Genomic DNA, 115,343 nt, shown 5'->3' with positions numbered 1-115,343 from the left:
TCGCTGTTTCCATATTCTAGGCTTGCTAGTTCACCATTGTGGATAGCATAGCGCTGGCTTCGAGCCGTCATTTCACTTCCTGAATTACTTTACCTTTCCGAGTGCCATGGCGAATATCACGGCAATAGAGGCTGCGACACGGGTAGAGGTAACTATCAACATCTTGGACGATCACTTTTTCTTCAATGCGCCATAGATGAAAGCCCTCTACTTGCATGACTGGAAATAGATATTCGTATTCACCAACCTTGCCTTGTTCGTTGCTGCTCGTCTGGCCTAATAGCGTAATTAGGCGACCTTCAGATAAAGTTACCGGGTCAGCAAAACCTTCAACGTAGCCAACGAATCGTCCTTGAGGCTCTTGATTGATGTCTGGCTTACCACTTGAGCTGATGGGTAAGTTCACCACTTCAACTCGTGTGGTTTGCTCTAGGTTGGTGACTTTAGCAATTACCCCACCTAAACGAACCTGAGGCTGGCTTTCTTGCTCTGCTTGCCACAGCGTATAGTCAGTAACAAGTTGAGGATTTTCTGATTTCAAATTCTCAGGCAAGGTACTGCAAGCACTCAACAGTAAAGCAGAGGCAAAAATTACAAGCTTTGTTAGGCGGGCTGAGTTCATGGTTGTCACCATCTTCTAGCGATAGATTTAGATATAAATATCGACACCAAGCATCTGTGATAGTTCATCACGCTTCGCTTGGTGCATGACATTCATGTACTCTTCCATCGCTTTACGGCTGCGACCTTCAGGAAGATCGTACTGAATTTGAGCCTTATGAACTTCAGACTCACTGACATGGCGGATAGTATGAGCCACAGCATTCGCCACCTTAGTTGGTTGACCAACTGGGTTCTGTTGCTGTGATTTTTTAACCTCATTCTTCTTATTGGTCTTGTTGGCTCTATTTGGGCCGGGGACCGAAGGAGGTAATCCGTTAATCGATACCATACTATCCGTTTAACTGTTGTTCGAGTTACTCACGACCTGGCAGCTTTTTCCACGCCACCGTATCACGTAGATACGTTGGGCTGGCCTCTTCTGCATCAACGGTATGACCTTTCGCCAACTCAAATTGAGCTAGGTAAACAATGTCTTCCGCGTCAGGGAATAAAACCTCCCCTGCGCTGCGCTGAAGTTTCAGATCAGCCAGCTCTTGTTGGTAAGCATCCCAGCCCGTACCTGCGGTATGCCAAACATGCTCATCCGCCTGACATTCCTCAGCAAGTTTTGCTGGTGGAATAACGCATTCCGCATCAAACTGAGCCCATGTGCCATCTTCTTGACGAGCATAACGACCCCAATAAACTTCGCTCATTCGAGCGTCAATCGCACTGGCGACGTGGGTTGCACCGTGTTTACGGTAACTACCTTGCGCCATTGCTTCGAGTGTTGATACGCCAACCATAGGCAAATCAGCACCGAAAGCTAAACCTTGTGCAATACCAATGCCAATTCGCACACCAGTAAAACTGCCCGGACCACGGCCAAACGCAAGCGCATCAAGGTCAGCTAGTGTTAATCCTGCTTCTTTTAAGACTTCATCCACCATTGGGAGGATTTTTTTTGTATGATCGCGAGGCGCGACCTCGCTGCGGACATACACTTTGTCATCAACCAAAAGCGCGACAGAGCAATTTTCTGTCGCTGTATCTAGGGCAAGAATTTTTGCGCTCATTGAAATCTCTAATTGTTCGTTGTTATTTCTAAAATCTATTCAAGAAAGTCCTGAATCACCTTCAAATCCCGTGTGCGCGGAATCGGTGGTAAACTGGCTAAAAACACACCGCCATATTCACGAGTCACCAAGCGGTTATCACAAATAATCAGCGCGCCTTTATCTTTCTTATCTCGAATCAATCGCCCGACACCTTGTTTCAAGGTAATCACTGCCTCAGGAATTTGCACCTGTGCAAAAGGGTCGCCACCTTTCAGTTGACAATCCTCGATGCGCGCTTTGATTAGCGGGTCATCAGGGGCGGTAAACGGTAATTTATCAATGATAACACAGCTCAGTGCATCACCTCTAACATCTATCCCTTCCCAGAATGCGCCCGTCGCAACGAGTAGAGCATTGCCGAGTTCCATAAACTCTGCCAACGTTTTTTGTTTACTGGTCTCACCTTGCATTAATACCGGCACTGTGAGCGTCTCTCTAAAGCGCTCTGCGAGTGTTTTCATCATGCTGTGGGAAGTACAAAGGAAGAAGCATCGCCCTTGGTTTTGCTCAATTATTGGCCCGAGCATACGCACCAGTTTTTCTGCCAAACCTGGGCTATTGGGCTCCGGCAAGTATCGAGGCACACAGAGCCTAGCTTGGTTTTGATAGTCAAATGGGCTAGGCAACGAAAACTGTTTATTCGGTTTTAACCCTAGTCGAGAGGTAAAGTGACCAAAATCATCATTCACCGCCAAAGTTGCTGAGGTAAATACCCAAGTACCTTGCTTTAACTCAATCTGTTCGTGGAATTTATCAGCAACCGAAAGAGGTGTAATGTGCAAACTAAAGTGACGTGGTGTGGTGTCATACCAATACGAATATCCAGTTATCGACACTTCACATACACGAGCCAACCGAGCTTGTATGGTATTGGCACGCTCAAATGCAGCATCAAGCAACTGGCTTCGGCCTAATGCAAGCTTCAGCACCTCCAGCACAAAACTCAACGCCTCATTCAAGCGCTCCATTTCACGTGCGATAGACGGCGATTTGATGGCTTCTCGCCAATTACCGCGAAACCCAGGTTCACCGAGCACGATACGTAAATCCATCGCAGTTTGGAGCAGTTTTTCTCCCGCTTTCTGCAACTGGCGCATGTCTTTTGCTTCCGTTCGATAACCGATTTCGATGTCTTTACACAACTCCTGTATCTGACGGCTAGAGAGAGATTGGCCAAAGTATTGACTTGCGATATCGGGTAGCTGGTGCGCTTCATCAAAAATAAAAACATCAGCTTCAGGGATCAATTCACCAAAACCAGTTTCTTTAATGGCGAGATCCGCTAAAAACAGGTGGTGGTTAACCACAACCACATCTGCATCCATCGCTTTTTTACGCGCCTTCAACACGAAGCAATCTTGATAACTTGGGCATTCTTTCCCTAAGCAGTTGTCATTAGTTGAAGTGATATTAGGGATGACAGGGCTATCTTCAGCAATGGCATCGCAATCGCCTAAATCACCGGTTTTGGTCTCACTCACCCACGAACGCACTTTTACCAGTTGACTCAATAATGTTGGATCGGCGGTATTAGTATGGCTTTCGACCATTTGGCGGCTTAAGCGATCTAAACATAAATAGTTAGCTCGGCCTTTCAGCAATGCGACTTGACCAAAGAAGCCAAGTGCATCAACCATCAGTGGTAAATCTCGATGGAAAAGCTGTTCTTGTAGATTTTTTGACCCAGTACTAATGATCACTTTCTTACCGCTCATCAGTGCGGGTACAAGATAAGCAAAAGTTTTACCCGTTCCGGTTCCCGCTTCGACCACCAATTGTCCTTCAGACTTTATGGTGTCTAATACAGCTTCCGCCATATCAAGTTGAGCTTGGCGAGGTTGAAAGCCGGGAATAGCTTTGCCTAAAGCACCATCAGAGGAAAAGGTTTTTGCGATCATTAGTCGGTCTACAAGAAATCAAAAATTCGGCAAGGATTATGGCAGTTTTCAAAGCAAGGCGCGAATCTGATTAGATTCGCGCAGGTAGATGATAAGTGGTCAGTTTTATTGCTAACGACGGTTTAAGTAACGAGATAACCAAGCCGGGCCAGAAAATTCGTTCTGAGCATCAGCCATCGCTTTCGCCGCTTCACTAGGCGACGCTTTGTTCTCCCACATCTGCTCTAACATTTCTTCATCAATATCTTGATCACCCATTAGGGCGCTCACTCTTTCGGAATACAACTTACGGGCGAGAAGCTCTTTATCCATAAATACCACCTTAAGACACTCATAACGAGGAAGAGAATATCCAACTAATACTTAAATAGTCTGGCGACCTGATTAGGCCCAATTGTCTAACAAAGCATAAGCCAAACGATTTACTCAGATTATTAGTTGAAACCAACTTGATATTAGTTTAATTGTAGCTTTTATATTGCGGGTTACTTCACCGTTCGAAGCCCTGTATAAATTTCAGAATACAAAAAAAATAATTCACGGAAGTACCAACCAAATGGAAAAGAAAACACTGCTAACGCACTGCACTGACGCCCCAGGCCTGATTTCTAAAATCACCAACATCTGTTACAAGCACCAATTAAACATCGTGCACAATAATGAGTTTGTTGATAACACTAGCGGCCATTTCTTCATGCGTACTGAGCTTGAAGGCTACTTCAACGATGAAACTTTTTTAGCTGACCTTGATCAAGCACTGCCTGAAGGAACCAAGCGCAAGCTGATTGGCTCAGACCGAAAACGTGTCGTCATTCTTGTGACTAAAGAAGCGCACTGTATCGGTGATATTCTGATGAAAAACTACGATGGTAGCTTGGATGTCGATATTGCCGCCGTTGTCGGTAACTACGATACACTGCAAAGCCTGACAGAGAAGTTTGACATCCCTTATCATCACGTTTCTCATGAAGGTCTTAATCGCGAAGAACATGAGCAAAAGATGCTCGAAGTGATTGAACCATATCAAGCAGATTACTTAGTGCTCGCTAAATATATGCGCGTACTTACGCCATCTTTTGTTGAGAAATTCAACCATAAAATCATCAATATTCACCACAGCTTCCTACCCGCTTTCATTGGTGCGAAGCCATACCAGCAAGCTTATGAGCGTGGTGTGAAGATCATTGGTGCTACGGCCCACTTTGTGACTAACGATCTTGATGAAGGCCCAATCATTAAGCAAGACGTCATCCCTGTTGATCACAATTTCAGCGCTCAAGATATGGCTCAAGCTGGTCGCGATGTTGAAAAGAACGTATTGAGCAAAGCATTAAACAAAGTGCTCAATGACCACGTATTTGTTTACGGTAACAAGACGGTCATTCTTTAATTTGGAATCAAATAAAAAAGCCTCTCACACGAGAGGCTTTGTTCATTTTAGATAGTATAAAAGTAGCGATTACAATTTCACTGCGAGCTCAACACCTTGGCGAATAGCACGCACGGCATCCAGTTCACCTGCATAATCAGCGCCACCAATAATGTGCAGTTTATCGCCAAATAAATGCCATTTATCTTCAAATGGTCGTACTGACTCTTGGCCAGCACATATCACCACTTTATCTGCTTCAAGCAACTTAGATTCACCATCAGCGCTAATATGTAAGCCTTTATCATCGATCTTTTCATAGCTAACGCCGCCTAGTAGATTCACACCGCGTTTTTCTAAGGTGCGCTTGTGTATCCAACCTGTTGTTTTACCGGGACCTTTACCGACGCGACCTTTACGACGTTGAAGCACCCAAACCTCTTTTTCACTCAATGAATCTGGATATGGATATAAACCACCAGGATGCGCAATCTCTTTGTCAATGCCCCATTCGTGTAGCCAATCATCCAAGTTATGACCATTTGGCTCAGTCAACATGGTTGCGACATCAACGCCGATACCACCCGCGCCCACAATGGCAATCTTGTTGCCGACATAGGTTTTCTCTTTGATGAGCGTTTGGTAATCGATCACTTTTTCTGGGTTATCAATACCTTCAATTTTAACCTTACGAGGCTCTACGCCAGATGCCATGACCACTTCATCATATTCGCTGAGCAAGTCATAGTTTGCATCGGTTTCCAGATGTAGCTTCACGCCCGTTTCATCAATCTGGTTCGCAAAGTAGCGAATCGTCTCGCGGAACTCCTCTTTACCCGGGATCTGCATCGCTAAGCGGAACTGACCACCAATACGATCGTTGCGTTCAAACAAATCAACATTGTGACCGCGCTGAGCCAGAGTTGTCGCGCAAGATAAACCCGCAGGCCCTGCCCCAACAACCGCTATGTTCTTTGGCTTGTCCGTTGGGGTCACGACCAATTCATCTTCACGACAAGCTAGTGGGTTTACCAAACAACTCGCGCGCTTACCTTTGAATACATTATCTAAACACGCTTGGTTACAACCGATACAAGTATTGATTAATTGCGCTTGGCTCTTCTCAGCTTTAATAACAAAATGTGGGTCGGCTAAGAAAGGCCTTGCCATCGACACCATATCGGCGTGACCGCTAGAGAGAATGATTTCCGCCTCATCTGGGGTATTGATGCGGTTACAAGTCACAATCGGTACATTGACATGCGGACGAACCTTTTCAGTAACCCAAGTAAATGCACCACGTGGAACCTGAGTCGCTATAGTTGGAATTCTCGCTTCATGCCAACCAATCCCCGTGTTAATGATTGTCACCCCCGCTTTTTCGAGCTCTTTCGCTAACTCAATCACTTCATCAAAGGTACTGCCTTCTTCAACAAGATCCAGCATCGACAAACGGAAAATAATAATGAAATCATCACCCACCGCCTTGCGGATAGATTTCACAATTTCTAGCGGGAAGCGCATACGATTTTCATAGCTACCGCCCCAGTCGTCATAACGCATGTTGGTGCGCTTACAAATAAACTGGTTAATCAGATACCCTTCAGATCCCATCACTTCAACGCCATCGTAGCCAGCCAGTTGAGCCAAAGAGGCACTATTAGCAAAGGCATCTATGGTCTTTTTAATCTGACGGGCACTCATTTCACTTGGAGCAAAACGGGCGATTGGCGCTTTAATTGCGGATGCACTTTGAGCAAATGGATGCATCGCATAACGACCTGCATGCAATAATTGCAATGCGATCTTACCGCCATGTTCGTGTACAGCCTCTGTCACTACTTTGTGGGCGTTCGCGTGTTTAGGTTTACTGAACTCTGCACTAAAAGGATGTAGTCGACCACGCAAGTTAGGTGAAAAACCACCTGTTACTATCAAACCCACACCGCCTTTGGCACGTTCAGCATAGAAAGCAGCGAGCTTCCCTAATCCTTCTTTATGCTCTTCAAGACCTGTGTGCATTGAGCCCATTAAGACTCGGTTTCTTATCTGGGTGAATCCTAGATCTAAAGGTTGGAGTAGGTTTGGATACATAGCAGACATCACTTTAGTTAATTATTCTGGTCTGACCACAATAATCTTAGTTGTAATATAAATCAAACAAGTGTTTACATTTTTGTAACACCGATCAATCTTACGGTTGTTTGCGTATACTAGTTTCAGTAGGATGTAACTTTTCTGGATTTATAAGGTCTTACAGCGGATAAGCCTTAACCTGCGGTCACGCAGCGGAGTTTAAATGAAAAAACTATTTAAGTTCATCGGCCTGTTCTTCAAAGGGATTTGGAAACTCATCACCTTTGCTCGACTGGCTCTGACTAATTTATTTTTTATAGCGACCGTAGCCATCATCTACTTCGTTTACTTTCATGCGGAAAGTGAAGCGCCAACGGTACCCACTGAATCAGCTTTGATTCTCAACTTGTCAGGCCCAATAGTTGAGCAGCCAAATTACGTCAACCCAATGGATTCGGTTACCGGCTCTCTGATCGGTAAAGATCTACCGAAAGAAAATGTGCTGTTTGATATTGTTGATACCCTGCGATACGCGAAAGATGATGAAAAGGTCAGCGGACTAGTGCTGGCGTTAGGCGACCTACCGGAAACCAATCTGACTAAATTGCGCTACATTGCCAAAGCACTGAACGAGTTTAAAGCATCAGGCAAACCCATTTACGCTGTAGGTGACTTCTACAACCAAAGCCAGTACTACTTAGCGAGTTACGCAGACAAAATCTATCTAGCGCCAGACGGTGCCGTGATGCTGAAGGGTTATAGCTCTTACTCACTCTACTACAAAACCTTGCTAGAAAAACTCAACGTGAATACGCACGTATTTAGAGTTGGCACCTATAAATCAGCGATTGAGCCTTTTGTTCGCAATGATATGTCGGATGAAGCGAAAGAGTCCGCATCGCGCTGGTTAGGGCAGCTTTGGGGCGCTTTCGTCGATGATATTGCTACTAATCGTGAAATCACGCCAGAGTCACTGAACCTCAACATGGATCAATTCTTGGCTCTATTGAAGCAAAATGATGGCGATTTAGCCGCACTATCGAAAAACGTTGGTTTAGTCGATGAACTGGCGACTCGTCAGCAAGTGCGTAGAGAAATGATTGAAGTCTTTGGTAGCAATGGCGAAGACAGCTACAACCACATCAGCTACTACGATTACCTACCAACCATGACACCTAGCTTCGATATCGCTTCAGATGATATCGCTGTAGTGGTGGCGAGTGGCGCAATTATGGACGGTTCACAACCTCGTGGCACTGTCGGTGGCGATACGGTTGCCTCGCTGCTGCGTCAAGCTCGTAACGACGACAAAGTGAAAGCCGTTGTACTTCGTGTTGACAGCCCGGGAGGCAGTGCTTTTGCTTCAGAAGTGATTCGAAATGAGATCGAAGCGCTAAAAGAAGCGGGCAAACCTGTTGTTGCCTCAATGTCGAGCTTAGCTGCCTCTGGCGGTTACTGGATTTCAATGAGCGCAGATCGCATTGTTGCTCAGCCAACAACTCTGACAGGCTCTATTGGTATCTTTAGTGTAATCACCACCTTTGAGAAAGGATTAAACGAACTAGGCGTCTACACCGACGGTGTTGGTACTTCACCTTTCTCTGATGTAGGTATCACAACTGGGCTATCAGAAGGTGCGGCGCAAGCTTTCCAACTTGGTATTGAGCATGGCTACAAGCGATTTACCAACCTGGTGAGCAGTAACCGTGATATCCCTCAACCGGAGCTAGATAAAATTGCTCAAGGTCGCGTCTGGACAGGACAAGATGCACTGAACTTTGGCTTGGTAGATAACATCGGTGACTTCGATGATGCGGTTAAGCTCGCAGCTGAGCTTGCTAAAGTCGAGTCATACAACATCTACTGGATCGAAGAGCCGTTAAGCCCTGCTCAGCAGTTTATTCAAGATATCATGAATCAAGTGAAAGTATCGGTAGGCATCGATGTCTCTACCTACATTCCACCAGCACTGCAACCTGTGGTTAGCCAAGTAGCAGCAGATGCGGATATGCTACAGAGCTTTAATGACCCCAAAGGTCAATATGCATTCTGTTTAAACTGCTTGGTGCAATAAATAATCAGAAATTGACTGCAAAGTAGATACTTAACAGTACATTATCTTACCAGGCTATAATTAAGGGGTGTTCCTGTGCGGGATGCCCCTTTTTATTAGGCGCGATTAAGCTATAATCCCCCGCTCTGTTCCCCCTACAATCACTGGTTTCTAAACAATGGCAAGAAAACATATCTATATCGCTTATACAGGCGGCACCATTGGTATGCAGAAGTCGCATGATCATGGCTATGTTCCTGTAGCTGGCTTCATGGAAAAACAACTGGCAAGCATGCCTGAGTTTCACCGCCCTGAGATGCCTGAATTCACCATCCATGAATACGAGCCACTCATCGACTCTTCAGACATGACGCCGAAAGACTGGCAGCAAATTGCGGATGATATTCGTGCAAACTATGACAAATATGATGGTTTCGTCATTCTGCACGGTACAGATACGATGGCTTACACCGCCTCTGCTCTGTCCTTTATGCTTGAAAACCTAGGCAAACCAGTCATTGTTACTGGCTCGCAAATCCCACTAGCAGAGCTGCGTTCTGATGGTCAAGCGAACCTACTTAACGCTCTACATATTGCGGCCAACTACCCAATAAATGAAGTAACCTTATTCTTCAATAACAAGTTGATGCGTGGTAATCGCAGTACTAAGTCGCACGCTGATGGTTTTAATGCCTTTACCTCACCTAACCTTCCACCACTTTTGGAAGCGGGTATCAATATTCAAATCAGCAATGACATCAAAGTAGGTGAAACACCAGCCGGTGAATTTAAAGTCCATGATATTACGCCACAACCGATCGGCGTCATCACCATGTATCCTGGTATTTCCCACGAAGTGATTCGCAATACTTTGCTACAACCTGTGAATGCAATGATCCTGCTGACTTTTGGTGTGGGTAACGCTCCGCAGAACCCAGAGCTACTTAGCCATTTAAAAGATGCATCAGAGCGTGGTGTCATTGTGGTAAACTTGACTCAGTGTCTAGCAGGTAAAGTGAATATGGGTGGTTACGCGACAGGCTGTGCACTAGCAGAAGCTGGCGTCATCAGTGGTTACGATATGACACCAGAAGCTGCGTTAGCGAAACTTCATTACCTACTAAGCCAAGATCTTTCTTACGAACAAGTGAAGGTCAAAATGCAGCAAGTTCTGCGTGGTGAGATGAGTATTTAACTCGGATTGAATAATGGAAAAGCCAGCATTCATTGCTGGCTTTTTTATTACTAATTACTGAGCTGACAAACAAAAAAAGGCGACTCAATGAGTCGCCTTTCATCTATTAATGTTCTAACGAACTGTTCTTTCGATTAGCCGATGTGCGTTGCGCCAGCCATGTACTTCTGAAGTACAGTCGGGATAGCGATGCGACCGTCTGCTTCTTGATTGTTTTCAAGAATCGCAACCATAGTACGACCTACAGCTAGACCAGAACCGTTTAGTGTGTGTACTAGCTCAGGTTTCTTCTCACCTTTACGGCGGAAACGTGCTTGCATGCGACGTGCTTGGAAATCCCACATGTTTGAACAAGAAGAGATTTCACGGTAAGTCTCTTGAGCAGGAACCCAAACTTCTAGATCGTAAGTTTTACGAGCGCCGAAGCCCATGTCACCAGTACATAGAACCACTTTACGGTAAGGAAGCTCTAGAAGCTGAAGAACCTTCTCAGCGTGGCCTGTTAGCTCTTCAAGTGCTGCCATTGAATCTTCTGGCTTCGTGATTTGAACTAGTTCAACTTTATCGAACTGGTGCATACGGATAAGACCACGAGTATCACGACCGTAAGAACCCGCTTCAGAACGGAAACATGGTGTGTGCGCTGTCATCTTAAGTGGTAGATCCGCTTCGTCAGAAATCGTGTCACGAACCATGTTCGTTACTGGTACTTCTGCTGTTGGGATCAGAGACAGTTTACGTGGCTCTTCATCGTTTACTTTTTCTTCTAGCGGCTCTGTGTGGAATAGGTCTTTACCAAATTTAGGTAGCTGACCTGTACCAAATAGGCTGTCAGAATTCACTAGGTACGGTACGTACATCTCAGAGTAGCCGTGCTCTTCAGTGTGAAGGTCTAGCATGAACTGAGCAATTGCACGGTGTAAACGAGCAAATTGGCCTTTCATTACGATGAAGCGCGCGCCTGTAATTTTTGTTGCGCTAGCAAAATCAAGACCGCCGCCCATCTCACCAAGATCAACGTGATCTTTTAGTTCGAAGTCGTAAGTTTTTGGTTCACCCCAACGAGAGATCTCAACGTTATCTTCTTCGTCTTTACCGTCTGGCACATCGTCAGCTGGTAAGTTAGGAACAGAAAGAGTGATCTCTTCAAGTTGTGCTATAACCGCGTCAAGTTCAACTTTTTTCGCATCTAGATCGCTACCAAGTGTACCGATTTGCTTTTTGATCTCTTCTGCGCCTTCTTTATCGCCAGCCGCCATTTTTTGGCCAATCTGCTTGGAGATGGAGTTACGCGTGGATTGTAAATTTTCAACTTCTACTTGAATCGACTTACGTTGTTCTTCAAGTGTACGGATTGTCTCTACGTCTAGCTTAAAGCCACGACGTGCTAGTTTTGCAGCTGTTTCATCCAGCTCTGTACGAAGTAATTTAGAATCCAGCATTGTTAATCCTATGCTTTTTTAGTTGTGAAATCGCGCTCGAACATCTTGCTCAAACGCTAATAAATAGTTCCCAAAATAATTGGAGTTGCAGCGCGGCAACAAATCAATTCAGCCCAATGAGCATAGGAGCTCTATGTGATTAGGGCGGCCGGCTTCCGGTGAATTGGTGCAGTTAACAAAGCTGCGGCTTCAAGTATGAAGGGATAATTGGATAAATGTATCTAAAATGCTCGCTTATTCATAGCGCTTTTGTGGGCTTTTTGCGTCTAAACTAGCCAAGTAATCTAACTTTTCGCCAATTTTGGTTTCTAAGCCGCGATTTGTCGGTTGATAGTAGCGAGTCTCACCCATTTCTGGCGGTAAGTACTTCTCACCAGCTGCATACGCTCCTGGTTCATCATGGGCGTAACGATATTCTGCGCCATAGCCGAGATCTTTCATCAAATTGGTTGGTGCATTACGAAGGTGAGGAGGTACTTCATATTCCGGTAAATTATGCGCATCGGTTAAGGCTTGTTTCCACGCTGTGTAAACCGCGTTACTTTTTGGCGCGCAAGCCAAATAGACAATCGCTTGAGCAATCGCTCGCTCACCTTCCGCAGGCCCAACACGAGTAAAGCAATCCCACGCAGAAAGCGCAATCTGCATAGCTCTTGGATCCGCATTACCTATATCTTCCGAGGCTATCGCCAGTAAGCGTCTTGCGATATATAAAGGGTCGCATCCTGCAGCAATCATTCTTGCTGACCAATAGAGTGCCGCATCAGGGTTTGAACCGCGAATCGACTTATGTACCGCCGAAATCAAGTCGTACCAAATGTCGCCTTTATTATCAAAGCGCGATACTTTTTCACCCGCCACTTCGGCAAGCAGTTGCAATGTAATTTGCTTAACGCCTTGTTCGTCTTCTTGAGCCATGTCGTAGAGCAATTCAAGATAGTTAAGCGACATTCTTGCGTCACCATTAACCAGCTCTGACAAACGGTCTAAAACGTTGTCAACAAATTCAGCACTGACATCACCGAGCCCACGCTCTTCATCATTCACTGCCTGTTCAAGTGCCTGACGAATATCTTCTTTCGCCAATGAGGTTAGTTTGTACACTCGCGCGCGTGACAGCAAAGCGTTATTGAGTTCAAAGGAAGGATTTTCCGTCGTCGCACCAATAAAAGTAACGGTTCCATCTTCAATATGAGGTAGAAAAGCGTCTTGCTGAGATTTGTTAAAGCGATGCACCTCGTCTACGAATAAAATAGTACGACGACCAGCGAGTTTGTTTTCTCGCGCTTTCTCAATGGCCGCTCGTATCTCTTTTACGCCAGATGTTACCGCTGATACTCGTTCAACTTCCGCATTGGCATAATTTGCAGCCACTTCTGCTAGCGTCGTTTTACCGGTGCCTGGTGGCCCCCACAAGATCATTGAGTGGATGTGACCCGCCTCTAACGCACGTCTTAGCGGCTTACCGACACCAAGAATGTGCTGCTGGCCAATATATTGATCCAACGTTTGCGGGCGCATTCTAGCAGCAAGGGGACGAAAATCTTCGTCCCCTGTAAAATCAAACGAGTAGTTACTCACTATTGTTAGTTCCTTTGATCGTCAACCTCTACCCCTTCTGGGATAGTAAAGGTGAAGCGATCTGCTTTAGGTTTGTTCAAGTTAATACTATTGAATTTGAAAGCACTTTGTTGACCATCTTGTTCAATAACACTAAAGCCTTTCACTGCGCCTTTTTCATCAATTTCTAACTTAAAGTTACCTTGATTGGTATCCGCAGCGGTTGGGACAAGAGTAAAGATGTCACCTTGTTGAGTAACCTTATAGTTATCCCAGTCACTCGCTCGGTTTCGAGTTAGAAGAACAAATGGCGTTTGCTCTGTTGCTTGTTCTTGCCAGTAGATGCTCACTTGCTCAATGAACGGACTGTAATACCAAAGGCTTTTACCATCAGAGACCAGGACATTTTCATCAGGCAGTGTCGTTGTCCAACGGAATAAGCTTGGGCGAGAAATCTCCACCGTGCCTTCTCCTTCCATCACGACATCGCCATCTGGACTTGTCACTTGCTGGCTGAAGTCAGCACTAAAACCATCTGTTTGTTGTAAACGCTGGTTTAATTCGTCTTTTGGTGCTGCAAACACTGAAAAGCTCATAAATAGCAGTGCGGCCAGTTTTTTCATTCTTTCGTTATCCTGTAATTTAGCGCAATAACCAAGGTTATAACTTTGTTCGAACCATGGTTTGACCGAATAAAGTTAACTTTGTTCTATTTTCCACAGCACTGTTTGAACTTTCGACCGCTGCCACAAAGGCATTCATCGTTACGTCCAATCGCTTTGTATGGGTTCACGCTCTGTGACTTAGCCCCTACCATCGCTTCATCCGCCGCCTGTGCGACTTCAACAATCATTAAGTCAAGCTGTTCAATAAAATCGCTAAGAGCTGGTGGTGTTTCAATACCGGCTTCGCGCATTTGCTGCTGAGTTTGCTGCTCGTCAATCGCTAGCATAAATGATGTCAGTAGCGCTTGAAGCATACGAATCGTACCGTCACCTATTTGCACATCTTGCCACAGCTCTTCCACTGTTGGCCATAATGTCATAAACCCTTCAGCCACATCCGCTAACTGCTCTGCTTTATCTTGTTCGTTAAGCAAGGACAAAAGTGAGTACTCATTGCTTTTAAGATAGCTATACTGCTGGGTAATATGTTCTTCAACAGGTTTTCTTGCTGCTTGCGCCTGCTCAGTGAATACGTTGCCTAACCATGTTTCTGGGCCGAGTGGCTTAGTGGCCATATTGGCAGCAAGACATAAACCTTCCAAGAAAAACGGAGATTCGATACTTATTGAGTCTGACAGTGTCAGTAATTGATACTTCATCATTCACTTCTAGTGTTTAACTGATAACGCACGCATTATAACCCTATGCAAGGCAATAGGTCACTTCGAGACTTTCCTCCCTGACTCGATCTCCTTCTCCTTGTGGTGTTTAGACAAATTTGTAGTCTCGGCTAGTTATACGGAGTTAGTAACTAGCCTTCTCTTTTTCCAGTGCCTTTCTATTCTTACCGTAATCTGACTTTACTCTCTTGGAAAAAAGATATTTAAGGCGCAAACTTATAGATGTGTTAATCAATTTTCTCCCTGTTTATAAGTGGTCTGGGGTCTTTATGAATAATTATCGTGCCAAAGGTTTTACTCTCATTGAACTGGTTGTTGTGATTGTTATTCTGGGTGTCCTATCCGTTACTGCGCTACCTCGCTTTCTTAATTTTCAGCAAGACGCACACGACAACCGGGCAAGAACCGCATTTTCTGCCTTCATTAATGCAACCGAAATGTATCACTCAATGTGGCTAGTCGAAGGAGAGCCTAGTGGAGCCGTTGAAGGTTATGCTGGTGGAAATGTCTTTCCATCAGACACAGGCTATCCAAGAAATGTTGATGCTCTTGACCCAACTAAACCTGACTGCCCTGAGCTATGGGAAAGCTTGTTGCAAACAGACTTAACCGTCGAAGTACATAGTGACCCGATTTTAGAAAACAATGCCAATGCGGATGTCGTGAGTTGGTATCGAGGTTCCGGCGCCTGCTATTACTATTACAAGTCAAATATCAATGACTACACGACCAATGTTTGGCAACTCGAGTATCAACCACTCGATGGCAGTTTCGAAATCCGTAACGATCGTCCATTACCTAAATAGATAAGTCGCCAATTTGAGCTATTCAGTGACTTTTTCATCACTTACTACTAAAATCACGCCTCCTTAAATAGAGGCGTTTTTTATGCGATTAGTTCTAGGCCCAATGGAGGGCGTGTTAGATCATTTGATGCGAGAGATTTTAACTGACATCAATGATTATGATTTGTGTGTTACGGAGTTTGTTCGTGTGGTCGATCAGCTTCTGCCTGATCACGTCTTCCATCGCCTGTGTCCAGAACTTCTACAAGGTTCGCAAACCAAATCTGGCGTGCCTGTTCATATCCAACTGCTCGGCCAAGATCCTCATTGGATGGCTAAAAACGCTATTAAAGCAGCAGACTTGGGGGCTAAAGGCATTGACCTCAACTTTGGTTGCCCTGCAAAACTGGTCAATAAGAGCAAAGGTGGTGCGGCGCTATTACAGCACCCAGAGCTGATTCACAACATCGTAAAATCATGCCGTGAAGCTGTGCCTAGCCATATTCCTGTTACGGCTAAGATTCGCCTTGGTTGGGAAAACCCAGATGACTGCTTTGAGATTGTCGATGCAATTGAGCAAGCGGGCGCAAATGAACTAACAGTTCACGCACGCACAAAATCAGGTGGCTACAAAGCAAGTGAAATCAAATGGGATTACATCGGCCAAATCCGTCAGCGCTCTTCCATTCCATTGATCGCTAATGGCGAGATCTGGAACTATGCTGATGGCCAAGCGTGTATAGAAACCACTGGTGTTGATTCGTTAATGGTGTGCCGCGGCGCATTCAACGTACCAAACTTAGGTAATGTAGTTAAACATAACCATGCAGCTATGCCTTGGGCCGAAGTGGTTGAGCTACTTTTGGTTTACTCTCAATATGAGATGAAAGGCGACAAAGGGTTGTATTACCCAAATCGAGTTAAACAGTGGTTTGCCTATCTTCGTCAACACTACCCAGAGGCTGCGGAATTGTTCCGAAAAATTCGCACTTTCAACAAAGCTCAGCCCATTGTTGAGTACATTACTCAATATCAGCAGCAGCTATTAACCACGGCAAGCTAAAAAACCAGTCTGTCTTTACCTGTTGTTTTTGCTTGATAGAGTTTTTCGTCAGCGGCTTTGAACAGTAACTCAAAGTCGTTGGCATGACGACCATCTACGATCTCAACGCCACCAGACACAGTAAAGCCGTTTTCGATGACTTCTGAAGATCGCTCCCCTATGGCATGCTGAACACGCAACATACTTTTCTGTAACGCTTCATTGTCTGACCCGCTCATATAAATAACGAACTCTTCACCACCAATACGTGCAGCCGCATCACTACTACGAATGCTATACGAGATCTGGTCGGCCATATACGAAATCACTCGATCCCCGACATCATGGCCAAACGTATCGTTAATCGCTTTAAAGTCATCGATATCTAACACAGCAATCGCCACATACCTATGATGATGAGTATTCTCAAGAAAAGCTTGTAATCCTCGTCGATTTAGAAGGCCCGTCATGGAGTCTTTTGCTGCTAGCTCTTTGAAGTAACTGTGTTCAACTCGAGTATTAATAAAGAAAAGTACAATAACTGAGAAGATGTAGACAATCGCAACCACCAGCAAACTATATCGTTCAAAATAAAAGAAATTACCGATTTCACCGGGTAAGTCGAACATGTAGTAAAGAACATGAGTTCCAGCAACACTTTCTATACTCAATGGTAATACGCGCATCGCAGATTCGGGCAAGGAAAGCATTGATGTATTCAGAATCCCTAACGTGCCCGCCAATTTCCCATGCGTATTGAGCAGGTTTTCATAGCTAACATCGAGTGACAACATACCTTCATGATCACCCAATGAATAGACCGGCATAGTCATACTCATCACCAGTTCACTTGATGCTGGTATAGGTGCAGGACCTGTAATGGTAATTAACTCTGGGTTTTGTGCGGTTTGCTGCCAAAATGGGCGGGCTTTTACTGTATCAAGAAGTTCAGTGGTAATGGTTTTCGCATAGGTATCAGGGGAAGACATAATATAGCCTTCCTTGTCTATGTAGTGGATACCGAGCAAAGAAGGGTCAATGTCGTGCATAAACGACAGGACTGGTGCTAAAGAAACTTGGCCTGAGACTCGTTTATAAGCAGTACTCTCCGGGTTACAAAGCTCCGCATCCCCAACAAGCATATAATTGATATCAACGGCAGGCATTTTTAGATTGCGGCCATCCGCGAGCAACAACGCATCAATCGGCCACATCTGACACACACCATTGATGATTTGATGATTGTGCTCAAGCAAGAAAATGTATTTCGTTTTCGAGTAGTTGGTAAAACTGTAATCAATCGCAGTAATGACTTTGGCTGCACGCGTTAACGTACTTTGAATGCGATTGTACTCATCATCAATATCTCGATTTACTGAGTCGTAGTAGTTTTTCACCGTTAACGCAAAAACGACCGCGGATAAAACCAAGGGCACTAAAAATACAAATCTTAAGCTAAAGTGCCTTTTTACGTGCATCAAACGCCTCAAATCAATTTGAATGAAAAAGCCTATCTATAATGTAATGCAGTAGATAGGCTCATTGGATATATTAATTGAGATTGTGTCACAGATTTTTATCAAGTTCAGCCATCAAAATGTCAATAAAGTTTAATTTAGCAACAAACTATCATCCGCCAACTCTTCTCCTCTGACTTTAGTGAACATCTCAAGCAAATCAGGCACCTGCATATTTGCGCGCTGTTCGCCAGCGACATCTAGAACTATCTCTCCTTGGTGCAACATAACCGTTCTATCACCACACGCAAGGGCATCTTTCATTGAGTGAGTCACCATCATGACAGTCAAATTAAACTCTTTAACAATTTTCTTAGTTAAATTGATGATAAATGCTGCCATTCGAGGATCGAGTGCAGCCGTATGCTCATCGAGCAGCAGTAATTTACTATCTGATAATGTGGCCATCACTAAGCTCACCGCCTGACGTTGACCTCCGGAGAGTAAACCAATGCTGTCCCCCAACCTATCTTCAAGCCCTAAACCAAGAATACTGATTCGCTCTTGAAACAGTTTTCTACGCTGACTCGATAGAGACAAACTCCAGCCTCGCTGCTTACCGCGCATATAGGCTAGTGCCATATTCTCCTCGATAGTCAAATCACCACACGTCCCTGCTAATGGATCTTGAAAAACACGCGCACACTGCTTAGCTCGCTGATCCACGCTTTGTTTCGTCACATCTAACTCATCAATGATCACTTTGCCGCCAATCATAGGTGTCTCACCTGTGACTGCGCCTAACAATGTCGATTTACCCGCACCATTTGAGCCAATCACCGTCAGAAATTGATGCTCAGGCACTTCAAGAGAAACCCCTCTTAACGCTTGGTTTTCTAAAATTGTTCCTGGATTAAACGTGACCTGAATATTTTCAAGACGAATCATACTGCATCTCCTGACTTGCTTCGCTCTGTCGCCTGCCCTACTGCTGCAGACGTGTTAGCCTTTTTTGCTTTGAGGTTTCCTTTTAACTTTGGCGCAATCAACGCAATAGCCACCAACACAGCCGTCACCAAGTTTAGATCTGATGCTTGTAAGCCAAACATGCCGGAACTAAGTGCAAAGGCAACCGCTAATCGATACAGAACTGATCCTAAAATCACTGCGACGACAGCTACCCATATTTTCTTGCCTGGGATCAGTGTTTGACCAAGAATCACCGCCGCCAAGCCAACAACAATTGTACCGACGCCAGAAGTTACATCAGCAAAGCTATTCGTTTGTGCAAATAAAGCTCCTGAAAAACCAACGAACCCGTTGGACAACGCCAAACAGAAATAGGTATAAAATGCAGTGCTTGCGCCTTGTGCCGAGACCATACGAGCATTCACGCCAGTCGCTCTCAAGCCTAATCCGAAATCGCTATTTAGTAACCGCACGACGAACAAAGCGGAGATCAGAACCAACACACCTACAATCAAAGGGCGGATCAGCATTGAATCGCCCAGAGCTTCAAATGGTGTCAGGATGGTTTCTTCACCTAGCAACGCAATGTTCGGGCGTCCCATAATGCGGATATTGATAGAAAAAGCCGCAATCATAGTGAGAATGGAAGCGAGAAGGTGAAGTATCCCGCATCGCACCGCTAGAAATGCCGTCACCCATCCAGTAGCAGCCCCCGCCAAGATCGCCATTCCTGTTGCGACCCAAGGATTGATTCCCGAGACAATCGCAGTCGCTGCCACTGCGGCCCCCATAGGAAAGCTGCCATCAACACTGAGATCAGGAAAATCGAGTACACGAAACGTCAGGTACACTCCAAGAGCAACGAGCCCGTACAGTAACCCTATCTCTAGTGCACCAAAAAATGCAAAAGCAGACATACAAACTCCCTTTTCTGCTTAAAAAAATGGAGAGCACGATTGGCTCTCCGAGATATTTAGGGTTATTTAACGCTGGTTGCGCGGTCTAATACAGAAGCAGGAACCGTCACACCAAGCTGCTTCGCTGCATTTGAGTTCACAACGAGATCGGAACCTTTTGCTACTTTCACATCTAATTTACCAGGTTCATTACCTTCTAAAATAGCGGCAACGTAATCCGCTGTTTGCACTCCTACCTGATAGTAATCAAAGCCAAGACTCGCGATTGCACCTTTCTCAACATAAGACGTAGCGCCACCAAACACTGGAGTCTTCGCTTGATTTGCCGCCACAATCATACCTTCAATAGCACTTGCTACCGTGTTGTCTGTTGGCGCATAAATAACATCTGATTTTTCAGCAATGGCTTGAGTTGCTGACATCACATCAGCACTTTTTAATGCGGTAGCTTCAATGACTTCGATCCCTTGCGCTTGAGCACTCTCTTTTAGAAGCTTCACTAAGGTGACGGCGTTGGCTTCTCCGGGGTTAAAAACGACACCGATAGATTTCACATTGGGTAAGATTTCTTTAATGAGCTCAACGTGTTGAGATACTGGAGAGAGATCCGAAAGACCTGTGACATTTTTACCAGGTTGTGCCATTTTCGACACTAACTTCGCCCCAACAGGATCTGTAACGGCAGTAAAAACGACAGGAATCGAACGAGTCGCGGAGACAAGAGCTTGCGCTGTCGGCGTCGCTATACCTACCAAGACATCTGGCTGCTCACCGACATATTGACGAGCGATTTGAACCGCTATCGCTGGGTTACCTTGCGCGGTTTTATAATCGAACTCTAAGTTTTTACCTTGCTCGTAGCCTTTTTCTTTTAGACCATCGATCAGTCCTTGGCGAGTTGCATCCAACGCTGGATGTTCAACAATTTGTGAAACCGCCACTCTTGCGGTTTTCGCCATAATACTGGTTGAAGAGAGTAATGCTGCTCCTGCTAACATGGCCACTGCCATAACTTTTCCTGCTTTCATCTCAGCTCCTTGATTTCAGCAATAATGAGGTGATGTTGTGTGCGATATTATTTATCTATTGTTATTTAAATTGCACAAAATGTGTGCACATCAATCATTATTACCAATAAGCTGTATAAAATGGAAGCAAGGTTTAACAAAAATTCAACAAAACAAGAGCTGTGCACATTTACGTTTTCGTTGCGCAAATCAAGATGTTACGTGGCGTAACCTCTTTGGCACAAAACTCCACAATATCAACCTGATACCCTTGCTCTTCGATATAGAGTGACTTATCAAGTACTAACCACAACTCAAGGCTACGACGGAAGACTTGCTGAACCAGGCTAAGCCTCTCCATATGCCAATAGCGTTGTTCTCCAAGCTGTTGGAAATGTAAAAAGTCGACTTCAGGTAACTCTATCTGCTTCTTCTTCGTCGCCCACAAACAAAAAGATTGGAAGCCATCCGCCAATGATGATTTCTTAATGCTCGGAATCGGTACGTAATGCTCAAAACCGCAGACTTGACGCAACAATAGATCAAGACCAAGCCGAAAGCTCATTTCTTCAAAGCGATGGCGCTTTACTCGCTCACCACCTGTAACCGTTTCTTGCAGCGGAATACGAAGCTCAGCTTTCGATAACGTCAGTTCCGATGACTGGCCGAAGCTTGATAGTGGTTGATAGTTTTCCCCCTCAATAAGATGATAACAACAAGGCGAAATCGTCATTGCGGGCAATTGAGCATTACTCGCTTTTTTTATTAAAGAAACATGTAAATCACCACAAGCATGTAGAGCAACGGCATGCTGACGCGAATTCATTGCTCGTTTTGCACTTTCTGCCAGCGCATCACCTTGAATAAACGTCATTGGTAGTTTTTGCTTATTTGCTTCACTCTGCCCTGCATCACATAGTGCCTGCTGAAACTCGAAGCTGGTAACCTTTTGCTGGCTCTGGCTCGCTAATATTCGGCCTAAAAAGCCTTTTCCTGAGCACCACTCTAGCCACTCCTGTCCTTCGTGCTGCTGTAAAGCTGCCTCGCCCATTGAAACAACTTGCGCGAGCTTTCTGCCAGGTACTCCACTTTCTACGCCACGTTCCAGATGTAACCCAGAAAGTGTAAGCTTTTTTAGTTGCGAGTTCTTTTTAATAGCAGCAAGTTCAGGGAGAACACGAGTGATGGCAGTAAGTAATGACTCACTATCTGCTTTATAGGCATCTATCTGCTCATAAGTTAGTGAATAAAGCCATTGGCAAAGTTGAGGGTATTGCGAAATCCATGGCAGTTGCTCATCAACACTTTGTAAAAAAGGTTCGAAGCGCCATAAGTCTTGATAAGTTAAAAGTAAAGAATTGAGTGATGTAAAGTGGTGTTTCATGCTTCCCCCTAGGCTAACTCTATTTTAGAGGGAAGCGATTCGATTTAATAGCGCTTAGCGAACTGGGAGTTCGATATCTCTGAACATCTCTTCGATTTCAGCATTCGACTTCAGCGATAACGCTTGCTCGACCACTGGACGCGTCAGATGCGGTGCAAAACGCTCCATAAAGTCAAACATGTAAGAACGCAAGAACGTACCTCTGCGGAAACCAATGCTAGTCGTGCTCGCGCCAAAGATATGGCTCGCATCAATGGCCACTAAATCGGTATCTTGCTCTTTATCAATTGCCATACTTGCAATCACTCCAACCCCAATTCCCATTCGGACATAAGTTTTAATCACATCAGCATCGGTCGCAGTGAAAACAACTCTAGGCGTCAAGCCATGTTGATTAAACGCGGCGTCCAACTCAGAACGGCCTGTAAAACCAAACACATAAGTCACTAGCGAATAAGAGGCAAGATCTTGTATTGTTACCTGCTCTTTTTGCGCAAGTGGGTGGTTTTTAGGTACCACAATCGAACGATTCCAGTGGTAACAAGGTAGCATGATTGCATCTTGATAAAGGTGCAGTGCTTCGGTAGCAATCGCAAAATTAGCCGTACCCTTAGCAATCGCTTCAGACATTTGGCTTGGCGTACCTTGATGCATGTGCAAAGAGACTTTTGGATAACGATTAGTGAACCCTTTGATGACATCAGGCAATGCATACCTTGCCTGAGTGTGGGTCGTCGAGATATTTAACGTTCCCATCTCTGGATGAGTATGTTCACCGGCTACCGCTTTAATACTCTCAACGCGAGCTAAGATTTCTTGAGAAATGCGAATAATGTCTTCACCAGCACCTGTCACTTGTGTCAAATGCTTACCGCTACGCTCAAAAATTTGGATACCTAACTCATCTTCAAGTAATCGTACTTGTTTACTAATACCTGGTTGAGAGGTGTATAGGCTTTCAGCGGTTGCTGACACGTTTAAGTTGTGGTTAACGACCTCAACAATGTACTTCAATTGCTGTAATTTCATTCCTGACCCGAACTCCCTTATCGACGCACTATGAGCATGTCATCATAGTTTATAATATTTAGTTATAACGCCTCTCAAGATAAATTGATACCCCTGCCATCAATTCCGACGCATAAACTTAGCCGAGAGTGAATTCAGCTGTTCGTTTTGCAACCAAATACTCATTATCAGTGGTTAATTTTGTTTTTTAATTACTAAATGCAAACTACTGGGCAATAATAGAAAATAGAAAATAAGTGCAGAGGGTGAGTAGAATCGTGTATCCTTATCTGCTAGCCATCGGAAAACATAAGATACGGAATTTATGAATATTGGTTTAATCATAGCTTTAATTGCCATCTTACTGGTCTTGGTTCTTGGCTATAACATTATGTTGCAATACAAAGTCAAAGCCGAGACAGCCAAAAAGCAAGAAAGCTCTCGCTACTTGCAGATCATTGATGCGACTGAAGAGCTTATCGGCCACGCTCACCATCTTCCATACAGCAAAGAATTGTTGGTATGTCTGAATGTCCGAATTCTAGATGCACTACAAAATATGGCGGAGCTTGATCCTAGAAATAAGCAGTTGGAGCAACGTGTAGAAAACGTAAAAGCTCAGATAAAACAGCTTGAAGAGAACCATAAAGGTGGTGAGAGCACTGCATTTAAAATTCCTAGCAGTGATAAGCAAGCCATCATGATGCTAAAACTCGTGAAACGCCTTCGTGATACTGTTCGCAATGAGCACAACAAAGGCCGATTCGAAACTCAGCAGTATGTCGCTGAAAACGCGCGTCTTGAAACGATTCAAATACGAATCAACATTGAAAATGTAATTAAGCGTGCCAACGACTCTATCACTCGTGGTCAACCAGGTACTGCCGTTCAGCTTTTGCGTAAAGGGATTGATGCACTTAGTACTAAGAACGACAGCTACTCTAATCAAGCTCGTGAAAAGCTCCAAGCTATGTACGACGACCTAGAACAAAGCCGCGTGTCTCGCAATGCTGAAGAGCTTCATCAAATGGAAGAGAAAGAGCGTCAAGATGATATGGACGTTCTCTTTGGTGAAAAGAAAAAATGGTAATATAATCCCTAATATTCCGTTTCTAAAGGTCGCTGATGCGGCCTTTTCTATTTATAAAGTGTGTAATGATTGACCTGAAAAATTACGATTCATTGCTTGAACCCATTAATGCGTTTCTGCAGTGCCCTACTCCTGATGAATGGGTAGAAGAAGCAAAAAGACCAGAAAATTTAAATGTCGTTCTCATCGATCATTTAATGTGTGAGCTAAAAGCAGGCCAATCTGCCATGTATTTGATTCGTAAATACGCAGTTGATAAAGAAAGCGCACATAACCTTTTAGATTGGTTTAAGCCTTATGAAGATTTTGCTTATCGTAAAACGGGTAGCCTTGAGACGTTAAAAGGTAAAAGCAACATTTCTAAAGCCATTATGGCAAAGTCGGATTCACCATATAGCCAAGACTTAATTGATAAAATGGTGCTCCTAATTAAAGAAGAGCTTCATCACTTCTATCAAGTACTCGAAATAATGGAAAGCCGCAATATCCCCTTTGAGCCCATTCTTGCAGGTCGCTACGCAAAGGGATTATTAGCAGAAATGGCAACCTACGAGCCACAAACATTGATCGATAAGCTGATCATTGGTGCGTATATTGAAGCTCGTTCATGCGAGCGTTTCGCTAAGTTAGCTCCGCACATGGACGAAGATATCGCAAAGTTTTACGTATCTTTGCTGCGCTCTGAAGCACGTCACTATCAAGATTACCTAACACTAGCTGAAGAAATTGCAGGTAAAGATATCTCTGAGCGAGTGGCGTTTTTTGGCCGTGTAGAAGCAGAACTTATCTCCACCCCTGATGGTGACTTTAAGTTTCATAGTGGTGTGCCGAGTTATTCAGAAAAAGTGACTGTTTAAATCGATTCGATGAATAATTAAAAAGCCCTTAGTCAATGACTAAGGGCTTTGTTTATTAATAGTACTTACCTTTCAATTAGTTCACATAATGTACTGGTAGTTTGCGAAGAATCTGATATTCCTCACCAATCATGTTCGCATAATCGCCCGTTAAGTAAGCGTTAATAGTTGCTAATGGTAACGTCCAAGCAAACTTATCTGTGTCAGATGCATTCGTGTAACCTTCGTATAGAGGGTACGCCGCCGCCAGAAGAGTATTTTCAAGGTTTGAGTTCACATAAGCCATTGTAAAGTCGATAATTGACACAACGTCATTAATATTATGAACTTTACCCGCATTATGCGTCACTGTTCCTGCTGCTGAATCAAAGACTGTTTCAGGTTGAGCTAGTACAGCGCCAATCACACCATTGAACTCTGCGTTCGACAGCCCATCTGATAGATCAACACGGCCTGCTTCGATTTCTGCTTTGTACACATTTATAATAGCTTCAACAAATGGTGCATCAAGAGCGGCTGCTGGTGTATGGAAACGTTCAGAAAAACCCGCTATTGGTGCCCATGCAGCAACGACTGCATCCAAAGAATCTGCTGATGTACCATCAAGAGCTACCTTAGAAGAGTACCCCTCTGAGGTGACCATACGAGAAGCAAATTTGTTTGCTAGTGCATTGTCTTTAGTGATCTTATAGGTACGACCTTCAATCACAACCTCAATCGCATCACCTTGAATCATATCGTAACGGTCTAGCTGCTTACTTAGACTATTGCGTTGAGCCAACGCGGTTTCAGCAAAAGTCACGTCATCAGTTCGCATACGACGAGTACCCATTTCAAGGATCATAGTCGATGCATCTTTACGTGCGGTCGATGATAGGTCGAAGAACGAACCTATTCCACTTGGCATAGGAGGCAGAGATTCAATAAGCTGCGTTACATGTAAGTTTGTATCTAATGACGCAGGAATCGTGTAGTCGACACCGTCAGAATCAACAAATTTAACGCCATTGCTCAACGGCTCACCTGCAATTAAGTGTGCCATGATTGCATCATATTCCGCTTTTACCCCTGGAAGATCTAATAGAGATGCAAATTGCTCTTCATCGGTGTAACGGAATGAGTAACGACGCGCAAGCATATAACTTGCTAAACCTTTATCTGGCCACATACCCAAAATAGAAACGGCATTTGAGTATGGATTTGCTGGATCATTAGATGCAACAGAGTTTAGGTATTTAGAGTTTAGTGCTTCAGCATGAATTTCTTTAGCACCGTGTAGGCTTTGCAGAACACCTGTTGCTGTGTCATCAAAACAGCTAGCTTCAGCCAAGTTGTAGGATGCAGGAATCATGTAAGACAACGCATTCAACGACTCACCAAGTGATACTGAAACCAACTCATCATTTCTATTTGTAATGATACATTGAGATTCCGGTGTACGAAGAACATCAAGGAAAAACTCTGCAGCTTTCTTTGAACCATACGCGTAATCACATAGCCAACTATTGTTTGCCATCACAGCTGGATCTTCAGAATAAGTACAATATGACGGATTATTTGCCAACAAGTTCAAGAACTCTGTCGGTTTTTGCGATGGCGATGCATCACCATAGTCATGGAAAATACTATCGATACGCTCTGAATCTTCGATCATATCACGCATGTCGTTCATTTCACGGAAACGACGCACAATGTACGACGGATAATCCGAGTTATAAAGGCCATCGCTATATAGACCAACGTTACGTCTATCGTAGCTATCTAAGTAATTCTGCCATTGATAACGAACAATTTCTTCACGCGTTGTACCTTCATCAAAACGGTTACAATCACTGTTAAGTGACACATTACCATCAGTACAAAATGCGTAGCTCTTACGAGAATCGATATTCAATACGTCTTCAAGATAATAAAGTGCGCCATGCTCAGCTCGAGCATCACCTGCCAGTGCAGCTTGATCGAGTTTGCTAAAGTCACAGGTATAAACAGAATCACCTGTAGGCTGACCTGAACCATCGGTTACAATTTGTGTTTCCGTACACTCTATAAGAGGTGCGGAGTTACCATTAGCCACAATTGGAGAAGGACCATATTGGCCGTAGAATGAATCAGCATGAGCTTGTTGGCCTGCTGGTGTAGACAAATCAGCAGCAGACACTGGGGAAGGCTTAATCAAATCGACTTTACGACCATAGCCAAACTTGAATGCTGCAACATCATACAAGCCCCAAGTTGGGATTTCATCCAGCATGCTCGGAGCGTAATCCATTGTTGAACTATACGCTGGTATATTTGCAATACCTAAACGATCAGCTTGTTCACGAGTAAGGAAGTTGTCGCTATCAAGGGAACCTTTGAAGTTGTGGCGTAAGCCAACATTGTGGCCAATTTCATGTACTAACGTATTGCGATAAGTTGTTTCTGTGATCGCATCTGCAGCTACAGATTTCAGATTATCAGGGAGTTCATTCCAAGACTTCAACGTACGAGTAACTTCATTGCCGCCTTCGTCTTTGACAATTTCAAAATAACCTTCATCGGTTAGTGGAAGGTTATCGATGACCGCCTTGGTACTCGCAGACACCCAACTTGCCTCTATTGGATAAACGTTATTTTCACTCCAAAGCTGTAAACGTTGCTCTTCAGCAACAATAACGTCTTCAAGTGGTGTTTCATCTGTAACTTCGACTAGATCTGATGGACGCAAGCGGGATTGGACTTTCGTTTGCAGTTCAACAAGATGTTCTGCTTCTTGCTCAGTTACTGAAGTATGAACGTGACTATGATCTAAGTTGTACATTGCTGCCGTTTCAGCAAGTTTTCTGAAAGATTGAACTTCTGAGCGGTCACTAACGTCAGGTGAATCTGCGCGAGAGCTCAACCCACTGTCAGCTAACTGCGAACGGTTGTAAAAACGAGCCATGTTATCCCAATAGAAGGGGACACCTGTTCGTGCAACACCAGAATATTGGTTGACATGCGCCTTGATGATTTCACCAGTTTGCGGATGAGCAATAGATGGTCCGTAACCAAGTAGACCATTTTTTAGAGGTTCGTCAACTAATTGGATAACATTGTAGCGTAAGTCACCAGCGTGAATACCTGCAGCTTCAGTTTTGTTTACGATCTTCAATAAAGGCTTGCCGTTATTTGGATCAATAACATTTAGCGTTTGGTTCATCATATCAATTGTTTCAAGAGTAACATTCAATAATGACGCATTTTTCTCTTCGAAAAAGTTATCCGATAAGTAGTACTCGATCGACTCAAGCTCTGGGTTAAAACGATTTAAATAAGTAACATCATTGTACTTATTGGTAATTGGATCTAGCTTCTTAGTCGTTGTAGCAAAGAAACCGATTTCATTTTCATCCCCTACTGGGTACAAAATAGGTTTATAGTCTGCACTCGCGACTTGGTCTTCATGCACAAGAGAGTAGAAGAATCGAGACTTAAACGAGCCTTTCGCCAACTCTTCTTCTAATGCTCCCCAATCCATATAACGAGATATCTTGTCCCAATCAACAGAAAACGTCTGTTCCAGTTCAAAGTTCAACACACCTGTTTTAGGGTCAAACTCCCAAGATAGAACATCTGGGGTCCCTACTGGAGAAATGCCGTCTTTTAAACCGTAAAGCTCATCCCAGTTAATATCAAGGGCTTTCGCTTCTGAAGGCTTAGGCGTGTAGTGCGTGTTGGTTCTGTAACCCTCTAGCGTTAAGCCTGTATCTGGATCGACTTCTTCTACGTTAGTACAGTCACCGTATGAATCTTCCTTACATTGATAACGCGCAAAATCACCAGGGATCGTCATAATATGAGGAAATTCTACCTGATCATCAGTGCCTGTTAGATTGCCATTAGCATCGTTTAGAGGAAGACAGTAGCCATTTGAATCTTTTGGATAAATATTTTCAGGATGGTTTGAATCATAGCCAAACACTTCTAGACCATTCTGAGAAAAACAAACTTCTACGTAACGCCCCATACCTTGAAGGAATGGAAATTGTGTAACCGCAAAGCGTGGTGCGGCACCCGTTGTAGGTGCATAAATCCAGCGACCATCCGTTTTCAGATCTTTAACCTGAATCTCATGTTCATTACGCTCTACGTAGTCATAATCTTGGTCGTCAGCTCCACAACCCGCTAGTACCGCGGTAATTGCTGACGTCAGTGCCAATCTCTTAAATATCATAATATGTCCTTATTATTTATTTCTAGAAGGAGAAAGTAACGGTTGCTCTGTAAGAAGCATTGTCTTGGTCGAATAGGTCAATATTTCCCAATGTGCCTCGCTCAGCATCTTGATAAACACCAGATGTTGATGCTGATAAAGAGGCGGTCCAGTTTTTGGAAATACTGTAAGAGCCAAATAATGAGCCCCCGTATGTCCAACTACTTCTCCTCGTTCCCTGATAGCTAATTGTATTTCCACCGAGAGCTGAAATACCGAGTGTTAATGATTCCCAAGATTTACTTGCACTCGATGAAACAGAAAATGTCCACTCTGTTAATGAGCGGCCACCTATTGTTTCGTAATGGTGGAAATTTTTTCGTAGTCTTGGAGTAATTGAGAAATTAACTCCCCAAGATTTCAATGAGACAGGTATTGCGATACGAAAAGCTGTTTGCAATTCGTCTTTACGCGAAGCTTCTGAGGTGGGAATAGTAAATTGCCCACTCGCTCCTATTTTTCCAGTTTCTCCAAACTCATATAAACCCGAATAACTTGCACCAATAACAGAATCAGTTGCAAAATCTCCAGTTTGATTTTCGTAGGCGCGATAACCACCAGTCGATAAATAACCAGTAATATTATCCGTGAACCTATAATTTAAACTGCCACTCCAAGATAGACTTCTCTCAGAGCGATAATCGTCAGGATTGTAGATGTTTGTGTCGTAAGAAAGCGATAAACTGCCACCCAAATTTGACCAGGCAGATTCAGGTGGTTGCTCATCATTATTATTTCTCTCAGCCCAACTGGGTGAAGAGAATAATGCAGTTAGAGCAAGTGCAACCGTTCCTTGCTTACACTTTTTTGTGTATTGCATAGATTAACTTCCATGAATTATTTAACTCAATTAAGAGCTGTCCATGTCCATTCACCTTTATATTTATTTTAAAAAGGGCGAATGAAATCCATCAAAATATAATTTTTGATTTAAAGTTAACAAGCGAAAAATGATAGGTTTAGTTTATTATTATTTTCTAGCTACGTTTTCGTTGGCTAGGATGCGTTATTGGGATTGCTGATAGTAATTTCTTGGTATAATCATTTTGTGGCGCATCATAAATAATTTGCGCATTTCCATATTCTACGACTTTACCAAAATACATAACTGCCACTTCATCTGAAACTTGTCTAACAACTGAAAGATCATGTGAAATAAAAATCATTGCTAGGTTCATTTCTTTCTGCAGTGATAACAGCAAATTGATAATTTGCGCTTGCACTGATACATCAAGTGCCGATACAGATTCATCACAGATCAATAGCTTTGGCTTTAACGCAATAGCTCTTGCGATACCAATACGCTGCCTTTGACCACCAGAAAACTCATGAGGATAACGATTTACGGCTTCTTTCGGTAACCCTACTTTATCTAACAGCTCCAATACCCACTGCTTTCTCTCAACCGCTGTACCCATATTATGAATAACAAACGGTTCTTCCAAAATCATGCCAATAGTATGTCGCTGGTTGAGCGACTCCATAGGATCTTGAAATACGATCTGCATTTCTTTGCGTAATGGACGCATCTCTTTTGCAGACAATCGCGTAATGTCCCTCCCTTCAAAATAAATTCTCCCCTCTGTTGGTTCAAAGAGTTTTAAGATTGTGCGGCCTAAAGTGCTTTTGCCACAACCTGACTCTCCAACCAACCCTAACGTCTTACCTCTTTCTAAAGAAAAAGAGACACCATCGACGGCCTTTATCGTATAACCCTGTGAAAAAAGTCTTTTGCCAGAGATAAAGTGCTGCTTTAAGTTTTCTATTCTTAATACTTCCTGCATCACTCCCCCTATTAACTCTGGAAAATACTTGGATCAATAGGCTTGATATCGATCATTTGTTTTGGTTTATGCTCTAAGCTTGGCATCAAGCCTAGTAACCTTTTGGTATATGGGTGCTGTGGCTGATCAAACAGATCAAAGACATCTGCTTTTTCAACAATTCGACCACCATACATAACGGCTACATCGTCACAGATCTCTGCCACAACACCAAGATCATGTGTAATGAAGACCATTGCCATTCCTGTTTCTTGCTGTAACTCACGCATCAATTCAAGGATTGAAGCCTGCACCGTCACATCCAATGCAGTGGTCGGCTCATCACAAATCAAAACATCTGGCTTACAAGCCAACGCCATGGCAATCATCACTCTCTGGCGCATACCGCCAGAAAGGTTATGTGGATACTCGTCAACGCGCTTTTCAGGCAGTGGTATTTTGACTTTCTCCAACATTTTTATTGCGTAGGCATAACGCTCAGCCTTTGCAAGTTCGGGCCTATGCAATTCAAGCACTTCCATGATCTGTTTCCCAATGGTGTGAACTGGGTTCAGTGCTGTCATTGGGTCTTGGAAGATAATTGAAATGGCGTCTCCACGCATTTCATACATTCGTTTGGTTGATAGCTGCAAAAGGTCAATATCTTTATAAAGTATTCGCCCCTTTACGACTTGCCCATAAGGCTTAGGCAATAAACCCATGATCGACATTGAAGTAACGCTTTTTCCACACCCCGATTCACCGACTAAACCAAGCGTGCGCCCTTTTTGAACATCGAAACTAACACCATGAAGGACTTTTACCTTCCCATCATCGGTTTGAAACTCTACTTCTAAGTCTTCAACTGTTAACACCGTTTCGCGATTCATAACTACCTCGGCTTACAGCTTATACTTATCATCAACGATGCTGACAACGGGGAAAGTTTTACCTTTCTTCATCGCTTCTTGAGTTTCTTTCTTAACATCACTGTTTAACCAAAAGTTTGCGATGTCCATCGGATGGAAAATGCTTTCCGTTTTCTTTGTCATCGGGCTGTTCGGATACTGGATCCAACGCCAATGTACGGCACGTGAATATGGCACCATATAGCCAGGGACAATGATATTTGCGTCCGTTACATAGTCTTGAATTTGGTGCGACAGGACATAACGTTTTTCTTGGTCAAATTCTGCATCATATTGTTCAATCAATTTGTCTAATGCAGGGCTGCTAAAGTTTGTGTGCGCATTAGTCTGAGGTTTGTTGGCATTATCTGAGTGCAAATATTCCCAATAGGCCGGTATTTCTCCTGATCCCATATTGAGGAAAGCTAGCTCATGTTTCTTCTCAAGAATAAATTTAAAGGCTGAAGAACCGTCAACTAAGTTCAAGGTAAATTCCAACCCAGCTAACTTAGCCTGCTCTTTCAAGTAAGCAATTCGAGGCGTCCAAGTGTTATAACCATAGGTAATGGCGAAAGAAAGGCGCTCTCCGCTTGCATTAACACGAATACCATCTGGTCCTACTTTATTAAATCCAGCTTGAGTAAAATGCTCAGCTGCTTTTGCAGGGTCAAACTCTGGCGCTTTATTGTCGGCTTTATCATATTGACCATGACCAAAGCCCAATCCATGCGGCTTACGAGAGTAGTCGCCACGCATTATATTCGCGATCATGCCATCATAATCTGTCGCAAGCATAATTCCTTTACGCAAATTGATGTCATCTAACAATGGTTGTACGGTATTCATCCATAAGCCACCCGCACCTTGCGGTACTTGGTTAAAACCCCAAAACTTTTGTATGTAACCATCTTTAGAGGCTTGTGAATCAGACTTGCCATGCCAGTATTCAGGTAAAACCATATCGAAATAATCAAGCTTACCTTTTTCAAAATGCTTTAACGCAATATCAAAGTCGCGAATCACAGTAATGCGGATTTTTTCTACATTGTATCGATTTTGATAGTAGCGGTTAGAATAACCCCACCAATCTTCTCCAACGTGTTTGAACGTGACGCTTTTGCCCTTCTTAACTTTGTCTAAATAATAAGGCCCTGCTGTGGGTTCACTCTTAAAGTTAAACTTGCGGACAAAGTTGTCGACCATTCCGTCGCCATTCTCATCTTTACCGCCTTTGAAAAAATGCTCAGGACGAGGCTGGAAACCATTACTTGGCATGTTGATAAGAACCATCAATGCATCTTGGCTTTGCTCGACTTGAGTTTCTACTGCAATAGTAAAATCATCAACTTTTTTAACATCAACAATTGAAGTACTAAAAAAATCGTTGTACCAAGGGTCAACAATATCCTTTGAACGGTAATACTTGAGCATGAATAGGTAGTCATCTGCTGTGATCTTCTCACCGTCTGACCACTTTGCTTTCTCATTCAGCTTAAAATAAACGGTTTTATTATCGTCCGAAAAAGCCCAAGATTCTGCTAATTGAGGGATCCACTTTCCAGTATTCGGATGTCGCTGTGCTAGCTTAGGAGAACCATCCATAAAGTAATGACGAAGCCCTGAATTGGCATCTGGACCAACACTGCGAAGCGTTTGAGGAAAACTCATCATGAATGTTCGAAGAGTTCCACCACGCACGGCCTCAGAGGAAGCGAATAGCGGCTCATCATTGTTAGATACCCAGTTAATATCTGCAGGTAAAGATTGAGCGTATGAAGCAAAAGTCATCCCTGATAAGGCAGCGATTGCTGATAATGTCATTATTTTTTTCATTATTATTACTTCCTGTAATACTGTGACTATTCGTAGCGCGTAAATTTTTTCGGATCAAATGCGCTTCTAATCGCTTCACCGATAAAGGTCACCATAACAAGAACGGCAACTATCGACGTCACAACCGATACCACAATCCAAGGGGCATCTAGATTAGATTTTCCTTGTTGTAGTAACTCCCCCCAGCTTGGGGTTGGTGGCATTAGGCCTAAACCTAAGTAATCTAACGCTGTCAGCGCAGTGATATTCGCGGCAATAGTAAACGGTGCTAAAGTAACAATCATAACCATAGTGTTGGGTAAGATATGGTGAAGCAAGATTCTCGATGTCGAAGCACCTAACGCTCTTGCAGCCATCACATATTCACGAGCTGACTCTTTGTAGGTCATGGTTCTCATATACCAAGTGATACCCATCCAGCCAAACAACACGTTAATAGCGACAAACAACGTAAATGTTGGTTGAGTGATCGAGACCAGAATCATAATGACGTATAGGAAAGGCACCATAGACCAGACTTCAATTAATCGCTGAACAAACAGATCAAACTTGCCTCCAAAAAAGCCCATGGAACAGCCAATAACGGTACCAATGACATAAGAGATCACCATTGTCATTAAAGCGAAACCCATCGCGATTCTAAATCCATAAACTAATCTCGCTAGAACATCTCGCCCAATCACGTCTGTACCCAAGTAATGTTGAGTTTCTGCGCTAGGAGCTAAAGGAGGGAAATCCCCACTAAAGTCTTGTTCATATGGATTCCAAGGAACTAAAGGCATTAGAACAAAATTATCACCGCCTCGCTGTTCAAACTGTTTTTGTAATTGGCGGTAATCTGCTTCACTCGCGTAATCTAGACCAAACTCAGTTCCGACGCGTACATCACTAAATACTGGAAAAGACCACTCTCCCTCATATTTAACAACTAGAGCCTTATTGTTTACTAACAGCTCAGCAAAGAGTGATAACAATAGCAGTGCTGACAAGATAATTAACGACCAATAGCCACGCTTGATCTCTTTGAAGTGATTAACTTTCTTTCTTGTTAATGGCGTTAATTGAATCATGAGTCAAACCTCACTCGTGGGTCAGCTGCTGCGACACATAAATCAGACAAAATGTTGCCGATCATTAACATAACTGCATTGATAGCTACGATCCCCATTACGACTGGATAATCACGTTCGACAATGGACTCATAACCAAGTAATCCAATACCATCAATATTAAAAATAACTTCAATCAAGAAAGAACCTGTCATAAAGAACAACAGAGAATTACCAAAATGGCTCGCTATAGGAATTAAGCTATTTTGCAATGCATGTTTACGGACAGCAACTTTAAACGGCAGACCCTTAGCAATCGCAGTTCGAATATAGTCAGATGATATATTTTCCATCAAGTTATTTTTCATCGTCATGGTCAACGTTGCAAAATCGCCAATCAGATAACAAATAAGTGGTAAAACTGCATGCCACATAATGTCTTTAAACTGTTCGAAAATAGTTTCATAATCTTCGAAGTCGTCGCTGACAAAGCCCCCCATAGGGAACCAATCCAAGTTATATGCGAATACGGTAATTAAAAAGACTCCAACAACATATCCAGGTAACGCATAGCCAACAAAGATTAATATTGAAGAAGTAGAATCAAACACAGAGCCATGTTTGATCGCTTTATAATAACCGAGGGGAATAGAGATAAAATAACTAATAAAGAACGTCATTCCACCGTAAAAAAGGGAGACAGGTAAACGTTCAGCGATCATGTCACTGACCGGTTCGTAATATCTTGTAGATTCACCAAAATCAAGCACAACAATTTTAGACAACCACTCAATATACGCTTCCATCACTGGTTTATCTAAACCGTAGAAAGCATTTAGATCGGCTATCTGATCTTCAGACAACGCCGAGCTATTTCCAGCAACGCTAACGGAAGCGCTGTCAGACCCAGAATGCATACTCGCAAGCATTCTTTCAACAGGACCACCAGGGACAAATCGTGTAATGGCAAAAATTAAAATTGTTATACCTATAAAAGTAGGTACGACCAATAATAGGCGTCTTAAAATATATGCTAACAATTGGAAATACTCCGTACCAATTACTATGTAAAGTAACGCCACGTCCTGTGGCTTATTAGAATATGAAACTGCTTCAATGAGCGATTTTCAGAATTATTATTTGAAGAACCTTAATTGATAAGAATCCGTTATAAAAACCAATTTAACATTTAAGTCGATTTTTATCGACGCGAGTCATATTTTTGACAATAAAGAACATGTTGTTTTCATAACCTTAACGGCAGCAGTGTCACAAAATAACTCATAACTAGAGATTAACGGATTCTTAGGTGAAAATGTTTGAGAATAAATCCCATAACATAGTTATAGAAGTTATATAGGTGGGTTATTTAGTAGATTATTCTGTACAAATAACGCCTAAACGTTTGCGCCATTTGTCTGACACGTTTAGGCGTTTACATTTAGCAGATTTATTTGTTAGAGAAATGTAACAAATCTTGATTGATCGCTGTCAATACTTGCGCAGGATTTTCTGCTTGTGTGATAGGTCGACCAATAACTAAATAGTCTGAGCCAGCATAAATAGCATCTGAAGGTGTCATGATTCGCTTTTGGTCGCCCACTGCTGAACCTGCTGGACGAATCCCAGGAGTCACCAACTTAAACTCTTTGCCTAATACTTTTTTCAACATGGTGGCTTCTTGCGCAGAACAAACGACACCATCCAAGCCAGAATCTTTTGTTAGGGCTGCTAAACGAATAACTTGCTCTTGAGGTGCCACATCAAGCCCGATACCTGCAAGGTCGCTTTGTTCCATGCTAGTAAGCACTGTTACACCAATCAGTAATGGACGATCTTTACCATAGGGTTCTAGAATCTCGCGAGATGCTGCCATCATACGTTCACCACCACTCGCGTGGACATTAACCATCCAAACACCTAATTCAGCGGCCGCTCTCACAGCTTTAGAGCAAGTGTTGGGGATATCATGAAACTTTAAATCTAGAAAAACAGAAAAGCCGCGTTTATGTAGCTCTTTAACAAAATCAGGGCCGAAAAGTGTAAACATTTCTTTGCCCACTTTTAAGCGACAAGAACTTGGGTCGATTCGATCGACAAAGGCAAGAGCATCAGCTTGGTTATCATAATCCAGTGCAACAATAACTTTTTGATCTAACATTTCATCTCCTAACTAACAAATACATGCCGAAAAAAAGCAGCGGGATCACCGCTGCTATTTCCAATTGAAATTCCAATTTCTAATTTATTCACCATCAAGACCACGAATAGGTTTGATGGTCCCCCAACCTTTACACGAAGGGCAATGCCAATACATTGAATGAGTCGAAAACCCACACTTACGACATCGATAATGTGGCTTCACCTTAAGCTGCTCACCAACCAACTTTTGCAAAGTAGCCAAACTCGCCTTTGCGCGGCCCTCTTCAGCTTCTATAAGGTGATAATCAATAAGTCGGTAAAAGCCTTTCATTGTGGGGTTTTTTACCAGTTGGCGAGTTAATAATTCTTGCGCGGAGCCTGCCCCTTCATGCTGCGCGACTAATTGGGCCAACATCAGTTCTGCAGAGGCTCCCGCCTTTCCCACGATACATTCACGTAGAAACTCTAAAAGCTCGTCTTCTTGGCCTAAATGATAATAACAATCTGCTAATGTAGGTAGCACTTCACTTACGAAGTCACTATCTTGCTCAAGAACCATTTTCATGTACTTGATGGCATGAGCGTAATCTTCATCTTCTAGGTAAATTTTGCCAAGGGCGATGCTAGCACGAACACATTTAGGATCTTCAGTGAGCGCTTTTTTAAAATTTTGCAGCGCTTTAGTACTATTTCCTTCAGTCTTTTCCTGCATCGCGAGCTCGCACCAAAAATGAGCAATGCTGGTACGCATACGTTTTCTGCCTAGCTTTACTAGCAAAACAGCATAGTGAATTGCTTTAGGCCATTCTCTGGTCTGTTGGTAAATAGCGACGAGTTGCTGTAGCGCAGCTTCACGGTGATCTGGCTCTTCCACTAACTGCTCAAAAATCTTTTCAGCACGGTCTAAGAAGCCAGAGGCCATGTAATCTTTAGCAAGCTGCTGCAAGGCAATATTTTTTTGATCTATGGTTAAACCCGAACGGGAAATAAGATTCTGGTGAATTCGAATGGCGCGATCCACTTCACCACGGGAACGAAACAAGTTACCCAACGCTAAATGAGTATCAATGGTTTCGTCATCTACCTGGAGAAGTTCGATAAAATGATCAACTGCCTTATCAGACTGATCTGATAACAGCAAGTTCAAACCCGTAACGTATTGACGGGAGATTTGATTAGAGTGTTTCTGCTTGTCTTGTTGGGCGCTTCGGTTACCCATGTACCAACCATATGCGGCAGCGATTGGTAGTAACAAGAAGAGTATTTCTAACATTGAGTGGAAAGCCTACCTTTACTTCTTAAGACGCTTTTGTCTGTGCTGGCTCACTCGTTGTTGGTGATAGCTTCTTAAGCTGTCTCTTTAGCTTGCGAACTTGCAGCTGAGACTTGAGGTGCAAACTACCAAATACCAACCAAGCAATCACAAACCCGGTGACGAAAACAACACCTAGTAGTGTAGAAAGGTGGAACTCACCTTGAGCAAGGAGGTAATTAAAGCCGACTACTGCCTGATTTTGAGAACCAAGCGCTAACGCGACTAAAAATAGAGCCAATACGATAACGATTTTTATAATTTTCATAATCCATCACCTAAGCAAATTTCTGCCGTTACGATTATGCAGTAAAATCAAGGAACAAACCATGCTTATATCGGCTTATCAAACAATAAAAAAGCGGCTCCACTGACGTGTGCCGCTTTTTCTCACCAATTTTATGATATCTAACCGATATTCACGCGTTCGCGAAGTTCTTTACCTGGCTTAAAGTGAGGAACATACTTACCTTCCAACTCCACTTTATCACCTGTCTTAGGATTGCGACCAACACGTGGCTCACGGAAATGTAGAGAGAAACTACCGAAGCCGCGAATCTCGATTCGGTCTCCACTTTCCAATGTTGAAGCCATATGCTCTAAAATATCTTTTACAGCGTCTTCAATCTCTTTAGCTGAAAGGTGAGTTTGCTCAGCACAGAGTCTCTCGATTAACTCAGACTTAGTCATAGTTTCCCTCATAGAGTAATTTATCACTTATTATAGTAAGTAATACCAATTCCAACAAACACTTGCTTCCTATTTTAGTCAAACTTTGAGCTGTTTGCATAAACAGAAACACAACTTATTTGAATAGCTTGCACGGATTGGTATTACCACTGAGAGTGCATCAAACATAAAAAAGGAGCCTTACGGCTCCTTTTTCTTAAAAGCGATTAAATTATTCGCCTTTAGCTGCTTTGAAAGCGTCAGCCATAGCGTTACCAAACGAAGCATCATCTGCTTTGTTTAGAGAAGCCATTGCTTCTTGCTCTTCAGCTTCATCTTTAGCTTTGATAGATAGGTTGATTACGCGGTTCTTACGGTCAACACCTGTGAACTTCGCTTCAACGCTGTCGCCAACGCTTAGGATTAGTGACGCATCTTCGATACGGTCACGTGAAACTTCAGAAGCACGTAGGTAACCTTCTACACCTTCTTCAAGCTCGATAGTTGCACCTTTAGCGTCTACTGCAGTAACAGTACCGTTAACTAGTGCACCTTTCTTGTTATCTGCAACGTAAGCGTTGAATGGGTCATTTTCCATTTGCTTAACGCCTAGAGAGATACGCTCGCGCTCTGCATCTACAGCTAGAACTACAGCAGAGATTTCGTCGCCTTTCTTGTACTCACGTACAGCTTCTTCGCCAGCAACATTCCAAGAAATGTCAGATAGGTGAACTAGACCGTCGATGCCGCCTTCTAGACCGATGAAGATACCGAAGTCAGTGATAGACTTGATCTTACCAGTAACTTTGTCGCCTTTAGCTTGCGCTTCAGCGAAAGATTGCCATGGGTTAGCTTTACACTGTTTCAGACCTAGAGAGATACGACGACGTTCTTCGTCGATTTCAAGAACCATAACCTCAACTTCGTCGCCAACATTAACAACTTTAGAAGGGTGGATGTTCTTGTTAGTCCAATCCATTTCAGAAACGTGTACTAGACCTTCAACGCCTTCTTCGATTTCAACGAAGCAGCCGTAGTCAGTTAGGTTAGTAACGCGACCAGTTAGTTTGTGACCTTCTGGGTAACGCTTAGCGATTGCTACCCATGGATCTTCGCCTAGCTGCTTAAGACCTAGTGAAACGCGAGTACGCTCACGGTCGAACTTAAGAACTTTAACTTGGATCTCGTCACCAACGTTAACGATCTCAGAAGGGTGCTTAACGCGCTTCCAAGCCATGTCAGTGATGTGTAGTAGGCCGTCAACGCCACCTAGATCTACGAATGCACCGTAGTCAGTAAGGTTCTTAACGATACCTTTAACTTCTGCGCCTTCTTGTAGAGTTTCTAGAAGCTCATCACGCTCAACGCTGTTTTCAGACTCGATAACTGCACGGCGAGAAACAACTACGTTGTTACGCTTCTGGTCAAGTTTGATAACTTTGAACTCTAGCTCTTTGTTTTCTAGGTGAGCAGTGTCGCGGATTGGGCGAACGTCTACTAGAGAACCAGGAAGGAAAGCACGGATACCGTTTAGTTCAACAGTGAAACCGCCTTTAACTTTACCGTTGATGATACCAACAACAGTTTCAGCTTCTTCGCAAGCTTTCTCAAGAACGATCCAAGCTTCGTGACGCTTCGCTTTCTCACGAGAAAGTTGAGTCTCACCGAAACCATCTTCAACAGCGTCTAGAGCTACATCTACTTCAGCGCCAACTTCAACTTCAAGTTCGCCAGCAGCGTTCTTGAACTGTTCAGCAGGGATAGCAGATTCAGACTTAAGACCAGCGTCAACAAGAACGAAACCGTTCTCGATAGCTACTACAGTACCTTTAACGATGCTGCCTTGTTGGAATTCTGTTTCGTTTAGAAACTCTTCAAAGAGTTGAGCAAAAGATTCAGTCATTATTTAATCTTCAATAAATTAAACGTCCACGGGTATCCTACCGCATGGGGTTATTAAATTCGCCAGTCATCATCCTTGCGACCAACGCTCTGACCTAGCAGCCTAGGCTACTAGCTTAGATTCAATATATTGTAGTGCTTTTTCTACCACTTCGTCGATACTCATCGTAGTAGAATCAAGCAATAGCGCGTCCTCAGCAGGGCGTAATGGAGCCACTGGGCGGTTACGATCTCTATCGTCACGCTCTTGGATCTCGCGCAAAAGGTCGTCAAATTTAACATCTAAACCCTTGCCTTGCAACTGTTTAAGTCTGCGTGTTGCACGCTCCTCTGCACTGGCGTCTAGGAAAATTTTGACTTCTGCTTGAGGGAAAACAACGGTTCCCATATCGCGGCCATCGGCGACTAAACCAACGCCTTCAGCAAACGCACGCTGGCGTCGCAGCAAAGCTTCACGAACTCGAGGTAGTGCAGCGACTTTTGATGCAGCCATACCCGTCTCTTCTTTGCGAAGTTCACCTGAAACATCTTCGCCTTCTAAGATCACTTTAACCAGCTCACCTTCAGCAACAAACTGAACGTCTAAATGTGTCGCAAGTGGAACAAGTGCGTCTTCAGACTCTAAATCCACACCGTGATGAATCGCTGCCAGGGCAAGCACTCGATAAATCGCACCTGAATCTAACAAGTGAAAACCTAACTGCTTAGAAATAAGCATACAAAGCGTGCCTTTACCTGCTCCGCTTGGTCCATCAACGGTCACTACCGGTGTATGAGACGACATCTTTAACTCCACGTTAGTTGCTGAACAGCGATAGAAATGCTGCTTCTGTTTCGGCGAGGAATTATAGAGGTTATCGACTCATCACGCTAGGCAGGATTATGCTTAAATAACAAAAGAGCGCTATCAAGCGCTCGTTCAGACTTAAAGCTCTATTCTTGGGCGGTTTTTCTCCACCGTTGATTCACCGATGCCCTTAACGTTGACCAAACTATCAGCGTCTTGGAATGGGCCATGTTCTTCTCGATAATCAACAATTGCTTGTGCTTTTTTCAGGCCGATACCTTTAAGCAAGTCAGCCAACTCTGCGGCCGTCGCTTGATTGATGTTGACGGTTATCTCGATACCTTCATATTTAGCATCGACGCTATTAGCGCTGATAGCAATTGGGGTAACTAAAACAAGTGTGATGGCTAGAAGTAATCGACGAAGCATATCGTCTCCTTTTTCATGATTATTGACACCTCACTAGACTAGTCCGCCACTCAATGATTAAAACGACTACAACACAAAAACAAAACGGGCTGCAAAAGCAGCCCGTTATAATCGATATATCAATTACACTGAAGTTTATTGGGTAACGACAAAGTACTCGATATCGGTTGTTTTGCGCAGAATGCTGATCAGACCAGACAGGTCTTGCTGAGCATTCATCTGTGTCAACTGAGTTCCAATCTGTGTATTGAACTGAGAGTCAAACTCTTCACTAACCTTAGCTAAACGAACTACAGCAATATCACCATTCATCTGCTTCGCTTGTGCGTATTCGACTTCACCTTGCTTTGGTTTTGGCATCGCAAAGATAACGTCAGCCATTGGTGAACTGCGATCTAAACTTTCACTCTCACCAAACGCAAGACCATTTTCAGTCAACAGTTCACTACTTCCGTCTTTCAGGCTTGCCACTAATTTATCAGCAAGTTCGATTGCGTTTTGCTCACCCTTCACTTTTGCAAGTGTTGTGGTTACTTGATCTCGAACTTCTTCTAAAGGCAAAACTGTTTCATCACGAAGATCTTCAACACGTACAACAATTACGTGCTCAGGTGCAACTTCGATAACTTCAGAGTTCAAACCATCTTCTTTCACTTCAGGGCTCAGAATAGCTTGCATCACTGCAGGTGTTTTAAGTAATTCTGGCGCGTCTAGTTGTGAAATAAAGTCAGTTGTTACGATCTTCGCACCAATAGCCTCAGCAGCGTCGTCAAGAGAGTCTGGGTACTCAAATGCGATCTTTTCTAGTTCACTTTGCAGTTCATAGTATTGATCGATAGCTTGCTGATCTTTTAACTCTTGCTTAATTTCTGCAGCAACTTCTGTGTACGGTTTAGCAACGGATGACTTCAGTTCATCAAGCTTGATAATGTGGTAGCCAAAATCAGATTTAACTAGCCCCGTTACATCACCAACATTTTTAAGCGCAAATGCCGCTTCTTCAAACGTTGGATCCATGACTTCACGCTCAATCCAACCTAGTGAACCACCTTCAGAGGCACTACCGAAGTCATCAGATTTTTCTTCAGCAAGTGTCGCAAAGTCTGCACCACCATTAAGTTCATCAAGAATCGATTGTGCTTTCGCCTGGTCATCACCTTCAACAAGAATATGACTTACTCGGCGCTGCTCTTCAGAAGAATACTTGTCCATATGCTCTTGGTAGTATTGCTTCGCTTGTTCATCAGACACCGTGATGCTGTCTTTAAGCTGCTGTGCAGAAAGCTCGATATACGCTACTTTCGCTTGCTCTGGGCGAGTATAACGCTCAGCGTTTTGCTTGTAGTAATCGTTAATATCTTCTTCAGTCAACTCCACCTTTGCAGCAAAGTCCGCAAGAGGAAGCGTTAACGTTTCTACTTCACGAGTTTGAGTCAGTAGCTTCGCTTGTGCTTCAACTTCTGTTGGAAGAGAGAAATCACTTGCTTGAATAGCCGTTAGAAGTTGATTACGAACCAAATCACGGCGAAGGTATTCTGCAAAGCTCTCTGGAGAGAAACCTGCACGGCGCAAAGATGCTTGGTAGATATCTTGGTCAAACTTGCCATCAGCTAAGAATTGAGGCATTTCAACAATCATAGTTCGAACCTGCGCGTCACTAACGCGTAGACCAAGGGATTCAGCATGTTGCTCTAGTAGTAGATCATTGATCATACGATCTAGAACTGACTTACGGAAAGATTCTACGTAAGCAGGATCCGCCAGTAGATTTGAGAAATAGTCACCCAGCTGTGATTGCATGCGGTTGCGTTCATTTTGATACGCTTGTTCAAACTCACCACGACCAATTTCGACATTGCCAACTTTTGCAGCCGTATTGCCAGCGCCACCTACGATGTAGCTACCAACACCCGCAAAAACGAAAGATAGGATGATAAGTCCCAGGATAATTTTAACCGCGATACTATTAACGCCTTCGCGTAATCGATCCATCATACTTAAACTACTCTCCGCTCACATAACCAATCAGCCCAAAGGCTGACTCGAAAATGTTAAATACTAAAACTAAAATTGAATAGCGCGATAATACCAGAAAAAGAAATGCGCATCAGTATGATGCGCATAATTTAAAAAGGTTCTAAAAAAATGAGGCCGATAGCCAATTTTTATTAGTTACAAGCGTCTTTCAGTGCTTTACCTGCTTTGAATGAAGGAACCTTCGCTTCAGCGATTTGGATTTCTTCACCAGTCTTAGGGTTACGACCTGTGCGTGCAGCACGAGTACGAACACTGAAAGTACCGAAGCCAACAAGTGCAACTTGGTCACCAGACTGTAGTGTGTCACCAACAGCTTCGATTAGAGCGTCAAGTGCACGACCAGCTGATGCTTTAGATAGGTCTGCGTTTTCTGCGATTTTTTCTACTAATTGTGTTTTATTCACTGTGATTCCCCTTTGCGCTACCTATTGTAATTGTTAAAGGTAGCTTTCGTTCCATTTGTTTCAGTTTAGCGACAATCCCTTACACAGCAAGGGCTGAAGCTATAGTCGCTAACGTTAGCGCCCAAAAAAAACGCTGACAAGCCTTTTTCGACCTATCAGCGTAATCTTTTACTTATTTTTGCTACACATCACTATTTTGTTGCTGAAAATTCGACACCTGACGGGTCATTTTCTAGTGCAACTTTAAGAACTTCGTCGATCCACTGTACTGGAATAACCTGAAGATCAGCGATAACATTTTCTGGAATCTCTTCCAAATCACGCTCATTATCTTTCGGGATCAGTACTGTTTTGATACCACCACGGTGTGCCGCAAGTAACTTCTCTTTAAGTCCGCCAATAGGTAGAACTTCACCACGAAGAGTAATTTCACCCGTCATACCCACTTCTGCTTTTACAGGGTTACCCGTTAAGCTAGAAACCAGTGCAGTACACATAGCGATACCCGCACTTGGGCCATCTTTTGGTGTCGCACCTTCCGGTACGTGAACGTGAATATCACGTTTCTCGTAAAAGTCAGAGTTAATACCCAGTTTTTCAGCACGTGAGCGAACCACTGTCATCGCAGCTTGGATAGACTCTTTCATGACATCGCCAAGGGAGCCTGTTTGGGTTAGTTTCCCTTTACCAGGCATCGCTTCTGTTTCGATAGTCAGTAAGTCACCGCCGACTTGTGTCCAAGCAAGACCTGTCACTTGCCCGATACGGTTACTATCATCCGCTTTACCGAAGTCGTGACGTTGAACACCCAAGTATTCTTTCAGGTTATCCATGGTAACGGTTACGCTCTTCAGGTCTTTATCCAGAAGAATGTTCTTCACCGCTTTACGACAGATCTTAGAAATCTCACGCTCTAGACTACGTACACCCGCTTCACGCGTATAGTAACGAATGATGCCGATGATCGCTGAGTCTTCAATCTCAATCTCACCCACTTTCAGGCCGTTACGCTTCACTTGCTTATCGACAAGGTGGCGCTTTGCAATATTAAGCTTTTCGTCTTCTGTGTAACCAGATAAACGAATCACTTCCATACGGTCTAGTAGCGGCCCTGGAATGTCCATTGAGTTTGATGTCGCAACGAACATAACATCAGACAGGTCGTAATCAACTTCAAGGTAATGGTCGTTAAACGCATTGTTTTGTTCTGGATCTAAAACCTCAAGCAGTGCTGATGATGGATCACCACGCATATCTGAAGACATCTTGTCGATTTCGTCCAATAAGAACAGCGGGTTTTTCACGCCAACTTTCGACATCTTCTGTATAAGCTTACCTGGCATAGAACCAATATAAGTACGACGGTGGCCTCGGATTTCCGCTTCATCACGTACGCCACCAAGTGCCATACGCGTGTATTGACGGCCAGTCGCGGCTGCAATAGAGCGACCCAGTGACGTTTTACCTACACCAGGAGGACCAACAAGACATAAGATTGGACCTTTTAGCTTATTGATACGATTTTGAACCGCCAAGTACTCTAAGATACGCTCTTTGACGCGTTCTAAACCGTAATGGTCTTCATTAAGAATTTCTTCTGCTTTCGCTAGGTTCTTCTTAACTTTTGAACGCTTACTCCAAGGCACGCCAAGCATCCAATCGATGTAACCACGAACAACCGTCGCTTCCGCTGACATCGGTGACATCATTTTTAACTTTTGAAGCTCTTGCTCTGTCTTATCGCGCGCTTCTTGAGGCATTTTTGAATCTGCAATTTTTTGCTTCAGCGCTTCAAATTCATCAACACCATCTTCGCCTTCACCAAGCTCTTTCTGAATCGCTTTCATTTGCTCATTCAGATAATATTCGCGCTGAGATTTTTCCATCTGCTTTTTCACGCGAGTACGAATACGCTTCTCGACTTGTAGCAAATCAATTTCTGATTCCATTTGCCCCATCAAGAACTCTAGACGTTCTGTAACGTCTAATAGCTCAAGTACCGCTTGTTTGTCAGCAAGCTTCAATGGCATATGTGCAGCAATGGTGTCTGCAAGGCGCGCGGCTTCGTCGATACCACTTAAAGAAGTTAACACTTCTGGTGGAATCTTTTTATTAAGCTTAATAAAGCCTTCAAATTGGTTAATCGCGCTACGAACAATCACTTCGTGTTCACGTTCATCCAATTCTGCAGTAATTAGGTATTCAGCATCCGCAACGAAAAATTCTTCATCCGTTAACAGATTGATCTTGGCACGCTGCTGACCTTCAACCAGCACTTTAACCGTGCCGTCAGGTAGTTTGAGTAGCTGCAAAATCGTCGCCACTGTACCAACTTCAAAAAGGTCGTTTTTTGATGGCTCATCAGTATCTGCTTCTTTCTGAGCAACTAGCAGCACTTGCTTGTTGTTATCCATCGCAGCTTCTAGGCAAGCAATCGATTTTTCACGGCCAACAAACAAAGGAATTACCATGTGCGGGTAAACGACTACATCTCTTAGAGGTAGTACGGGGATCTCGATACGTTCGGAACGTTCCAAGTTCATATTCATCTCTCTTCCGCTTAGTCTTATTTGGAGTATATGGGGGCTAATTGGTTGGATTCAATGAAAGAATAAAAAAAAGGAGGTAATTGATTACCTCCTTTATTTATTTAGCAATTTATGTGAATCGGGTTACGATTCTGCACCTGCAGCCTGGTTTTCTGCGTTGCTATAAATTAGCAACGGATCAGATTCACCATTGATCACTGACTCATCAATCACAACTTTACTTACGTCGTTCATCGATGGCAGTTCGTACATGGTTTCAAGAAGCACTGCTTCAAGAATTGAACGTAGACCACGAGCACCTGTTTTACGCTCCATCGCTTTCTTCGCAATTGCACGAAGTGCGTCTTCACGGAATTCTAGCTCAGAATCTTCCAATTCAAATAACGCCGCGTACTGTTTTGTCAGGGCATTCTTCGGTTCACACAGAATTTGAATCAGTGCTTCTTCATCTAGCTCTGTCAGTGTCGTTGTCACTGGCAGACGACCGATGAATTCAGGAATAAGACCGTATTTAACCAGGTCTTCTGGTTCAACTTGAGTGAATAGTTCACCTACTGTCTTAGTTTCGTCTTTAGAACGAACTTCTGCACCAAAACCAATACCTGTGCCCGTCGCAACACGTTGCTCGATCACTTTATCTAGGCCAGCAAATGCACCACCACAGATAAACAGAATCTTAGACGTGTCTACTTGTAGGAACTCTTGCTGAGGGTGCTTACGACCACCTTGTGGCGGTACTGAAGCAACCGTGCCTTCAATAAGCTTTAGAAGCGCTTGCTGAACACCTTCACCTGATACGTCGCGCGTGATCGATGGGTTTTCAGCTTTACGAGAAATCTTGTCGATTTCATCAATGTACACAATACCACGTTCTGCTTTCGCTACGTCGTAGTCACATTTTTGCAGAAGTTTTTGGATGATGTTTTCTACATCTTCACCTACGTAACCCGCTTCGGTTAACGTAGTCGCATCTGCCATTGTGAAAGGTACATCTAGGAAACGAGCCAGTGTTTCAGCCAATAGCGTCTTACCACTACCCGTTGGACCAATTAGAAGGATGTTACTTTTACCAAGTTCTACACCTTCACTGGTTGTGTCCCCGTTACGTAAACGCTTGTAGTGGTTGTAAACGGCTACTGCTAGCACTTTCTTAGCGTAATCTTGACCAATCACATAATCATCTAGATGTTCACGAATCTGTTTTGGTGCTGGTAGCGCCTCAGATTGTTTCTTCGGTAGAACATCTTTAATTTCTTCACGAATGATGTCGTTGCATAGATCGACACATTCGTCACAGATATAGACGGATGGACCGGCGATCAGCTTGCGAACTTCGTGCTGGCTTTTGCCGCAGAAAGAGCAGTAAAGAAGCTTACTACTACCGCTCTCTTTGCTTTTATCTGTCATTCGCTAACCTCTTAGCCTTTACTCATATGATTTGAGTGTATATCAATTTAAACCGAATTGCGCTAAACAATTTGCTATCAATTATTCACCGCGATGGCTTAATACAGCATCAACTAGACCGTACTCTACCGCCTGATCAGCAGCCATAAAGTTATCACGATCGGTATCACGCTCAATCACTTCTAGCGGTTGACCTGTGTGCTCAGCAAGTAGCTTGTTTAGCTTTTGCTTAATAGTCAGGATTTCCTGAGCGTGGATCTGAATATCAGACGCCTGGCCTTGGAAGCCACCTAGTGGTTGGTGAATCATCACGCGCGAGTTAGGCAATACGTAACGCTTACCAGGAGCACCACCAGCAAGTAGGAATGCGCCCATTGAGCATGCTTGGCCCATACATACAGTGCTGACATTTGGTTTGATGAATTGCATTGTGTCGTAAATAGACATACCTGCAGTCACACTGCCACCTGGCGAGTTAATGTATAGGAAAATATCTTTATCAGGATTTTCAGATTCTAAGAAAAGTAGCTGTGCCACGACAAGATTTGCCATGTGGTCTTCCACTTGACCTGTTAAGAAAATCACACGTTCTTTCAGCAAACGAGAATAGATGTCGTAAGAACGTTCACCACGGGAAGTCTGTTCAACCACCATTGGTACTAGTGCGTCTAGAATTGGCGACATTGCATTTTTTTCTTGGTAGCTCATATTCTTATGTCCCTAAAATAAATGGCCCGGATGATTAATATCATACGGACCATTGTTAGCAGAATAGTTAACGCTAAGTCAACCTTCTACGCAAGATATTGCTTATTAAGCAGCTGGTTGCTGGTTCATTAGCTCGTTGAAGCTAACGTCTTTTTCAGTAACCTGAGCTTTAGCGATGATTGCGTCAATTGCTTGCTCTTCTAGAGCTACGTTACGCATGTTGTTCATCATTTGCTCGTTTTGCTCGTAGTAAGCGATAACTTCAGTTGGATCTTCGTATGCAGTCGCCATCTCTTCGATTAGCGCTTTCACTTTCTCGTCGTCAGCTTTTAGCTCTTCAGATTTGATTACTTCACCAAGTAGAAGACCAACAACTACGCGACGTTTCGCTTGCTCTTCGAACAATTCACGTGGAAGTTGAGCAGCTGCTTCAGGGTTACCACCGAAACGTTGAGCCGCTTGTTGACGTAGAGTACCGATTTCTTGATCGATAAGAGCTGCAGGTACGTCGATGTCGTTTTCTTTAACTAGACCGTCGATTGCTTGTTCTTTGATGCGGTTCTTGATTGCTTGCTTAAGTTCGCGCTCCATGTTCTTACGAACTTCAGCTTTAAGAGCGTCAACACCACCTTCAGCAACACCGAACTTAGAAACGAACTCGTCGTTTAGTTCTGGAAGCTCACGAGCTTCAACTTTGTTTACTTTGATAGAGAACTTAGCAGCTTTACCTTTTAGGTTTTCAGCGTGGTAATCTTCTGGGAAAGTCACGTCGATTTCGAATTCCATACCAGCAGTCTTACCTGCGATACCATCTTCAAAACCAGGGATCATGCGACCAGCACCCATTTCTAGTGGGAAGTTCTCAGCTTTACCGCCTTCGAACTCTTCACCGTCGATAGAACCAACGAAGTCGATAGTTGCGCGCTTGCCTTCTTCAGCTGCTTCTGCAACTTCAGCCCAAGTCGCTTGTTGCTTACGTAGAGTTTCAATCATCTCTTCTACGTCTGCATCGTTTACTTCAGTTGTTGGTTTTTCAACTGCGATGCTTTCTAGGCCTTTCAGCTCAACTTCTGGGTAAACTTCAAAAGTTGCGTTGAATACTAGGTCTGCACCTTCCTTGTTTTCAACTGGAGCAAATGTTGGAGCACCTGCTGGGTTGATTTTTTCTTTAACGATCGCTTCGATGAAGTGACGTTGCATTACTTCGCCCATCACGTCTTGACGTACTGCTTTGCCGTACATCTTCGCAACCATTTTTAGAGGCACTTTGCCTTTACGGAAACCATCGAAACGACGGTTTTTAGCGATGTTGCGTAGTTCAGCTGTTACAGCGTCTTCGATGTTTGCAGCTGGAACAGTAATGTTAAGACGGCGCTCTAGGCCCTCTAGAGTTTCAACAGTAACTTGCATGATTCATTAACCTCAAAACTGGCTCAGCTTAGCTGAGCGTATGTGCCCTACACCCAAGAAATAGATATTAGGACCCATCCTTGTTTGTACTCTAAGAGTACTCTTCGTAAATCGAGTATCGATAACTGATTCAATCAGCTACCGGACTAATTAGCGATATCCTTTCAAAACCGATTCTGCTGAATCTTGTTCGTTAAAGGTATCTCCGATTAGCCTCAGGATAAAAATTTAGACGCAGCATTCTACCGACCTGCGCGATAGCTGTCGAGCCGATCCCTACGATACATAGGGGATTACCCTAAAAACTCACTTAACTGCTATAAAAAGAAGCAATAAAGCAGCTATTGCCTACAGAAATGGGGACATTAATGGCTTTTTCAAGAGAAACTAACCTTTTTTTCGAATTAAACAAGAAAACTAGATCTAAGTCCGGTTTTATTCCTCATTTCTGTTACAGATTTAAACACAGTGATAACAAAAAATATTACCCTAAAAGGCAGTTGTTGTACCTTTGTCGGGAATATTATGTCACCTTTTCGCCGTGCCAATCTCTATCTATTCCTGTTCTACCTTATCAGCCTGATTGTCGGTTCTCATTCCGTATGGAACTATAATTATCAAGCACTTGCCGACGAGCACCAAGCGCAGCTCGATCGTTTCGCTAGTCACGTTTATTCGAAGCTCGACAAATATGCCCACCTGCCTCAGTTGTTGGCAAAAGACAATGAACTGATCTTTGCACTGCAGCAACCCCATAACCTAGCGCAGATAGATTTAACCAATCGCTATCTCGAAAACGTTAATGACATTATCCAAGCTGCTGATACCTATTTACTCGATCAATGGGGAAATACTATCGCAGCGAGTAATTGGAACCTAGACCGCTCATTTGTGGGTAAAAATTTCGCCTGGCGTCCATATTTTTCTAACGCAATTCAAGGCCAATCCAGTCAGTATTTTGCGCTAGGCTCTACCTCTGGCCAACGCGGTTACTACTACTCATTTCCTGTTGTATATGCCGCTGAATATGTAGGCGTCATCGTTGTTAAAATGGAACTAACTGCAATAGAGGGCAATTGGGAAAACAAGCAGAATACCTTCGTTGCAACTGATAAGTACGATGTCATATTTATGTCGAGTCAACCTGATTGGTTATTCAAAAGCCTTACCACACTGACAGAGCAAGAAAGAAGTAAGATAACGAATAGCCGCCAGTACCTTGACCGCCAAATTCGCTCTTTAGGGTTAACCGGCGATCTTGATACCGCACTGACTGAATTGGAGAACCCTCATCAGGGTGGGTTTCAAGGCGATTACGTGGTGTCTAGTCGGCCGTTTGAGCAACTTAATCTAACCATTCGTGTTCTTACCCAAAAAGTGACCCTATTTTGGTCAACCATGAGTTTTGGGTTGATTCTCACTCTGTTGTTTGTCATCGCGTTTCTCATTCTGCAGTTAACCTATCAGCGCCACCTTAAAAAGCGCCAATTTGAACAACTTCAATCCGAAGCGAAACAAAAGCTAGAATTTTTGGTCATGGAGAGAACCTCAGAACTACAAGCCGAAATCTCTGAGCGTAGCCGGACAGAGCAAGTGCTCAGACACACCCAAGATGAATTGATACAAGCGGCCAAACTAGCAGTACTAGGCCAAATGTCTGCGAGTATTAGCCATGAGCTCAACAACCCTTTAGCCGCCATTCGCAGCTTCGCCGACAATGGACGAAGATTTCTAGCGAAAGACAAATACGACCGCGTGGATGACAACCTTGCGCGTATTTCCAGTTTGACCGACCGAATGGCCAAAATCAGTAATCAACTCAAGTCATTTACCCGAAAATCAGACAGTAGCGATGTGCGCATTATGGAATTACTTCCTGTGATCGTTTCAACACGCGAGTTAGTTGCTCCACAAATCAAATCTTATCGAGTCGAATTCATCTGTGACATCGAATCTTCTATTGGCCAAGTCGAGATCAACGCAATTCAAGTCGAGCAAGTGTTAATCAACTTAATCACTAATGCCGCTCAGGCTATCGAATCGCTCCCTGAGAGAGTCATTCAACTGACTACTCAGCAAAATGAAACCTCCATTGAGATTTACATCGATGACAACGGGCCGGGTATCGATGCGGTCGAAGCCGAGCAGTTATTTGCACCTTTCTACACCACGAAAAAAAATGGGCTTGGGCTCGGTTTATCGATTTCTCAGCAGATCATTCAAACAATGAAAGGGACGCTGACGGTCAGTCAGTCACCGTTGGGCGGAGCGCGCTTCACGGTTTGTCTGCCCCTAGCCCAACCCACAACTCATTAAATACAAGGACGGTCATGCACGACGTATTTTTTATTGATGATGAAAGCGACATTCGCATCGCCATTGAACAAAGTTTTGAGCTTGAAGAAATTTCAGCACAATTCTTTGCCAGTGCCGAAGAAGCGATACTTGCCATCAAGCAGCAAGGCATGCCTAAAGTCATCATCACCGATATTTGCCTGCCTGGCTTATCGGGCGAAAACTTGCTCTCAACCGTGATAAATCAAGATAATGAAGTACCCGTCATCTTAATAACCGGTCACGGTGACATATCGATGGCGGTCAATGCGTTGCAAAATGGTGCATATGATTTTATTGAAAAGCCTTTCGCCATTGACCGATTAATTGACACGACCAATCGAGCGCTCGAAAAGCGGCAATTAACTCTAGAAAACCAAGAGCTAAAGCGCAGCCTGAAAGCCAGCCAAACGCTTGGGCCTCGTATTATTGGGGATACGAATTCTATTCAATCTTTGCGTGACACCATCTCTCACATCGCCGATACCAATGCCGATATTTTATTGTTTGGTGAAACAGGGACGGGTAAAGAGCTGTTCGCTCGTTCTATTCATGAACAAAGCTCACGCCGAGATGCTAACTTTGTCGCCATCAATTGTGGTGCTGTACCTGAAAACCTGATCGAGAGTGAACTTTATGGGCATGAAAAAGGGGCGTTTACTGGTGCTGATGTCAAGCGTATTGGTAAATTCGAACACGCTCAATCCGGTACCCTATTTTTAGACGAAATCGAATCCATGCCGATGCAAGCGCAAATTCGATTGCTTCGTGTCTTGCAAGAGCGCGTGATCGAGCGAGTCGGTTCCAATGAGCTCATTCCCGTTGATATTCGCGTCATAGCGGCGACAAAAGTGGATCTAAAGAAAGCTGCCGCAGAAGGCACTTTCCGTGAAGATCTCTATTACCGGCTCAATGTCGTCACCCTAGATTTGCCACCGCTGCGTCAACGTAAAGAGGATATTCCGGCCCTCTTTCACCACTTCCTATTGGTGGCGGCTTCCCGCTATGGAAAAGCAGCCAATGCACTACCAGACGCCGATCTTCAAACTTTGATGAGTCACGATTGGCCGGGCAATGTTCGAGAATTGAGAAACAGTGCTGAACGCTTTGTGTTGCTAGGTAATCTAGGACACCTTAACCCTTCGCAACCAATCTCTGATGCAGCGCCACTTGCCTTACAAGTCGCGGAATTTGAAAAAGCTATTATTGAACAAGCTTTGGCGAACCACAGCGGGAAAATCAACGAGACACTTGAATCACTGCAAATCGCCAGAAAAACCTTGTATGACAAAATGCAAAAGTATGGTTTAGACAAAGATTCGTATAAATAACGTTCCAAGGAACAATATAAAAAGCCCAGAGCATCGAACGCTCTGGGCTTTTGTTTTTACTGGGTAAAGACTACTTCGTAATAATCTCTGGCCCCATAAGCGTGGTTGGTAACCAAGTCGAAACCCATGGTACGTAAGTCACAATGATGAGGAATAAGAACATCACCGCAACCCAAGGAAGCGCGGCTTTCACCACTTGCATCATCGACATCTTGGCCACCCCGGCGGTTACAAAGAGGTTGAGTCCCACTGGTGGCGTTATCATCCCTATCTCCATGTTCACCACCATCATGATGCCAAGGTGAATTGGGTCTATGCCTAGTGCAATCGCAATTGGGAAAACCAATGGTGCGACGATAATAAGTAGACCTGATGGCTCCATGAACTGGCCACCAATCAGTAATAGAACGTTAACCACAATCAAGAAAGTTATTGGGCCAAGACCCGCAGACAACATAGACTCTGTGATCATTTGCGGAATGCGTTCTTCAGTTAAAACGTGTTTTAGAATCAGTGCATTGGCAATGATAAACAGCAACATAATCGTCAGCTTACCCGCATCATACAAAGTATGCTTGGTATCTTTGTGTACAAACGCTTGAAACACTTTCACCAAGGCTGGTTTAGTATTTTTCTTGTCCGCAAAAGGCCCCATATCTTTATAAACAAAGTTAGCGATCAAGAAGGAGTACACAGCGGCAACAGCAGCGGCTTCTGTCGGTGTGAAAATACCACCGTAAATACCACCCAAGATGATGACCACCAGCAACAACCCCCAACTCGCGTCTTTTGCTGAATCAAACATTTCCTTCCAACCAACGAAAGGTTGTTTTGGTAAGTTCTTCACACGCGCAGCTATGTAAATCGCTATCATCAGCATCACACCAGCCAACAGACCTGGAATTACGCCACCGAGGAACATACGCCCAACAGATACATCCGTCGCGGCTGCGTACACAACCATTACGATCGATGGTGGAATCAAGATGCCCAAGGTACCCGCATTACATATCACACCGGCAGCAAAATCTTTCGAGTAACCATTTTTGATCATACCCGCGATAACAATACTACCGATCGCAACAACCGTTGCTGGTGACGAGCCAGAAAGCGCCGCAAACATCATACATGCCACAACAGAGGCCATGGCAAGGCCACCGCGGAACCACCCCACCATTGCAATCGCAAATCGGATAATTCTCTTCGCTACACCGCCTGTGGACATAAAGCTTGAAGCGAGAATGAAGAATGGGATCGCAAGCAGCGTGTAGTGACCGGCAAAGGCGTTGAACAGCGTTTGTGCAACTGAGGCTAAAGATGCATCCGAGTGCATCATTAAAAACAGTATGCTTGATAAACCTAATGACACCGCGATTGGCACACCAATAAGCATGAAACCAACCACCATGATGAATAAAAACAGGATATCCATGGTTTAGCTCTCCTTGCTCTTGTTGTTATTGTCGCTGACGTGCTTTGGATCCATCGCCTCACCCGCATCTTTCAGCTCTTCTTTTAGCGCTTCTAACTCTTCTTCCGCTTCATGGCCTGCAATCAATCGATCTAATTTTCCTGTCGCAATTTGGATCGTGATTTGAACAAATCGAAAAGTCATCATCGCCATACCAATAGGCAACGCCATATAAGGAATAAAGCGAGGAAGTTTTTCGTAACGCTCCCCTTCGTTTAACCAATCAGCCAAGAATTGCAGCATTTCCGGCATTGGAATATCATCGGTTTCATACCAAGCGCGTTCAGTCACAAATGGGTACCAGTAATTCCAAGAACCAATCAAAAGTAAAATAGAAAAGGTTAAGCAACACGCAGCGGCGAGCAGAGCATAGATTTTTCTCAGTTTTTCTGGTGCTAAGTTAATGATTACATCAACACCAATGTGGAAGTGTTTTTTCACTCCGTATGAGGCGCCGACCAACACCATCCAGGCAAAAAGAAAGACCGTAAGTTCAAGAGCCCAAAGAATGTTGTCATTGAAAACGTATCTAAAGATAACGTTGGCAAAAGTGAGTAAAGTCATCGCACCAAGGAAGAAAGCTATTAAAGTCTCTTCGATGGCATCGGTCACTTTACCTATTCTGGCAAAAATTGACTGTTCCATAGTTACATCGCTATTTTTCCAAGCGGTTTTAGCTTGGGAATTACTAGAAAAAGAAAGACCCTCCTCCCGACAGAAGGGCCAAAGTTAGGGGAAATTTATAGTTATTTTTCAGGAATCATTTCGGGGGCTACTGATTTGATGCAATCGCTGCATCAATCAAATCAGAGCCAATATCTTTCTCAAACTTCTTCCAAACAGGTTGTAGCGCTGTCACCCACTGTTGACGCTGCTCTGAAGTTAAAGAACGAACTTCACCACCCGCTTCGATGATGTTGTTTTTGTTGGCTAGATTCACTTTGGTCGATTCAGCATTACGCGTTGCTGATACTTCTTGAATAATCGTATTCAACTGCTCGCGTTGATCAGCTGGTAGACCTTTCCAGAAGTCATTTGACGTTACGACTAGATAGTCAAGAATGCCGTGGTTCGTCTCTGTGATGCCGTCCTGTACTTCAAAGAACTTCTTACCGTAGATGTTTGACCAAGTGTTTTCTTGGCCATCAATAACTTTAGTTTGCAGGCCGCCATAAACTTCTTTAAACGACATTTTCTGAGGGTTAGCACCTAACTGCTCAAACTGAGCAACAAGCACATCAGACGCCTGAACACGGAACTTCAGTCCTTTTGCGTCTTCAGGAGAGATCAGAGGTTGGTTAGCAGACATCTGCTTCATGCCATTGTGCCAAAACGCTAAACCTTGGAGACCACGGCGTTTCATCGCGTTTTTCAGCTTTTCGCCTGACTCTGAGTTTTGGAAACGATCCACAGCGTCCACATCTTCAAACAAGAACGGAAGATCAAAGATACGGTACTTTTTCGTGAACTTTTCAAACTTAGATAAAGAAGGGGCAGCCAGTTGCACGTCACCGTTGAGTAGCGCTTCAAGTACTTTGTTATCATCATAAAGTGTCGAGTTTGGGAAAACCTGCATACACACTTTTCCATTCATCTCTTCATTGACACGTTGTTCTAGTAATGAAGCCGCAATCCCTTTCGGGTGTTTATCTGTATTCGTCACGTGACTAAATTTAATCACGGTCTCACCTGGATCACAGTTCGCCGCAGCGTTAAAACTAGTCACAGCAAGAATTGAGGCAGATAGTAGGGTCAAAGGCTTAAGCATTATTATTCTCCTTGTTAAATGGACAACCCCATCACTGGGCGTTGTACATAGATAAGGGCAATAAGTAGGCCAAACTTTATCAATTAGCGACAATCTATTTAATTACAAGCAGTTAACAACAAATAAACATTAATACATTTATGTAACTGTGATTGACATCATTTACTTTGGGTAGGATTCCACCCATAAATTCACGACTAATGAGTTACTTTCTACACGTATTCAATAAAGCGAAGAAAGCTGGATAGGATAAAAACAATTGAACGGTAAAAACAAAAAAGCCCCAACCAATGTTAGGACTTTTAATGTGAGGAGAGGGAAAGAGCAAAGGAGACGGAAGCAAACTATCCCTCCCCTCCATCAAATTTGACTTATTTACTCCTATAGAGAGGAAAAGCCAATTCCAAACATCTATATAAGCATAGTTGCTATTGAGAGATTTGTTAACAAATGCAATTACAAACAAAGTAGCGCACTCTCGAATTCAAGCTGCAAGCCAAGCCTGAAACCTCCCCCCGAAGTATGATTCAAGAGTGCGCTGAAACAAATTAACGATTAATCAAAGTCTATTCTCTGCTCAGTGTTCGCATCAAAAAAGACCGCTTTTGATAAGTCGAAATGTAGTGGAGCCACTTGACCGACTTGTACCTCAAACTCCGGAGACAAGCGACAAGCCACTTCTTGATCATTTACTTTGATCATAGCGATAGTGTCAGGTCCAGTTGGTTCGAGCACTTCAAGTTGTAAATCGAGCTTAGTTGAAGCGAGGGAGTCTTGATTTTCGGTTTCAGAGATATGTTCAGGCCGTAAACCAATCACAATCTCTTTGCCATCTTGCTCACGCATTGAGGCGGGTAACTTGATGTGATGTTCTTGCTGATTACTCCCTTTCACTTTAATGACTGGGTTATCATCCGCATCCAAATCAACCATGGTCTTAATGAAGTTCATAGACGGTGACCCCATAAAACCAGCAACAAACATATTGTTTGGCTTGGTATAGATCTCTTGTGGTGTACCTAGTTGTTGCAACTCACCATCTTTCATTACCGCAATACGATCCGCGAGCGTCATTGCCTCAATTTGATCGTGAGTAACGTAGACAATCGTGGTGTTTAATTGTTGGTGTAGGCGCTTAATTTGGTGGCGCATTTCCACACGCAATTTTGCATCTAGATTGGAAAGTGGTTCATCAAAAAGATACAACTTAGGTCGACGAGCCAATGCACGCCCCATAGCAACGCGTTGACGCTGACCACCAGAAAGTTGAGATGGCTTTCGATCGAGTAGATGATCAATTTGCAGCATGGTTGCCACACGTTGAACCTCTTCTTCAATTTCGTTATCCGGCATCTTACGAATTTTCAGGCCAAAGGCGATGTTGCCTCGAACCGTCATGTTTGGATAAAGCGCATAGGATTGGAATACCATTGCGATATCACGATCTTTCGGCTCGACATTCGATACGTCGCGCCCATCAATCACAATTTCTCCACCGCTGATCCCTTCTAGACCTGCAATGGTGTTCATCAATGTCGATTTTCCACACCCAGACGGCCCGACCAAAATCAGGAACTCGCCTGAGTCGATACTGATATCAATACCTTTAAGGGTTTCTTGCTCCGCTTTCGGGTAAGTTTTGCGGATCTGTTTAAGTTCTAGTGTTGCCATGATAATTATCCTTTTACTGATCCTGCCGTTAGGCCGCGAACAAAATATTTCCCAGCTAGGACATAAACTAAAAGCGTTGGTAACGCCGCGATGATCGCCGCCGCCATATCAACGTTGTACTCTTTCACGCCTGTACTGGTATTCACCAAGTTATTTAACGCAACTGTGATGGGCTGTGTCTCTGAGCCTGAGTAAACCACACCAAATAGGAAGTCATTCCAAATAGCGGTGAACTGCCAGATCACCGTAACCATGATGATTGGAGTCGAAAGAGGTAGCAGTATCTTGAAGAAAATGGTGAAGAATCCTGCGCCATCAAGCTTGGCTGCTTTAACTAATTCATCCGGAATACCAATGTAAAAATTACGGAAGAACAAAGTGGTAAATGCCATGCCGTAAATAACGTGGACAATAACCAAACCTGTTGTCGTGTTAGCTAGACCTAACTTGCCCAACATGGTTGCCATTGGAAGCAGTACAACTTGGAATGGAATAAAGCAGCCAAACAGCAACAAACTAAAGAACAAGTTCGAACCACGGAACTGCCATTTCGTTACCACATAACCATTAAATGCACCTAATAGTGTCGAAATTGCAACGGCTGGAATCACCATCTGAAAAGAGTTCCAAAAGTACCCTTTCACACCTTCACACTTCACCCCAGTACACGCGCTATCCCAAGCTTTATACCAAGCATCAAACACCCACTCTTTAGGCAGAGACATCAGGTTACCCGCTTTAATATCAGGCAGCGTTTTAAAGGAAGTAATCACCATCACAAACAGCGGCATCAAATAAACAACACAGAAGAAGATCAAGCACGCGTAAATAAATAGACGGGCAAAATTCATGTTATTGGTCATGATTTTTTCTCCCTAAGTTCTGAATAGAGATACGGCACTAGAATCGCTAAAATACCTGCCAGCATCATCATGGCACTTGCTGCACCTAAACCGATTTGTCCACGAGTGAAAGAGTGCGCGTACATAAATAGCGCTGGTAAATCAGAAGAGTAACCCGGGCCACCCGCCGTCATAGCGGTAACAAGGTCAAAGCTCTTAATTGCGATGTGTGAAGTAATGATCACAGCGCTGAAGAAGACCGGGCGAAGACATGGCAAAATGATCTTCACGTAGATGGTTGGTAAATTGGCGCCATCAATTTGAGCCGCTTTGATGATTGAGGAGTCAATTCCACGCAATCCAGCCAAAAACATCGCCATAACAAAACCAGAAGATTGCCAAACTGCAGCGATCACTAGGGTATAAACCGACATATCTGAGTTGACGAGCCAATCAAACTCAAAATTAGTAAAGCCCCAATCTTGCATCAGCTTTTCGATACCAAGACCTGGGTTCAAAATCCACTTCCACGCTGTACCTGTCACAATGAATGACAGTGCCATCGGGTATAGATAGATGGTTCTTATCGCCCCTTCTTGACGGATATTTTGGTCAAGCAAGATAGCTAAGCCCACGCCAAGGCCAATTGCGACCAGCATAAATAGCAGGCCAAAAATGCCTAAATTGGTAATTGAAGTAATCCAACGATCGTTTTCCATTAGCTTTTCGTACTGGGTAAAACCCGCGAAATTAAAGCTCGGTAAAAAGCGAGAGTTGGTCAATGAAAGGGCTGCGGTCCAAAATATGTAACCGTAGATACATACGACAGTAACCAGCATAGTCGGCGCCAGAACGATTTTCGGTAACCAGCGCTGTAGTCTGTCAGCAAAGCTCGGCTTTGGCGCAGACTTTTTGGCATACCGAGATACAACATGCTCCATAACGAATCCTTACGTCATATCACCTAACAACATTCCTCGTTAGGTGTTAAGGAAAGGGCGGCCAAACTCCCCACGAATTTGGTCGCCCTTTAGGGGGTGTCTCTTTATAGTTAGATCGCAGCTTTAACCGCTTTGGCTAGCTTTTGAGCCGCTTGTTTTGGATCAGCAGAATCATCATTGAAGAAATTCGTCACCACATCGTAAATCGCGCCTTGAGCGTAGCTCGTCGTCGACAAGCCGTGCGCCATACTTGGAACTAAATCGCCCGATTTCGCACTTGCTTTGAATGTCGCCATAGAATCTAGTGCACACTGATCAAACTTGCTCATATCCATATCTAAACGAACAGGAATCGAGCCTTTGTTTAGGTTAAACACTTCTTGGAAATCTTTAGTTAATATAGTTTTAGCAAGGTCTTGCTGCGCTTTTTGATTTTCTTTATCGCTTAGCTCGAAGAAAGCAAAGCTATCGATGTTGAAAGTGAACTGACCGTCAGTCCCTGGTGCAGGCGCACAGATGTAATCCTTACCTGGCACTTTACCTGCCGCAGTAAATTCACCTTTCGCCCAGTCACCCATGATTTGCATTGCAGCTTCACCATTGATCACCATTGACGTTGCTACGTTCCAGTCGCGACCTGGTGAGTTAGCGTCAATATAGTCACGGACTTTCTTAAACTTCGTAAATACCTCAACCATCTTGTCACCAGATAGAACGTCCATATCTAAATCAACAAACGCTTTGTTGTAGTCTTCACTACCCAATACATCTAGTGCGACGGCTTCAAATACGGTTGCGTCCTGCCATGGCTGACCACCATGTGCCAGTGGGATGAAGCCTGCAGCCTTAATCTTGTCTGCAGCGGCAAAGAATTCGTCTAATGTTGTCGGGAGCTCAACGCCAGATTTTTTCAACACTTCTGGGTTTGCCCACAGCCAGTTTACTCGGTGTACGTTCACCGGTACCGCTACATATTCACCGTCAAACTTCATCACCTTCGTGACCACTGACGGTAGAATCGAGTCCCACTGTTCCTGTTTCGCCGTTTGATCTAGGGTAGTCAAAAAGCCTAATCCACCCCACTCCTGAATATCATGACCTTTAATCTGAGCCGCAGATGGTGGGTTACCTGATACCGCGCGAGTTTTCAAAACGGTCATAGCAGATTCACCACCGCCACCAGCAACCGCAAAATCTTTCCAGGTGTGATTCTGTTGCTCTAGCATTTCTTTAAGAACAGCGGCAGATTTTGCTTCACCACCAGCAGTCCACCAGTGCAGCACTTCCACTTCCCCAGCGTGAGAAAATGCAGAGGCAGACAAGAGCGATAAAGTAAGTAGGGTTTTATTCATTTTCATTGTTATCTTCCATGTATTGGATTAGACGTCAGGGCCTACGGCATAACTGACCCGTTCACTTCGTGCTTGAACACTATGAAGTCTATCCAAATAGAATTTTTTGATTGAAACAAAGCGTAAAGCCAATGTAACAATTGCGTTACATTAAACTTCTAAGCTAGGTGGGATATAGAGTTGAGCGCGTAAACCGCCAAGAGAACGATTGCTAATTATGAGATCTCCGCCATGTCCGTGGAGAATATTACGGCAGATCCCAAGTCCTAAACCATGTCCTTGGTCATCCATCGCCAACCTAAAATAAGGCTCAAATACCTGTTCTAGTTTTTCCTCAGGGATACCTGGACCTTCATCATCGATAGTGACCGTGATCCAATCTTCTGAGGTTTCCACTTTGACCACCGCACTAAAACCATACTTGACGGCATTATCCAATAAGTTAGTCAGTACACGCTTAATCGCGAGTGGTTTAGCGACGATGGGGTCCATTTCCACCGGAGCAAAGTGGACTTTTTGCTGAGAGAAATTCATGGGCTCGATCACCGAGTTAATCATCTCATTGAGGTCAATAAAGGCGTTATTTTCATGCAGATCTGTGTCCCTTACACATTGCAGTGCGCCTTTGACCATCATTTCTAACTCATCAAGATCTTTATTAAACTTACTTCGTTTTTGGTCACTCTCGAGCAATTCAGCGCGCAATCTCAGACGAGTAATCGGCGTTTTTAAGTCATGAGAAATAGAAGAGAACAAATGCTCTCGGTCAGAAACATAGCGACGAATTCGTTGTTGCATGCGATTAAAGGCTCTGGTCGCAGTGACCAATTCACTTGCCCCTTCTTCAGCCAAAGGTGGCTGATCGATATCCATGCTCATTTCATTCGCGGCTTTGGCGAGTCTTTTTAGAGGCTTGACTTGTCGCCGCATTAAGAAGTACGTCAAGCCAAGTAGCAAGGTCGTAGAAAGCAATAAAAAGACGATTTGCTCCCGCGCAATAACCGTATCATCTAAAGTCACATAAGGTGCAGGAAGTAGCGCTGCGATATAGACCCATTCATGGGAACTCAGCTCTATTTGCACCACTAAAATCGGAGGATCAATTGGGGACAATGTTAATGTATGGTGCGCCCAAGATTTAGGTAGATCACTAAGATAGATATCATTTTTAAGCAGGCGCAAGTTATCAGGATGAGAGAAATCTGCTGATATAGAAGCCACCTTAGTGAGTTTTTTATCTAATACCGATTTAACCGCGCTAAGCGACGCCTGCTTAAGTTGCGTATCCGGTATCGGCTCTACAATCAGCTTCTCTTTGTTAAATGAGACAAAAAATCGCGTCCCACCCATGTTGCGAATTTGGTCAAGAACTATATGTCGATAGCGAACGGGAAGTGATTGGAAGAAAGTCACCGTTGAAGCAAACATATTCGCCATACTTTCAGAGGCATCTTGAATGCCGAGTAGTTCTTTCTGCTTAGATTCACTATACCAAATAGCCGTTGCAATACCCTGCGCCAATACCACCGCTAACAACGCAAGTCCCAAAGTACGAGTGACAAGCGAGTTAGGCTTAATAACGCGCAGTAATCTCATCATCAATCTAGTGCTCTACGCTGACAGGGACTGCCAAAATATAACCATTGCCACGCATGGTTTTGATATATTGAGGATATTTACCACTGTCACCAAGTCGATGACGTAAGCGGCTGAGTTGAACATCTATACCTCGCTCAAAAGGCAACGCTTCACGACCTCTCGTAGCAAATGAGATGGTATCTCTATCAAGTACTTCATTAGGGCGAGTCAAAAACAGCATCAACAATGCAAAATCGCTGCCTGAAAGGTCGTGCTCTTCGTTTGTCTCTAGATGAATGATTTTATGAGCAAGAGTATCAAGTCGCCAATCTCCAAACGTAATTTGCTTAGGTAACGCATCACTGACTTTTTCTTCATTCAACTGCACTCGTCGAAGTACCGCTTTTATCCGAGCAATAAGCTGGCGAGGATTAAAAGGTTTCGCAATATAATCATCCGCGCCTATTTCAAGCCCAATGATCTGGTCGGTTTCATCAGACACCGCTGTTAGCATAATAATAGGCACATTGGATTCACGACGAATAAACTGACAAAGCGCGAAACCATCATCACCGGGTAACATGACATCAAGCAACACGAGTTGAGGATAACCAAACTCTTCTAGGTGACTCTTAAGTTCTTCCCCGTCTGCCACTGTCGCTACCTGATAACCAGATTTCGATAAATACTCATCAAGTAACTCTCGTATTTCTTGGTCATCATCAACCACGAGAATTTTCGTTGTCATTTTTTCTTCCATTACCACATGAACTTATATTGAGAGTTTAATTACTTCTGCTTGGAGACCTTATTGCACAATATATAAACTTTGAACTGATTGCAGATCCATATCACATCCCATCCTATTGATATGTTTGATCATAGCTCAAATTGTCATATTTCAGGCTCAACGCAACATCGAGCCTTAGCAAAGAAATGATTTGATACGCACACCTATGAAGAGCAACTGATCTCCATTTCTTTGCCCCACTCCGGCGGCAAGTTAGCGTATGCATTTTTATCATCTTGTTCATCAAAAGGGGTTTTCAAGAGTTCAGCCAAAATCTTAACTTCACTAAAATCTCCTTGCTCTGCTTTCTCGATAGCTATCTGAGCTAAGTAATTCCTGAGAATATATTTAGGGTTATGCTGACGCATCTGCTTACAGCGAACTACAGTGGAGACGGAGCTTCCATTTGAATCTACCTCTTCATCACAGCGTTCAAGATATAAATCTAGCCACACCTTTGCCGCATCACGATAAATAAACAAATCCATCACCGCATCTATTGGCTTCGAATCAAGGTTAGAGAGTTCACGCATAAAACGCGTATAGTCGACTCGGTTTTGATGTAACAGCTCAAGCATTGAGTGAAATAGTTGACTGTCTTTTTCACATTTGGAATGCAACCCTAACTTGTTGCGCATTAACTGACTGAACTTGCGCCCAAGCTTTGATTCATATTGCCCAAGGTGACGCTCTAAGTCCGTTCTTTCAACTAAAGGCGAAAGAGAATGCGCCAATGCCGATAAGTTCCAAAGCCCAATTCTAGGCTGTTGGTCAAACGCATAGCGCCCTTGGTAATCGGAATGATTACAGATATAACTAGGGTCATAGTCATCAAGAAACCCAAATGGCCCGTAGTCAAATGTCTCACCCAATATCGACATGTTATCGGTATTCATCACCCCATGAGCGAAACCATACGCTTGCCAATAGGCAATCATCTCAGCCGTCTTTTCAACCACTTTAGAAAACATTGTGGCGTAAGGTTTATTGCTCTCCAAACAATCTGGCCAATACCACTCAATTACTTTATCTGCGAGCAGTTTTAGCTCACTCATTTGATTGGTATAAAAGAAATGTTCAAAGTGACCAAAACGAATATGGCTCTTTGCTACTCTCAAAAGTAATGCACCTGATTCAACCTTTTCTCGGTAGACCTCCGAATTACTTGTCAACATACCTAAAGCTCGGGTCGTAGGAATACCTAAACCGGCCATAGCCTCACTACAAAGGTATTCTCGAATCGTCGATCGTAGTACTGCTCGACCATCCCCCATTCTTGAATATGGTGTTAGCCCCGCACCCTTTAGGTGTAAATCTAACCATTCTCCAGAGTCAGTTTGCACCTCACCAAGAAGTAATCCTCTCCCATCGCCAAGATCCGGATTGTAAGAACCAAACTGATGCCCTGCATATTTCATTGCCAATGTTGGTTGGGAAGATGGCTGAACCTCTCCACTCAAGAACGCTTTCTCTTTTCCGGTGGGATACGTATCTGGCAAACCCAAATTGACAGCGAGATCGCTATTCCATATCACCCAGCGAGTATTCAATAATGGCTGTGGTTCTACCAAGCTATAGAAAGGGGTCGGTAAAGAAGAAAAACGGTGAGATAGGTTGCAAGATAACAAGGGCATAAAAACAACTCGGTAACACAATATTTACAAGAGAAAATATCACACAGCGAGAGCGACACGCTAGTCCTCAATGCGACGCTTTAAATAGTGTCAAACAATGGAAAAGAAAGCACCGTCCTACGCCCAAATCCATATGACACTAGCATCTTATTAGTAAAATAAACTTTAGTACCACATATGACTTTTATCACATATTAACCAATCGCCCATTTCATAAGAGGAAAATATACCGTCCAATTGCTCACGGATCTAAATAATCACTTTATACTAACAATATAATAATATGATGCTAGGAGCACACATGAACACCTTAATACAAAGGTTTCGTCTTAATCGGTTGGTTTTAATTCTTGCTGGAGTCCCGATCTTAATTGCTTTATCACTTGCGGTAGAGCTAATCATCAACCATAAAGCGACGCTCGAGGAAACAGAGCAAGATCTAGCCGCAACTGAGCTCATTTTACTCTATGATAATTTAGCGCATAATCTAGCTGTAGAACGTGGATTGTCTGCTGGTGTACTAGGCAGCAAAGGAAATCCTAAACAAGTTGAAGCCTTACTCTCACATAGAAGTAAAGCAGATGTACATGTTAGAAATTTACTGAACTACACCACTTCATCTCTGCCAAAGAGCTGGGTTGAGCAGCTTAAATCGGATGTAGCGACTGAACTAGCTAAACTCAATCAGATTCGTCAAGAAGTTGATAGCCTTTCACCAAGGCAATCGCCATTTGCCTACTATTCAAACCTTAACCAGCTGGCGATTGATAATGCTTCTCTTATTAGCGGAAAACTTGCCAATACCGAAGTTGCGAGCATGAGTAAAAGCTTAATTGCAATCATGGAGATGAAAGAACGTGCTGGCCAAGTTAGAGGGGCTTTGAATGGCGCTTTTTCGAGAAAGAATTCATCCGTTGGTCAGTACATCGCTGTTCAAGGTTATATCGCTTCCGGAGACTATGCTGAGCGCAGTGCCAGTATTTCTCTTTCAAACGCTGCGCTCAAAGAACTCTCTGAATCGAAGCGCACTCCTACTTGGCAAAATGTTGAAAACGTACAACAGAAATACCTAGCACAGAAAAACACGCTTGATGCTCTAGAAGGTCCCGCCCCAACTCAATGGTTCTCAATGGCAACGGACAGAATCAAATTAATCAACAAGATTCGAAATAGCGTTAAAGATCAGATGCTTCAGCATTCCGATCAACAAGCTAGCAATGCAGAATTGGCTATGGGAATCATGATTGCAGCCTCTTTTGCTGTGAGCGTGATTTTAATTGGGGGCATGCTGTTCTCAATTCGTGGACTAAAAAGCCAGGTAAATGTTGTGACTGACAAGCTGGGATTAATGTCATCATCTCGAAATCTCACGATTGAACTTCCAGCACAAGGAAGCAATGAACTTAGTCAAATATCCTTTAGTGTCAACAACCTAACTAAGAGTATTAAACAGCTACTCTCAAATATCCGCGATACCAATGATCACAGCAATGAGCGTTTGGAGCACATCGTGCAAGGTGCTGGTGACCTGGGTGATAGTAGCAAAGCAACCAACGATAAATGTAACAACATCGCGACAGCAATGACGGAGCTATCCCAATCAAGCTTAGAAATAGCAGCCTCTTCAGAGCGTGCACTAAAAGAAACTGAACAAATGACGAGTAAGGTTCTAAGTTGTCAGCAACAGAGTCAAACCTCATACCACGAAGTAGAAGCATTAGTAACTCAAATCGAACAAACGCAATCTTGCATGGAAAAACTCGAACAGGATGCTCAAAGTGTCAGCAAGATCGTCGACACCATTAATGGTATTTCTGAGCAAACCAACTTGCTGGCGTTAAATGCTGCTATCGAAGCCGCTCGCGCTGGTGAGCACGGACGCGGTTTTGCAGTGGTATCATCTGAGGTTCGAGATTTAGCACAGCGAAGTAAAGAAGCGACAGAGCACATTTCTCAGCTACTCGCCAACATTACGACCAATACGCAAACCGCTGTTAGCAACATGCATAAAAGCCGTGAAGCGACCGATTCAACGTTCAATTCCGTCTCTGGGGTAAACGACAGTATCTTTGAATTGGAGCACCTGATTGAGACAGTAAATGAGCACATAACAAGTATCGCTAATTCAACCATCGAGCAATCCAAAGCAAGTGAAGACGTCGACAAAGACGTCGACGTACTAGCTGAAATCGCGTTAAGAACAGGGGAACTCGCCAGCAGTATGGACAGTATTGTCTCAAGCTACCGTTTAGAAGTAAACCAAGTCAAAGAGCAATTGCAAGAGTTTAAGTTGGCTTGAACGAATAAAAAATGCCAGTCGTTTGACTGGCATTTTTTTGTATGTCTATTTAATCAAGTATGAACTGAACTGCTCCGACATAGGCATCTTTCGTCCAAACATTTATAGAGTCTAGCTCCTCACCCTCTGGGATTTCAAAGATGTCCGTTTTTTGGGAGTGCGCGTAATGCTTAGAACCATAGAACAATACTGTTCCATCACGATAAGTAAAGGTCAGTGCTAAGACGTATTTGCCACCCCAGTAAATAGTACCAGAAGTCACCTCTACAGAAGCTACACGCTCGAGGTCCACAGGGATACCAAGATTACCACCTTGACCACCAACCATGTCATAAGCATTACTACCAAGAGCATCGATCATCCATCCATAACGAACATACAGGTCATCATCTAGTTCAACCTCTGTTGGATTACCAGTAGGATAGCCAAAAATACCAGAGCTCACTTTTTCTTTGCTTACTAAAGTACTTGAACGGTAGCTATTATGAGTGAGCCAGCTTGGTTCATAGGTCGCTGGAATTGCACCATCTTGCGTGATATTCGATTGGTGGAAAGAGTGTTGGTTCCAAATACGAGTAGCATTCTTCCATGGTTTATTAGAATCGGCAGATTTGTATACAAACACACCGTGATTAATGGAGTATCTTGAATCATAGTCATTTGCAACCACAATGAGCTCTGCATTGTCATCACCGGCAAGATCTGCAACAACAGGAGATTCCCACAGTGTACCTGTTGAGTTAGCAATTTCGTTTAAAACGAGACCACTACGCCCATCCAAAACTCGGACGCGTGTTTGATCTTGAACCACAACCTCATCGATACCATCGCCATCAAAATCATAGGCTGATACGCCGATTTTACCACTACTAGAATCATCATTAGGGACAGACCAAATTAGCTTACCGTTACGGTTATACATATCTACAGCATTGTATCCTGCATACACGATACCTGTATTAGTGTTAGACTGCTCTGAGGTAAGCTCAAACTGTAGTGCTTCAACCAACCAACCATTTGACCAGACATTGATCGCGCTGATTGCTTTGTCTTGCGGTACGTGGAAATAATCCGTTTGCTGCCAGAATGATGACTTCTTGGATCCAAACATCTTAGCCGTTCCATCTTTCATATAGAACTTCAATGCCAATAAGTGTTTACCGCCCCAATAATACTTACCTGATGTAATGGCAATTTTACGTACCTGAGTCAGGTCAATAGGATTATTGGTATGGCCGCCGTCTCCACCGAATAAATTTGTTGGTGTGGTACCAACTGCATCTATAGCCAAACCTGAGTTTACATAAAGTAGATTGTCTGAATTAGTAGCTAATCGCTTATCGTTGCCATATTCAAAACCAAACAGATCGGACTCTTCGACAACAGTTTTAGTCGGGTAGCCTAAGAAATTAGAAACTGCTTGTACACCACCACCAGGATTGCTCGTGTTATTTACACTCCACTTCACGCTTCCGTCATGCTCTAAAACAGAAATAAAGCTATTTTCGGCACTAGACAAAGATGCAGGGCTTGAAATGATCAGCTCTGGCTTTACATCATTATCAAGGTTAGCAACAGAAGAAAACCATACTTTACTCTGAGCCTGATAACTCCAGATTGCACCTCCGTTTCGATCAAATAACGTTTGGTCAGCAAAAACTTCTTGCTTTCCATCACTATCATAATCAAAAGAAATAGGGGAAGGTGTCCATGCGTAACCATACATTGATACACCGGCGTCATATTCATAAACCCCGTCAGGTGCAATGACTTCAATAGCACCATCATTATTTAAATCTGCCAGAGCTATTTGGCCAATTGCACGCCAGTTAGTTTCATTCTTTTCTATTCTCTTTTTTATATTACCTTTGTTATCAAGAATATTATAAAAAGCTTCCTCTCTGTTACTCGTCACGATTTCAACAAAACCATCGCCATCAAGATCTCCAGCCGCAACAGAATAACGAGCATCAGCAATAATACCACCATTACTGTAATCCCATAGCTCAGCGCCATCAATACCACTTAGAGCTCGAACTAAACCACCATACGTATATTGATCATCTTTAAAAGTAATTACGATTACATCAGCGACGTCATTGTTATTAATTTTTCCATCACCATTATCATCATTTAATTGAACTACCACAGGTGAAGCCATGACTTGATCATACTCAGGCATAAAGAGGCTTTCTTGCCACGACCACGCCAAAGCGGGTTCAACTTCTGGAGCGCGAGCAACAACACGCATAGAACGAGGATTTGAAAAATCTAAGACTTTACCATTACGTGCTTTTACTGATTCCAACTCATTGTTTGGTGTAAAGCCTGTGAATACGGCAATACGATTATAAGACAGGTTATCCCAATCACTTAACATGACGCCGGCACCAGATCCGGCATATACATCGACTTCATGATTATAGATAAAACTAGGTAGCGAATAACCTGAACGCTCACCCACATTTAAACAATACTTTTCACCACTTTCTCTGCTTACTATACATCCTTCCCCCTCAGCAACAAATGCCAAAGCAGGTAACGAATTCAACGACATCAACGCAACCGTTAATGCAATAGTTTTACGTCCCATAAGGATTTTTCCTTTTTGTTTTATTAGAGGCGTAAATATCGTTGCTTGAATAAATTAGGTCAATATCCCCTCACCCAATATGGTGAATCAATAATGAGATGTCTCAATATTGATACAATTTAATTAACACTAATATTAATTAAAAGTATTGGCAGCGTAAGAAAAACAAATGTATATCAAAAGGGATTTATTTAAGAAATTACGAAAATATAAACTATAGTTTATTGTGATTTTTCTAGGAAGTGTATAAGAAATGTATATTATAGATGATAATGTATTTCGTCAGTACGATGCAGTATACGATTTGAAAAGTACAATAACAGTCAAAATCATCGAACAACGAAACCGTTGTTATTTACTTCAACGAAAGTGAGATTCTCACAAAACCGCCATCTTCAAATTCTACTTTGTGTTCAAAAATCGAAGAAGAGTAAATAGTACGAAGAAACTTGTGTTTTTCGCCATTTGTGCCGCGAAATAGCATCGAAATATTGGCAATGAGTCGATTACGTTCACTAAAATGTGCATTTAAATCAGCTGATAATACACATAGAAGACACCCTTTAGGATTGAACTCAAGATCTACTGATTCTGGACGAGAAACCAACACTGTTGTATTCAACTCTCTCTCCAACGTATTAATCAGCAAGAGAAAACTATCGAGATGCGGTAATTCATCACCTTCTTGAGAAGGTAAAAGGTTCATCAACATCGACTCCATATCCAACCTTTGCGATCGGGCATGAGTGACTAAAGAACGAATCTTCTTCTTAAATGACTTATATTTCTTAGAGTTAGATGATTTGTTCAACCACATTGATAAGATGTCATTGATATCGCTGCGAGACTTGTAACTTAGGACTTTCGCTGAATGATTGGTGTGCAGATGTAGCAACGCGTGAAGCGCTAATTCCGACAATAAAGGTTCAGATTCTGGTTTTATTTTAGAATGTATACTGCGCATGGTGCCTAAACGTACAAAACTCGAACAAACAGGTGCTCATAGAGGGAGCGACATGCTACCTAAAAGCGTTACATATGTACAGAAACAAAGCGCACTCAGTCAAGTTGCCCTTCCATTCGCTGCCAGCAATAGTATTTGACGTCCGCAATGCTAAGCATAGGGATATCTTCTTCAGTATCACCATAAGCGTAAATCATGGCAAACTGAGTAAGATCTTCTCGTTGACGCAGAAACATAACTTTTCGTTCTAGACTGCAATCTCCTTGCACATAGTTTCCTGTATACCGAGAACCTTTGCACGCTAACTCACTGCATATCAATTCAATGTTTTTCCGCTGACACCAAATACGTAGATAAGGACTCACAGAAGCCGATACCACATAGATTTTATCGCCCCTTCCCTTGTGCCACTCAATTCTTTCCAACGCTTTTTGTCTTACTACTTTACTAAGAAATTCATCACAATATTGCTCTGCGAGTCGTTCAATATCCGCAACGTCTCTCCGCCAATAAGCCACTTTGGATAAAATAGGGCGCGTCTTGCTAGCGGATAACAATCCGAGCTTATAAAACAAAATCACCGGCCATATAAGCATGAAACCAAGTACTATTCGAGGTTTAGAAGCTGAATAGAAAACAAATCGTGTGTAAGCATCTTGTGTTGTGATGGTGCCATCAAAGTCAAACAATGCGAGATTCACGCTCTCCTCCATTAGTGACAAGTCCGAACTAAAAGCTAACGCTTGGGTTATGAAATCCAATCTACGGTAATCGGAAATAGCTGCAAGAGTAAATAAGGAAAGGCAAAAATGAAAAGCCCCGATAACTCCTTGAGCTATCGAGGTTTTCTAAATTGGTAAAGCTAGAATTAGTAATAACCTTAATTCACGAAGATTTGTAAGCAGAGGGCAGCATCATGCTGCCTCTTTCCCTATTTTCAACTGCTTTTATCTGCTCAGTTTTCTTCCCATGGCCACTCGAGTAGCCCCGAGCAATATCATGCCGAGCAATACTATGATGTTCATACTGCCACCACCGCCGCCACTACCACCGCCAGAGTACGTCGGTGCCGGCTGGGTAAACGTCGGCTGGTTCTTATCAGCGCGGGTCGGTTTCACCGGTTTGTTCTGTTTAATCTCACGGGCGCGCTGTTCTTTCAGTACTCTCGATTGGTTTTTGCGCTCCATACCCACTTGCTGGAACACCTCTTCTTGAACAACGAGCAAAGAGGTGTAATCCGTTAACAGTCCATATTCGAGCGCAATATCTTCAATCGCCTGCTCTTTGTCACTGTCTTTTTGCTCCAGATAGTCCATTTGCTCCTGCAGATCACGAATCGCTGAAAACGCCCACATTCTCTCAAGTTCAGGATGCTCAGTTGCGGTATCTGGCAACATCACCTTAGTGCGATATTCGCGGGATTCACCACCAATATCCATGGTCAGCTTGATATCCGCTTCCCCGCCTTGGAAGTAATGACCAAAAACGGTTAGTTGCTCACCACGATACAAACTGCTGATCTGCTCTGGTGTCAGGTCTTTAATTTTCACGCCATTAATATCAAGCTGGATGTTTCGGTATGCCTGATGGGTCAATTTGCTGGTGATGCTCATAAGATGACCGATAATGTCATCAGCGTTGGATACCGACATCGCCACACCATTCGATAATTTGGTCATCGGTACTAAGAGTGGCGTGTTCGCGCTGTTACCCATGATAAAGGTAAATAGTCGTACATCATGATTTTCCATCAACTCAAAGAAACGGCGCTTTTCAGTCACTCCCACGTTCGCCACACCATCAGTCACCAGCACAATACCGGTAGGGCGATCGTCATCGAGTTTGCGAATAGCGGCAGACATGCCTTCGTAGAGATCCGTACCATTACTCGGCTCGACTTGCTCGACTGACTGCAATGCTTTACTGACATTGGTTGGGTTAACTGCAACAAAACCACCCGTTAAATCATAGGTATAGCTGTCGAACATCACGACACGGAACCTGTCTTCAGAAGGCAACTTACCCAAGCCTTGGCGTACACCTTCCACCAGCGTCGAATACTTGCCGGACATAGAGCCGGATTTGTCCAGCACGAACACCCAGTCACGTCCTTGTGTTACTAGGGTCAGATCATCACCTGGTGTAAAAGTCAGTTTCACTGTGCCGCGCTTAGATGATTCTGGGTCACGGTAAGTCACCATATCAACGCGGCCCGGTAAGCCTTCTTGCAAACGCCAGTAAAAAACCACGTCCTGATCAAGTCTCATTGCAGCATGAGCAGTTTGCACAGACTCGCCCTCTTGCACTGTATTGGCGATTTGATTACTGATGTTTGCCTTCCAGGTCATGTGTTCTCCATCCGCTTGCTGGATGATCATTGCTGCAGGATGTGCTGGCAGCCTGACGTCATCAACGGGATAGGCAGAACGTAATGTCACGTTGAAAGAAAAATCCTGTTCCACTTTATCGTTTCGAGTCCAAAAGCTATTTTTGGCTTCATCCACGCCGCCTTCTTCAAGGGGATATACATAACGTCCAATGCCATGGTCTAACAAAGCATCTTGCATATACACCAGCTTCACCTTCACACTCTGCTGCGGCTGCACTGGGTACACCCGAATATCAAAGGTTTTATATTCGTCTTTTTCTGTCAGTGCTGTGGCGTTACCCTGCGCTTTTTGGTCGTCATAAATTTCGCGGGCTTTTTCTTTGGAGACAGCCTCTGCGATAACTGGCGAGCCGTTAATCCAATAAATAAACTCGCCTACGACGGCTTTTTGAGGAACAGGGAATGAGTACAAAGCCTCCAACTCTGTGTCATTAGGATTATAAAACGTCTGCTCAATTGACGTGGTGGCGTATCCGTCTTGAATCGCAACATCAACATGGTGGGATTGGATCTGAAGATCTTTATATTGGCTGTTAACAGGTTTAAGTAGTCCAGCTGCTAGCGCCTTCGGTGAGAGCGTAACGAGAAATACAGTGATAAGCAAAACGCCCCAGATGGCGATTTGTGGAATCTTTTTCAGTCGGTTCAGCATCATAGCCTCCTTTACCTTCTGTCATCAGAGAATCTTTCTCCGGTTGCTCAGTAGGTTGCATGAAGGCTGCATAACCACAAAGCTCAGCAGGCAAAGTGGCAAATAGTAATACTGCAGGTATTATCCGGCGCGACTTTTCACAGTATCGCCTTCTGTTTCGAATTCATCAAACAGTGGGAAGGTCCAGCGACGCATTGCGATCACCATCGAGGTGCCATGCCGCTCCTCCATAGATAAATCACTATCGCTGTCGCACGATTCATAGAATTCTTTCACCAAACGCTGAATGCGCTGTTGGAACTTGTAATTGGTAGGCAAAGACATCAACCCGGTCGACATCACCAGTTTTTCGTCATTTTTAGAAAAGTGTGTGCGAAAGAAGGTATTTATGACCTGTTGCTGAAAGAATTGTTGGATAGGGCCTCCAGCAATCCACGAAAACGATGAAGAAATCTTGAGCTTAATGCGATTACCCGGCATCAACTCAATCACTTTGATGCGATCAAGATGCGCCAATTTTTGAATTAATTGAGGTTCGCTGAGATTGTATTGGCTTAAGATCTGTTCAAAACGATAGCCATTGGTGATACAAACGGCGACTAACAGCAACACTTTATCAGCCACCAACTGTTTTTCTTGCTCCCAAGTCAATGAAGAAAGGCTCTGACTCTCTTCTTCGGCAAGCTTAAACAGGGCTGCCATTTCCAGATCAATCAGATCACACACCGCAGACAAACGATCAAGGCTCATACTGCCACCGTTTGAGAAAAGGCGCTTTACTGAACCTTCACTCAAATCCAGCACTTTTGCGACCTCCTGATAATTCACACCACGCGATTTTAACTGCTTTTTCAGCGCCTGAATGACCTGTTCACACTCCGACATTCATCTCTCCTTGATTAGCCACTTAACCTTAAGCGGAAGCCGATAAATAGTATCTATGCGCCATCTAATTCTCTAGAGGAGAGTTATACTCCATCTGACACATAACGCTTATATTTGCGACTTGTTTGATACTAGATTTTACTTTCATTCATACGTGTGCATCCGCATTCCAAGCCTATTATCTCAATTCGTCAATACATTTAGTAGGGAAAACATACACCTCTATATTTTATAGAGTATTTGGTCTTCAGCACCTAGCTACAGGTGACTTCTAAATAAATAGTGTTCTTGATAGGAAATTTAAAAAAATAGAAAGGCTTTTAACGGCGTCACCGAGGGTCTCAAAAACGCAAAAGCCCCGATAACTCATTGAGTTATCGGGGCTTTTTAGAATAAATGGCACGCCCTGTAGGATTCGAACCTACGACCACATCCTTAGAAGGGACGTGCTCTATCCAGCTGAGCTAAGGGCGCGCTACAGGGAAGGATTATACGAGTTCGATTTCTTAAAACAAGGGCTTTTCGTAACAAACTGATCTGAATGAACAAAAAAAGGCCACCGATTGTAAATCTGATTAAATTTACCACGAAGCAAACGTTTGCTTATAGATGTTCATCAAATAATTTGCGACAATGCGCTGCAAATTATTCGCCATTCTAATTGAAGGAAAGTCATGACTGCTCAAAATATCGATGGAACGCTTATTTCTCAAACTGTTCGATCAGAGGTTGCTGCTCGTGTAAAAGCTCGTGTTGAAGCTGGCCTGCGTGCTCCTGGTCTTGCGGTAGTACTTGTTGGTGAAGACCCTGCTTCTCAAGTTTATGTCGGCAGTAAACGTCGTGCATGTGAGGAAGTTGGCTTTGTCTCCAAATCTTTTGACCTTCCGGCGACGTCTAGCGAAGAAGAATTACTTGCTCTTATTGATGAGCTGAATGCAGATAGTGATATTGACGGGATCCTAGTGCAGCTCCCCCTTCCTGCTGGTATTGATACTACACACGTACTAGAACGCATCCACCCAGAAAAAGATGTTGATGGCTTCCACCCATACAACGTCGGTCGCCTAGCCCAACGTATCCCTAAGCTACGTTCATGTACTCCGAAAGGTATTATTACGCTACTTGATCGTTACAATATCGATCTTCGCGGTAAACACGCAGTAGTTGTTGGTGCATCGAATATCGTTGGCCGCCCTATGACACTGGAGCTGCTTTTAGCGGGTTGCACGACGACAACTTGTCACCGTTTTACAAAAGATCTTGAAGGGCATGTTCGTCAAGCCGATGTTGTTGTTGTAGCCGTTGGTAAACCTAACTTTATTCCTGGCGATTGGATTAAGAAAGGTGCAGTCGTGGTCGATGTGGGTATCAACCGATTAGAGTCAGGTAAACTCGTTGGTGATGTCGAGTATGACAAAGCACGCGATAACGCGAGCTTTATTACTCCTGTACCAGGTGGTGTAGGTCCAATGACCGTCGCAAGCTTGATTGAAAATACCATGATTGCGTGTGAGCAGTTCCACACTAAGAAATAAAGCTAACTAAGCTCATTTCACTCAAATACAAAAGGGTTGATGTTTAAAAGCATCAACCCTTTTTCGTTTTAATTAAACGCGCTGTCATCCTGCGTTATTAGGCATGACAATCTGGTTATTAATGACCGTAATTACAGGCTTAAAATGACACCAGCAATTGATGCGCTCATCAAGTTCGCCATAACACCGGCAGCAATAGCGCGGAATCCAAACTTAGAAATAAAGGTGCGTTTCTCTGGAACCAAGCTACCTAGGCCGCCAATCAGCATCGCCATAGTAGAAATATTGGCAAAACCACAAAGAGCAAAAGTAACAATAGCTTGTGAGTGTTCACTTAACAGTGGCTTTACTTCCATCAATTGAATAAAGGCAACAAACTCATTAACAACAATCTTATTACCAATCAGAGATCCCGCCGTAATTGCTTCACTCCACGGGATACCAAGCAACCAAGCAACAGGTGCAAATAGATAACCAAGAACCAGTTCAAAACTGAGATCGATACCGAATAGGCTACCCGCCCAACCAAGCATACCGTTCAGCATGGCAATCACGCTGACAAAGGCAAGCAGGGTTGCGCCTACCGCAACGGCAATACGAAGGCCAGACATAGCGCCGTCAGCCATCGCTTCAACGACATTCGTAGCGCGAGGCATTTCAACATTATCCAGTTCAACACTTGCGTCGATTTTCTCTGTTTCTGGCACCATGATTTTTGCCATCAACAGGCCAGCGGGAGCAGACATAAATGCTGCTGCAATCAGGAAGTTAAGATCAACACCAAGTGATGCGTATCCGACCAGCGTACCACCAGCGACAGAAGCCAAGCCGCCCGTCATCACAGCGAAGAATTGAGAATCCGTCATGTGTTTTAGGTAAGGTTTTACTACTAGCGGAGCTTCAATCATTCCCACAAAAATGTTCGCAGTTGCAGATAAAGACTCAGCGCGGCCAATACCCAATAACTTTTGTAATCCACCACCAATGATATTGATCACTTTAGGCATAAGGCCAATATGGTAAAGGCCCGAGATAAGAGCAGAGAAGAAAATAATGATCCCCAACACATTGATGGCAAAAGTAAAACCGCCTGTCGCTAAACCACCAAACAAAAAGGCAATGCCTTCTTGACCATAATTGATCAAGTTTGAAACTGCACCTGTCACGCTGTTTAAAGCATCTTTGCCTGCTGGTACATAAAGGACAAGCAACGCAAAACAGATCTGTAGAGCAAATGCCAACGATACGGTTTTAAAATTAATATTTTTTCTGTTGGTAGAAAGTGACCATGCCAAAACAAGAATGGCAATGATTCCGAGAAGTGAGTTCATAAAAGATCCGACTAAAATTGGGGGAACAAGATTGGCGTCGGATAATATTCAGTTAAAAATGAGATGCAAATCACATTTGTTAATGGAGTGTACTTTCTTCTGGTCAATTAAACACCAGAAGCCTAATTGATTGTTTTTGTTAAAGATAAACGATTGCTAAGCGAGATTATTTCCATTTGGAAAATATGTTTCTAAAAACAGAAACAATCTATCGTGCTGCTATTGGGTTTTGGAGTACTGAATGTATGGAGAAAGCCGCTTATCCCAATGACACGGCGACCCAATCTTCTGCTTGATAAATTCAATTACCGCCGCCGTCTTTGTCGGTAAATAGCGTCGACTTGGGTAAACCGCGTAAAATGGCATATCTTGACTTGGCTGCCAATCAGGTAGCAATTGAATTAGTTGTCCGCCTTTAAACTCATCTCGAATCAAATAAGTCGCAAGATAAGCAATCCCCCACCCTGCTACCGCCGCGTCACGAACCGCTTCTGCCAAATCAACTGAGTAATTACCTGAGACTTTAACGTTCAACTGATTAGTCGGCTTAGAAAAAGCCCAGCTCGTGTAATCTCGCTCCCAACTTCTATAAATCAAACAGTTATGATCGACCAAGTCATTCGGGTGGTGAGGCATTTCATTTTTTACTAGATAATCCGGTGACGCTACCAGCACAAACTTACTGTCAGCAATGCGTTGTGCCACGTAACCTTCAGGCAAAGTTTCATTATTGGTGATCCAGAGATCTAGTCCCTCTTGAAGCATATCAACTCGATAATCAAACAAATGCATTTCTACCTGAAGATTAGGGTAACGCATTCGAAGCTCATCAATAGCGGGTAAAATGTGGAGTGTTCCAAAAGATTGGGAGAGACCAATTTTGATCAAACCAGCAACCTCGTCTCGCTGACTTTCGATTTCGCGCTGCGCTTCCTCGACCGTTTGCACCATTTTTTGGCAATGATGGTAAAACTGCTCACCAACTTCGGTGGGAGTAAAAGTACGCGTCGTTCTCTGCACAAGCTTAACACCCAGAGATTCTTCTAGCTGAGCGAGTTGTTTGCTGACATGAGAGACCGATACGCCGAGACTTTTCGCCGCTGCCGTAAAGTTCTTGTGAGTTAGTAAAGCTGCAAACACGACCATTTGCGAAGCACGATCAGATAACACATTTATTCCTAAATTAAAAAAGGAGCTCCTGAGAGCTCCCTAGTGATATTACAACACGATTCTATCGGCTAGATGACTCACCGCCAGTGCGAAGTAGTAAGAGCGATTCCACTTCATCAATACGTTGTAATTATTGTAGACAAGGTAAACACGGCCATTCGCATCATCAGGTGCAATCAACCAAGCCTGAATGTCTTCATCAAGCTTCGGTAATGGGCGACCGTCATACCGTGTAATCCCCAACTTGCTCCACTCTTGTAAGTACTTCCCTTTACCTTCTCCACGGCCTTGAATACTGGTATCAAAACCATCTGGAAGCTTAACCTGACGTCCCCACGTATGCTTATTACCCCAACCCGATTGGCTCAAGTAGTTCGCAGCGGAGGCGAACACGTCCGCTTCACTATTCCAAATATCTTTTTTTCCATCGCCGTTACCATCTGCGGCAAACGAAAGGAATGAACTCGGCATAAACTGGCATTGACCCATAGCCCCAGCCCAAGAGCCCTTAAACTCCTCAACCGGAATATGACCTTCATCTAGAATTTGCAGAGCTGCCATCGCCTCTTTGCGGAAAAAAGCTTCGCGGCGTCCGTCATACGCCATGGTAGATAGCGCATCAATCACGCTGTAATTACCAGTAAATCGGCCAAAATTACTCTCAACGCCCCAAAGCGCGACAATGAAACGAGGTTGGACGCCATATTCATCACCAATACGATTGAGCTCTTCAGCGTGTTTGGTATAAAGCTCTTTCGCCTGCTTCACTTTCCAGTCTGGTACAGCTCGAGGAATGTACTCATCCAAAGTGAGTTTTTTTTCTGGTTGGTTTCTGTCGGCTTTTACTGCACGCGGTTTGTATGTCACGTTTTCAAAAGCTTGGGTAATGATTTGTTCAGAAACCCCTTGGCTTCGGGCCTCTTGCTTTAACCCTTCAACGTATCGATCAAAGCTCACTTCGTTGGCCCACACTGAGCTAGCAAAAGTAACACCTAGTATGACTGACAATAATTTCTTCACATTGCCCTCCTTGAGCAAGTTGAAAGCAAATCTGTTTGTTATTTATTTTCAGATTGCTGGCGAGCTTTTTTCAGCTCTTTGTATTCTTCAAGCACATTTTTTTGTGGTGGTGGTAACTGTAAGAAAAAACCGTCATCTTCAAGAGACTGACGCACTTTATCAATGTCTACGGTAGCCAGTTTACGACCATCCATTTTGATGACCATCACCATAATAGGTTTGCCAAACATTTGCATCAATGTGTCAGGAACTTGTGAAAAATCATCCTTTTTTGGGATGTAGAGGTACGCGCCTTCTTTTTTAGAACTTTTGTAAATTGCACAAAGCATAGAGAGCCTTTTGTCCGTTTATGATCATTGAACGTCAGTGTTTCGCTATTTTTGAGAGCAAAACACTCAATTGAGCGCAAGATAACTTGCTGTGCTTATTGTGGGAATATAACATGACACCCCTAGTCTCAGGCAACGCCCTTACGAGGTTGTAAGTAAAAGATGTCACATTCAACAGACCTAAAAGGCAGTAGCTTCACATTGTCAGTTTTGCACCTTAGCGACAATGATGTAGAAAATACGGTCAAATTCCTTAATGAGAAGGTTGAACAAGCGCCAGCATTTTTTGCTCATGCGCCTGTTGTCATCAATATTGCGAAAGTTGATGGTGAAATAGACTTTCATGCATTGAAGCAAGGAATTTCAGACGCCGGTATGATTCCGGTAGGCGTTGCAGGCTGTAAAGACAAACGAGCTCAGAATCTCGCACGAGAAGCCTCTTTTGCGATTATGTCAGCCAGTAAGTCACCGAATCAAGCGCCTGCAAAGTTGGCTCCGACTAAAATTGTACGTTCGCCCGTTCGATCTGGCCAACAGATTTACGCGAAAGATTGTGATCTTGTGGTGCTCAATCATGTGAGCGAAGGGGCTGAGGTCATTGCAGATGGGTCTATCCATATTCATGGAACCTTACGCGGTCGTGCCATTGCGGGTGCAAGCGGCAACAAAGATGCAGTCATCATCTGCAATAAGCTCAACGCCGAATTAATGTCTATCGCTGGCCATTATTGGCTAACAGAACAGTTTGCTGAAGAATTTTGGCAACAAAAAGTATTGTTTAGTTTGGACAATGACTCGCTCAAGTTTGAGTCATTAACGATATAAGATTTATAAGGAACACATAATGGCACGCATTATTGTTGTAACGTCAGGAAAAGGTGGCGTTGGTAAGACGACATCAAGCGCAGCAATTGCTTCTGGCCTAGCGGTAAAAGGTAAGAAAACAGCAGTTATCGATTTCGATATTGGCTTGCGTAATCTCGATTTAATCATGGGTTGTGAAAGACGCGTTGTTTATGACTTCGTTAACGTGATTAATGGTGAAGCGACGCTGAATCAAGCGATGATCAAAGACAAGCGAACAGAGAATCTATTCATTCTTCCAGCGTCTCAAACGCGCGATAAAGATGCCCTAACTAAAGAAGGGGTTCGCCGCGTTCTGGATGAGCTTGACGAGATGGGGTTTGACTTTGTTATCTGTGATTCTCCAGCGGGCATCGAGCAAGGTGCACTAATGGCGCTATACTTTGCAGATGAAGCTATCGTAACCACAAACCCTGAAGTCTCTTCAGTGCGCGATTCTGACCGTATTCTTGGCATTTTAGACTCTAAGTCTCGCCGTGCAGAAGAAGGTCTAGAACCTGTGAAGCAACACTTGCTACTAACACGTTACAATCCAGCGCGTGTAACACAAGGTGAGATGCTGAGTGTTGAAGATGTAGAAGAGATCCTTCACATTTCGCTGCTAGGTGTTATTCCAGAAAGCCAAGCCGTGTTAAATGCTTCAAACAAGGGTGTACCTGTCATTTTTGATGACCAGTCTGACGCAGGTATGGCTTACGATGACACAGTTGAGCGTCTGCTTGGCCAGCAAGTGGATTTCCGCTTCCTGACTGAACAGAAGAAAGGAATCTTTAAACGTCTATTCGGAGGCTAAATCGGCATGTCATTACTTGAATTTTTTCGCCCGCAGAAGAAAAGCTCTGCGAACTTAGCCAAAGAGCGACTACAGATCATTGTTGCAGAACGTCGCAGTCAAGGTGATCCAGCACCTTCTTACTTACCTCAGCTTAAAGAAGACATTCTTAAAGTGATTGGTAAATATGTGGCGATTGACCCTTCTATGGTTGATTTGTCTTTCGAGCATAAAGACGATGATATTTCCGTTTTGGAACTTAACGTTAAGTTACCTGAAGACGAAAAGTAAACCTAAAGTAGTTTGAGTTTCAAAAGGCCGATGTGAAAACATCGGCCTTTTTGTTGCCTTTAATAATGGATTGTACAGTTATTCACCACAATTGTAGTGTCACTTAACTACCATTGATACAACGTGATGCCCGTGCCTATTAAGAATAGTATGAAGGCAATGGTAAAACATGCTTTCTCAAAACGAGTCATAACTATCCCCTCATTACACCAAGGTAACTTTAATCGCCAACCCAATCAGTACCACTCCGGACAATCGATCAATAAAGATTGAGTGTTTACGTAGACGAGTGATCGTATTCGGTAGTGACAACACACATGCAATGAATGAGTACCATACTGCGTCCAAAACAACCGGAGTTGTGACTATGATGGCTTTACTCATGAAATCATCACCTAACGAGACAAACTGGCTAAATAACGCTAGAAAGAAAATAATGATCTTAGGATTCAGTAAAGAAATCATAAATCCATCACGCGCCGATTCGAAAAGGCTACATGATTGACCACGCGAAATTTTATCTGTTAGCCCTCCCTTCGAGCACAACGAACATCCTCCTAAATAGAACAGATAAGCAGCTCCGATATAGGTAATGGTATGGAATACAACGGGAGAGTTTTTAAGAACTAGAGCCAGGCCAGTTAGCGAGAGTAAAGCGTAAATCCCTACCCCAATCGCATGAGATAAAGAAGTAACGATACCATTGAACCTGCCACCAGCAAGCGTATGACGAGAAACCATAATAACACTCTGACCGGGTGTCATTGTGCCAAGAAGCGTAACTATAAATAGAGACGCAAAAACAGAAAGGGTCATATAAACCTCAATAAATTATTGTACGTAAATTTTGAATGTAACTATGTCTTTGAGTGACGAGTTACCAAGGCACGTTCAATAAAATATTATGTCGCGCAGCATGAGCGACTGAGGTTTTAAAATTCTTCATAGGCCTCAAATATGCCCCATTGAACTCGACTTTTCCACCTTTCAGAAGCTGATTTCCTATGATCATTTTCGATAACGCCTATTCATCTAAATCATGTCACTAATCACCTATTCAGTCGTTATTTTAATTACCTTATTTCTCTATCTCTTTCCTTTATTCAGTTTCATAAAATCAAAAAAAAGCCCCAGTCTTTCGACTGGGGCTTTAACTTTTCCCGATAGATAAGTGTCGTGCTAGCGAAAACTTATCTCATCACTGACGTCTTACTTATGCGTCAGCTTTTGCTTTCTTAACTTTAGGAGCGTCTTTAGCTACTTGGTCTGCTTTCTTCTTGATTACAGTAGTACCTTCGAAAGTTTCACCTTCAACGAACGCTTTACCGTAGTAAGAAGCCATTAGCACTTCTTTTAGCTCAGTGATTAGAGGGTAACGTGGGTTAGCACCTGTACACTGGTCATCGAACGCTTCAACAGCTAGCTCGTCTAGTTTTGCTACGAAGTCAGCTTCAGAAACACCTGCTGCTTGGATAGACAGTGGGATGTCTAGGTCGCCTTTCAGCTCTTCCAACCATGCTAGTAGACGTTCAATCTTCTGAGCAGTACGGTCACCTTCTTGGCTTAGGCCTAGGTGGTCAGCTACTTCAGCGTAACGACGACGTGCTTGTGGACGGTCGTATTGAGAGAACGCAGTTTGCTTAGTTGGGTTGTCGTTCGCGTTGTAACGTACAACGTTAGAGATTAGTAGTGCGTTCGCCAGACCGTGTGGTAGGTGGAACTCAGCACCAATCTTGTGTGCCATAGAGTGACAAACACCTAGGAATGCGTTCGCAAACGCGATACCAGCGATAGTCGCAGCGTTGTGTACTTTCTCACGAGCGATTGGGTCGTTAGCGCCATTCGCGTAGCTTGAAGGTAGATACTCTTTTAGCATCTTAAGTGCTTGTAGAGCCTGACCGTCAGAGTATTCGTTAGCAAGAACTGATACGTAAGCTTCTAGAGCGTGAGTTACTGCATCGTAACCACCGAATGCTGTTAGAGACTTAGGCATGTTCATTACTAGGTTAGCATCAACGATAGCCATGTTTGGCGTGATTTCGTAGTCAGCTAGTGGGTACTTAGCACCAGTCTTGTCGTCAGTAACAACCGCGAATGGAGTAACTTCAGAACCTGTACCAGATGTAGTAGTGATACATACAAGCTCCGCTTTCTTACCCATTTTAGGGAACTTGTAGATACGTTTACGGATGTCCATAAAGCGCATTGCTAGTTCTTCGAAGTGAGTTTCTGGGTGCTCGTACATAACCCACATGATCTTCGCAGCATCCATTGGTGAACCACCACCTAGAGCTAGGATTACGTCAGGCTGGAAGCTCTTCATTGCTTCTGCGCCTTTCTCAACAACAGATAGTGTTGGATCCGCTTCTACGTCGAAGAATGTTTGAACTTCGATGCCTTGCTCTTTAAGCAGTTTCACTACTTCATCAGCGTAACCGTTGTTGAATAGGAAACGGTCAGTTACTAGGAATGCGCGTTTCTTACCTTCTAGGTCGCTCATTGCGATTGGAAGGCTACCACGACGGAAGTAGATAGACTTAGGTAGTTTGTGCCACAACATGTTTTCAGCTCGCTTAGCTACAGTTTTCTTGTTGATAAGGTGCTTAGGACCAACGTTTTCAGAGATAGAGTTACCACCCCATGAACCACAACCTAGAGTTAGAGAAGGTGCTACGTTGAAGTTGTAAAGGTCACCGATACCACCGTGAGTAGTTGGGATGTTTACAAGGATACGTGCAGTCTTCATCTTGTCACCGAAGTAACGGATGCGGTCTGCGTTAACGTCTTGGTTAGTGTAAAGACCAGATGTGTGACCGATACCACCGATTTCAACCATAGTTACCGCTTGAGCAACTGCGTCTTCGAAGTTGTCAGCGCGGAATAGACCTAGAGTTGGAGACAGTTTCTCGTGTGCGAATTCGTCGTCGTAAGAAACTTTACCTAGACCTTCACCTACAAGTACTTTTGTATCAGCAGGAACTTTAACACCCGCCATTTCAGCGATTGCTGGAGCAGGTTGACCTACGATTTTCGCGTTTAGGTTACCGTCGATAAGTAGTACTTTACGTACTTTATCTGCGTCTGCTTTAGATAGAACGTGAGCTTTGTGAGAAGCAAAACGCTCTTTCACTTCGTCATATACTTCGCTAACTACGATAGCTGCTTGCTCAGAAGCACATACTACGCCGTTATCGAATGTTTTAGACATAAGGATAGAAGCTACAGCACGTTTGATGTCAGCAGTTTCATCGATAACTACAGGAACGTTACCTGCACCTACACCGATTGCTGGCTTACCAGAAGAGTATGCTGCTTTAACCATGCCTGGACCACCAGTTGCAAGGATAAGTGCAATACCGTCGTGCTTCATAAGAGCGTTAGAAAGCTCTACAGATGGCTGGTCAATCCAACCGATGATGTCTTTTGGAGCGCCCGCTGCTACTGCTGCGTCAAGAACAAGTTTCGCAGCATCATTAGTAGAGTTTTTCGCACGTGGGTGTGGCGAGAAGATGATGCCGTTACGAGTTTTAAGAGAGATTAGAGATTTGAAGATTGCTGTAGAAGTTGGGTTAGTCGTTGGAACGATACCACAAATGATACCTACAGGCTCAGCGATAGTCATTGTGCCTAGGTTGTCATCTTCTTCTAGGATGCCACAAGTCTTTTCGTCTTTGTATTTGTTGTAAATGAACTCTGAAGCAAAGTGGTTTTTGATTACTTTGTCTTCAACAATACCCATGCCAGACTCTGCAACCGCTTGTTGTGCTAGCGGGATACGAGCGTGGTTAGCTGCTAGAGATGCCGCACGGAAGATTGCGTCTACTTTCTCTTGTGAGAACGTTGCAAACTCTTCTTGAGCCGCTTTTACGCGAGCTACTAGAGCGTCTAGTTCAGCCAAATTAGTTACAGGCATAGTGAATCTCCTAAATTAATAAATATTAAAAACTTTTTATTAAGGTCACTGTTATCTTCAAAACAGACGTCTTAGTAAATTGCTTTCAGGGCTGAGTATATTATTTCAGGTTATGAAAAAAATTGACCCAGATCAGTTATGAAAAACTATTTACCCACTTAGTGGTACCTAAATCCCAATAACGACCATAAGTTAATGAAAATTAAGGATTTAGATCACACTTCAATATTGAGCAAAAATAAAGCAATTAAACGCCTAAAACAAAAAAGTGACCACATTCTGTAAAAAAGTTTCATTTTTTGACCACAAACTTACATGTAGTCCAGAATCCTTGTGCTACTGAGAGTATATCCAAAGCTGAATTTATCTCTATAACTCACCTTTTTTTCTATCGAAAATGTGCAAATGTTAACACTTATGTAAAAACGACCTCGCTGCCAGAGATATTCTACGTAACAAAATATGTCATTTGTATTTACCAATTCTTCAATAATTAGATTTTCTCAGTAATGGCATGATTTACAGGTTAGTTTTTTTCATTCGTTGACGACCAGATTTTAGACTATATTCCGCGTGTACTAATGTTGTCGTTAATCTTGCTGCGGACATCTACTAATGCAAACCTTCGAAATCGCAATCTTTCTACAGTTTTTTCTTGGCTTAGTGGCGGCCGTCAACCCGGTTGGTATTATGCCTGTGTTCGTTTCTTTGACAGGGCATATGACCCAAGAAGAAAAACATAAGACCGCTATTACAGCCAACGTAGCCGTGGCTATTATTCTTGTGGTTTCTCTGCTTGCGGGACAAATGCTTCTAGATATGTTCAGTATATCACTGGATTCATTCAGAGTTGCGGGTGGTCTGTTGCTTTTGAGCATCGCCTTTTCGATGATGAGCGGTAAGCTCGGTGAAGATAAGCAAAACAAACAAGAGCAATCAGAGTATGTAAGCCGCGAACAAATTGGCGTGGTTCCACTGGCGATGCCACTTATGGCTGGCCCTGGTGCGATCAGTTCAACGATTGTTTATGGCTCGCGCTACCCGGCAGCTTTCGACACAGTAGGCATTATCTTAACTATCATCGCATTCTGCTTGTGTACATGGTTGCTGTTTCGCTCTGCTCCTTTAATTGTGCGCTTTTTAGGCCAAACAGGGATTAACGTGATCACACGTATCATGGGCCTTATCCTTGGAGCTCTAGGTATTGAGTTCATTGCGAATGGTCTACGCAACCTTTTCCCAGGCCTCGCATAATTCTCTGATCATTAGCCTGACGCTAAGAATCTAGGTATGATAGAAGAACGAATTCATCAGTTTTTCTATCATGCCTCGTAACTCACTAAGACATCATCTTTACGTCATTATATTCGGCACTCATACACCTGCAGGCCGAGCATTTGATATCGCTTTGATTGTTGCCATCATTGCCTCACTGTTGGTTCTAATACTGGAATCTTTACCTAACGTGATGTCTGAATGGTCGCAAGAGTTGCGTTATATTGAATACACCTTTACCGCCCTCTTCACTGTTGAGTATTTGCTTCGACTCTACTGCTCGCCAAAACCTAAGTCTTACGCCACCAGCTTCTATGGTGTAGTAGATTTGCTAGCGATCCTTCCTACTTACTTGGCGCTCATTTTCCCTGGCGCATCGTTTATGGGCGTGATTCGTTTATTGCGCGTGATGCGTATCTTCCGAATTCTAAAACTTGTCCGTTACTTGCAAGATTCAAACATTCTTCTGCGCTCTTTATTAATGGCACGCAGGAAAATCTTGATCTTCTTCAGTACGGTCGGAATCCTAGTCACTATTTTCGGCGCTTTGATTTTTGTTATTGAAGGGCCACATAATGGCTTTACTAGTATCCCGAAGAGTATTTATTGGGCTATCGTGACCATCACGACCGTTGGCTATGGTGATATGGTTCCTCAAACTCACTTAGGTAAAGCGATCGCGTCACTCACTATGTTATTAGGTTATTCAATTCTTGCGGTTCCAACGGGCATTATTACCGCAGAATTAAGTAACGAAATGAATGCACATAAAGAATTGGTTAAATGCCCAAATTGTAATCGTTCTGGCCATGACTCTGACGCCATGCATTGTAAACACTGTGGCAGTGAACTAGCGGATCCAGATAAGCGTATTGTCAGCTCGGGCGATGAAGATTAGGCAAGAAAAAAAAAGGGTTGCATAAGAATGCAACCCTTTGTTTTTTTGTGAACGAAGCTAGCGGTCTAAAGAGAGAGCCCTTACCACGCTCCTTCGTCTCTATTACGCTTTCTCTGCAAGAATGATACGCAGTGTACGACGTAGTGGCTCTGCAGCGCCCCAAAGAAGTTGGTCACCTACAGTAAAGGCATTTAGGAAATCATCACCCATTGCCATCTTACGTAAACGCCCCACAGGAATAGATAACGTACCGGTTACTTTTGCCGGCGTTAACTCTTCTGCCGTGATATCACGAGCATTAGGAATCACTTTGACCCAATCATTATGAGTCGCGATCATCTCTTCGATCTCATCCATTGGCACGTTTTGCTTAAGCTTGATCGTCAACGCTTGAGAGTGACAACGCATTGCACCGATACGAACACATGTACCATCAATTGGCACTGGAGAGTCTTGGAAACCTAGAATTTTGTTTGCTTCTACGCCTGCTTTCCACTCTTCTTTGCTCTGACCATTGTCGCGCTTCACATCAATCCAAGGGATCAATGAACCAGCAAGCGGTACACCAAACTTATCAGTCGGGAACGAACCACTGCGCATGGTATCTGCCACTTTTTGGTCAATATCAAGAATCGAGCTAGACGGGTTTGCAAGCTCAGAACTTACTGAATCATTAATCACACCCATTTGAGAAATGAGTTCGCGCATGTTTTGCGCACCAGCACCTGAAGCCGCTTGATATGTCATGGCACTTGTCCACTCAACCAAACCTTTTTCAAACAAACCGCCAAGCCCCATTAACATCAAGCTTACGGTACAGTTGCCACCCACAAATGTATTGGTACCGCCGTGAATGCCTTGTTGAATCTGAGCTAAGTTCACAGGATCTAACGTGATGATTGAATTTTCGGCCATACGCAGTGTTGAAGCTGCATCAATCCAGTAACCTTTCCAGCCGGCTTGACGAAGCGCTGGGTAAACCTTTTCTGTGTAGCTACCACCTTGGCAGGTAATCACAGCATCTAATTGCTTTAAGCTTTCGATATCATAAGCATCTTGAAGAAGACCGGCTTCTTTACCAAGACTAGGTGCAGGAATACCAATCTGAGAAGTACTGTAAAAAACAGGCTCAATAAGGTCGAAGTCTTTTTCTTCAACCATTCGTTGCATAAGTACTGAACCGACCATGCCACGCCAACCAACTAAACCAACTCTCATCTCAACTCTCCATGTAAACAATTTTAAAAAGGGAATACCTCCAATATTCAATTTTCGAAGCAAAATCTCAAGGGGAAATTGCATCAAATCTGTAACTTTTGTTTCCTTTTTTCAAAATTCGCCCTAAAAGCCCATTTTTGATGGCTTTTTAGTCTGTTGTTATTTTCACAACCAAAAAATGCGCATTCGCGAACAAATGCAAAAACAACGTGCCACACAAATTTCACATTCAAAAACATTTCAGATCATTAAAATTAACCATTAACCATATTTTTAACCGCCAAATGATCAACCAACAGATACAAGTCACACCAGTGATGCATTTTCTCGAAATATTATTCTAGCTACTGTAAAGTGCATTTCGTACCTAAAAGGAGTTAACACTCTTTCGACAAATAATGAGTCAGTCGTTATTTGTACTGGCTCATAACATTTATAAGAGGCTCTGTATGACGCAACTTACCCCCCGTCTGCCAAGCTTGATGCAAGTTATTGTCTCCCTGGGACTATTTCTCTCTTTGGCGTTTTCTTTTACTGCCCAGTTAGATCTTCCTATTCAACTAGCTTTATATATTGGCTGGTTTATCATCATGTTTCTTGGTATCCGTTTAGGCCATCAGTATAAAGATTTAGAAAAAGCGGCCCTAAATGGTATTTCTAATGGCTTAGGCGCGGTGCTGATTCTGCTAGCCGTTGGCGCATTAGTCGGCACTTGGATCTCTGGCGGTATCGTACCAACCATCATTTATTACGGTCTAAAAGCAATCCACCCTTCCATCTTCCTTCTTGCTACTATGATCATCTGTTCATTGACCGCTCTTGCAACGGGTACTTCTTGGGGTGCTGCAGGTACAGCGGGTATTGCAATGATGGGGATCGGTCAAGGACTTGGCGTCCCTGCTCCTATTACCGCTGGTGCTGTGCTTTCTGGTTGTTACTTTGGTGACAAGATGTCTCCTCTATCTGATTCTGTGATCTTAGCTTCTTCAATGTCTAACGTTGAAGTAATGGAGCATATTAAAGGCATGCTGCCAGTTGCCCTTATTAGCTACATCATTACAGGTATCATGTTTACCGCATTTGGTTTCCATTACGCTGGCAACGTCGATATGTCTCAAGTGCAATCGGTTATCCAAGCGATGGAACAGCAGTTCTACATCACGCCATATTCATTCGTCCCTGTCATCATAGTGCTTGGTTTACTTGCGATGCGCATGCCTTCATTCCCAGTGATCAGCTTTGGTTCACTACTGGGCATCATCTGGGCAGTGATGATTCAAGACGTAGACTTCCTACAAGCGTTCAACACCGCATGGGCACCATTTGAAATTCAATCTGGCGTTGCGTTTATTGACTCGATCCTAAACCGCGGCGGTATGTCTTCTATGCTGGGCTCAGTCGCAGTGATTGTATTCGGTTTGGGTTTTGGTGGTTTGCTAGACAAAGTTGGTGTGTTAGAGACAGTTGCGAAATTATTTGAGCGTCGCGTACAAAGCGCAGGATCTCTAGCGACAAGCACCATCGGTACTGCCTTTATGGGTAACGTATTCGGCTCAGCGATGTATGTATCACTAATTCTTACCCCAAAAATCTGCGCAAAGAATTACGATCGTTTAGGCTACAAACGTAAGAATCTTTCTCGCAATGCGGAGTTTGGCGGTACGTTAACATCAGGTATGGTGCCTTGGAGCGACAATGGTATCTATATGGCGAGTATCTTAGGCGTTGCAACCCTCTCTTATGCACCATTTATGTGGTTGAGCTTTGTTTGTATCATTGTCACCATCATCACATCATACATGGGATGGTTTGTTGATAAGTGTGAACCTACAGCACCAGCGACCGTCGAAGAAGAAACAGAATACAGCAATCAAACGGCGTAACCTTCACTGCCGAGATCAAAAAGAGCGCCTCACTTGGCGCTCTTTTCTATTTTGTAACTCAATAAATTATGAATTGGCTTTCTTTACCGCTGTACGCTTACCTAACATATAACCCAAACCTAAAGGTGCAAAGAAAATCGCAACAATGAACAAGATAAAGTAAATGATCGTGCTCTTAATCAACTCAACCACTTTGTCCATCGCGAGAGTAATTACATCTTGTGAAATGGTATCAAGATCTTGAGCAAACTTTGCTCGCTCCGCACTAATGATAAGTGCAATTTCCGCACGCTCACGGGCAACCATGGCTTCTAAAGCTTTACGTTCTTCGCTTAATTGATCCAAACGAAGTTCAGTTTTCTTATCAATATCGTTCACTAATGGCTTAAGCTCTATCGCCATCTGCTGCGCTAAATTCTGCATATACTCTGGGTTATTTTCGACAAAATCTTGGAAAGACTCTGAAGTGGCTTGCAAGCTTTCTAACGTTGCAGTCAATTGCTCACCACTAATACTGCTGTTCATGGCGATCAATTGCGCTTTCCACGTCATTAACTTGGGTGTCTGCTCAGAGACAAGACTCAAACGATCCGAAACGTCACCCATCGCTTCTGGCATGGTTCCCAGTGTTGTTACCGCATCGTCTTCACTAATCTGCTGTGATTCCAACCACGCTCGATAGGCAGGTGTACGAATAAAGGTCAAATCTTGAAATGGGTGTTGCTTAGCAAATTCCTCGACAAACTGTTTCGATGTTTTAAACGAATTGCCTTTTAGTGATGACCGAGCCAGCTTTTCAAACTCTTGGCTTAGCGCTGATGCCGTCTTACGAGCATCATCACTCACAAATAGGTCTTTGCCAGCTCCTTGAGTAAAAAACTGCTCCATCTGAACAGTAAAAACCCAACTATCAATCAACGCAGCCATAGGAGAGACTTGATAAGCGGCTCTTTGAACGCCCTCTTCAGCATTGATTTTCCATAATAAAACGTAAGATTGGTGGAGCTTATCTTGCGCATCGTATTGAAGTGAAATGACATCTGCGGTTTGCTCAACCTGAGCAAAGAACTGCTGCGTATATTCTCGAGTCATCAAGCGCATGTTCAACTCTTGCTTTGTCAGAGGTGTAGTTTGGCTATCAAGCTTCACCTCCAACAACGAACATCCGTTCATACTGACTAAAAACAGTAAAGTCCCTATCGCCTTAAAATGACGAATCCACATAGTTAGCCTCTGAACCATAAAATTAAACGGCAGGGATATTAACCTGTATAGGTCAGAAAAACGTTAACCTTTCGCATCATTTTGTTGATTCAGAAAAATCTGAGCTTCTTCAATCGCGGTATCAAGACAGACTTGCAGATCTTTCAGCAAGTCAGATACTTTGGTGATGTCATGTCCAATCGCGAGTTCAACTTGAGTCGCTACTTCTCTGAGCTGACTTGCCCCCAGATTACCACCCACTCCTTTTAAGCTATGCGCCTTGCGTTGTGCTTCCTCAGGCGATTCCGTTAATAACCTCGTGATTTCAGCGACATCATTCTTATGATCGGCAACAAAAACTTCTAGTAGCATGCAGACAGATTCAACATCACCATTTAACGATCCCAACATGGTATCGAAGCTAATTTGAGGCATAGATTCCGGTTCCGTTGGTTGATCATATTTAGCCACCGCTTTTGCATCCTCTTGTGGAGAAAGCCGAATATCTTCTTGAAAGCTCTCTAAAGCCACAGACGACTGTGCGAGATACAGCAAACTCAGGTAACCAAACATTGCAAATAGAGTCAGCGTAATCCCCGCTAAAACATGTCGATTTAACGTTTCACGATACTCGGTTTCTAACAGAACAATTTGGTTGGTCACATCATGAGAAATCAGTTTTTCAACCAAATGGCTGCCTTGAGCGTAACTGCTCAAAACTTGAGAAACATCCACCAATACTTTTTGTAATTCTTCTTTCTGTGGCGTTCGTAGCTCTGTTGATTGCTGGTAGATACGGTCAACATGACGAAAAATCTCAGCGTTAGCTTTTTCGGACAGGTACATTGCCTCGAAAACGTTCGCACTTAATTGAAAGTATTGATTCGCCAGCGCTGTTGAGTCTGCATATCGATCTCGCGTTTCATGAATTCTCTTAGCCAAGGTTTGTACGGCCAGTTCATTATCTAGATACGCTTGCACTTGCTCGATAAAGCGGTCTGTCGAAAACAGGAGTTGATTGAGATCTGGCATTAGCCAGCTTTTTTGATAGTAGGCATCAATTTGAAGCCTAAGTGCATAGATGAGTTGTAAATCTAACGCTTGGCGATCGGCCATCTTCGCGCGATAAGGGGCATCATAAACAAAAGTACTGCGTAAACTATCAATACTATGTCTTAGCTCTTCAACCTGACGCTGACTTGATTCAATGGTACGGTAACTTGTACCAATTGCGACCATAGCCATTAGCCATAACGCCAATAGCAATGCACCAAATTTCACCCACTTGCGATCCATGCAATACCTTTATAAACAAATTGCTATGAATACAAGAATATACGTTATCGGAAGGAAAGGTAGGACTAAGCGCAAATTATTGCACCTAGTCCTAAACTATTAGATTATCGATTGCGAGTTAACTGGTCGCGAAGATTTGGTGGCGTGCCTTTAATCGTTAATGTATCTGTCTCTGGATCGTAGAAGATACGCTCTCCGAGAAGCATGCTGTCAAAGCTCACATTCAATCCACCACCGGCACCCACATATTTAGTCAGTTTACGTACCGCTGCACGGTCACCAGGGAAGCTCTCTTCCAACTCGTAACCTTGTTCTTGAGTGTAATCTAAGAAGCTTGTGCCATCTTGTGACGCAGGTAATTCACCAGATAGCTCTCGCACTTGAACTTCATCACCAGATTTGATCTGCTCATTGCAATAATCAGCAACTTGTTTTTTGTAGCTGATCGCTTCGTCTTTTTCTAATTTAGAATCGGCGCAAAAATCTTCCACTGCCTGCATCAATACTTGGTTTTGCTGCTTGGTGTCTAAGCCCACTTCTGCTTGTAGAAAATCTAAGAAAAAGTCCGCGACTTTACGACCAACGCGACCTTTAATGTACGCGAGGTAACGATTCGATTCTTTGTCGGTTTCATAACTCGTGATATCAATACGAGCTGCAATATCCATTTTACTCAGATCAAGATAATCCGTAGCACTGATATCTAACCCTTCTGTCACTTTCAAACTTTGATTAGACGGAATAATTGCGACAAACAGATAGTCTGTTGCTAAAGATTGATACTCAGCAATAACAAGGATGCCTTCATCCGCAAAAGGATATTTTGAAAGCTCCGCTTTTAGGCGATTAGCGCTACTCTGAGAGAAATCATAAAAGGTTTTTTCGCCTTTTTTCAGCTCTTGCAGCCATTGTTGAAATTCGCTCTCTGGTTTAAAAGAGCCAAAACCTTTGCCCGCTTTCGAGTTAAAGACACGATGTAGCTCTGCAACCAAGTTTTCACTGGATGCATCGTTTGCCAATGAGTCAGCTCGGAAGTTAACAACTAGCTCGTCTGAATCGTTTTTTTGCAGTTGGTGGAGGATAACATTTGATAGTTGAAGGCTCATGATGAAATTTATCGCTGCATAGGTTTCAGTTGCGTGGCATTGTAGGTTATCATAAGCCGCTTGACTATCAACATTAGAACACTTATGCCGATTACATCTAAATACAGCGACGCAACAGTTGAACAAATCCTAACTGAGATCGCAGTAGTGCTTGAAAAACATTCAGCAAGTCCAGAACTTTCACTTATGATTGCAGGTAATATCGCTACCAATGTCTTAAATCAAGACGTTGCTGCTTCACAACGTAAAGTAATTGCTGAAAAATTTGCACAGGCATTGATTTCTTCTATCGAAGAAAAATCTCATTAATCGCGAATAAAATAGAAAACATACATGGTAGATAGCGGAAATACATACGGCGAACGTGTATCACGTTTAGTGGGATGGGGGCATTGGTTTGCTTTCTTCAACATTATCGCAGCAATGTTGATTGGTACCCGTTATATCACTCAATCTCCTTGGCCAGAGACTCTATTAGGGCAGTTTTACCTCGCCACATCTTGGGTTGGTCATTTTGGCTTTCTTGTATTTGCTCTCTACCTGTTGGTTCTATTTCCTCTCACGTTTTTAGTCCCTTCTCGTAAGCTTTTTCGGTTACTCGCCGTCTGCTTCGCGACCGTAGGGTTAACACTACTACTCATTGATACCCAAGCGTATCAAACCATTAACTTGCACCTAACGCCGGTTGTTTGGGAAGTATTGTTTAGTGAGAAAAGCTCCGGAGTAAGCGCTGACCTTCAGCACTTATTCATCGTCATGCCTTTGATTTTTATGCTACAACTCGGTTTATCTGAGTGGGTATGGCGAAAACAACGCAAATTGTCCCATAAACATGTTGGGCGCCCCTTAGCCGCACTATTCTTTGTTAGCTTTATCTCAAGCCACTTAGTTTACGTTTGGGCAGATGCATATTTCTATAACCCTATCACTGCACAACGTGCCAACTTCCCACTGTCATACCCAATGACAGCTAAGTCTTTCATGGAAAGGCACGGCTTACTTGATAGAGAAGAATACCTGAAACGCCTTGAACAGAATCAAGAAGTTAACTCAGAGTTAGTCAGCTACCCTCTTGAAGAATTAGAATTTAGCCGTCGAGCAAATCCGTTAAATGTTTTAGTGGTGAGCGTAAACAACTTACGCGGCGACGCACTCAACAAAGACTGGATGCCTGCTGCAACTGGCTTTGCCGAGCAAAACCTGAACTTCACTAATCATTACAGCTCAAGTAACGATACATTTGGCGTCTTCGGTCTGTTTTATGGTCTGCCGAGCTCTTACGCACCAAGTATTAAGACTCAGGGTACGAAACCGATCATCATTAATACTTTATTAGATAAAGAGTACCAATTTGGCTTATTCAGCGGTGACAACTTTGATGACCCTATCTATGGTGAGTCTGTGTTCCGAGGCATGAAGTTTACTGGTATTCCATTTAATAAAGAGGTTTCTGCAGACAAGCAAGCGATTCAAGCTTGGTCTGATTGGGTCACCGAGCAAGGTGATAACACATGGTTTAGCTTTATTGAACTGACGACTCTCGATAACTTCAGTGCTTATGACAGTGACAATGAACAGTTAAGCGGCAACGAAAAACTTAAAGCTGGCTACAAAAAATCAGTTCAACAAGCTGACGAAGAGCTAGCCGATCTTTTTGCTCGAATCGAAGCACTAAATTTAAGTGAATCAACCGTTATTGTACTGACATCGAACCACGGTACAGAATTCAACGAAACCAATACCAATAGTTGGGGGGCTAATTCCAACTACAGTCGTTATCAGCTACAAGTACCTATGGTGATTCATTGGCCTGGTAAAGTGAACTCTGAGTACTCACACAGAACCAGTCATTTAGATCTTTCCGTCACCCTACTCCAAGATCTACTTGGTGTGTCATCTAACCCGAATGACTTCAGTAGTGGACGAAACCTATTTGACGAGCGTTCTCGTAAGTGGGTTTTGGCGGGCGACTCTCGTGAACTTGCTTTGATTACAACCAAGAACACGACTGTGATCGATAAGTTTGGTAACTACAAGCTGTACAATAATGACTACAAGCGTTTAAAAGATGAAAATCCAACACTTCCAGTGCTTATGCAAGGTTTAACGGAACTTCAACGCTTCTATACCAAGTCAAATTAAGTGAGCCTTACCATTAGAAAGAGAGCTTAGGCTCTCTTTTTTTGTTATCTAGACCAGAAAACACAACCCAAAAGGTTAATAAACAAGCACTTGAACTAAACAGCCTGTCCAAGCGCTCATTATTAAAGCAAACAGTAAAAATAGGGGTTTACAAGCTTTCTCAACCTCTATATTATTCGCTTCAACAACGGAGAGATGGCTGAGTGGTTGAAAGCACCGGTCTTGAAAACCGGCATACGTTAATAGCGTATCTAGGGTTCAAATCCCTATCTCTCCGCCACATTCAAAACCCTAGTCGAAAGACTGGGGTTTTCTCGTTTTTAAGCAGTGAAAGTCATGATTGGGATTTGGACAAATCCCTCCTTGAATGCAAGCCCAGCACTCCACCACATTTAGTAAAAAAGCCGCTAAGCAATTAGCGGCTTTTTTCGTTTTCAACAGCAAACACATCCACTGCTGCTTTAATCAATTGAGTGTGAATCGGTACTAAATCTTCATGGCGAGTTCGATAGCCACCACCAACTACGCAAGCAATCGGTAAACCCTTACTCTTAGCCAGTTCAAACATAAAGCGATCTCGTCGATAGATCCCTTCTGTCGATACCTTTAAATAGCCGAGTTCATCCTCTTGGTGGATATCAACCCCTGCGTCATAAATGATGATGTCTGGTTGATACAGATTCACCGCCATTTCCACCACTGATGTAAATGCGTCTAGAAACTCTTTATCACCCGTTTCTTTGGCTAATGGAACATCCAAGTCAGAGTCTGGTTTGCGTGCAGGGAAATTCTTATCGCAGTGAAATGAGAGCGTCACAATGTTTGCCTCCCCTTCACAAAGGGTGGCCGTACCATCCCCATGGTGAACATCACTATCAACAATCAGCACCTTATCGATACCTTCGAGACTAAGCGCACGCTTCGCGGCAAGGACTAAATCGTTAATCAAACAGAAACCGCTACCAAAATCGTAATGTGCGTGGTGATACCCACCACTTAGGTGAATGGCAACATCATATTTGAGCGATTGATTCACTGTATCGCATGTCCCACCAGCTGAAGTGAGCGTTCGGGTAATCAAGGCGTCACTCCAAGGAAAGCCAATACGGCGCATTTTGGGCGCAGGTAAACAACCGGATGTAAGCAAGTCAATGTAGCGCTCGCAGTGAACTTGACTCACACAAGCGCTCGTTAATGACACGGGCTCAACATAATGAAGGCACTCACTCCACAAGCGATTTTCCGCTCTTTCTTTCTCTATGGCCTCATAAAGTAGACGGTACTTATTGATCGGATAGCGGTGACCATCAGGTAGTGGAAGCTGCGAATAGATAGGGTGATAGATCAGTGGGATCATGATGTGATGAAATTAGAAAACCTGACATTATGGTAACAGCTTGACCAATGGATTTAAAATCAGTTAAATGATAATAATTATCACTTAATCAAGAACTATAATGAATCCATTTTTCTATTTAATATTGGGAGTCATTGTCGGTACAACTTCTGCTGCTCTCCTTTTCATCGCAATGATTTTATCTTCGTGGCTTATTATTAAGCACCTCATTCTATAAGTGATAAAAGCAGCTTTCTCCGACCTCACCTGTAATTATTTTACGGTTTATGAACCCTTTCACTATTTTGAAAGGGTTCATTCTGGTTAATGGGTGCGTTTATGTTGTTCCATTTATCGATAATTTTTTGCTAGGCTGTCAGTCACGTGCAGATTCATCACAAGGTCAACCATGAAAACCGTTTTAATCACTGGTGCCAACCGAGGCATCGGGCTAAGTCTCGTTAAACTCTATGTGCAACAAGGTTGGCAAGTCCACGCCACTTACCGAAGCGAATATAACGCGCAAGAACTGCTAAACCTTGGGCATCAACACCTAATATGTCATGAACTAGAAGTCACCGACTACCCTGCTGTTTCGACATTGGCAGAGCAATTACCTGCTATCGATTTGTTGATTAATAACGCTGGCTATTACGGACCAAAAGGTTACGGCTTTGGTAATACTGACGTCGACGAATGGCGCAAAGTATTTGAGATTAATAGTATCGCTCCGTTAAAACTCGTCGAAGCGCTATACCCTAACCTGCAGCAAGGACTGCTGAAGAAGATAGCCTGTCTTTCTTCCAAGGTCGGGAGCATGACGGAAAATACTTCTGGGGGTGGATATATCTACCGTTCATCCAAAGCGGCGCTGAACTCTGTAGTAAAAAGCCTGAGCAATGACCTAGCGCCCAATGGATTTACTGTCATCGCTCTTCACCCAGGTTGGGTGCAAACTGAAATGGGCGGACCAAATGCGCTGATTGATACCGAAACTTCGGCCAAGGGGCTAGCGCTAGTTATCGACTCTGTTGAACCTACTCACTCTGGTGAATTTATTAATTTTGATGGTACGCGTTTACCTTGGTAACATCCCCACCTAGACTTAAAGTATCAAAATAACTCAACCTTTGTTTTATATTGATACTTTATGTCAATCACGAGACTCCCTCTCTCGCTAAACTAGCTTCGAACTTAACAAGTAGGAGCACCAAAATGAAACCTTTAACTTTGACTCTTCTGACCACCGCAGTACTAACCTCTGGTATTGCGAATGCCTTTGATATCAGCAGTAAAGATATTCAAGAAGGTCACCCTATGGCGAAAACATTTGAATTCTCTAGTTGGGGCTGTGACGGAGGCAATGTCTCTCCTCAACTTCAGTGGAGCCATGCACCTGAAGGGACTAAAAGCTTTGCGATCACCGTTTTTGATCCAGATGCACCAACAGGTAGTGGTTTCTGGCATTGGATTGCTACAGACATCCCTGCGAGCGTTTCAGAACTGCCACGCGGTGTTAATATCAAAAAGCTCGGTGGCCAAGAGCATCGCATTGACTACGGTAGTGTAGGGTTTGGTGGCGCTTGTCCTCCTGAAGGTGATGGTATGCACCGTTACCAATTTACAGTGTGGGCACTGCCAAAAGCGAAATTAGGGCTAGATGCCAATACACCTGCAGCCGTTGTCGGTTTCACCTTGAACAGCATGGCGCTAGACAAAGCTAAACTGACTGCGACATATACTCGATAATAGAATTAGGGGGACGTGATGGGTCATCAATATCAAGTAACAACATTTAGAGCTCAGCAAGTACAAAAGCTCAGAAATGTCACCATTCACTCCCCTAGCTTGGTTCAAATTATATCGGGCAGCAAAAAACTGTTTTGGCTGGATAAAACCATCACGCTTTCACACCAGACTTTGCTCTTGTGTGAAGCTTCAAGCGCGCTTAGTTTTGAGAATATGCCGGAAAAAGGCCCGTTTTTATCGAGAGTATTTAGCTTTCATTCCTCACCGTCATTAAAGATGCTCAAGCTGAGTGAAATAAGAGGGCAGTCAAACACTCACCCTATCGTTAAGCAAGATAAAGCCTTACAAAGCAGTTTAGATGCTTTGGCCTCATTAGATCTTTCGACAATGAGCGAAGAAGCTCAGCATTTATGGGTTATGCCACTGTACCAGCAACTTGCCGAGCGAGGCGCACTCCACATCCTTTTTCCTCAGCAAGAAGCGCTGTTCAGCCAAAAACTCAGCCGTTACTTAGCCAAATCACCAGGGGAAGAACATGCGCTTGATGACGTCGCATCGCAATTTGCCGTAAGCCGAGCGACTTTGATTCGTAAGCTCAAGCAAGAAGGTATGCAGTATCGTGAATTACTTGCCGAAGTGCGTTTAAATCATGCATTGCAACTTATCCAAAGTGAACCTTGGACGACCATAGATTTGGCTCAAATGTGCGGTTATCGTTCTGAAGAACGATTTAGCCAACGCTTTAAAGGTAAGTTTGGTTTAACACCGAAAGAGTATATGAAAACCGTCCGACCATAAGAGTCAGTTAAGTGCTCTTTTTGCCTCTAGCATAGGTTTTCTTCGCTCCAGATTTGGCACTACTCCGCTTTTTACGTTTATAGGCTGGTCGCTCAACTTTAGGCAGATGGCGCAGAGACTCAGGCACCTCTCCTTGTTTTACTTGCCCCAACAAACCATCAATACGAGTTTGCAGGGAATCCATAAACGGCCCATACGCTTGATTTCGCTCTGCCATACCTTGTAATTGGTGTTCCCAATGAGCGGTCATATCAGGATAAGTTGATTCAGAAGGTAACGCATGGACAAGACCGCGTCCCGCTGGACTACTTAAAATAGACTTACCTTGACGAGTCAATAGTTGACGTTTAAATAAGGTATCTAAAATACCTGCGCGGGTTGCCTCTGTGCCTAATCCGTCGGTTTCTTTGAGAATTTTCTTCAGCTCTTTATCTTCTACAAACCGAGAAATACCTGTCATGGCTTGTAGCAGTGTCGCTTCAGTAAAGTGCTTCGGTGGCTCTGTTTTACGGTCTTTAATTTCCCCTTCACGACAGGTTAATACGCTTCCCTCGGGTAATGGAGGAACGGCGTCGACACCGGCGTCTTCATCATCCACTTTACCCATCAACTCTTTCCACCCAGCAGAAACTAACTGACGCCCTTTCGCTATAAACGCCCCACCAGCAATATCAAATACGAGCTTTGCTTCCGCATAAATAGCCGGTGGATAAAACTGCATCAGATACTGACGGGCAATCTGCTGATAGATTTTCATCTCGTTGCCGGACAGTCCGTTCACTGAAGCTTTCTTAGGCGTAGGAATAATGGCGTGGTGCGCATCGACTTTTTTGTCGTTCCAAGCCTTAGATTTCAAGCTTAGATCCGCCCCTTTCACTGCTTGGTTCAGTTCTGAGGCATTATTTGCAATAGCCTCACACACAACTCCAGCCTGCCCATAATGCTCTTTAGGTAAGTAACGGCTATCAGAACGAGGGTAAGTGATAAGCTTGTGCTTTTCATAGAGAGACTGACAGGTATCCAACACTTGCTGAGCACTCATACCAAAACGCTTAGCGGCGTCGATTTGTAATGCAGAAAGTGAATACGGAAGTGGTGCAGATTGCTTAGTTTGCTTTTGCTCTGATTCGACAACGTTAGCGGGTTGATTGGTGATACGGCTGGCAACATTCTCAACCAGCTTACGGTTTAGAACGCGCCCTTCCTCATCTTGATAAGGCTTACATGCCTCACTCGGTTTCCACCGCGCTCGAATATCAAAACTATTTGTACCGTCTTGATAAGGGATCAGCGCATGCAAAGTGAAGTAATCGCGGGGAACAAAGTTTTCGATCTCTTCATCTCGGCGCACGACCAAACCAAGCACAGGGGTTTGAACTCGTCCAACTGACAACACACCTTGATAACCAGCCTTTTGACCTAATAGTGTATAGGCACGAGACATATTCATCCCGTAAAGCCAGTCGGCGCGAGAGCGGGCCAGAGCAGAAACAGAAAGCGGAATAAATTCACGGTTGCTGCGCATCTGGCTCAGAGCTCGTTTCACTGCGGGTAAGTTTAAGTCACTGATCAACAATCGCTGCGTTGATTCTTTCTTGGCTTTGCTAACCTTACAGTAGTCAAGCACCTCATCCACCAGCAGCTGCCCCTCCCGATCTGGGTCTCCTGCATGGATGATCTGGTTCGATTCTTTAAGTAGCTTTCGCACTACGGTGAGCTGTTTACTGGCTGACTTTCTTGGTCTTAGCTGCCACTGATCTGGCACGATAGGTAAATCGGCTAAATTCCATTTTTTGTATCGGTCGTCATAGGCGTCGGGCTCCACTTGCTCTAACAAGTGGCCAATACACCACGTCACCACATCACCGTTACCACAACGAATAAAACCTTGGTCATTCTTTTTAGGGCCAGGCAATGCAGCGGCTATCGCTCGGCCAAGGCTTGGTTTTTCAGCAATAAAGAGACGGGACATAAAATAGGGTCAGATAGATACAATAAGGGCCACATTATCGAATGTGGCCCTTATAAATCAAGAAAAACTGTAAATTTACACAGTACTTTATTGCTAGAAAAAACCTATTAAGCTTCTTCGCCGCCTTCAGCACGTGCAGCTGCTTCTTTTACAAGCGGCTGTAGTTCACCTTTTTGGAACATCTCAATGATGATGTCGCAACCGCCGATTAGCTCACCTTCAACCCATAGTTGTGGGAAAGTTGGCCACTGTGCGTACGCTGGAAGCTCTGCACGGATATCAGGGTTTTGTAGAATATCTACGTAAGCGAACTTCTCGCCACAAGCCATAAGTGCTTGAGCAGCTTGAGAAGAGAAACCGCAGCTAGGCAGTTTTGGTGAACCCTTCATGTAAAGAAGAATTGTGTTTTCTGCGATTTGCTGTTTGATTTTATCGATAGTTTCCATTGCTTCCTCTTAATGGAGTTACTGCAAGTTATCCCGACATTCTAAACCATTGGTAGAGAATAAAAAGCCTATTATATATAGGGTTTTAGACCATAATGAAATTTCATATAGAAATTGCTTAGTGAAGCTTTTAATAAGGCAAAAAATTGCTAAACTAGAGCGCAAGTCAGCAAAATGACCATGACTTACGTTAAGTAATTCATGAATAACAAATACATTGGAAGCAATCGAAAGAGGCTCTCTCTTTCATATTAATGGAGAATCGAGCAATGGCATTTGAACTACCAGCTCTTCCTTACGCAAAAGACGCACTAGAACCACATATCTCAGCTGAGACTCTAGATTTCCACCACGGTAAACACCACAACACTTACGTAGTTAAGCTAAACGGTCTAATCCCTGGTACTGAGTTCGAAGGCAAAACGCTAGAAGAGATCGTTAAGACTTCTACTGGTGGCGTATTCAACAACGCAGCTCAAATCTGGAACCACACTTTCTACTGGCACTGTCTAGCGCCAAACGCAGGTGGTGAACCAACAGGCGCAGTTGCGGACGCAATCAACGCTGCATTCGGTTCTTTCGAAGAGTTCAAAGCGAAGTTCACTGATTCTGCAATCAACAACTTTGGTTCTTCTTGGACTTGGCTTGTGAAGAAGGCTGACGGTTCTCTAGAAATCGTTAACACTTCTAACGCAGCAACGCCTCTAACAGAAGAAGGTACTACACCACTTCTTACTGTTGACCTATGGGAACACGCTTACTACATCGATTACCGTAACGTTCGTCCAGATTACATGAATGGCTTCTGGGCTCTAGTTAACTGGGACTTCGTTGCAGAAAACCTAACAAAATAAATCCCTCCCCTAGGATTTAAAATTTAGTCGTTTAAAAAGCCAGCACTTAGCTGGCTTTTTTCTTTTCTAGTCAACAATTTCACTAAAGTTTCTCTGCCTTTCGTCGCTATAAAAGCATCAAACGAGGGCACGTATGCAAATCCATACTTTAGACAAAGCGAGCATTATCAACGAACTTCAGTTCGGCACAGGCATCAGCCACGCCGTGCATGAAGGGCGTCGTGCTGACTTTTCCCTCATCCTTTCAATGTTTTCTGATGATGTCCGCGACAACACGCCCGTAGAAAAAGTTGAACAAATTGATTCTACCGAAGCGATTCTGCGTAAGCGCTTTGAACTTCCTGAACCACAAGCACTGCGATCAGATCAAAGCTCTTACGATATATCAGCAACTCAAGCGCAACTGTTCCATCAAGGTGGGCTGCCAAGTGCTAAGTTGAGTCACTACCTGCAACCGGAAGTTCTCACCTACTTGCCAGAAGAGACGCACGACTTGCCTGAAGAGGTTTATCACAACTTATCGGGTCACCAACGCCGTAAACTTGGCGAGAAAGAACCAAAAGAGTTGATGCCAGCTGATTTATACAACCAGCTCATCACAGCACAACGCAATTTCCAGATTTCTGCACAAGCTTAGTGCAAGTTTTTTCTATTGAGATCACAAACTTGCTGTCTCAAATTTCTTATTCATTCAGTAACACACTTTCTTAGTGTGAAAGACCGCAAAGAAACGAGTTTTACTGTGTGAAGTAGTGTATTAATTTGAGCTCATTCACAACTTAGTCACAGCTAATCTACCATGCTATGTGGACAAATCTTGTTCGATTGGTCATAGGGGAAACGCCAATGAAAATAAATAGCTCAGTGGTGTTAGTGACATCAGCTGGCTCTCAGCTTGGCAGTACAATGGCTTGCCACTTCGCGTCTCTTGGAGCGACAGTCATCTTGTGCGACAAGGAAACGCCGCAGTTAATGCATGCTTATAAGCTGTGCTGCGAAGTTTCGGATGATATCTACCAATTCCCTATTCCTGACCACTCTTTAGACTCGACTCAAGCGTTATTCGAATTCATTGATCGCCAGATACACCGTTCCCCCGATGTGCTGATCAATGCGATTACAGTGCAGGCTATGCCAAACATATTCGACCAGTCAGCAAGTGATGTCTTTACCCAACGTTTATCGTTAATGGCCGCCACTCTATTTACTTTTGGTCAAGCGACAGCAGAACGTATGAGAGAAGAAAAGAAGAACGGCGTGATCGTTAATGTCATCTCTCATCAGGATTACCAAGATTTATCCGGATTAGATAACGCGACTTCTATGGTGGCAGGTTTTACCCAAAGTTGGGCTAAGCAGCTCACGCCATTTAATATCCGTGTCGGTGGGGTTGTACCTGGTGTTGAACATGACTCAATGCATTGGGCAGAAATTCAAGACGAGCTGATTCGAAACACTGAATATATTGTCTCGAATGATTATTTCAGCGGCCGCGTGATGGCGGCCTAATCACTTACCATACCTGTTTGAGGATGGCCTCACTGGCATCCTCAATTAAGTCCAACACCAGTTCAAAGCCATTATCACCACCATAGTAAGGATCAGGTATCTCTTCGTATCCTGAATCAACATAACTCAAAAATAGCTTCAATTTGTGCTTTTGATGTTCTGGGCACTGCGCATCCAAATCGGCTAAATTTGCTCTATCTGCAGCTAAAATGAGGTCAAAGTCGTCAAAATCACTCGCAACCACCTTCCTAGATCGTATCCCTCGGAACGAATAGCCACGTTTCTCCCCCGCCGCTTTTGAACGAGGATCCGGTGGATTACCTTGGTGATAACCAATAGTGCCTGCTGAATCGACTTCAACATTGACATCCAACTCAGACGCCTTAGCCCTCAAAATCGCCTCTCCTGTTGGAGAACGACAAATATTACCCATACAGACTACTAAAATTCTCTTTGTCATCATGTCATCGCTATTTTTATCGCTTTTCCCTTAATAACCTAAGGTGTTTGCAATGGAACGGTTGCGTTATGATAGACATAGAATTATGAAATAAAAAAGGATTTACCATGACCACTGAGAGCAACAAAGAAGCGCGTCACAAAGCAAGACAGCAAAAAGTGAAAGAGCAAGTCGATGAAAAAATCGCCGCTGCGCAAGAGGAAAAAGGGTTATTGCTCATCATAACTGGCAATGGTAAAGGTAAATCGACATCAGGATTCGGCACTGTCGCTCGCGCGGTTGGGCACGGGTTAAAATGCTCTGTGGCTCAATTTATCAAAGGCACTTGGGACAATGGCGAGCGTAACTTGCTTGAAAAGCTTGGCGTTGAATTCCAAGTTATGGCAACGGGTTTTACTTGGGAAACGCAAAACAAAAGTGCCGATACAGAATCTGCTCAACTAGTTTGGCAAGAATGTAAACGCATGCTGCAAGACGAGTCCATCGATGTTGTTCTATTCGACGAGCTTACTTATATGGTCAGCTATGGTTATATCGACTTAGATGAAGTGGTGGAAGCCTTAAATAACCGACCAAAAATGCAGTCCGTCGTTATCACAGGACGAGGCGCGCATCGCACTCTGATTGAAATGGCAGATACCGTTTCTGAAGTGAAGAATGTTAAGCACGCTTTCGAGTCAGGCATAAAAGCGCTGAAGGGCGTGGATTGGTAATAACCTTCGGACCAATAAAAATGGCGCTATCACTAGCGCCATTTTTGTCTCTTCCGATAGAAAAAACCAATGAGAATCGTTAGTTAAACAGCCCCTTAATCAAGCTATTCACCGCCTCTTTAGTCTTTTCATCTTTAATTTTATCAGTCAGTTTCTCAACACCGCGATCGATCTCTTTTTCAGCCTTTTGCTTTAAGACATCATCAAATACAAGCTTGTACTTAGGTTTTGACCACTTACCAGAAATATTGACAGGAATCGTCACGTCTCTCAGCTCGCTGATGTCTTTACCGCCCTGTCCTTCAAGCGAACCAACAATTGAAGTACTGATGGTAAAGTCTACCGTTTGCTTGATGTAGTTAGCATCACCTTTACCACGAATGCGCAGCAATGGTGATTGCATGGTCAAATCATTGGTTGAAACATTGCCTTTATCCAACTTCAACGTTGCTTTCATCGCGCTAAAGTCAGTTTTCTGAACGCCTTCCGTTTCATCAAACTTCTCGCCTTTAATCTTGGCGTAGTTTTCACGAATCAGTTGCGCGACATTAATACCATTAACGGCACCATCAGCAAAATTGATGGCAACAGTACCGACTAGATTACTTTGAATACCTGTTGGCGTTAGGCTCTTACCTTTAACATCAACATTGATATTACCAGTGCCTTCTAGCATGTCGTTGTCGGCAACGTCTTTAAGTAAAGGCTGAACATGAACATCTTTTACGCGATTATGAACCGTGTACGACGCCGGAGTTTTACGTGCGTCTAGCTTAGCTTTAGCAGAGATAGAGCCTTGATACAGCTTAGAACTAAAGGAGGTCAGCTCTGCAATACCACGATTCACATAGAAGCTCGCTTTCACGTCCTGCATGTGAGCGTTGCTCGCCTTAAACTTATCGATGGTGATATCACCTTTCACATCAAGCGTTTTCAGTGCTGTTAGATCAGGCTCCACTTCCGCTTGCGGTGCAGACTCTTTCGAATCATCTTGCTCACCTTTTGCTTCACCAGTGGCCTCTTTAGCTTTGTCCAAACCAAGAAACGCATCTAGGTCAATATCAGGGCTATGTAAAGCAAAACGCACTTTTGGGATATCAGCGAGAGTGATGTCCGCTTTGCCATCAAAGGCTAGTGCATTGGCAGTCAGTTTTTCTAATACAAAGCTTAGGTGGCTCTTATTCATATCAAAGGAAAGATCCGAAGCCATATCAACTTTCATTGGCGATTGAGGTAGAGAGTCCCCTTCAAATTGCGCATCTAATGTCAGTTGATTTAACGTTACTTTGCTGAGCGCCTTATCAACGGTTAATGAACCTTGGCCTTGCATTTCAATCGCTAGGCCGGCTGCGTTGCCTTTCAATTGGTAACCCAGTTGGTTGGCTTTATCGAACTCAAACGTATCTAGAGTCAGCTTGATGGTATCCATTTTTGTCGCTGGGTCACTAAAGCTGCTGTCGAGTTCAATATTACGCAGTGAGTATTGAGCAAAACCTTTCGCTAGCTTGAATTCAGCGTGGCCTTCAGCACCGAATTTCTGCTGATTCGCTTCACCTTTAGCACCAAAATCTGCAGTTACCCATTGGTCAAAAGCAAATTCTGACAAACTCAGATTCACGTCATATAGCTTGGTAAAACTGTTTGCTTGAAAGTCCTGAATCTCAACAGCCGCATTAGAAATAGAAATCCCTGCCAGGTTAATACTCCAGTCAGATGCTGGGGCTTCAGAAGTCGTCGCTGGCATGTTTTCTGTCGAGGTGGCCGTTGTGGCTGTTTCCGCAGGTTCAGATTGCGCTTGAGTCAATACATCAATGTTCTTACGACCATCTTTTAGCGTTTCAATAGAAACTTCAGCACCATCTAAGACGATATTGCCAATTTCTAGCTGCTTGCTAAACAAAGGAGTCACAGAGACATCAATAACAACGCTATCAACCTTAAAGATATTTAACTTGCTAAAGCCTTCAGGGTTACGTAGCTCGGTTTTACCTAATTCAAAACCAATCGACGGGAAGAATTGCCAGCTGATATCGCCATCAACCACCAAATCAAGACCTGTTTGAGTCTTTGCTTGTTCAACAATCAGTGGCTTAAATTGATTCGGGTTAACCAGCAGAACCAGTGCCAAAATCGCACCGACAATAGCAATGACGGGGATTGCTACAAAAAGGAACAGTTTCTTCATTAGCATTATCCTTGCTCTTTGAGTTTCTTGATGTTTGAGATGCAACACCAAGTATAAATGATCGCTCTTAGTTTCTGAGGACCATAAAAAAGAAAGTGGCACCTAAAGTGCCACTTCTTTCTTAAAAAATAAAGTCTATCAGCTTGCTAGAGGCTTAAGCTTTCAGAAGTTTTGCAATGTGAGCTTTTAGAACATCAATTGCAATGCGGTTTTTACCACCACGAGGAACAATAATGTCTGCGTATTGTTTCGATGGCTCAATAAACTGCATAAACATTGGACGAACGGTTTCTTGGTACTGCTTCAATACCGAGTCCATTGTACGGCCGCGCTCTTCAACATCACGCTTAACACGGCGGAGTAGACAGATATCCAGCGGCGTATCCATAAATACTGTTGCGTGCATTAGGTTACGCAGGCGAGGATCTGTTAGAAGAAGAATACCTTCAAGAATGATCACTTTTTTAGGTGTCATTGTTGTGGTGTTGTCCGTACGGGTATGGTCTGTGTAGCTGTACTCCGGTACTTCTACCGCTTGACCTTTCACTAACTTCTCTAGGTGATCACATAGCAGATCATGATCCAGTGCGCTCGGGTGGTCATAGTTAGTTTTTACGCGCTCATCCATGCTCAGGTGGCTTTGGTCGTTGTAGTAGCAATCTTCCGTAATCACACCAATTTGATGATCGCCCACTTTCTCACGCAGCTCGTTGTAAATTGTGCTTGCGATTAAACTTTTTCCAGAAGCAGACGCGCCAGCAATACCGACGATGACGCATTGATTATTATCAGACATTATTCTTGCACCCGATGAATTTGATTGGTGTCATATGCTAATACTAGCAGTGCTCACTATTATGAGTCCTGTGTATTAAGACAAATTTAGGTAAACCGCCTGATTATAGGGAGTTCAGCGACCAGTTGCCAGTCGCGATTGCCGTCAATTATAGAATTGGAATAAATGAATTTTGCGCAATCGATTACACGAAATAAGAATAAAAATGGGCGCTCAAAAAGCACCCATTTTTGCCAAAAGAAAGCGTGGCTACTCTACCATAGTAAACTGAATTGAATCTGGTTTAGTCTTTCCGTGCCAATATAAACGTGAACAGACGGCTTCAGCTAACGCCAAATACTGGTGCGTATGCTCCGATTCCGGTCTAGCGACCACGGTTGGACAACCTTTATCAATATCTTCACGCATTTCAATGTGCAGTGGGATTTGAGCAAGCAGATCGAGTCCGTACTCTTGTGACATTTTTTCTGCGCCACCCGCACCAAAAATATGCTCTTTGCCCCCGCAGTGGCTACATATGTGATAGCTCATGTTTTCAACCACACCCACTACCGGTACTTCGACCTTATTAAACATCGCCGCCCCTTTACGAGCATCCGCCAATGCTAAATCTTGTGGTGTCGTTACAATCACCGCCCCCGTTACAGGCACCTGCTGAGCCAAGGTAAGTTGAATATCCCCTGTGCCCGGCGGCATATCAATAATCAGGTAATCGAGTTCTGGCCACTCAGTTTCATTGAGAAGTTGCGCCAATGCTTTGGCTGCCATAGGGCCGCGCCAGATCGCCGCTTCATCCTTAGAGACCAAATAGCCAATAGAATGAGTGTAGATACCGTGCGAGGCAATTGGCTGCATCCACTTATTATCTCGCACCTCTGGTTGAGCATTTTGCTGACCGAGCATTATTGGTACAGAAGGTCCGTATATATCCGCATCTAACAAGCCAACGCGCGCGCCGGATTGAGCAATTGCCAACGCTAAGTTAACCGAAGTGGTCGACTTACCCACGCCTCCTTTCGCAGAGGTGACCGCGATAATGTTTTTCACCCCTTTCACCTGCGCGGCTACATTGGCTTCCAATGTTTTAGGAGCAACCTCTATCTCGCATGCAAATGACGCTACGTCACCCGCTGCTTGTTGGGTTGAAATCCAGCTTGATAAATCCTCAACCAAACCTTTTGCCGCAAAAGGAATTGATATCTTAAAACCACTGGCTTCGACAGAGATGATATTTGCAGCTGATGCCCAGTCAGAGGCGAGGCTTGGGTGCTCAAATTGGTTTAACCAATCACAAAAATCTTGTTTTGAAGTGAACTGACGCATAGGTCCTCCTTATGCATCTAATCGTAACACTCCACCAGCCTAGACTGAACCCTGAAAAAACTAGGGTTTCCCATATTGGAAGCCTTGGAGTCACTGGTGGGATAAGGTAGTATTACTCTCTATTTTTTATACATCATTAGAAGCGAATATTAAGTATGGCGACTGATCCAAGAAAACTACTGGTCACTTGTGCCCTTCCGTACGCTAACGGTTCGATTCACCTAGGTCATATGCTGGAACACATTCAAGCAGATATCTGGGTTCGCTACCAACGCCTACGTGGCAACACTGTAAACTTCATCTGTGCTGACGATGCTCACGGCACGCCAATCATGCTAAAAGCACAACAGATGGGTATTACGCCAGAAGAGATGATCGCTGCAGTAAGTGAAGAGCACCAAAAAGACTTCGCTGGCTTCGATATTAGCTTCGATAACTACCACAGCACACACTCTGAAGAGAACCGTGAGCTGGCTTCACACATCTACCTAGAGCTTAAGAAAAACGGTTTCATTTCTAGCCGTACTATTTCTCAGCTATTTGACCCAGAAAAAGAGATGTTCCTACCGGATCGTTTCGTAAAAGGTACCTGTCCTAAGTGTAAGTCAGAAGACCAATACGGTGACAACTGTGATAACTGTGGCGAGACGTACAGCCCAACTGAACTGATTGATCCTAAATCAGCAGTATCTGGCGCAACTCCAGTAATGAAGGATTCAGAGCACTTCTTCTTCGACCTGCCTCAGTTTGAAAGCATGCTACAAGAGTGGACTCGTTCAGGCTCACTTCAATCTGAAACAGCGAACAAGATGCAAGAGTGGTTCGAGTCTGGTCTACAACAGTGGGATATCTCTCGTGATGCGCCTTACTTCGGCTTCGAAATCCCAGGCGAGAAGAACAAATTCTTCTACGTATGGCTAGATGCACCAGTTGGCTACATGGCTTCATTTAAGAACCTATGTAACAAAACTGAAGGTCTAGACTTCGATGAGTACTGGAAGAAAGACAGCACAACTGAGCTTTACCACTTCATCGGTAAAGACATCGTCTACTTCCACTCTCTATTCTGGCCAGCAATGCTTGAAGGCTCTGGTTTCCGTAAGCCAAACAACGTATTCGTACACGGCTACGTAACGGTAAACGGCGCGAAGATGTCTAAGTCTAAAGGCACATTCATCAAGGCGGCAACATACCTAGATCACCTAGATCCAGAGTGTTTACGTTACTACTACGCAGCGAAACTGAACAGCCGTATCGATGACCTAGATCTTAACCTTGAAGACTTCACTCAGCGCGTTAACGCTGACGTAGTAAACAAGATTGTTAACCTAGCTTCACGTAACGCTGGCTTCATCTCTAAGCGTTTTGAAGGCAAGCTATCGGCTAACTTCGCAGAAACTGAGCTATACAACGAGTTCGCTGCAGCGGCTGACCGCATCGCAGAGCTTTACGAAACTCGTGAATTTGGCCGTGCTATCCGTGAAATCACTGCACTAGCAGACAAAGCAAACCAATACGTTGATGAAAAAGCACCGTGGGTTGTGGCGAAAGAAGAAGGTAAAGACCAAGAGCTACAAGACATCTGTTCTGTTGGTATCAACCTATTCCGCGTTCTAATGACATACCTAAAACCAGTGATGCCAGAGCTTGCTGCGCGTACTGAAGCGTTCCTAAACGAAACGCTAACTTGGGAAGGCATTGCAGCGCCACTGACTGATCACGAGATCACTAAGTTCAAAGCTCTGTTCAACCGTATCGACCCTAAGAAGGTTGAAGCGATGATTGAAGCTTCTAAAGAAGATGCAGCAGCAGAAGTTGCAGCGAAAGAAGCGGCAGAAGCAGCAAAGAACAAAGCAAGCCAAACTGAGCTAGATAAAGAACCAATCGCAGAAGAGATTGAATTTGACGCTTTCGCTGCAGTAGATATGCGTATCGCACGTATCATCTCTTGTGAAGAAGTGCCAAAAGCAAACAAACTGCTTAAGTTCCAACTCGATATCGGTGGTGAAACTCGTCAAGTGTTCTCTGGCATCAAGTCGGCGTACAAACCAGAAGATCTTGAAGGCAAACTGACTGTGATGGTGGCTAACCTTAAGCCGCGTAAGATGAAGTTTGGTATGTCTGAAGGCATGATTCTAGCAGCGGGCCCTGGTGGCAGTGAGCTATGGATCCTTGAGCCGCATGAAGGTGCTCAACCTGGTATGCGCGTGATGTAATCATCACTGATAAATTTAAGCCCCTAGAACAGCAATGCTCTAGGGGCTTTTTCTTCTCGATAGCAATATCGTATAGATTCCACAAGGCAATCATTCCTTCCTCTAACAATCACACGGACACTTTATATCCCAGAAGCTGGGCGGCATATGCACCAACACAGCTCACGCCAACTCAATCGCAAACTTAACTAATTGATTTTATTAACCATCTGTTTTTGGCATATTTATCGCTCTACTCCTTTAGAGGTAACAAGCACGAAAGGAGTTGGCTATGTTTGTTCTAATTTCACTTATTTTCTCATGCGCGATTTTGGCTGCACTATTTCACTATTCAAAAAAGCGCCAAACGATCTTACAGCGTAAGTTTGAAACTCTCGTTTTACTTAGGCAGTTACTTGGGCTTTGTCGAGAGCACCGTCAATTGACTCATCGCGCTCTTAGTGACTCGGTGAACGATCAACAATTAAAAACAATCAATACACTCTATGAAGAGTTGGTTCGATGTTCGGATCATTTGGTTTCGATCGC

Annotated in this window: 97 protein-coding genes and 2 tRNA genes (2 of these 99 only partly in view); 29 read left to right on the top strand and 70 right to left on the bottom strand. The window is 43.6% G+C overall.

The features are described from left to right. The 6 genes from GVO60_RS05610 to GVO60_RS05585 form a co-directional block, all read right to left on the bottom strand. Nucleotides 1-71: the start of an alpha/beta fold hydrolase gene (locus tag GVO60_RS05610; protein ID WP_159651746.1), read on the bottom strand. The gene continues 787 nt to the left of window position 1, outside the view; 71 of the gene's 858 nt are visible here — the first part of the coding sequence; it begins with the start codon at nucleotides 69-71; its stop codon lies beyond the left edge, outside the window. Further along, nucleotides 68-622, bottom strand: coding sequence for a Slp family lipoprotein (locus GVO60_RS05605; protein ID WP_225874895.1), 555 nt, complete (start codon nucleotides 620-622; stop codon nucleotides 68-70). Before GVO60_RS05605 ends, GVO60_RS05610 begins: the two co-directional genes overlap by 4 nt. 27 nt (nucleotides 623-649) lie before the next feature. After that, the gene (locus tag GVO60_RS05600) at nucleotides 650-952 is read right to left on the bottom strand and encodes a chromosome partitioning protein ParA (RefSeq protein WP_159651742.1); all 303 of its coding nucleotides are present in this window, start codon (nucleotides 950-952) and stop codon (nucleotides 650-652) included. A gap of 25 nt (nucleotides 953-977) precedes the next feature. Continuing rightward, nucleotides 978-1,679 carry a tRNA (adenosine(37)-N6)-threonylcarbamoyltransferase complex dimerization subunit type 1 TsaB gene (tsaB, locus tag GVO60_RS05595; RefSeq protein WP_159651740.1) on the bottom strand — a complete coding sequence of 234 codons (702 nt, stop codon included), beginning with the start codon at nucleotides 1,677-1,679 and terminating at the stop codon, nucleotides 978-980. 35 nt (nucleotides 1,680-1,714) lie between these two features. Further along, entirely contained in the window at nucleotides 1,715-3,619 is a 1,905-nt protein-coding gene (gene yoaA / locus GVO60_RS05590; RefSeq protein WP_159651738.1) for a DNA repair helicase YoaA, read from the bottom strand. Nucleotides 3,620-3,730: 111 nt separating this feature from the next. After that, nucleotides 3,731-3,931 carry a hypothetical protein gene (locus GVO60_RS05585; RefSeq protein ID WP_159651736.1) on the bottom strand — a complete coding sequence of 67 codons (201 nt, stop codon included), beginning with the start codon at nucleotides 3,929-3,931 and terminating at the stop codon, nucleotides 3,731-3,733. Between the two features lie 244 nt (nucleotides 3,932-4,175). Here GVO60_RS05585 and purU point away from each other — a divergent pair, with 244 nt between their 5' ends. After that, a complete protein-coding gene (gene purU / locus GVO60_RS05580; RefSeq protein ID WP_159651734.1) occupies nucleotides 4,176-5,009 on the top strand; it encodes a formyltetrahydrofolate deformylase in 834 nt (277 codons plus the stop codon). Between the two features lie 69 nt (nucleotides 5,010-5,078). Here the strand turns inward: purU and GVO60_RS05575 are convergent, their stop codons facing one another. Continuing rightward, nucleotides 5,079-7,082: an NADPH-dependent 2,4-dienoyl-CoA reductase gene (locus GVO60_RS05575; protein WP_159651732.1), complete on the bottom strand. Its 2,004-nt coding sequence runs from the start codon at nucleotides 7,080-7,082 to the stop codon at nucleotides 5,079-5,081. Between the two features lie 205 nt (nucleotides 7,083-7,287). On the opposite strand from GVO60_RS05575, the gene sppA reads away from it, so the two are divergent. Then, nucleotides 7,288-9,138, top strand: a complete 1,851-nt coding sequence (gene sppA, locus GVO60_RS05570; protein WP_159651730.1) for a signal peptide peptidase SppA — start codon at nucleotides 7,288-7,290, stop codon at nucleotides 9,136-9,138. 157 nt (nucleotides 9,139-9,295) lie between these two features. Next, complete coding sequence (gene ansA, locus GVO60_RS05565; protein WP_159651728.1) at nucleotides 9,296-10,312, top strand: asparaginase; 1,017 nt, start codon at nucleotides 9,296-9,298, stop codon at nucleotides 10,310-10,312. A gap of 134 nt (nucleotides 10,313-10,446) precedes the next feature. On the opposite strand, the gene serS is transcribed toward ansA, so the two are convergent. From serS to GVO60_RS05545, 4 genes are all read right to left on the bottom strand, one after another. Then, nucleotides 10,447-11,754, bottom strand: coding sequence for a serine--tRNA ligase (serS, locus tag GVO60_RS05560; RefSeq protein WP_159651726.1), 1,308 nt, complete (start codon nucleotides 11,752-11,754; stop codon nucleotides 10,447-10,449). 234 nt (nucleotides 11,755-11,988) lie between these two features. Beyond that, entirely contained in the window at nucleotides 11,989-13,335 is a 1,347-nt protein-coding gene (locus tag GVO60_RS05555) for a replication-associated recombination protein A (RefSeq protein ID WP_159651724.1), read from the bottom strand. Nucleotides 13,336-13,340: 5 nt separating this feature from the next. Continuing rightward, nucleotides 13,341-13,937 carry an outer membrane lipoprotein periplasmic chaperone LolA gene (lolA, locus tag GVO60_RS05550; protein WP_159651722.1) on the bottom strand — a complete coding sequence of 199 codons (597 nt, stop codon included), beginning with the start codon at nucleotides 13,935-13,937 and terminating at the stop codon, nucleotides 13,341-13,343. Between the two features lie 86 nt (nucleotides 13,938-14,023). Next, on the bottom strand, nucleotides 14,024-14,638 hold the full coding sequence (locus GVO60_RS05545) for an SEC-C metal-binding domain-containing protein (RefSeq protein WP_159652424.1): 615 nt from the start codon (nucleotides 14,636-14,638) through the stop codon (nucleotides 14,024-14,026). A 290-nt stretch (nucleotides 14,639-14,928) separates the two neighbouring features. Here GVO60_RS05545 and GVO60_RS22660 point away from each other — a divergent pair, with 290 nt between their 5' ends. Then, nucleotides 14,929-15,465: a prepilin-type N-terminal cleavage/methylation domain-containing protein gene (locus GVO60_RS22660; RefSeq protein ID WP_159651720.1), complete on the top strand. Its 537-nt coding sequence runs from the start codon at nucleotides 14,929-14,931 to the stop codon at nucleotides 15,463-15,465. 82 nt (nucleotides 15,466-15,547) lie between these two features. Continuing rightward, the gene (dusC, locus tag GVO60_RS05535) at nucleotides 15,548-16,507 is read left to right on the top strand and encodes a tRNA dihydrouridine(16) synthase DusC (RefSeq protein ID WP_159651718.1); all 960 of its coding nucleotides are present in this window, start codon (nucleotides 15,548-15,550) and stop codon (nucleotides 16,505-16,507) included. On the opposite strand, the gene GVO60_RS05530 is transcribed toward dusC, so the two are convergent. From GVO60_RS05530 to cysB, 6 genes are all read right to left on the bottom strand, one after another. Further along, entirely contained in the window at nucleotides 16,504-17,964 is a 1,461-nt protein-coding gene (locus GVO60_RS05530; RefSeq protein WP_159651716.1) for a sensor domain-containing diguanylate cyclase, read from the bottom strand. The two genes, dusC and GVO60_RS05530, sit on opposite strands and share 4 nt — an antisense overlap. A gap of 132 nt (nucleotides 17,965-18,096) precedes the next feature. After that, nucleotides 18,097-18,891 carry an ABC transporter ATP-binding protein gene (locus GVO60_RS05525; protein WP_159651714.1) on the bottom strand — a complete coding sequence of 265 codons (795 nt, stop codon included), beginning with the start codon at nucleotides 18,889-18,891 and terminating at the stop codon, nucleotides 18,097-18,099. Beyond that, nucleotides 18,888-19,829, bottom strand: coding sequence for an ABC transporter permease (locus GVO60_RS05520; RefSeq protein ID WP_159651712.1), 942 nt, complete (start codon nucleotides 19,827-19,829; stop codon nucleotides 18,888-18,890). Before GVO60_RS05520 ends, GVO60_RS05525 begins: the two co-directional genes overlap by 4 nt. A gap of 62 nt (nucleotides 19,830-19,891) precedes the next feature. Beyond that, a complete protein-coding gene (locus tag GVO60_RS05515; protein ID WP_159651711.1) occupies nucleotides 19,892-20,857 on the bottom strand; it encodes an ABC transporter substrate-binding protein in 966 nt (321 codons plus the stop codon). A gap of 169 nt (nucleotides 20,858-21,026) precedes the next feature. After that, nucleotides 21,027-22,220, bottom strand: a complete 1,194-nt coding sequence (locus GVO60_RS05510; protein ID WP_159651709.1) for a methyltransferase — start codon at nucleotides 22,218-22,220, stop codon at nucleotides 21,027-21,029. A gap of 54 nt (nucleotides 22,221-22,274) precedes the next feature. Then, entirely contained in the window at nucleotides 22,275-23,249 is a 975-nt protein-coding gene (cysB, locus tag GVO60_RS05505) for an HTH-type transcriptional regulator CysB (protein ID WP_159651707.1), read from the bottom strand. A gap of 304 nt (nucleotides 23,250-23,553) precedes the next feature. On the opposite strand from cysB, the gene GVO60_RS05500 reads away from it, so the two are divergent. Both GVO60_RS05500 and miaE read left to right on the top strand, forming a co-directional pair. Next, complete coding sequence (locus GVO60_RS05500) at nucleotides 23,554-24,318, top strand: DNA repair protein (protein ID WP_159651705.1); 765 nt, start codon at nucleotides 23,554-23,556, stop codon at nucleotides 24,316-24,318. Between the two features lie 65 nt (nucleotides 24,319-24,383). Continuing rightward, on the top strand, nucleotides 24,384-25,175 hold the full coding sequence (gene miaE / locus GVO60_RS05495; protein ID WP_159651703.1) for a tRNA isopentenyl-2-thiomethyl-A-37 hydroxylase MiaE: 792 nt from the start codon (nucleotides 24,384-24,386) through the stop codon (nucleotides 25,173-25,175). Between the two features lie 76 nt (nucleotides 25,176-25,251). Here the strand turns inward: miaE and GVO60_RS05490 are convergent, their stop codons facing one another. The 20 genes from GVO60_RS05490 to tig form a co-directional block, all read right to left on the bottom strand. Then, a complete protein-coding gene (locus GVO60_RS05490) occupies nucleotides 25,252-29,370 on the bottom strand; it encodes a zinc-dependent metalloprotease (protein ID WP_159651701.1) in 4,119 nt (1,372 codons plus the stop codon). 22 nt (nucleotides 29,371-29,392) lie between these two features. Then, nucleotides 29,393-30,229 (bottom strand): hypothetical protein, encoded by an 837-nt coding sequence (locus GVO60_RS05485; RefSeq protein ID WP_159651699.1) that lies wholly within the window; start codon nucleotides 30,227-30,229, stop codon nucleotides 29,393-29,395. A 157-nt stretch (nucleotides 30,230-30,386) separates the two neighbouring features. After that, complete coding sequence (locus GVO60_RS05480; protein WP_159651697.1) at nucleotides 30,387-31,193, bottom strand: ABC transporter ATP-binding protein; 807 nt, start codon at nucleotides 31,191-31,193, stop codon at nucleotides 30,387-30,389. Between the two features lie 11 nt (nucleotides 31,194-31,204). Further along, on the bottom strand, nucleotides 31,205-32,062 hold the full coding sequence (locus GVO60_RS05475) for an ABC transporter ATP-binding protein (protein ID WP_159651695.1): 858 nt from the start codon (nucleotides 32,060-32,062) through the stop codon (nucleotides 31,205-31,207). Between the two features lie 12 nt (nucleotides 32,063-32,074). After that, nucleotides 32,075-33,913: an extracellular solute-binding protein gene (locus GVO60_RS05470; RefSeq protein ID WP_159651693.1), complete on the bottom strand. Its 1,839-nt coding sequence runs from the start codon at nucleotides 33,911-33,913 to the stop codon at nucleotides 32,075-32,077. Between the two features lie 26 nt (nucleotides 33,914-33,939). Next, nucleotides 33,940-34,983 (bottom strand): ABC transporter permease, encoded by a 1,044-nt coding sequence (locus GVO60_RS05465; RefSeq protein ID WP_159651691.1) that lies wholly within the window; start codon nucleotides 34,981-34,983, stop codon nucleotides 33,940-33,942. Continuing rightward, nucleotides 34,980-36,002, bottom strand: a complete 1,023-nt coding sequence (locus GVO60_RS05460) for an ABC transporter permease subunit (RefSeq protein ID WP_159651689.1) — start codon at nucleotides 36,000-36,002, stop codon at nucleotides 34,980-34,982. The genes GVO60_RS05465 and GVO60_RS05460 overlap by 4 nt, the downstream gene beginning before the upstream one ends. 410 nt (nucleotides 36,003-36,412) lie before the next feature. Beyond that, the gene (pyrF, locus tag GVO60_RS05455) at nucleotides 36,413-37,123 is read right to left on the bottom strand and encodes an orotidine-5'-phosphate decarboxylase (RefSeq protein WP_159651687.1); all 711 of its coding nucleotides are present in this window, start codon (nucleotides 37,121-37,123) and stop codon (nucleotides 36,413-36,415) included. A gap of 84 nt (nucleotides 37,124-37,207) precedes the next feature. After that, a complete protein-coding gene (lapB, locus tag GVO60_RS05450; RefSeq protein ID WP_159651685.1) occupies nucleotides 37,208-38,377 on the bottom strand; it encodes a lipopolysaccharide assembly protein LapB in 1,170 nt (389 codons plus the stop codon). Nucleotides 38,378-38,402: 25 nt separating this feature from the next. Continuing rightward, nucleotides 38,403-38,684 carry a LapA family protein gene (locus GVO60_RS05445; protein WP_159651683.1) on the bottom strand — a complete coding sequence of 94 codons (282 nt, stop codon included), beginning with the start codon at nucleotides 38,682-38,684 and terminating at the stop codon, nucleotides 38,403-38,405. Between the two features lie 140 nt (nucleotides 38,685-38,824). Beyond that, nucleotides 38,825-39,106 (bottom strand): integration host factor subunit beta, encoded by a 282-nt coding sequence (ihfB, locus tag GVO60_RS05440; RefSeq protein WP_008078046.1) that lies wholly within the window; start codon nucleotides 39,104-39,106, stop codon nucleotides 38,825-38,827. Nucleotides 39,107-39,317: 211 nt separating this feature from the next. Then, the gene (gene rpsA / locus GVO60_RS05435; protein WP_159651681.1) at nucleotides 39,318-40,988 is read right to left on the bottom strand and encodes a 30S ribosomal protein S1; all 1,671 of its coding nucleotides are present in this window, start codon (nucleotides 40,986-40,988) and stop codon (nucleotides 39,318-39,320) included. 102 nt (nucleotides 40,989-41,090) lie between these two features. Continuing rightward, nucleotides 41,091-41,771 carry a (d)CMP kinase gene (cmk, locus tag GVO60_RS05430; RefSeq protein ID WP_159651679.1) on the bottom strand — a complete coding sequence of 227 codons (681 nt, stop codon included), beginning with the start codon at nucleotides 41,769-41,771 and terminating at the stop codon, nucleotides 41,091-41,093. A gap of 141 nt (nucleotides 41,772-41,912) precedes the next feature. Next, nucleotides 41,913-42,203 (bottom strand): ComEA family DNA-binding protein, encoded by a 291-nt coding sequence (locus GVO60_RS05425; RefSeq protein ID WP_159651677.1) that lies wholly within the window; start codon nucleotides 42,201-42,203, stop codon nucleotides 41,913-41,915. 135 nt (nucleotides 42,204-42,338) lie between these two features. After that, nucleotides 42,339-44,198 (bottom strand): peptidylprolyl isomerase, encoded by a 1,860-nt coding sequence (ppiD, locus tag GVO60_RS05420; protein WP_159651675.1) that lies wholly within the window; start codon nucleotides 44,196-44,198, stop codon nucleotides 42,339-42,341. A gap of 173 nt (nucleotides 44,199-44,371) precedes the next feature. Next, nucleotides 44,372-44,644, bottom strand: coding sequence for a non-specific DNA-binding protein Hbs (gene hbs, locus GVO60_RS05415; protein WP_159651673.1), 273 nt, complete (start codon nucleotides 44,642-44,644; stop codon nucleotides 44,372-44,374). A 191-nt stretch (nucleotides 44,645-44,835) separates the two neighbouring features. Then, a complete protein-coding gene (lon, locus tag GVO60_RS05410; RefSeq protein ID WP_159651671.1) occupies nucleotides 44,836-47,187 on the bottom strand; it encodes an endopeptidase La in 2,352 nt (783 codons plus the stop codon). 129 nt (nucleotides 47,188-47,316) lie between these two features. Further along, nucleotides 47,317-48,600: an ATP-dependent protease ATP-binding subunit ClpX gene (gene clpX / locus GVO60_RS05405; RefSeq protein ID WP_159651668.1), complete on the bottom strand. Its 1,284-nt coding sequence runs from the start codon at nucleotides 48,598-48,600 to the stop codon at nucleotides 47,317-47,319. 81 nt (nucleotides 48,601-48,681) lie between these two features. Further along, entirely contained in the window at nucleotides 48,682-49,308 is a 627-nt protein-coding gene (gene clpP, locus GVO60_RS05400; protein ID WP_008078037.1) for an ATP-dependent Clp endopeptidase proteolytic subunit ClpP, read from the bottom strand. 105 nt (nucleotides 49,309-49,413) lie between these two features. Continuing rightward, nucleotides 49,414-50,718, bottom strand: coding sequence for a trigger factor (tig, locus tag GVO60_RS05395; RefSeq protein WP_159651666.1), 1,305 nt, complete (start codon nucleotides 50,716-50,718; stop codon nucleotides 49,414-49,416). A gap of 525 nt (nucleotides 50,719-51,243) precedes the next feature. On the opposite strand from tig, the gene GVO60_RS05390 reads away from it, so the two are divergent. Together GVO60_RS05390 and GVO60_RS05385 are read left to right on the top strand one after the other, a co-directional pair. After that, nucleotides 51,244-53,034: a sensor histidine kinase gene (locus tag GVO60_RS05390; RefSeq protein WP_159651664.1), complete on the top strand. Its 1,791-nt coding sequence runs from the start codon at nucleotides 51,244-51,246 to the stop codon at nucleotides 53,032-53,034. A gap of 14 nt (nucleotides 53,035-53,048) precedes the next feature. Next, on the top strand, nucleotides 53,049-54,383 hold the full coding sequence (locus GVO60_RS05385; RefSeq protein WP_159651662.1) for a sigma-54-dependent transcriptional regulator: 1,335 nt from the start codon (nucleotides 53,049-53,051) through the stop codon (nucleotides 54,381-54,383). Nucleotides 54,384-54,453: 70 nt separating this feature from the next. On the opposite strand, the gene GVO60_RS05380 is transcribed toward GVO60_RS05385, so the two are convergent. From GVO60_RS05380 to GVO60_RS05335, 10 genes are all read right to left on the bottom strand, one after another. Continuing rightward, nucleotides 54,454-55,815: a TRAP transporter large permease gene (locus GVO60_RS05380; protein ID WP_159651660.1), complete on the bottom strand. Its 1,362-nt coding sequence runs from the start codon at nucleotides 55,813-55,815 to the stop codon at nucleotides 54,454-54,456. Between the two features lie 3 nt (nucleotides 55,816-55,818). Beyond that, nucleotides 55,819-56,499: a TRAP transporter small permease gene (locus GVO60_RS05375; protein WP_159651658.1), complete on the bottom strand. Its 681-nt coding sequence runs from the start codon at nucleotides 56,497-56,499 to the stop codon at nucleotides 55,819-55,821. A gap of 127 nt (nucleotides 56,500-56,626) precedes the next feature. Next, a complete protein-coding gene (locus GVO60_RS05370) occupies nucleotides 56,627-57,622 on the bottom strand; it encodes a TRAP transporter substrate-binding protein (RefSeq protein WP_159651656.1) in 996 nt (331 codons plus the stop codon). Between the two features lie 555 nt (nucleotides 57,623-58,177). After that, nucleotides 58,178-59,293: an ABC transporter ATP-binding protein gene (locus GVO60_RS05365; RefSeq protein WP_159651654.1), complete on the bottom strand. Its 1,116-nt coding sequence runs from the start codon at nucleotides 59,291-59,293 to the stop codon at nucleotides 58,178-58,180. Between the two features lie 5 nt (nucleotides 59,294-59,298). Next, entirely contained in the window at nucleotides 59,299-60,156 is an 858-nt protein-coding gene (locus GVO60_RS05360; protein ID WP_159651652.1) for a carbohydrate ABC transporter permease, read from the bottom strand. After that, nucleotides 60,153-61,076, bottom strand: a complete 924-nt coding sequence (locus tag GVO60_RS05355; RefSeq protein WP_159651650.1) for a carbohydrate ABC transporter permease — start codon at nucleotides 61,074-61,076, stop codon at nucleotides 60,153-60,155. Before GVO60_RS05355 ends, GVO60_RS05360 begins: the two co-directional genes overlap by 4 nt. A gap of 110 nt (nucleotides 61,077-61,186) precedes the next feature. Next, nucleotides 61,187-62,434 carry an ABC transporter substrate-binding protein gene (locus GVO60_RS05350; RefSeq protein WP_159651648.1) on the bottom strand — a complete coding sequence of 416 codons (1,248 nt, stop codon included), beginning with the start codon at nucleotides 62,432-62,434 and terminating at the stop codon, nucleotides 61,187-61,189. 144 nt (nucleotides 62,435-62,578) lie between these two features. Further along, nucleotides 62,579-64,027: an ATP-binding protein gene (locus GVO60_RS05345; protein WP_159651646.1), complete on the bottom strand. Its 1,449-nt coding sequence runs from the start codon at nucleotides 64,025-64,027 to the stop codon at nucleotides 62,579-62,581. A gap of 4 nt (nucleotides 64,028-64,031) precedes the next feature. Continuing rightward, nucleotides 64,032-64,754 (bottom strand): response regulator, encoded by a 723-nt coding sequence (locus GVO60_RS05340; protein WP_159651644.1) that lies wholly within the window; start codon nucleotides 64,752-64,754, stop codon nucleotides 64,032-64,034. 206 nt (nucleotides 64,755-64,960) lie between these two features. Next, nucleotides 64,961-66,430: a protein adenylyltransferase SelO gene (locus GVO60_RS05335; protein ID WP_159651642.1), complete on the bottom strand. Its 1,470-nt coding sequence runs from the start codon at nucleotides 66,428-66,430 to the stop codon at nucleotides 64,961-64,963. Nucleotides 66,431-66,731: 301 nt separating this feature from the next. Between GVO60_RS05335 and GVO60_RS05330 the strand changes: the two genes are divergently transcribed. Beyond that, nucleotides 66,732-68,729 carry a methyl-accepting chemotaxis protein gene (locus GVO60_RS05330; RefSeq protein WP_159651640.1) on the top strand — a complete coding sequence of 666 codons (1,998 nt, stop codon included), beginning with the start codon at nucleotides 66,732-66,734 and terminating at the stop codon, nucleotides 68,727-68,729. 49 nt (nucleotides 68,730-68,778) lie between these two features. Here GVO60_RS05330 and GVO60_RS05325 read toward each other — a convergent pair whose 3' ends face one another. The 6 genes from GVO60_RS05325 to GVO60_RS05300 all read right to left on the bottom strand — a co-directional run bounded on the left by GVO60_RS05325 (nucleotide 68,779) and on the right by GVO60_RS05300 (nucleotide 76,686). After that, nucleotides 68,779-71,322 (bottom strand): beta-prism lectin domain-containing protein, encoded by a 2,544-nt coding sequence (locus tag GVO60_RS05325; protein ID WP_159651638.1) that lies wholly within the window; start codon nucleotides 71,320-71,322, stop codon nucleotides 68,779-68,781. A gap of 355 nt (nucleotides 71,323-71,677) precedes the next feature. Further along, nucleotides 71,678-72,286, bottom strand: coding sequence for a DUF2913 family protein (locus GVO60_RS05320; protein ID WP_159651636.1), 609 nt, complete (start codon nucleotides 72,284-72,286; stop codon nucleotides 71,678-71,680). Between the two features lie 95 nt (nucleotides 72,287-72,381). Continuing rightward, nucleotides 72,382-72,987: an HAD-IB family hydrolase gene (locus GVO60_RS05315; RefSeq protein WP_159651634.1), complete on the bottom strand. Its 606-nt coding sequence runs from the start codon at nucleotides 72,985-72,987 to the stop codon at nucleotides 72,382-72,384. A 246-nt stretch (nucleotides 72,988-73,233) separates the two neighbouring features. Beyond that, nucleotides 73,234-75,327, bottom strand: a complete 2,094-nt coding sequence (locus tag GVO60_RS05310) for a VIT and vWA domain-containing protein (protein ID WP_159652423.1) — start codon at nucleotides 75,325-75,327, stop codon at nucleotides 73,234-73,236. Nucleotides 75,328-75,447: 120 nt separating this feature from the next. Beyond that, nucleotides 75,448-76,212 carry a helix-turn-helix domain-containing protein gene (locus GVO60_RS05305; protein WP_159651632.1) on the bottom strand — a complete coding sequence of 255 codons (765 nt, stop codon included), beginning with the start codon at nucleotides 76,210-76,212 and terminating at the stop codon, nucleotides 75,448-75,450. Nucleotides 76,213-76,609: 397 nt separating this feature from the next. Beyond that, nucleotides 76,610-76,686, bottom strand: a tRNA-Arg gene (locus tag GVO60_RS05300). Between the two features lie 200 nt (nucleotides 76,687-76,886). Between GVO60_RS05300 and folD the strand changes: the two genes are divergently transcribed. After that, nucleotides 76,887-77,747, top strand: coding sequence for a bifunctional methylenetetrahydrofolate dehydrogenase/methenyltetrahydrofolate cyclohydrolase FolD (gene folD, locus GVO60_RS05295; RefSeq protein WP_159651630.1), 861 nt, complete (start codon nucleotides 76,887-76,889; stop codon nucleotides 77,745-77,747). Nucleotides 77,748-77,878: 131 nt separating this feature from the next. On the opposite strand, the gene GVO60_RS05290 is transcribed toward folD, so the two are convergent. The 4 genes from GVO60_RS05290 to GVO60_RS05275 form a co-directional block, all read right to left on the bottom strand. After that, on the bottom strand, nucleotides 77,879-79,078 hold the full coding sequence (locus tag GVO60_RS05290) for a NupC/NupG family nucleoside CNT transporter (RefSeq protein ID WP_159651628.1): 1,200 nt from the start codon (nucleotides 79,076-79,078) through the stop codon (nucleotides 77,879-77,881). 219 nt (nucleotides 79,079-79,297) lie between these two features. After that, a complete protein-coding gene (locus tag GVO60_RS05285; protein WP_159651626.1) occupies nucleotides 79,298-80,248 on the bottom strand; it encodes a LysR family transcriptional regulator in 951 nt (316 codons plus the stop codon). A 48-nt stretch (nucleotides 80,249-80,296) separates the two neighbouring features. After that, nucleotides 80,297-81,268, bottom strand: coding sequence for a lytic murein transglycosylase (locus GVO60_RS05280; protein ID WP_159651624.1), 972 nt, complete (start codon nucleotides 81,266-81,268; stop codon nucleotides 80,297-80,299). A gap of 38 nt (nucleotides 81,269-81,306) precedes the next feature. Continuing rightward, nucleotides 81,307-81,597, bottom strand: coding sequence for a YcgL domain-containing protein (locus tag GVO60_RS05275; RefSeq protein WP_159651622.1), 291 nt, complete (start codon nucleotides 81,595-81,597; stop codon nucleotides 81,307-81,309). A gap of 162 nt (nucleotides 81,598-81,759) precedes the next feature. Here GVO60_RS05275 and minC point away from each other — a divergent pair, with 162 nt between their 5' ends. From minC to minE, 3 genes are read left to right on the top strand one after another with little or no spacing between them, the layout of a single operon-like run. Then, on the top strand, nucleotides 81,760-82,422 hold the full coding sequence (gene minC / locus GVO60_RS05270) for a septum site-determining protein MinC (RefSeq protein ID WP_159651620.1): 663 nt from the start codon (nucleotides 81,760-81,762) through the stop codon (nucleotides 82,420-82,422). Nucleotides 82,423-82,441: 19 nt separating this feature from the next. Beyond that, nucleotides 82,442-83,254, top strand: a complete 813-nt coding sequence (gene minD / locus GVO60_RS05265) for a septum site-determining protein MinD (protein ID WP_159651618.1) — start codon at nucleotides 82,442-82,444, stop codon at nucleotides 83,252-83,254. 6 nt (nucleotides 83,255-83,260) lie between these two features. Beyond that, nucleotides 83,261-83,524, top strand: coding sequence for a cell division topological specificity factor MinE (gene minE, locus GVO60_RS05260; protein ID WP_159651616.1), 264 nt, complete (start codon nucleotides 83,261-83,263; stop codon nucleotides 83,522-83,524). 204 nt (nucleotides 83,525-83,728) lie between these two features. Here the strand turns inward: minE and GVO60_RS05255 are convergent, their stop codons facing one another. Together GVO60_RS05255 and adhE are read right to left on the bottom strand one after the other, a co-directional pair. Next, on the bottom strand, nucleotides 83,729-84,340 hold the full coding sequence (locus GVO60_RS05255; protein ID WP_159651614.1) for a LysE family translocator: 612 nt from the start codon (nucleotides 84,338-84,340) through the stop codon (nucleotides 83,729-83,731). A gap of 397 nt (nucleotides 84,341-84,737) precedes the next feature. Next, nucleotides 84,738-87,437 (bottom strand): bifunctional acetaldehyde-CoA/alcohol dehydrogenase, encoded by a 2,700-nt coding sequence (gene adhE, locus GVO60_RS05250; protein ID WP_159651612.1) that lies wholly within the window; start codon nucleotides 87,435-87,437, stop codon nucleotides 84,738-84,740. 615 nt (nucleotides 87,438-88,052) lie between these two features. Between adhE and GVO60_RS05245 the strand changes: the two genes are divergently transcribed. Beyond that, the gene (locus GVO60_RS05245; protein WP_159651610.1) at nucleotides 88,053-88,691 is read left to right on the top strand and encodes a YchE family NAAT transporter; all 639 of its coding nucleotides are present in this window, start codon (nucleotides 88,053-88,055) and stop codon (nucleotides 88,689-88,691) included. Nucleotides 88,692-88,761: 70 nt separating this feature from the next. Next, nucleotides 88,762-89,610, top strand: coding sequence for an ion transporter (locus GVO60_RS05240; protein WP_159651608.1), 849 nt, complete (start codon nucleotides 88,762-88,764; stop codon nucleotides 89,608-89,610). Nucleotides 89,611-89,712: 102 nt separating this feature from the next. Here the strand turns inward: GVO60_RS05240 and asd are convergent, their stop codons facing one another. Continuing rightward, nucleotides 89,713-90,828 carry an aspartate-semialdehyde dehydrogenase gene (gene asd, locus GVO60_RS05235; protein WP_159651606.1) on the bottom strand — a complete coding sequence of 372 codons (1,116 nt, stop codon included), beginning with the start codon at nucleotides 90,826-90,828 and terminating at the stop codon, nucleotides 89,713-89,715. Between the two features lie 449 nt (nucleotides 90,829-91,277). Here asd and nhaC point away from each other — a divergent pair, with 449 nt between their 5' ends. After that, a complete protein-coding gene (gene nhaC / locus GVO60_RS05230; protein WP_159651604.1) occupies nucleotides 91,278-92,711 on the top strand; it encodes a Na+/H+ antiporter NhaC in 1,434 nt (477 codons plus the stop codon). 66 nt (nucleotides 92,712-92,777) lie between these two features. On the opposite strand, the gene GVO60_RS05225 is transcribed toward nhaC, so the two are convergent. The 3 genes from GVO60_RS05225 to yejK form a co-directional block, all read right to left on the bottom strand. Beyond that, nucleotides 92,778-93,935 carry a chemotaxis protein gene (locus GVO60_RS05225; protein WP_159651602.1) on the bottom strand — a complete coding sequence of 386 codons (1,158 nt, stop codon included), beginning with the start codon at nucleotides 93,933-93,935 and terminating at the stop codon, nucleotides 92,778-92,780. 63 nt (nucleotides 93,936-93,998) lie between these two features. Beyond that, a complete protein-coding gene (locus GVO60_RS05220) occupies nucleotides 93,999-95,210 on the bottom strand; it encodes an Hpt domain-containing protein (protein ID WP_159651600.1) in 1,212 nt (403 codons plus the stop codon). 104 nt (nucleotides 95,211-95,314) lie between these two features. Continuing rightward, entirely contained in the window at nucleotides 95,315-96,316 is a 1,002-nt protein-coding gene (gene yejK / locus GVO60_RS05215) for a nucleoid-associated protein YejK (RefSeq protein WP_159651598.1), read from the bottom strand. A gap of 84 nt (nucleotides 96,317-96,400) precedes the next feature. Here yejK and GVO60_RS05210 point away from each other — a divergent pair, with 84 nt between their 5' ends. The 3 genes from GVO60_RS05210 (at nucleotide 96,401) to GVO60_RS05200 (ending at nucleotide 98,738) form a co-directional block, all read left to right on the top strand. Then, the gene (locus GVO60_RS05210) at nucleotides 96,401-96,625 is read left to right on the top strand and encodes a YejL family protein (RefSeq protein WP_159651596.1); all 225 of its coding nucleotides are present in this window, start codon (nucleotides 96,401-96,403) and stop codon (nucleotides 96,623-96,625) included. A 24-nt stretch (nucleotides 96,626-96,649) separates the two neighbouring features. Then, nucleotides 96,650-98,458, top strand: coding sequence for a DUF3413 domain-containing protein (locus GVO60_RS05205; RefSeq protein WP_159651594.1), 1,809 nt, complete (start codon nucleotides 96,650-96,652; stop codon nucleotides 98,456-98,458). A 189-nt stretch (nucleotides 98,459-98,647) separates the two neighbouring features. Further along, nucleotides 98,648-98,738: transfer RNA gene (locus GVO60_RS05200), tRNA-Ser, on the top strand. 135 nt (nucleotides 98,739-98,873) lie between these two features. Here GVO60_RS05200 and GVO60_RS05195 read toward each other — a convergent pair. Continuing rightward, nucleotides 98,874-99,815: a histone deacetylase family protein gene (locus GVO60_RS05195; RefSeq protein ID WP_159651592.1), complete on the bottom strand. Its 942-nt coding sequence runs from the start codon at nucleotides 99,813-99,815 to the stop codon at nucleotides 98,874-98,876. Nucleotides 99,816-100,203: 388 nt separating this feature from the next. On the opposite strand from GVO60_RS05195, the gene GVO60_RS05190 reads away from it, so the two are divergent. From GVO60_RS05190 to GVO60_RS05180, 3 genes are all read left to right on the top strand, one after another. After that, the gene (locus tag GVO60_RS05190; RefSeq protein ID WP_159651590.1) at nucleotides 100,204-100,884 is read left to right on the top strand and encodes an SDR family oxidoreductase; all 681 of its coding nucleotides are present in this window, start codon (nucleotides 100,204-100,206) and stop codon (nucleotides 100,882-100,884) included. A 125-nt stretch (nucleotides 100,885-101,009) separates the two neighbouring features. Continuing rightward, nucleotides 101,010-101,543 (top strand): YbhB/YbcL family Raf kinase inhibitor-like protein, encoded by a 534-nt coding sequence (locus GVO60_RS05185; protein ID WP_159651588.1) that lies wholly within the window; start codon nucleotides 101,010-101,012, stop codon nucleotides 101,541-101,543. Nucleotides 101,544-101,561: 18 nt separating this feature from the next. Next, nucleotides 101,562-102,341 carry a helix-turn-helix transcriptional regulator gene (locus tag GVO60_RS05180; protein ID WP_159651586.1) on the top strand — a complete coding sequence of 260 codons (780 nt, stop codon included), beginning with the start codon at nucleotides 101,562-101,564 and terminating at the stop codon, nucleotides 102,339-102,341. A 7-nt stretch (nucleotides 102,342-102,348) separates the two neighbouring features. Here GVO60_RS05180 and GVO60_RS05175 read toward each other — a convergent pair whose 3' ends face one another. Then, nucleotides 102,349-104,313, bottom strand: a complete 1,965-nt coding sequence (locus tag GVO60_RS05175; RefSeq protein ID WP_159651584.1) for a DNA topoisomerase III — start codon at nucleotides 104,311-104,313, stop codon at nucleotides 102,349-102,351. A 107-nt stretch (nucleotides 104,314-104,420) separates the two neighbouring features. Further along, the gene (locus tag GVO60_RS05170) at nucleotides 104,421-104,759 is read right to left on the bottom strand and encodes a Grx4 family monothiol glutaredoxin (RefSeq protein ID WP_159651582.1); all 339 of its coding nucleotides are present in this window, start codon (nucleotides 104,757-104,759) and stop codon (nucleotides 104,421-104,423) included. 269 nt (nucleotides 104,760-105,028) lie between these two features. Here GVO60_RS05170 and sodB point away from each other — a divergent pair, with 269 nt between their 5' ends. The 3 genes from sodB to GVO60_RS05155 all read left to right on the top strand — a co-directional run bounded on the left by sodB (nucleotide 105,029) and on the right by GVO60_RS05155 (nucleotide 107,122). Next, nucleotides 105,029-105,613 (top strand): superoxide dismutase [Fe], encoded by a 585-nt coding sequence (sodB, locus tag GVO60_RS05165; RefSeq protein WP_159651580.1) that lies wholly within the window; start codon nucleotides 105,029-105,031, stop codon nucleotides 105,611-105,613. Nucleotides 105,614-105,746: 133 nt separating this feature from the next. Then, on the top strand, nucleotides 105,747-106,250 hold the full coding sequence (locus GVO60_RS05160) for a VC2046/SO_2500 family protein (protein WP_159651578.1): 504 nt from the start codon (nucleotides 105,747-105,749) through the stop codon (nucleotides 106,248-106,250). A gap of 209 nt (nucleotides 106,251-106,459) precedes the next feature. Continuing rightward, nucleotides 106,460-107,122, top strand: a complete 663-nt coding sequence (locus GVO60_RS05155) for an SDR family oxidoreductase (RefSeq protein WP_159651576.1) — start codon at nucleotides 106,460-106,462, stop codon at nucleotides 107,120-107,122. Between the two features lie 4 nt (nucleotides 107,123-107,126). On the opposite strand, the gene GVO60_RS05150 is transcribed toward GVO60_RS05155, so the two are convergent. Beyond that, complete coding sequence (locus tag GVO60_RS05150; protein WP_159652421.1) at nucleotides 107,127-107,582, bottom strand: low molecular weight protein-tyrosine-phosphatase; 456 nt, start codon at nucleotides 107,580-107,582, stop codon at nucleotides 107,127-107,129. Between the two features lie 107 nt (nucleotides 107,583-107,689). Here GVO60_RS05150 and cobO point away from each other — a divergent pair, with 107 nt between their 5' ends. After that, nucleotides 107,690-108,295 carry a cob(I)yrinic acid a,c-diamide adenosyltransferase gene (gene cobO, locus GVO60_RS05145; protein WP_159651574.1) on the top strand — a complete coding sequence of 202 codons (606 nt, stop codon included), beginning with the start codon at nucleotides 107,690-107,692 and terminating at the stop codon, nucleotides 108,293-108,295. A 79-nt stretch (nucleotides 108,296-108,374) separates the two neighbouring features. On the opposite strand, the gene GVO60_RS05140 is transcribed toward cobO, so the two are convergent. The 3 genes from GVO60_RS05140 to apbC form a co-directional block, all read right to left on the bottom strand. After that, nucleotides 108,375-110,480 carry an AsmA family protein gene (locus GVO60_RS05140; protein WP_159651572.1) on the bottom strand — a complete coding sequence of 702 codons (2,106 nt, stop codon included), beginning with the start codon at nucleotides 110,478-110,480 and terminating at the stop codon, nucleotides 108,375-108,377. A 154-nt stretch (nucleotides 110,481-110,634) separates the two neighbouring features. After that, nucleotides 110,635-111,276: a uridine kinase gene (udk, locus tag GVO60_RS05135; protein ID WP_159651570.1), complete on the bottom strand. Its 642-nt coding sequence runs from the start codon at nucleotides 111,274-111,276 to the stop codon at nucleotides 110,635-110,637. Between the two features lie 249 nt (nucleotides 111,277-111,525). Beyond that, complete coding sequence (apbC, locus tag GVO60_RS05130; protein WP_159651568.1) at nucleotides 111,526-112,599, bottom strand: iron-sulfur cluster carrier protein ApbC; 1,074 nt, start codon at nucleotides 112,597-112,599, stop codon at nucleotides 111,526-111,528. A 155-nt stretch (nucleotides 112,600-112,754) separates the two neighbouring features. Between apbC and metG the strand changes: the two genes are divergently transcribed. Together metG and GVO60_RS05120 are read left to right on the top strand one after the other, a co-directional pair. After that, nucleotides 112,755-114,815, top strand: coding sequence for a methionine--tRNA ligase (metG, locus tag GVO60_RS05125; RefSeq protein ID WP_159651566.1), 2,061 nt, complete (start codon nucleotides 112,755-112,757; stop codon nucleotides 114,813-114,815). A 271-nt stretch (nucleotides 114,816-115,086) separates the two neighbouring features. Next, nucleotides 115,087-115,343: the 5' end (the start) of a hypothetical protein gene (locus GVO60_RS05120; protein WP_159651564.1), read on the top strand. The gene runs 559 nt beyond the window's last position; only the first 257 of its 816 coding nucleotides appear in the window; it begins with the start codon at nucleotides 115,087-115,089; its stop codon lies beyond the right edge, outside the window.

It is taken from the genome of Vibrio atypicus (assembly GCF_009811315.1).
Taxonomy (GTDB): domain Bacteria; phylum Pseudomonadota; class Gammaproteobacteria; order Enterobacterales; family Vibrionaceae; genus Vibrio; species Vibrio atypicus.
This window is presented reverse-complemented; position numbering and strand designations above follow the sequence as displayed.

What these genes read in the sequence shown, in the direction of transcription:
- GVO60_RS05530 (WP_159651716.1), bottom strand. Translation starts at nt 17,964, where the DNA reads ATGCACGTAAAAAGGCACTTTAGCTTAAGATTTGTATTTTTAGTGCCC.
- GVO60_RS05240 (WP_159651608.1), top strand. Translation starts at nt 88,762, where the DNA reads ATGCCTCGTAACTCACTAAGACATCATCTTTACGTCATTATATTCGGC.
- GVO60_RS22660 (WP_159651720.1), top strand. Translation starts at nt 14,929, where the DNA reads ATGAATAATTATCGTGCCAAAGGTTTTACTCTCATTGAACTGGTTGTT.
- GVO60_RS05600 (WP_159651742.1), bottom strand. Translation starts at nt 952, where the DNA reads ATGGTATCGATTAACGGATTACCTCCTTCGGTCCCCGGCCCAAATAGA.
- GVO60_RS05340 (WP_159651644.1), bottom strand. Translation starts at nt 64,754, where the DNA reads ATGACAACGAAAATTCTCGTGGTTGATGATGACCAAGAAATACGAGAG.
- GVO60_RS05445 (WP_159651683.1), bottom strand. Translation starts at nt 38,684, where the DNA reads ATGAAAATTATAAAAATCGTTATCGTATTGGCTCTATTTTTAGTCGCG.
- pyrF (WP_159651687.1), bottom strand. Translation starts at nt 37,123, where the DNA reads ATGTTAGATCAAAAAGTTATTGTTGCACTGGATTATGATAACCAAGCT.
- GVO60_RS05480 (WP_159651697.1), bottom strand. Translation starts at nt 31,193, where the DNA reads ATGCAGGAAGTATTAAGAATAGAAAACTTAAAGCAGCACTTTATCTCT.
- GVO60_RS05140 (WP_159651572.1), bottom strand. Translation starts at nt 110,480, where the DNA reads ATGAAGAAACTGTTCCTTTTTGTAGCAATCCCCGTCATTGCTATTGTC.
- GVO60_RS05310 (WP_159652423.1), bottom strand. Translation starts at nt 75,327, where the DNA reads ATGCTGAACCGACTGAAAAAGATTCCACAAATCGCCATCTGGGGCGTT.
- adhE (WP_159651612.1), bottom strand. Translation starts at nt 87,437, where the DNA reads ATGCCTGTAACTAATTTGGCTGAACTAGACGCTCTAGTAGCTCGCGTA.
- GVO60_RS05490 (WP_159651701.1), bottom strand. Translation starts at nt 29,370, where the DNA reads ATGATATTTAAGAGATTGGCACTGACGTCAGCAATTACCGCGGTACTA.
- clpP (WP_008078037.1), bottom strand. Translation starts at nt 49,308, where the DNA reads ATGAGCTACCAAGAAAAAAATGCAATGTCGCCAATTCTAGACGCACTA.
- GVO60_RS05185 (WP_159651588.1), top strand. Translation starts at nt 101,010, where the DNA reads ATGAAACCTTTAACTTTGACTCTTCTGACCACCGCAGTACTAACCTCT.
- GVO60_RS05500 (WP_159651705.1), top strand. Translation starts at nt 23,554, where the DNA reads ATGAATATTGGTTTAATCATAGCTTTAATTGCCATCTTACTGGTCTTG.
- GVO60_RS05160 (WP_159651578.1), top strand. Translation starts at nt 105,747, where the DNA reads ATGCAAATCCATACTTTAGACAAAGCGAGCATTATCAACGAACTTCAG.
- minC (WP_159651620.1), top strand. Translation starts at nt 81,760, where the DNA reads ATGTCACATTCAACAGACCTAAAAGGCAGTAGCTTCACATTGTCAGTT.
- cobO (WP_159651574.1), top strand. Translation starts at nt 107,690, where the DNA reads ATGACCACTGAGAGCAACAAAGAAGCGCGTCACAAAGCAAGACAGCAA.
- minD (WP_159651618.1), top strand. Translation starts at nt 82,442, where the DNA reads ATGGCACGCATTATTGTTGTAACGTCAGGAAAAGGTGGCGTTGGTAAG.
- GVO60_RS05485 (WP_159651699.1), bottom strand. Translation starts at nt 30,229, where the DNA reads ATGCAATACACAAAAAAGTGTAAGCAAGGAACGGTTGCACTTGCTCTA.
- GVO60_RS05355 (WP_159651650.1), bottom strand. Translation starts at nt 61,076, where the DNA reads ATGGAGCATGTTGTATCTCGGTATGCCAAAAAGTCTGCGCCAAAGCCG.
- metG (WP_159651566.1), top strand. Translation starts at nt 112,755, where the DNA reads ATGGCGACTGATCCAAGAAAACTACTGGTCACTTGTGCCCTTCCGTAC.
- serS (WP_159651726.1), bottom strand. Translation starts at nt 11,754, where the DNA reads ATGCTGGATTCTAAATTACTTCGTACAGAGCTGGATGAAACAGCTGCA.
- GVO60_RS05210 (WP_159651596.1), top strand. Translation starts at nt 96,401, where the DNA reads ATGCCGATTACATCTAAATACAGCGACGCAACAGTTGAACAAATCCTA.
- dusC (WP_159651718.1), top strand. Translation starts at nt 15,548, where the DNA reads ATGCGATTAGTTCTAGGCCCAATGGAGGGCGTGTTAGATCATTTGATG.
- GVO60_RS05350 (WP_159651648.1), bottom strand. Translation starts at nt 62,434, where the DNA reads ATGAAAATGAATAAAACCCTACTTACTTTATCGCTCTTGTCTGCCTCT.
- GVO60_RS05175 (WP_159651584.1), bottom strand. Translation starts at nt 104,313, where the DNA reads ATGTCCCGTCTCTTTATTGCTGAAAAACCAAGCCTTGGCCGAGCGATA.
- GVO60_RS05275 (WP_159651622.1), bottom strand. Translation starts at nt 81,597, where the DNA reads ATGCTTTGTGCAATTTACAAAAGTTCTAAAAAAGAAGGCGCGTACCTC.
- GVO60_RS05305 (WP_159651632.1), bottom strand. Translation starts at nt 76,212, where the DNA reads ATGTCGGAGTGTGAACAGGTCATTCAGGCGCTGAAAAAGCAGTTAAAA.
- GVO60_RS05520 (WP_159651712.1), bottom strand. Translation starts at nt 19,829, where the DNA reads ATGTCTGCTTTTGCATTTTTTGGTGCACTAGAGATAGGGTTACTGTAC.
- GVO60_RS05380 (WP_159651660.1), bottom strand. Translation starts at nt 55,815, where the DNA reads ATGGATATCCTGTTTTTATTCATCATGGTGGTTGGTTTCATGCTTATT.
- yejK (WP_159651598.1), bottom strand. Translation starts at nt 96,316, where the DNA reads ATGAGCCTTCAACTATCAAATGTTATCCTCCACCAACTGCAAAAAAAC.
- GVO60_RS05225 (WP_159651602.1), bottom strand. Translation starts at nt 93,935, where the DNA reads ATGTGGATTCGTCATTTTAAGGCGATAGGGACTTTACTGTTTTTAGTC.
- GVO60_RS05320 (WP_159651636.1), bottom strand. Translation starts at nt 72,286, where the DNA reads ATGCGCAGTATACATTCTAAAATAAAACCAGAATCTGAACCTTTATTG.
- GVO60_RS05375 (WP_159651658.1), bottom strand. Translation starts at nt 56,499, where the DNA reads ATGGAACAGTCAATTTTTGCCAGAATAGGTAAAGTGACCGATGCCATC.
- GVO60_RS05390 (WP_159651664.1), top strand. Translation starts at nt 51,244, where the DNA reads ATGTCACCTTTTCGCCGTGCCAATCTCTATCTATTCCTGTTCTACCTT.
- sppA (WP_159651730.1), top strand. Translation starts at nt 7,288, where the DNA reads ATGAAAAAACTATTTAAGTTCATCGGCCTGTTCTTCAAAGGGATTTGG.
- GVO60_RS05325 (WP_159651638.1), bottom strand. Translation starts at nt 71,322, where the DNA reads ATGGGACGTAAAACTATTGCATTAACGGTTGCGTTGATGTCGTTGAAT.
- minE (WP_159651616.1), top strand. Translation starts at nt 83,261, where the DNA reads ATGTCATTACTTGAATTTTTTCGCCCGCAGAAGAAAAGCTCTGCGAAC.
- GVO60_RS05245 (WP_159651610.1), top strand. Translation starts at nt 88,053, where the DNA reads ATGCAAACCTTCGAAATCGCAATCTTTCTACAGTTTTTTCTTGGCTTA.
- GVO60_RS05545 (WP_159652424.1), bottom strand. Translation starts at nt 14,638, where the DNA reads ATGAAGTATCAATTACTGACACTGTCAGACTCAATAAGTATCGAATCT.
- ansA (WP_159651728.1), top strand. Translation starts at nt 9,296, where the DNA reads ATGGCAAGAAAACATATCTATATCGCTTATACAGGCGGCACCATTGGT.
- cysB (WP_159651707.1), bottom strand. Translation starts at nt 23,249, where the DNA reads ATGAAATTACAGCAATTGAAGTACATTGTTGAGGTCGTTAACCACAAC.
- GVO60_RS05180 (WP_159651586.1), top strand. Translation starts at nt 101,562, where the DNA reads ATGGGTCATCAATATCAAGTAACAACATTTAGAGCTCAGCAAGTACAA.
- GVO60_RS05425 (WP_159651677.1), bottom strand. Translation starts at nt 42,203, where the DNA reads ATGCTTCGTCGATTACTTCTAGCCATCACACTTGTTTTAGTTACCCCA.
- GVO60_RS05515 (WP_159651711.1), bottom strand. Translation starts at nt 20,857, where the DNA reads ATGAAAGCAGGAAAAGTTATGGCAGTGGCCATGTTAGCAGGAGCAGCA.
- GVO60_RS05510 (WP_159651709.1), bottom strand. Translation starts at nt 22,220, where the DNA reads ATGAAACACCACTTTACATCACTCAATTCTTTACTTTTAACTTATCAA.
- GVO60_RS05255 (WP_159651614.1), bottom strand. Translation starts at nt 84,340, where the DNA reads ATGACCCTTTCTGTTTTTGCGTCTCTATTTATAGTTACGCTTCTTGGC.
- GVO60_RS05360 (WP_159651652.1), bottom strand. Translation starts at nt 60,156, where the DNA reads ATGACCAATAACATGAATTTTGCCCGTCTATTTATTTACGCGTGCTTG.
- udk (WP_159651570.1), bottom strand. Translation starts at nt 111,276, where the DNA reads ATGTCTGATAATAATCAATGCGTCATCGTCGGTATTGCTGGCGCGTCT.
- lon (WP_159651671.1), bottom strand. Translation starts at nt 47,187, where the DNA reads ATGAACTTGGAACGTTCCGAACGTATCGAGATCCCCGTACTACCTCTA.
- GVO60_RS05335 (WP_159651642.1), bottom strand. Translation starts at nt 66,430, where the DNA reads ATGCCCTTGTTATCTTGCAACCTATCTCACCGTTTTTCTTCTTTACCG.
- GVO60_RS05370 (WP_159651656.1), bottom strand. Translation starts at nt 57,622, where the DNA reads ATGCTTAAGCCTTTGACCCTACTATCTGCCTCAATTCTTGCTGTGACT.
- GVO60_RS05190 (WP_159651590.1), top strand. Translation starts at nt 100,204, where the DNA reads ATGAAAACCGTTTTAATCACTGGTGCCAACCGAGGCATCGGGCTAAGT.
- tig (WP_159651666.1), bottom strand. Translation starts at nt 50,718, where the DNA reads ATGCAAGTTACTGTTGAAACTCTAGAGGGCCTAGAGCGCCGTCTTAAC.
- GVO60_RS05465 (WP_159651691.1), bottom strand. Translation starts at nt 34,983, where the DNA reads ATGATTCAATTAACGCCATTAACAAGAAAGAAAGTTAATCACTTCAAA.
- GVO60_RS05365 (WP_159651654.1), bottom strand. Translation starts at nt 59,293, where the DNA reads ATGGCAACACTAGAACTTAAACAGATCCGCAAAACTTACCCGAAAGCG.
- tsaB (WP_159651740.1), bottom strand. Translation starts at nt 1,679, where the DNA reads ATGAGCGCAAAAATTCTTGCCCTAGATACAGCGACAGAAAATTGCTCT.
- GVO60_RS05605 (WP_225874895.1), bottom strand. Translation starts at nt 622, where the DNA reads ATGAACTCAGCCCGCCTAACAAAGCTTGTAATTTTTGCCTCTGCTTTA.
- cmk (WP_159651679.1), bottom strand. Translation starts at nt 41,771, where the DNA reads ATGTCGTCTCATACACCGGTAGTGACCGTTGATGGACCAAGCGGAGCA.
- GVO60_RS05525 (WP_159651714.1), bottom strand. Translation starts at nt 18,891, where the DNA reads ATGATTCGTCTTGAAAATATTCAGGTCACGTTTAATCCAGGAACAATT.
- GVO60_RS05170 (WP_159651582.1), bottom strand. Translation starts at nt 104,759, where the DNA reads ATGGAAACTATCGATAAAATCAAACAGCAAATCGCAGAAAACACAATT.
- lapB (WP_159651685.1), bottom strand. Translation starts at nt 38,377, where the DNA reads ATGTTAGAAATACTCTTCTTGTTACTACCAATCGCTGCCGCATATGGT.
- GVO60_RS05290 (WP_159651628.1), bottom strand. Translation starts at nt 79,078, where the DNA reads ATGAACTCACTTCTCGGAATCATTGCCATTCTTGTTTTGGCATGGTCA.
- GVO60_RS05220 (WP_159651600.1), bottom strand. Translation starts at nt 95,210, where the DNA reads ATGGATCGCAAGTGGGTGAAATTTGGTGCATTGCTATTGGCGTTATGG.
- GVO60_RS05195 (WP_159651592.1), bottom strand. Translation starts at nt 99,815, where the DNA reads ATGATCCCACTGATCTATCACCCTATCTATTCGCAGCTTCCACTACCT.
- GVO60_RS05575 (WP_159651732.1), bottom strand. Translation starts at nt 7,082, where the DNA reads ATGTATCCAAACCTACTCCAACCTTTAGATCTAGGATTCACCCAGATA.
- apbC (WP_159651568.1), bottom strand. Translation starts at nt 112,599, where the DNA reads ATGCGTCAGTTCACTTCAAAACAAGATTTTTGTGATTGGTTAAACCAA.
- ppiD (WP_159651675.1), bottom strand. Translation starts at nt 44,198, where the DNA reads ATGATGGATCGATTACGCGAAGGCGTTAATAGTATCGCGGTTAAAATT.
- GVO60_RS05475 (WP_159651695.1), bottom strand. Translation starts at nt 32,062, where the DNA reads ATGAATCGCGAAACGGTGTTAACAGTTGAAGACTTAGAAGTAGAGTTT.
- GVO60_RS05155 (WP_159651576.1), top strand. Translation starts at nt 106,460, where the DNA reads ATGAAAATAAATAGCTCAGTGGTGTTAGTGACATCAGCTGGCTCTCAG.
- GVO60_RS05470 (WP_159651693.1), bottom strand. Translation starts at nt 33,913, where the DNA reads ATGAAAAAAATAATGACATTATCAGCAATCGCTGCCTTATCAGGGATG.
- yoaA (WP_159651738.1), bottom strand. Translation starts at nt 3,619, where the DNA reads ATGATCGCAAAAACCTTTTCCTCTGATGGTGCTTTAGGCAAAGCTATT.
- rpsA (WP_159651681.1), bottom strand. Translation starts at nt 40,988, where the DNA reads ATGACTGAATCTTTTGCTCAACTCTTTGAAGAGTTTCTAAACGAAACA.
- purU (WP_159651734.1), top strand. Translation starts at nt 4,176, where the DNA reads ATGGAAAAGAAAACACTGCTAACGCACTGCACTGACGCCCCAGGCCTG.
- nhaC (WP_159651604.1), top strand. Translation starts at nt 91,278, where the DNA reads ATGACGCAACTTACCCCCCGTCTGCCAAGCTTGATGCAAGTTATTGTC.
- GVO60_RS05585 (WP_159651736.1), bottom strand. Translation starts at nt 3,931, where the DNA reads ATGGATAAAGAGCTTCTCGCCCGTAAGTTGTATTCCGAAAGAGTGAGC.
- asd (WP_159651606.1), bottom strand. Translation starts at nt 90,828, where the DNA reads ATGAGAGTTGGTTTAGTTGGTTGGCGTGGCATGGTCGGTTCAGTACTT.
- folD (WP_159651630.1), top strand. Translation starts at nt 76,887, where the DNA reads ATGACTGCTCAAAATATCGATGGAACGCTTATTTCTCAAACTGTTCGA.
- ihfB (WP_008078046.1), bottom strand. Translation starts at nt 39,106, where the DNA reads ATGACTAAGTCTGAGTTAATCGAGAGACTCTGTGCTGAGCAAACTCAC.
- GVO60_RS05345 (WP_159651646.1), bottom strand. Translation starts at nt 64,027, where the DNA reads ATGATGAGATTACTGCGCGTTATTAAGCCTAACTCGCTTGTCACTCGT.
- GVO60_RS05150 (WP_159652421.1), bottom strand. Translation starts at nt 107,582, where the DNA reads ATGACAAAGAGAATTTTAGTAGTCTGTATGGGTAATATTTGTCGTTCT.
- GVO60_RS05205 (WP_159651594.1), top strand. Translation starts at nt 96,650, where the DNA reads ATGGTAGATAGCGGAAATACATACGGCGAACGTGTATCACGTTTAGTG.
- GVO60_RS05330 (WP_159651640.1), top strand. Translation starts at nt 66,732, where the DNA reads ATGAACACCTTAATACAAAGGTTTCGTCTTAATCGGTTGGTTTTAATT.
- GVO60_RS05385 (WP_159651662.1), top strand. Translation starts at nt 53,049, where the DNA reads ATGCACGACGTATTTTTTATTGATGATGAAAGCGACATTCGCATCGCC.
- lolA (WP_159651722.1), bottom strand. Translation starts at nt 13,937, where the DNA reads ATGAAAAAACTGGCCGCACTGCTATTTATGAGCTTTTCAGTGTTTGCA.
- sodB (WP_159651580.1), top strand. Translation starts at nt 105,029, where the DNA reads ATGGCATTTGAACTACCAGCTCTTCCTTACGCAAAAGACGCACTAGAA.
- miaE (WP_159651703.1), top strand. Translation starts at nt 24,384, where the DNA reads ATGATTGACCTGAAAAATTACGATTCATTGCTTGAACCCATTAATGCG.
- clpX (WP_159651668.1), bottom strand. Translation starts at nt 48,600, where the DNA reads ATGACAGATAAAAGCAAAGAGAGCGGTAGTAGTAAGCTTCTTTACTGC.